This is a genomic window from Nostoc sp. (genome assembly GCF_036919575.1).
Lineage (GTDB): Bacteria > Cyanobacteriota > Cyanobacteriia > Cyanobacteriales > Nostocaceae > Nostoc.
The window spans coordinates 1-115,343 of record NZ_JBALBY010000116.1 but is presented as its reverse complement, the minus strand read 5'-3'; the positions used below and the strand labels follow the sequence as shown (position 1 = coordinate 115,343).

General features: G+C 41.9%; 91 protein-coding genes, 1 other RNA gene and 4 pseudogenes (1 of these 96 running past the window's edge). 46 read left to right on the top strand and 50 right to left on the bottom strand.

Features of this window, described 5'->3' with window-relative positions:
* From V7K27_RS30475 to V7K27_RS30460, 4 genes and pseudogenes are all read left to right on the top strand, one after another.
* On the top strand, positions 1 to 1,158 hold the 3' portion of the coding sequence (locus tag V7K27_RS30475; protein WP_334952265.1) for a DUF2330 domain-containing protein. Its footprint begins 213 nt before the window's first position; only the last 1,158 of its 1,371 coding nucleotides appear in the window; its start codon lies beyond the left edge, outside the window; its stop codon occupies positions 1,156 to 1,158.
* 332 nt (positions 1,159 to 1,490) lie between these two features.
* A pseudogene (locus V7K27_RS30470) lies at positions 1,491 to 1,622 on the top strand (Na+-transporting NADH:ubiquinone oxidoreductase, subunit NqrB); the annotation flags it as partial.
* Between the two features lie 164 nt (positions 1,623 to 1,786).
* A complete protein-coding gene (locus tag V7K27_RS30465; RefSeq protein ID WP_334952264.1) occupies positions 1,787 to 3,163 on the top strand; it encodes a DUF2330 domain-containing protein in 1,377 nt (458 codons plus the stop codon).
* Positions 3,164 to 3,266: 103 nt separating this feature from the next.
* Positions 3,267 to 3,917, top strand: a complete 651-nt coding sequence (locus V7K27_RS30460; RefSeq protein ID WP_334952263.1) for a sigma-70 family RNA polymerase sigma factor — start codon at positions 3,267 to 3,269, stop codon at positions 3,915 to 3,917.
* A 448-nt stretch (positions 3,918 to 4,365) separates the two neighbouring features.
* Here the strand turns inward: V7K27_RS30460 and V7K27_RS30455 are convergent, their stop codons facing one another.
* On the bottom strand, positions 4,366 to 5,292 hold the full coding sequence (locus V7K27_RS30455; protein WP_334952262.1) for an alpha/beta fold hydrolase: 927 nt from the start codon (positions 5,290 to 5,292) through the stop codon (positions 4,366 to 4,368).
* A 153-nt stretch (positions 5,293 to 5,445) separates the two neighbouring features.
* On the opposite strand from V7K27_RS30455, the gene V7K27_RS30450 reads away from it, so the two are divergent.
* Complete coding sequence (locus V7K27_RS30450) at positions 5,446 to 6,330, top strand: shikimate dehydrogenase (protein WP_334952261.1); 885 nt, start codon at positions 5,446 to 5,448, stop codon at positions 6,328 to 6,330.
* 170 nt (positions 6,331 to 6,500) lie between these two features.
* On the top strand, positions 6,501 to 7,289 hold the full coding sequence (locus tag V7K27_RS30445; protein WP_334952260.1) for a hypothetical protein: 789 nt from the start codon (positions 6,501 to 6,503) through the stop codon (positions 7,287 to 7,289).
* Here V7K27_RS30445 and V7K27_RS30440 read toward each other — a convergent pair.
* Positions 7,236 to 8,729: a nuclease-related domain-containing DEAD/DEAH box helicase gene (locus V7K27_RS30440; RefSeq protein WP_334952259.1), complete on the bottom strand. Its 1,494-nt coding sequence runs from the start codon at positions 8,727 to 8,729 to the stop codon at positions 7,236 to 7,238. The two genes, V7K27_RS30445 and V7K27_RS30440, sit on opposite strands and share 54 nt — an antisense overlap.
* A 121-nt stretch (positions 8,730 to 8,850) precedes the next feature.
* The gene (locus V7K27_RS30435; protein WP_334952258.1) at positions 8,851 to 8,994 is read right to left on the bottom strand and encodes a hypothetical protein; all 144 of its coding nucleotides are present in this window, start codon (positions 8,992 to 8,994) and stop codon (positions 8,851 to 8,853) included.
* 25 nt (positions 8,995 to 9,019) lie between these two features.
* Between V7K27_RS30435 and V7K27_RS30430 the strand changes: the two genes are divergently transcribed.
* The gene (locus tag V7K27_RS30430; RefSeq protein ID WP_334952307.1) at positions 9,020 to 10,222 is read left to right on the top strand and encodes an alpha/beta hydrolase; all 1,203 of its coding nucleotides are present in this window, start codon (positions 9,020 to 9,022) and stop codon (positions 10,220 to 10,222) included.
* Positions 10,223 to 10,407: 185 nt separating this feature from the next.
* On the opposite strand, the gene V7K27_RS30425 is transcribed toward V7K27_RS30430, so the two are convergent.
* The 3 genes from V7K27_RS30425 to V7K27_RS30415 form a co-directional block, all read right to left on the bottom strand.
* Positions 10,408 to 10,926, bottom strand: coding sequence for a GNAT family N-acetyltransferase (locus tag V7K27_RS30425; protein WP_334952256.1), 519 nt, complete (start codon positions 10,924 to 10,926; stop codon positions 10,408 to 10,410).
* On the bottom strand, positions 10,910 to 11,209 hold the full coding sequence (locus V7K27_RS30420; RefSeq protein WP_334952255.1) for a type II toxin-antitoxin system TacA family antitoxin: 300 nt from the start codon (positions 11,207 to 11,209) through the stop codon (positions 10,910 to 10,912). The genes V7K27_RS30425 and V7K27_RS30420 overlap by 17 nt, the downstream gene beginning before the upstream one ends.
* Positions 11,210 to 11,468: 259 nt before the next feature.
* Positions 11,469 to 12,080 carry a hypothetical protein gene (locus V7K27_RS30415; protein ID WP_334952254.1) on the bottom strand — a complete coding sequence of 204 codons (612 nt, stop codon included), beginning with the start codon at positions 12,078 to 12,080 and terminating at the stop codon, positions 11,469 to 11,471.
* A 308-nt stretch (positions 12,081 to 12,388) separates the two neighbouring features.
* On the opposite strand from V7K27_RS30415, the gene V7K27_RS30410 reads away from it, so the two are divergent.
* Both V7K27_RS30410 and V7K27_RS30405 read left to right on the top strand, forming a co-directional pair.
* On the top strand, positions 12,389 to 12,694 hold the full coding sequence (locus V7K27_RS30410) for a Uma2 family endonuclease (RefSeq protein WP_334952253.1): 306 nt from the start codon (positions 12,389 to 12,391) through the stop codon (positions 12,692 to 12,694).
* Positions 12,695 to 12,779: 85 nt separating this feature from the next.
* On the top strand, positions 12,780 to 13,211 hold the full coding sequence (locus V7K27_RS30405; protein WP_334952252.1) for a biotin carboxylase: 432 nt from the start codon (positions 12,780 to 12,782) through the stop codon (positions 13,209 to 13,211).
* A gap of 385 nt (positions 13,212 to 13,596) precedes the next feature.
* On the opposite strand, the gene V7K27_RS30400 is transcribed toward V7K27_RS30405, so the two are convergent.
* The 3 genes from V7K27_RS30400 to upp form a co-directional block, all read right to left on the bottom strand.
* A complete protein-coding gene (locus V7K27_RS30400; RefSeq protein WP_334952251.1) occupies positions 13,597 to 13,848 on the bottom strand; it encodes a YggT family protein in 252 nt (83 codons plus the stop codon).
* Positions 13,849 to 13,976: 128 nt separating this feature from the next.
* Positions 13,977 to 14,330 (bottom strand): hypothetical protein, encoded by a 354-nt coding sequence (locus V7K27_RS30395; protein ID WP_334952306.1) that lies wholly within the window; start codon positions 14,328 to 14,330, stop codon positions 13,977 to 13,979.
* Positions 14,331 to 14,405: 75 nt separating this feature from the next.
* On the bottom strand, positions 14,406 to 15,056 hold the full coding sequence (gene upp / locus V7K27_RS30390; protein WP_334952250.1) for a uracil phosphoribosyltransferase: 651 nt from the start codon (positions 15,054 to 15,056) through the stop codon (positions 14,406 to 14,408).
* Between the two features lie 357 nt (positions 15,057 to 15,413).
* Between upp and V7K27_RS30385 the strand changes: the two genes are divergently transcribed.
* The gene (locus V7K27_RS30385) at positions 15,414 to 16,766 is read left to right on the top strand and encodes a pentapeptide repeat-containing protein (protein ID WP_334952249.1); all 1,353 of its coding nucleotides are present in this window, start codon (positions 15,414 to 15,416) and stop codon (positions 16,764 to 16,766) included.
* Between the two features lie 216 nt (positions 16,767 to 16,982).
* Here V7K27_RS30385 and V7K27_RS30380 read toward each other — a convergent pair whose 3' ends face one another.
* The 4 genes from V7K27_RS30380 to V7K27_RS30365 all read right to left on the bottom strand — a co-directional run bounded on the left by V7K27_RS30380 (position 16,983) and on the right by V7K27_RS30365 (position 20,642).
* Complete coding sequence (locus V7K27_RS30380) at positions 16,983 to 17,597, bottom strand: Uma2 family endonuclease (RefSeq protein ID WP_334952248.1); 615 nt, start codon at positions 17,595 to 17,597, stop codon at positions 16,983 to 16,985.
* Between the two features lie 263 nt (positions 17,598 to 17,860).
* On the bottom strand, positions 17,861 to 18,490 hold the full coding sequence (locus V7K27_RS30375) for a restriction endonuclease subunit R (RefSeq protein ID WP_334952247.1): 630 nt from the start codon (positions 18,488 to 18,490) through the stop codon (positions 17,861 to 17,863).
* Between the two features lie 24 nt (positions 18,491 to 18,514).
* A complete protein-coding gene (gene map / locus V7K27_RS30370; RefSeq protein ID WP_334952246.1) occupies positions 18,515 to 19,300 on the bottom strand; it encodes a type I methionyl aminopeptidase in 786 nt (261 codons plus the stop codon).
* 286 nt (positions 19,301 to 19,586) lie between these two features.
* Positions 19,587 to 20,642 (bottom strand): Gfo/Idh/MocA family protein, encoded by a 1,056-nt coding sequence (locus V7K27_RS30365; protein ID WP_334952245.1) that lies wholly within the window; start codon positions 20,640 to 20,642, stop codon positions 19,587 to 19,589.
* 705 nt (positions 20,643 to 21,347) lie between these two features.
* Between V7K27_RS30365 and V7K27_RS30360 the strand changes: the two genes are divergently transcribed.
* The gene (locus V7K27_RS30360) at positions 21,348 to 21,647 is read left to right on the top strand and encodes a ferredoxin (RefSeq protein ID WP_300419210.1); all 300 of its coding nucleotides are present in this window, start codon (positions 21,348 to 21,350) and stop codon (positions 21,645 to 21,647) included.
* A 190-nt stretch (positions 21,648 to 21,837) separates the two neighbouring features.
* Here V7K27_RS30360 and V7K27_RS30355 read toward each other — a convergent pair whose 3' ends face one another.
* The gene (locus tag V7K27_RS30355) at positions 21,838 to 23,505 is read right to left on the bottom strand and encodes a SpoIID/LytB domain-containing protein (protein WP_334952244.1); all 1,668 of its coding nucleotides are present in this window, start codon (positions 23,503 to 23,505) and stop codon (positions 21,838 to 21,840) included.
* 112 nt (positions 23,506 to 23,617) lie between these two features.
* Here V7K27_RS30355 and V7K27_RS30350 point away from each other — a divergent pair, with 112 nt between their 5' ends.
* Positions 23,618 to 23,881: a ParB N-terminal domain-containing protein gene (locus V7K27_RS30350; protein ID WP_094329374.1), complete on the top strand. Its 264-nt coding sequence runs from the start codon at positions 23,618 to 23,620 to the stop codon at positions 23,879 to 23,881.
* Here the strand turns inward: V7K27_RS30350 and V7K27_RS30345 are convergent.
* Positions 23,767 to 24,030: a hypothetical protein gene (locus V7K27_RS30345; protein ID WP_334952243.1), complete on the bottom strand. Its 264-nt coding sequence runs from the start codon at positions 24,028 to 24,030 to the stop codon at positions 23,767 to 23,769. The genes V7K27_RS30350 and V7K27_RS30345 overlap by 115 nt on opposite strands.
* 49 nt (positions 24,031 to 24,079) lie before the next feature.
* Between V7K27_RS30345 and V7K27_RS30340 the strand changes: the two genes are divergently transcribed.
* The 3 genes from V7K27_RS30340 to V7K27_RS30330 all read left to right on the top strand — a co-directional run bounded on the left by V7K27_RS30340 (position 24,080) and on the right by V7K27_RS30330 (position 26,378).
* Positions 24,080 to 24,571, top strand: a complete 492-nt coding sequence (locus tag V7K27_RS30340) for a Dps family protein (protein WP_334952241.1) — start codon at positions 24,080 to 24,082, stop codon at positions 24,569 to 24,571.
* 105 nt (positions 24,572 to 24,676) lie between these two features.
* Positions 24,677 to 25,345, top strand: coding sequence for a nucleotide exchange factor GrpE (grpE, locus tag V7K27_RS30335; RefSeq protein WP_442947660.1), 669 nt, complete (start codon positions 24,677 to 24,679; stop codon positions 25,343 to 25,345).
* A gap of 13 nt (positions 25,346 to 25,358) precedes the next feature.
* Positions 25,359 to 26,378: a tRNA-dihydrouridine synthase family protein gene (locus tag V7K27_RS30330; RefSeq protein WP_334952239.1), complete on the top strand. Its 1,020-nt coding sequence runs from the start codon at positions 25,359 to 25,361 to the stop codon at positions 26,376 to 26,378.
* 296 nt (positions 26,379 to 26,674) lie between these two features.
* Here V7K27_RS30330 and def read toward each other — a convergent pair whose 3' ends face one another.
* Both def and V7K27_RS30320 read right to left on the bottom strand, forming a co-directional pair.
* Positions 26,675 to 27,241, bottom strand: a complete 567-nt coding sequence (gene def, locus V7K27_RS30325) for a peptide deformylase (RefSeq protein ID WP_334952303.1) — start codon at positions 27,239 to 27,241, stop codon at positions 26,675 to 26,677.
* A gap of 232 nt (positions 27,242 to 27,473) precedes the next feature.
* Positions 27,474 to 28,715, bottom strand: a complete 1,242-nt coding sequence (locus V7K27_RS30320; RefSeq protein ID WP_334952237.1) for an HhoA/HhoB/HtrA family serine endopeptidase — start codon at positions 28,713 to 28,715, stop codon at positions 27,474 to 27,476.
* A 410-nt stretch (positions 28,716 to 29,125) separates the two neighbouring features.
* Here V7K27_RS30320 and dnaA point away from each other — a divergent pair, with 410 nt between their 5' ends.
* The 5 genes and pseudogenes from dnaA to dnaN all read left to right on the top strand — a co-directional run bounded on the left by dnaA (position 29,126) and on the right by dnaN (position 33,818).
* On the top strand, positions 29,126 to 30,508 hold the full coding sequence (gene dnaA, locus V7K27_RS30315) for a chromosomal replication initiator protein DnaA (RefSeq protein ID WP_334952236.1): 1,383 nt from the start codon (positions 29,126 to 29,128) through the stop codon (positions 30,506 to 30,508).
* A 948-nt stretch (positions 30,509 to 31,456) separates the two neighbouring features.
* A complete protein-coding gene (locus V7K27_RS30310) occupies positions 31,457 to 31,771 on the top strand; it encodes a hypothetical protein (protein WP_334952234.1) in 315 nt (104 codons plus the stop codon).
* A 5-nt stretch (positions 31,772 to 31,776) separates the two neighbouring features.
* Positions 31,777 to 32,088 (top strand): type II toxin-antitoxin system VapC family toxin, encoded by a 312-nt coding sequence (locus V7K27_RS30305; RefSeq protein ID WP_334952233.1) that lies wholly within the window; start codon positions 31,777 to 31,779, stop codon positions 32,086 to 32,088.
* A gap of 317 nt (positions 32,089 to 32,405) precedes the next feature.
* Positions 32,406 to 32,585, top strand: a pseudogene (locus tag V7K27_RS30300) (VapC toxin family PIN domain ribonuclease); the annotation flags it as partial.
* 69 nt (positions 32,586 to 32,654) lie between these two features.
* Positions 32,655 to 33,818 carry a DNA polymerase III subunit beta gene (dnaN, locus tag V7K27_RS30295; protein WP_334952232.1) on the top strand — a complete coding sequence of 388 codons (1,164 nt, stop codon included), beginning with the start codon at positions 32,655 to 32,657 and terminating at the stop codon, positions 33,816 to 33,818.
* 373 nt (positions 33,819 to 34,191) lie between these two features.
* On the opposite strand, the gene V7K27_RS30290 is transcribed toward dnaN, so the two are convergent.
* The gene (locus V7K27_RS30290) at positions 34,192 to 37,500 is read right to left on the bottom strand and encodes a GAF domain-containing protein (RefSeq protein WP_334952230.1); all 3,309 of its coding nucleotides are present in this window, start codon (positions 37,498 to 37,500) and stop codon (positions 34,192 to 34,194) included.
* Between the two features lie 256 nt (positions 37,501 to 37,756).
* Positions 37,757 to 38,944 (bottom strand): TRC40/GET3/ArsA family transport-energizing ATPase, encoded by a 1,188-nt coding sequence (locus tag V7K27_RS30285; RefSeq protein ID WP_334952229.1) that lies wholly within the window; start codon positions 38,942 to 38,944, stop codon positions 37,757 to 37,759.
* A gap of 797 nt (positions 38,945 to 39,741) precedes the next feature.
* Between V7K27_RS30285 and V7K27_RS30275 the strand changes: the two genes are divergently transcribed.
* The gene (locus tag V7K27_RS30275) at positions 39,742 to 39,921 is read left to right on the top strand and encodes a hypothetical protein (RefSeq protein ID WP_334952228.1); all 180 of its coding nucleotides are present in this window, start codon (positions 39,742 to 39,744) and stop codon (positions 39,919 to 39,921) included.
* A 326-nt stretch (positions 39,922 to 40,247) separates the two neighbouring features.
* Here the strand turns inward: V7K27_RS30275 and V7K27_RS30270 are convergent, their stop codons facing one another.
* Positions 40,248 to 41,078: a peptidoglycan-binding domain-containing protein gene (locus tag V7K27_RS30270; RefSeq protein WP_334952226.1), complete on the bottom strand. Its 831-nt coding sequence runs from the start codon at positions 41,076 to 41,078 to the stop codon at positions 40,248 to 40,250.
* Positions 41,079 to 41,357: 279 nt separating this feature from the next.
* Positions 41,358 to 41,909: a 2'-5' RNA ligase family protein gene (locus V7K27_RS30265; protein ID WP_334952225.1), complete on the bottom strand. Its 552-nt coding sequence runs from the start codon at positions 41,907 to 41,909 to the stop codon at positions 41,358 to 41,360.
* 293 nt (positions 41,910 to 42,202) lie between these two features.
* Here V7K27_RS30265 and V7K27_RS30260 point away from each other — a divergent pair, with 293 nt between their 5' ends.
* From V7K27_RS30260 to queF, 5 genes are all read left to right on the top strand, one after another.
* A complete protein-coding gene (locus V7K27_RS30260) occupies positions 42,203 to 42,472 on the top strand; it encodes a YciI family protein (RefSeq protein ID WP_334952301.1) in 270 nt (89 codons plus the stop codon).
* Positions 42,473 to 42,509: 37 nt separating this feature from the next.
* An RNA gene (ffs, locus tag V7K27_RS30255) (signal recognition particle sRNA small type) lies at positions 42,510 to 42,606 on the top strand.
* A gap of 25 nt (positions 42,607 to 42,631) precedes the next feature.
* On the top strand, positions 42,632 to 43,015 hold the full coding sequence (locus tag V7K27_RS30250) for a phasin family protein (RefSeq protein WP_334952224.1): 384 nt from the start codon (positions 42,632 to 42,634) through the stop codon (positions 43,013 to 43,015).
* A gap of 133 nt (positions 43,016 to 43,148) precedes the next feature.
* Positions 43,149 to 43,547, top strand: a complete 399-nt coding sequence (locus V7K27_RS30245; RefSeq protein ID WP_334952222.1) for a hypothetical protein — start codon at positions 43,149 to 43,151, stop codon at positions 43,545 to 43,547.
* Between the two features lie 107 nt (positions 43,548 to 43,654).
* Positions 43,655 to 44,068 (top strand): preQ(1) synthase, encoded by a 414-nt coding sequence (gene queF, locus V7K27_RS30240; protein WP_334952221.1) that lies wholly within the window; start codon positions 43,655 to 43,657, stop codon positions 44,066 to 44,068.
* Positions 44,069 to 44,239: 171 nt separating this feature from the next.
* Here the strand turns inward: queF and pstS are convergent, their stop codons facing one another.
* The 3 genes from pstS to V7K27_RS30225 all read right to left on the bottom strand — a co-directional run bounded on the left by pstS (position 44,240) and on the right by V7K27_RS30225 (position 47,700).
* Positions 44,240 to 45,337 (bottom strand): phosphate ABC transporter substrate-binding protein PstS, encoded by a 1,098-nt coding sequence (gene pstS, locus V7K27_RS30235; RefSeq protein ID WP_334952219.1) that lies wholly within the window; start codon positions 45,335 to 45,337, stop codon positions 44,240 to 44,242.
* 192 nt (positions 45,338 to 45,529) lie between these two features.
* A complete protein-coding gene (locus tag V7K27_RS30230; protein ID WP_334952218.1) occupies positions 45,530 to 46,930 on the bottom strand; it encodes a cytochrome c biogenesis protein in 1,401 nt (466 codons plus the stop codon).
* Between the two features lie 29 nt (positions 46,931 to 46,959).
* Positions 46,960 to 47,700 (bottom strand): cytochrome c biogenesis protein CcdA, encoded by a 741-nt coding sequence (locus V7K27_RS30225; RefSeq protein WP_334826939.1) that lies wholly within the window; start codon positions 47,698 to 47,700, stop codon positions 46,960 to 46,962.
* 439 nt (positions 47,701 to 48,139) lie between these two features.
* Here V7K27_RS30225 and V7K27_RS30220 point away from each other — a divergent pair, with 439 nt between their 5' ends.
* Both V7K27_RS30220 and V7K27_RS30215 read left to right on the top strand, forming a co-directional pair.
* Positions 48,140 to 55,348: an AAA family ATPase gene (locus tag V7K27_RS30220; protein WP_334952216.1), complete on the top strand. Its 7,209-nt coding sequence runs from the start codon at positions 48,140 to 48,142 to the stop codon at positions 55,346 to 55,348.
* Between the two features lie 635 nt (positions 55,349 to 55,983).
* Positions 55,984 to 58,569: a GAF domain-containing protein gene (locus tag V7K27_RS30215; protein ID WP_334952214.1), complete on the top strand. Its 2,586-nt coding sequence runs from the start codon at positions 55,984 to 55,986 to the stop codon at positions 58,567 to 58,569.
* A 186-nt stretch (positions 58,570 to 58,755) separates the two neighbouring features.
* Here the strand turns inward: V7K27_RS30215 and V7K27_RS30210 are convergent, their stop codons facing one another.
* The 16 genes from V7K27_RS30210 to V7K27_RS30135 form a co-directional block, all read right to left on the bottom strand.
* Positions 58,756 to 60,078 carry a DUF4910 domain-containing protein gene (locus V7K27_RS30210; RefSeq protein ID WP_334952213.1) on the bottom strand — a complete coding sequence of 441 codons (1,323 nt, stop codon included), beginning with the start codon at positions 60,076 to 60,078 and terminating at the stop codon, positions 58,756 to 58,758.
* A gap of 5 nt (positions 60,079 to 60,083) precedes the next feature.
* Positions 60,084 to 61,424, bottom strand: a complete 1,341-nt coding sequence (locus V7K27_RS30205; RefSeq protein WP_334952212.1) for a glutamate-1-semialdehyde 2,1-aminomutase — start codon at positions 61,422 to 61,424, stop codon at positions 60,084 to 60,086.
* Positions 61,425 to 61,762: 338 nt separating this feature from the next.
* The gene (locus V7K27_RS30200) at positions 61,763 to 62,416 is read right to left on the bottom strand and encodes a PIG-L deacetylase family protein (RefSeq protein ID WP_334952211.1); all 654 of its coding nucleotides are present in this window, start codon (positions 62,414 to 62,416) and stop codon (positions 61,763 to 61,765) included.
* Positions 62,413 to 63,210 (bottom strand): sugar phosphate nucleotidyltransferase, encoded by a 798-nt coding sequence (locus V7K27_RS30195; RefSeq protein WP_334952210.1) that lies wholly within the window; start codon positions 63,208 to 63,210, stop codon positions 62,413 to 62,415. The genes V7K27_RS30200 and V7K27_RS30195 overlap by 4 nt, the downstream gene beginning before the upstream one ends.
* Before the next feature lie 40 nt (positions 63,211 to 63,250).
* Positions 63,251 to 64,516: a class I SAM-dependent methyltransferase gene (locus V7K27_RS30190; RefSeq protein WP_334952209.1), complete on the bottom strand. Its 1,266-nt coding sequence runs from the start codon at positions 64,514 to 64,516 to the stop codon at positions 63,251 to 63,253.
* A 932-nt stretch (positions 64,517 to 65,448) separates the two neighbouring features.
* Positions 65,449 to 67,482 (bottom strand): tetratricopeptide repeat protein, encoded by a 2,034-nt coding sequence (locus tag V7K27_RS30185; RefSeq protein WP_334952208.1) that lies wholly within the window; start codon positions 67,480 to 67,482, stop codon positions 65,449 to 65,451.
* 729 nt (positions 67,483 to 68,211) lie between these two features.
* The gene (locus V7K27_RS30180; protein WP_334952207.1) at positions 68,212 to 69,279 is read right to left on the bottom strand and encodes a calcium-binding protein; all 1,068 of its coding nucleotides are present in this window, start codon (positions 69,277 to 69,279) and stop codon (positions 68,212 to 68,214) included.
* A 520-nt stretch (positions 69,280 to 69,799) separates the two neighbouring features.
* Positions 69,800 to 70,291, bottom strand: coding sequence for a hypothetical protein (locus V7K27_RS30175; RefSeq protein ID WP_334952206.1), 492 nt, complete (start codon positions 70,289 to 70,291; stop codon positions 69,800 to 69,802).
* Positions 70,292 to 70,335: 44 nt separating this feature from the next.
* The gene (locus tag V7K27_RS30170) at positions 70,336 to 71,451 is read right to left on the bottom strand and encodes a calcium-binding protein (RefSeq protein WP_334952205.1); all 1,116 of its coding nucleotides are present in this window, start codon (positions 71,449 to 71,451) and stop codon (positions 70,336 to 70,338) included.
* 93 nt (positions 71,452 to 71,544) lie between these two features.
* Positions 71,545 to 74,601, bottom strand: coding sequence for a tetratricopeptide repeat protein (locus V7K27_RS30165; protein ID WP_334952203.1), 3,057 nt, complete (start codon positions 74,599 to 74,601; stop codon positions 71,545 to 71,547).
* Positions 74,602 to 75,283: 682 nt separating this feature from the next.
* Complete coding sequence (locus tag V7K27_RS30160) at positions 75,284 to 75,574, bottom strand: hypothetical protein (protein ID WP_334952202.1); 291 nt, start codon at positions 75,572 to 75,574, stop codon at positions 75,284 to 75,286.
* A gap of 80 nt (positions 75,575 to 75,654) precedes the next feature.
* Positions 75,655 to 75,969, bottom strand: a complete 315-nt coding sequence (locus tag V7K27_RS30155; RefSeq protein ID WP_334952201.1) for a hypothetical protein — start codon at positions 75,967 to 75,969, stop codon at positions 75,655 to 75,657.
* Positions 75,970 to 76,049: 80 nt separating this feature from the next.
* Entirely contained in the window at positions 76,050 to 76,364 is a 315-nt protein-coding gene (locus V7K27_RS30150) for a hypothetical protein (RefSeq protein WP_334952201.1), read from the bottom strand.
* Positions 76,365 to 76,807: 443 nt separating this feature from the next.
* Complete coding sequence (locus V7K27_RS30145; RefSeq protein ID WP_334952200.1) at positions 76,808 to 77,605, bottom strand: peptidylprolyl isomerase; 798 nt, start codon at positions 77,603 to 77,605, stop codon at positions 76,808 to 76,810.
* A 120-nt stretch (positions 77,606 to 77,725) separates the two neighbouring features.
* Positions 77,726 to 79,273: an HlyD family efflux transporter periplasmic adaptor subunit gene (locus V7K27_RS30140; RefSeq protein ID WP_334952300.1), complete on the bottom strand. Its 1,548-nt coding sequence runs from the start codon at positions 79,271 to 79,273 to the stop codon at positions 77,726 to 77,728.
* 144 nt (positions 79,274 to 79,417) lie between these two features.
* Positions 79,418 to 82,477, bottom strand: a complete 3,060-nt coding sequence (locus tag V7K27_RS30135; RefSeq protein ID WP_334952199.1) for a peptidase domain-containing ABC transporter — start codon at positions 82,475 to 82,477, stop codon at positions 79,418 to 79,420.
* A 1,803-nt stretch (positions 82,478 to 84,280) separates the two neighbouring features.
* On the opposite strand from V7K27_RS30135, the gene V7K27_RS30130 reads away from it, so the two are divergent.
* Entirely contained in the window at positions 84,281 to 84,427 is a 147-nt protein-coding gene (locus V7K27_RS30130; protein WP_334952198.1) for a hypothetical protein, read from the top strand.
* A 326-nt stretch (positions 84,428 to 84,753) separates the two neighbouring features.
* Here V7K27_RS30130 and V7K27_RS30125 read toward each other — a convergent pair whose 3' ends face one another.
* Positions 84,754 to 85,926: an RNA-guided endonuclease InsQ/TnpB family protein gene (locus tag V7K27_RS30125; RefSeq protein WP_334952197.1), complete on the bottom strand. Its 1,173-nt coding sequence runs from the start codon at positions 85,924 to 85,926 to the stop codon at positions 84,754 to 84,756.
* Positions 85,927 to 86,184: 258 nt separating this feature from the next.
* Here V7K27_RS30125 and tnpA point away from each other — a divergent pair.
* The 8 genes and pseudogenes from tnpA to ligA all read left to right on the top strand — a co-directional run bounded on the left by tnpA (position 86,185) and on the right by ligA (position 95,587).
* Positions 86,185 to 86,577, top strand: a pseudogene (gene tnpA / locus V7K27_RS30120) (IS200/IS605 family transposase).
* A gap of 228 nt (positions 86,578 to 86,805) precedes the next feature.
* Positions 86,806 to 87,720 carry a cytochrome c oxidase subunit II gene (locus V7K27_RS30115; protein ID WP_334952196.1) on the top strand — a complete coding sequence of 305 codons (915 nt, stop codon included), beginning with the start codon at positions 86,806 to 86,808 and terminating at the stop codon, positions 87,718 to 87,720.
* On the top strand, positions 87,710 to 89,365 hold the full coding sequence (locus V7K27_RS30110; protein WP_334952195.1) for a cytochrome c oxidase subunit I: 1,656 nt from the start codon (positions 87,710 to 87,712) through the stop codon (positions 89,363 to 89,365). The genes V7K27_RS30115 and V7K27_RS30110 overlap by 11 nt, the downstream gene beginning before the upstream one ends.
* 383 nt (positions 89,366 to 89,748) lie before the next feature.
* Positions 89,749 to 90,414 carry a cytochrome c oxidase subunit 3 gene (locus V7K27_RS30105; RefSeq protein WP_334952194.1) on the top strand — a complete coding sequence of 222 codons (666 nt, stop codon included), beginning with the start codon at positions 89,749 to 89,751 and terminating at the stop codon, positions 90,412 to 90,414.
* A gap of 38 nt (positions 90,415 to 90,452) precedes the next feature.
* Entirely contained in the window at positions 90,453 to 90,698 is a 246-nt protein-coding gene (locus tag V7K27_RS30100; RefSeq protein ID WP_334952193.1) for a hypothetical protein, read from the top strand.
* A 65-nt stretch (positions 90,699 to 90,763) separates the two neighbouring features.
* The gene (locus V7K27_RS30095) at positions 90,764 to 92,131 is read left to right on the top strand and encodes an NAD(P)/FAD-dependent oxidoreductase (RefSeq protein ID WP_334952192.1); all 1,368 of its coding nucleotides are present in this window, start codon (positions 90,764 to 90,766) and stop codon (positions 92,129 to 92,131) included.
* A gap of 748 nt (positions 92,132 to 92,879) precedes the next feature.
* Entirely contained in the window at positions 92,880 to 93,284 is a 405-nt protein-coding gene (locus V7K27_RS30090) for a peptidoglycan-binding domain-containing protein (protein WP_334952190.1), read from the top strand.
* A 266-nt stretch (positions 93,285 to 93,550) separates the two neighbouring features.
* Complete coding sequence (gene ligA, locus V7K27_RS30085; protein WP_334952189.1) at positions 93,551 to 95,587, top strand: NAD-dependent DNA ligase LigA; 2,037 nt, start codon at positions 93,551 to 93,553, stop codon at positions 95,585 to 95,587.
* Between the two features lie 1,087 nt (positions 95,588 to 96,674).
* Here the strand turns inward: ligA and V7K27_RS30080 are convergent.
* The 3 genes from V7K27_RS30080 to V7K27_RS30070 form a co-directional block, all read right to left on the bottom strand.
* Positions 96,675 to 98,366 (bottom strand): NAD-binding protein, encoded by a 1,692-nt coding sequence (locus V7K27_RS30080; protein WP_334952187.1) that lies wholly within the window; start codon positions 98,364 to 98,366, stop codon positions 96,675 to 96,677.
* A 484-nt stretch (positions 98,367 to 98,850) separates the two neighbouring features.
* Positions 98,851 to 100,740 carry a WG repeat-containing protein gene (locus V7K27_RS30075; RefSeq protein ID WP_334952185.1) on the bottom strand — a complete coding sequence of 630 codons (1,890 nt, stop codon included), beginning with the start codon at positions 100,738 to 100,740 and terminating at the stop codon, positions 98,851 to 98,853.
* Between the two features lie 3 nt (positions 100,741 to 100,743).
* On the bottom strand, positions 100,744 to 101,505 hold the full coding sequence (locus V7K27_RS30070; protein ID WP_334952299.1) for an S-layer homology domain-containing protein: 762 nt from the start codon (positions 101,503 to 101,505) through the stop codon (positions 100,744 to 100,746).
* Positions 101,506 to 101,606: 101 nt separating this feature from the next.
* Here V7K27_RS30070 and V7K27_RS30065 point away from each other — a divergent pair, with 101 nt between their 5' ends.
* Both V7K27_RS30065 and V7K27_RS30060 read left to right on the top strand, forming a co-directional pair.
* Positions 101,607 to 102,707, top strand: coding sequence for a D-alanine--D-alanine ligase family protein (locus V7K27_RS30065; protein ID WP_334952183.1), 1,101 nt, complete (start codon positions 101,607 to 101,609; stop codon positions 102,705 to 102,707).
* 312 nt (positions 102,708 to 103,019) lie between these two features.
* On the top strand, positions 103,020 to 103,559 hold the full coding sequence (locus V7K27_RS30060) for a hypothetical protein (protein ID WP_334952181.1): 540 nt from the start codon (positions 103,020 to 103,022) through the stop codon (positions 103,557 to 103,559).
* A gap of 22 nt (positions 103,560 to 103,581) precedes the next feature.
* Here V7K27_RS30060 and V7K27_RS30055 read toward each other — a convergent pair whose 3' ends face one another.
* Entirely contained in the window at positions 103,582 to 104,796 is a 1,215-nt protein-coding gene (locus tag V7K27_RS30055) for an RNA-guided endonuclease InsQ/TnpB family protein (protein WP_334952179.1), read from the bottom strand.
* A 152-nt stretch (positions 104,797 to 104,948) separates the two neighbouring features.
* On the opposite strand from V7K27_RS30055, the gene V7K27_RS30050 reads away from it, so the two are divergent.
* From V7K27_RS30050 to V7K27_RS30025, 6 genes are all read left to right on the top strand, one after another.
* Positions 104,949 to 105,356, top strand: a complete 408-nt coding sequence (locus tag V7K27_RS30050; RefSeq protein ID WP_334952298.1) for a hypothetical protein — start codon at positions 104,949 to 104,951, stop codon at positions 105,354 to 105,356.
* Positions 105,357 to 105,720: 364 nt separating this feature from the next.
* Positions 105,721 to 105,951: a helix-turn-helix domain-containing protein gene (locus V7K27_RS30045; RefSeq protein WP_334952178.1), complete on the top strand. Its 231-nt coding sequence runs from the start codon at positions 105,721 to 105,723 to the stop codon at positions 105,949 to 105,951.
* Between the two features lie 65 nt (positions 105,952 to 106,016).
* Positions 106,017 to 106,673 (top strand): hypothetical protein, encoded by a 657-nt coding sequence (locus tag V7K27_RS30040; RefSeq protein WP_334952177.1) that lies wholly within the window; start codon positions 106,017 to 106,019, stop codon positions 106,671 to 106,673.
* A 164-nt stretch (positions 106,674 to 106,837) separates the two neighbouring features.
* On the top strand, positions 106,838 to 107,611 hold the full coding sequence (locus V7K27_RS30035) for a hypothetical protein (protein ID WP_334952176.1): 774 nt from the start codon (positions 106,838 to 106,840) through the stop codon (positions 107,609 to 107,611).
* Positions 107,612 to 107,881: 270 nt separating this feature from the next.
* The gene (locus V7K27_RS30030) at positions 107,882 to 108,112 is read left to right on the top strand and encodes a DUF6737 family protein (RefSeq protein ID WP_334952174.1); all 231 of its coding nucleotides are present in this window, start codon (positions 107,882 to 107,884) and stop codon (positions 108,110 to 108,112) included.
* Positions 108,113 to 108,583: 471 nt separating this feature from the next.
* On the top strand, positions 108,584 to 109,606 hold the full coding sequence (locus tag V7K27_RS30025) for a sensor domain-containing diguanylate cyclase (protein WP_334952173.1): 1,023 nt from the start codon (positions 108,584 to 108,586) through the stop codon (positions 109,604 to 109,606).
* Between the two features lie 269 nt (positions 109,607 to 109,875).
* On the opposite strand, the gene V7K27_RS30020 is transcribed toward V7K27_RS30025, so the two are convergent.
* Positions 109,876 to 110,481 (bottom strand): thioredoxin family protein, encoded by a 606-nt coding sequence (locus V7K27_RS30020; RefSeq protein ID WP_334952172.1) that lies wholly within the window; start codon positions 110,479 to 110,481, stop codon positions 109,876 to 109,878.
* Positions 110,482 to 110,646: 165 nt separating this feature from the next.
* On the bottom strand, positions 110,647 to 110,928 hold the full coding sequence (locus V7K27_RS30015) for a hypothetical protein (RefSeq protein WP_334952171.1): 282 nt from the start codon (positions 110,926 to 110,928) through the stop codon (positions 110,647 to 110,649).
* Positions 110,929 to 111,226: 298 nt separating this feature from the next.
* Here V7K27_RS30015 and V7K27_RS30010 point away from each other — a divergent pair, with 298 nt between their 5' ends.
* On the top strand, positions 111,227 to 113,008 hold the full coding sequence (locus tag V7K27_RS30010; RefSeq protein ID WP_334952170.1) for a ShlB/FhaC/HecB family hemolysin secretion/activation protein: 1,782 nt from the start codon (positions 111,227 to 111,229) through the stop codon (positions 113,006 to 113,008).
* 149 nt (positions 113,009 to 113,157) lie between these two features.
* On the opposite strand, the gene V7K27_RS30005 is transcribed toward V7K27_RS30010, so the two are convergent.
* The 3 genes and pseudogenes from V7K27_RS30005 to V7K27_RS29995 form a co-directional block, all read right to left on the bottom strand.
* Entirely contained in the window at positions 113,158 to 114,444 is a 1,287-nt protein-coding gene (locus V7K27_RS30005) for a glycosyltransferase (protein WP_334952297.1), read from the bottom strand.
* 401 nt (positions 114,445 to 114,845) lie between these two features.
* Entirely contained in the window at positions 114,846 to 115,040 is a 195-nt protein-coding gene (locus tag V7K27_RS30000) for a hypothetical protein (RefSeq protein ID WP_334952168.1), read from the bottom strand.
* Positions 115,041 to 115,071: 31 nt separating this feature from the next.
* Positions 115,072 to 115,343 (bottom strand): annotated as a pseudogene (locus V7K27_RS29995) (hypothetical protein); the annotation flags it as partial.

Below are 115,343 nucleotides of genomic sequence, written 5' to 3'. Positions count from 1 at the left end.
ATAGTAGTACCAGTGCCAACAGTGCTGAAAAAAGAGCAAGTTCGCGTTGCCCAACCCCAGATTATCGAGCGCCTAGATGCTTTTAGTGCGCCGCGATTGGTAGAATATTTTGACCCAGATCCTTGTGCCCCAATATTTTTCGGGAACTTGCTAACACAGAGCGGAGTAGGAGGTGATGGAGGTAAGGCGGGATCTATAAGTATCGATCGCAGTTTAGGTGTGACAGTCGAAGCCAGTTTCAACGTCGGCGAATACGACATCGTGATCCTCAGTGCTAAAGAATCTGGCGGACTGGAAACTTGGCTCAGAAGCAATGGCTACAAAATCCCTCAAGGCGCGAAACAGTTACTTCAGCCTTACATCCGTTCCTCAATGAAATTCTTTGTTGCCAAAGTCAACTTAGATAAATTCGAGCAATCTGGCTACCAGTTATTGCGTCCGCTACAAATTTCCTATCAATCACCCAAGTTCATGCTGCCAATTCGTTTAGGCATGCTCAATGCCACGACAGAGCAGGATTTAATTGTCTATATCCTCTCGCCCGAAGGAGGGGCAGAAATCACTAACTATCGGACGGTGAAAATCCCCACCGACGCCAATATTCCGGTGTATGTCAAAAATGAATTTAATGAATTCTACAAATCCCTGTTCCAAACTGCTTACACCAAAGAAGGCAAAAGAGTCGGTTTTTTGGAATACGCTTGGGATATGGGTAGTTGCGATCCTTGTTCTGCCGATCCCCTGACCCCAGACGAACTCAAGGAAGCAGGTGTATTTTGGCTAATTAATAATAATTCTTCAAGTAATGTACCAGTATTCCCCAATTTTGGTATTCCCTTTGTTAGCAGTAACGTCTTCATCTCCCGTCTGCATGTCCGCTACACCCGCGACACATTCCCAGAAGACTTGATTTTCCTGCAAACTGCCAACCGTGAATTTTTCCAAGGGCGTTATATTTTGCAATATCCCTTTCAAGGGGAACTTAAGTGTCAAGCAGGTAAAGAATACAAACGGTCTTTGCCCAAGCGTTTTGAACAAGAGGCCCAAACTCTGGCTAAGTTAACCAACTGGGATATCCAAGATATTCGCAAGAAAATGAAGCTGAGTGTCGGAAATCTTACATATTCCTTGTGGGAAAGTTTCTTATCCTGGTTTTGATTCGTATTGACTTTTTCGGATAATTCCCGGCTGTCTAAGGTCTTGTCATTACCCACATTTTTGTAACAGTCAAAGTATCGCGTAGACAGGCAATCCCGCCCAGAACTTAAGTTCTGGGCTAATAGCTCAAGTCCACTTAAGTGGACTGAAATTTTCCCTAACACACACGACACGTTAAAAAGATATGGGTAAATCTAATGACTTAAACTAAAGTTTAAGTCATTAGATTTACTGCTCTATTTTGTAACAAAATCTGTAACATAAATACTATTTGAGTTAGCACTCGTCTAGATTGATGACAAATCTACGGGGAATCCCTGAATGAAAGGGTAATGTTGCTCAAAGATATACGAGATGATCAAATTCTATTTCTCGGCTTGTTCCTAGTCTTGGGAATCGGTACACGAGACTGGACGTTGCGACCAGAGTTAATTGGGGTAGCGATCGCCACAAGTCTAGCAACAAACATGGATATTGTCATGGGTAACAGGGAAAGAACAAATCCCCAATCTTCGCTTGGCGGGAGATGAGGGAGCAGGGGAAGAACTCCTAACTCCTAACTCTTAACTCCTGTACAGACGCGATTAATCGCGTCTCTAACTCAACACTAAAAAAGTAGAGGTATAAAATGAAGATTTTTCGACTTTTAACGCCATTATTGTTGGTAATTGTCGCTGTTTTGTGCTTTGCACCGGCAGCTTGGGCATTTTGTGGATTTTATGTAGCTAAAGCTGATACGAAGCTGTATAACAAAGCTTCTCAGGTGGCGATCGCACGGGATGGCGATCGCACCGTGATGACAATGGCAAACGACTTTCAAGGCGAGGTGAAAGATTTTGCAATAGTAATACCTGTGCCAACGGTGCTGCAAAAAGAGCAAGTTCGTGTGGTTGAACCGAAGATTATCCAACGCTTAGACGCTTTTAGTGCGCCACGATTGGTAGAATATTTTGACTCAGATCCTTGTGCTGTAAGTGATTCGGTAGATCGACCTGCTCCAGCATCTAGAGCAGGCGCAGTCAATGAGGAAGCTAAAAAGACAAGCGATCGCAGTTTGGGTGTGACAATCGAAGCACGTTTCAACGTCGGCGAATACGACATTTTGATCCTCAGCGCTAAAGAATCTGGCGGACTGGAAACTTGGCTCAGAAACAATGGCTACAAAATCCCTAGAGGAGCAAAACAGTTACTTCAGCCCTACATCCGTTCCTCAATGAAATTCTTTGTTGCCAAAGTAAACTTGGATAAATTTGAGAAATCTGGCTATCAGTTCCTGCGTCCGCTACAAATTTCCTACCAATCACCTAAATTCATGCTGCCAATTCGTTTGGGCATGATCAATGCTACGACAGAGCAGGATTTGATTGTCTACATCCTCTCGCCCCAAGGACAGGTAGAAATCACTAACTACCGGACAGTGAAAATCCCCTCCGACGCAAATATTCCCTTGTTTGTCAAAGGTGAATTTGGTGAATTCTACAAATCTATGTTTCAAACTGTCTACACCAAAGAAGATCGGAAAGTTGGTTTTTTGGAATACGCTTGGGACATGGGTAGTTGCGATCCTTGTTCTGCCGATCCCTTAACCCCAGAAGAACTCAAGCAAGCAGGCGTATTTTGGCTAGATGATAATTCTGCAAGCGATGTACCAGTACGCCCCGGCTTTCGTCGTTCCTCTTCTAGCAGTAACGTCTTCATCTCCCGGCTGCACGTCCGCTACACCCGCAATAAATTCCCTGAAGACTTGATATTTCAACAAACTGCTAATAGTGAATCTTTCCAAGGGCGTTATGTTTTGCAACATCCGTTCCAAGGGGAACTCAAATGTCAGGCGGGTAGAGAATATAAACGGTCTTTGCCCAAGCGTTTTGAACAAGAGGCCCAAACTCTGGCTAAACTAACCAACTGGAATATTCAAGACATTCGCAACAAAATGAAGCTGAGTGTAGGTAATCTGAGATATTCTTGGTGGGAAAATTTCCTGTCCTGGCTGGGATTATATTGAGAATTCCCTTTTAAAAAAGGTAGACCATCTTGACGAAAGGTATTTTTTAGGGCGTTGTTATGGGCAATACTAAGATATTCTTGCTTTCTGCCCCAAGATTGTCATGGTTCAATTCGATGAACAGCTACGCCGCTTAGTTACCGAAGCCTGTGGACACCCATCTGGAAGTCCTCAGCGTCAGAAGCTGCTCACGCAAATTATTCGCTTGACAGCAAGTAGACTCTGGAGGGAAAGTACTCCCTACTATCAAGATGCACTACAACAAACTTGGTTATATTTCTGCCGCAATGTTTGTGAAGGTTTGACAGGTCAAACCTATGACCCCACCTATGGCAGTGTCATCACCTGGCTGAATGCTTACTTAAAACGGAGATTACAAGACTTTTACATTAACCAGAATCGGGAACAAGCTACAACAGTCCCTCTTCGGGTTCGTCAGTCTACATCGGGTGGAATAAGTGAAACTATTGATCCTGTAGATAACCTCCCAGCTATCCCCCAAGCACCTCCGATTCTGGAAGACTTGGAGATATGGGTTAAGACAGATTCTCAAGGAGAATTGCGTGGTACTTGCATTAAAGGGCGTCCAGATGTGAATTGTCAGGTGTTAATTCTCAAACGCCTACCCCCGGAAGTTAGCTGGAGAGAATTATCTGAGGAATTTGGGCTGTCAATTCCGACATTAAGCAGTTTTTATCAGCGCCAGTGTCTACCACGTTTGCGTAAATTCGCCGAATTGGAAGGATTGTTATAAAAAAGGCATCTGGTGAAAAAAATGTCGAGACGTAGCACTGCTCATGCGTGTCAACTTAAGCCAAAACCCTTTTAATACCTCGTTTCTAGCCTCTGGCTGGAAATGCTCTTCAATTGCGGCTCTGTCGCAACTCAAGAGGCGGCAGCCCTCCCATTAGGTATTCCCAGTCAGAGAGTGGGAATGAGATAATCTCTAAAAGCTGCTTCTAGACTGGCTTTCACGTTAAGTTGACACCAATGAACACCGCTACCTCTCTACAAGGGTTCTGGATAAAAAACTCCACGCCACTTGCGGGATGGAGTTTTTAGTCATTAGTCATTAGTACCAATGACCAATGACTAATGACGCTCATCGGCGGGGCGGCTATCCCTCTACAGACACCTGGGGATGGAGTTTCCCGCCGCTTTCAATAAAACATATTTAAATTTTGGAGATGTCTAAAGCATATTCACTTGGTAATAGACAAAACCCAATCGCCTAAAAGTTGGTTTACTCTATCGGGTACTTCATCATGGGGACAATGACCTGCTGTTAAGAAATGTTCTGTGAGTTCAGGATAATATTGACGAAATTTTTGGGAACGTTCTCTAGGATTCATCCAAGGGTCAGCTTCTCCCCACAACATCAACAAAGGACAAGTTAATTGCTTTAGTAGCACATCAACTTTTTCCCCTTGAGGAGTGCTAAAGACTGACACAAATACATCCAACGCACCAGCATCGTAAGCAGGGCGATAAATTTCTTCTATCAATTGGTCTGTAATCGCACTCTTATCAAGATAAACTTTTTCTAGAGTTTGGCGAATTATCCAACGTTGTCGCACGTATTGAAATAACAAAACCTGGGCTAAAGGTTGTTGAAGAATCCACTTAGTGCCGTCACCCAGAAGTTTCTGGAAAGTAGCGGGTTGTATGTCCGCTTCAATTTCTGATTGTAAAGCTTCAGGTTCTGATGTAGGCTGGCTGTCGCTAAAAGGTCCGGCACTATTGAGTAAAACTAAACCAGCTACACTGTCAGGACGTTGTGCTGCAACACACAAACTAGCATAGCCACCAAGGGAATTACCCGCCAATACTGCTTTTTGACCAATGACTTCACTGATAAAATCATGGAGTTGGTCACGCCACAAGTCGCCACTATACTGTAATTTCGGTTTTGCCGATCGCCCAAATCCCAAAAGGTCGATCGCAAATACTTCAAAATCTTGACACAATCCTGTGATATTCTTGCGCCAATGGTCTGTGGAAGCACCAAATCCATGTACCAAAAGCAAGGGCGGACGTTGCGATTGTTTTTCTCCCGCACGCACATAGTAAACGTTGTACCCTCGCCACTGCCAATATTTACCAGGAGTTGGGGCTGTAGTTGCCTGCATAATCAAAAGAAATGTTAAGTAGCTTTTAATAATTGTAGGCTAGTGGGGAGTGGGGAGTGGGGAGTGGGGAGTGGGGAGTGGGGAGTGGGGGAGATGAGGGAGATGAGGGGAATAACTCATGCCCAATAACAAATGACAAATAACAAATGACAAATGACTAAAGAAAGATTGATTACAGGCAAAACTAAACTGCTAGGGGTAATTGGACATCCGGTGGAACATTCACGATCGCCACTGATGCATAATGCCGCGATTGCACATTTAAAATTAGATTACGTTTATCTTCCCTTTCCTATCGAACCACAGAATCTAGAGATAGCGATCGCAGGTTTCGCCGCTATTGGTGTTGTCGGTTTTAATGTGACAATACCTTATAAACAAGCAATCATACCCCTACTCTCAGAAATTACACCCCTCGCTCAAGCTATAGGCGCAGTGAATACTGTTAGTCGCCAAAATAATAAATGGGTGGGGACAAACACAGATATAGAAGGATTTATCGCCCCTTTGCAAACAACCTATAAGCAGGATTGGAGTCAGAAAGTAGCGGTAATTTTGGGTAATGGTGGTGCGGCTAGAGCAGTTGTCGCAGGTTGTCATCAACTAGGTTTTGCCAAAATTTATGTGTTGGGGCGCAATGTGCAGAAATTACAAGCATTTTGCGATAGTTGGAGTAATTCACCTATAGAAGAGAATTTGCAAGTCGGTACATGGGATGAACTAGCAAAATTGATTCCTCAAGCAGATTTGCTAGTAAACACAACCCCTATCGGGATGTATCCCAAGGTTGATGAGTCGCCTTTGAGTGTAGAGGAAATAGCGAATTTACCAACGGGTGCGATCGCCTACGATTTAATATATATTCCTAAACCGACGCTATTTCTAGAGCAAGCAGAAAAACAAGGTGCAATTGCGATCGATGGATTAGAAATGCTAGTTCAACAAGGAGCAGCAGCCTTAAAAATCTGGTTGCAGCAGGAAACTATACCTGTAGAAGTGATGCGCCAAGCGTTGAGAGAGGATTTGGGTTTGGGTTGATAAAGAAATAATTTGATCGCCCTGCATCGCGGACAGAGTAAACTCAATGCGCGATCGCTGACGTTTACGACATTAATTCTTAATTCTTGACAACTAGGCGTTGATTGTGAGTGAGCATTCTTCATGCGGCACCAGTCTAAAAATGCTCAAATCTCACAACCTGCACTTTGGTGGGTGATCGTTGGAGGATGCGTAACGAATTGGGCAGAACGACAGATACTAGATTAGACTTACTAAAAGCCAACAAAAGCACTTTTAATGTAGACAATCTAATGAATAAAGATTTTTTGATTGAGCAGATAAGGAAGAGAGAAGTTTTTGAAAAAGCTTATGTATATGCCATATCGTACAGAATAACTCGTGATTCTTACTGTAACTTTATTGAGATAGATTACTATAGGCAAAATAAAGAGAAGTTGTTTAAAGAGATTGAATCATCTCTTGAAAATCCGAATTTATATGATGCAGAAACTGCATTCTCTTACTATCTGCCAAAATCAGATATGTTTTTCAGGAGAATGATATACACTCCATTTAAAGACTTAGTAATTAAATTTATTTTTGTATCTGTATTAGCTGAATTATTGGATTTTACGCTTGTTCAAAATTGCTTCTCATATCGTCTTGAGAGAAATAGTGAAAAAAAGAAAAAATCCAAGGGATATTTATATAGGTATTACTATGAAGGTTTTAAAGAATTTATAGCTTGGCAATTAGCACAAGTTGAGAACAGCAGTTGTATGCTTAAAACCGATATATCATCTTTTTATGATTCAATATCGCACGATTACTTGCTATTAGCGATTTCAAGACAAATTAATATAGGAAGAGATACACCTTTCATGATTCTTTTTGGTAAAACCTTGAAGTTCAAAATCTGCTACTACTCAATTGTAGACGAAAAATTAAGTGAAACACATAATAGTCAAGGTATACGTTTTTCTCTTTTCAAAGAATAGGATTATAACATCACTTTCTAGTCCTTTATACATCCCTACATTCGACCACTGAAGAGTATTTGGATCTTTATTAGAAAATGAATACTGCTTGAGATGAAACCGATTTATATGCAAAGAATCTGAAAGTATGGACTTAGCCAGTGGATACATATCAGTTAATATAACAATTTGGGTAGGAATAAGATTCTCTTTATCAACTAAATTTAGAATATCTTCTTCTAACATCCTAAGTATATTATTCGTTTGTTGGTATAGTCGTTCTATAACATTCCTTCCCTCAATAGACGAACTCTTTATTGGATGAGTACAGGATACAAATGGCTTCGCATACTTGAATATTTTGTCAGTATTTCGACAGTTCTTATCCAAAACATTTGGGATTACCTCAAGTGCAAACTTATTTGCATTCTTTGAAATATTTTGATTACTGTCTTGAAAAATGTAGAATATTCCATCATCTGGAATAAACTTGCTTAAGTCATTAATTTCCTGATGCTCAAAGTCTTGTCCTTCATCAACAATAATTGCTGTAAACTCAAATTTCACCTTATAATTTTTTGCCTTTACTTCTTCATAGCTATAAACTACGCAGTACCCTGATTGGATTTCATGTTGTAATGATGCTGCAAGATATAGTGAAAGATTATTAGATTTACAAATTACTAGTGTTCTTATCTTATGTTGACACAACCTTCTAGCTTTTTCTATTGCTAATTGAGTCTTCCCTGAACCAGCGCATCCTAGAATTATGCACTTATAATGATGATACAGGTAATCCAAAATATTGAATTGTTGCTCGGTTAATTGAAAAATCTCTTGTTGTATTTCACCAATATCATTGGCGATATATTTTTTAAACTTACTACTTGGAGATATGAGGTCAACAATTTTTTCTGTCCGATTATTTCCAAGTTTTGTAACTTTTCCCTTCCCGTAGTAACTGAAAACGGAAGAAACCCAGCTATTAACATTTTTTATTTGAGGACGTAAGAGTAATATTTCTTGTGGTGCTTCAGAAGGGAGTCCATTTATAACCTCATCGACATCAGGGAAAGCAACACATTGTCCAATACAAAAATCTTGCACTGAAAAATCGCTGTGTTTACTAAGAAAATCCCGAAATTTGTACCTAATCTGTCTAGCTTGGTCAAAGGGGGATATTTTCATCCTATTTTGGTTTTGATACCAAGCCTTATCAACAGAATCATATCTTATCTGTCCTCCTTTAGCTTCTACTATAAGTATTCCTTTATCAGGATGAATAATTATGAAGTCAGCTTCTCTATCTTGGATGACATATTTGATATGCTGCCACTGCCACCATGCTCCATGAAAAATAATATAATCATCGCTCAGGTCTTTTGCAAAAATTTCAAATAGCTTCTTTTCAGCATTGCTCTTTGTTGTTGACGATAACTTGTCAGGAATCATTCTTGCCATAATTATTAACTTCCAAGTTAGGATAATTAGGTACTTTGCAATATTACTCTGTACATTCTTATTTAGTCATTAATTGTGTTACATTACGACAACAATCTAATAAAATATTAATCAGGCTTTATCATGGTACTGCGATCGCAACAAAAATTAAGTAAAAATATAAAGCAGCGTGGCGTGGCAATGAACTGAGCGATCGTCGAACACAATCGGCAAAACTGGCATGACAAGAGTCTGTTTTGACCCATGTAGCGTCCTTACAGAACACATCATTGATGTCATTTATTTCGTCTATGTTTGCTAGACCAAAAATACTTTTATCATGGCTTGCATTATTACTCAGTTTTGCAAGTCTATTTCTTAGCTCTTGGATTATTCTTCCGGCTCCAAATATGTTTTTACTCACGTTAACAGTAGGAGCGCCAGAAATCAGTCCTTGGTTATTATTATTAAATTTTCTCTCTTTATTACTTTCTTTTTTCTACATTCGTCGCCGTCAACTACAACGCCTAGCTTGTATTTTCAGTTTAATCGGATTGCTAATTTGTGGATGGCTGCTAGTGAATATCCCACTAACTCAAATACAGATGGCTAAAGCGATGAAAGAAGGATTGCCAGCAAATTATCTAGAGCAAATTCCAGTCCAAGTAAGTGCTAAGATGCAAACCGATCCCTTTAACTTAGTTAATTTCTTTCGGGGTATTCCATTAGGTAAAACGCGTCATCAAAAAGATATTATCTTTGCTTCTCCTGCGGGAGTGCCTTTAAAAATGGAAGTTTACCAACCTTCAGAGGTAGGAAAATATCCAGCAGTGGTAGTAATTTATGGTGGTGCTTGGCAATATGGCAATCCTCATGCAAATGCCGAGTTTAATCAATATCTTGCTAATCATGGATATACAGTATTTGCGATCGACTATCGACACGCACCTAAATATCGGTTTCCATCTCAGTTAGATGACGTGCGTACAGCCCTAAATTTTATTCGCAAACATGCAGCAGAATATGAAGCCGATCCAGAACGTATGATACTTTTAGGACGTTCTGCGGGAGCGCATCTAGCAATGTTAGCGGCTTATCAACCGGATGCACCACCCATTCGGGCTGTGGTGAACTATTACGGGCCTGTTAACTTAACTGAAGGATACAAAACACCGCCAGTTCCCGATCCCATCAACACTCGCGCTGTTTTAAAAGCATTTATTGGTGGTTCTTTAGAAGAATTACCTAATCAGTATAAAATTGCTTCACCGATAAATTACCTGACGCATCCTTTACCACCAACTTTATTAATTTACGGCAGTCGTGACCATTTGGTAGAAGCGCGGTTTGGCAGAGAAATGTATGAACGTTTACATGACTCTGGTAATACTGCGGTTTTTCTAGAAATTCCTTGGGCAGAACACGCTTTTGATGCCGTTTTCAACGGTGTGAGCAATCAATTAGCGTTGTATCATACCGAGAGGTTTTTGGCTTGGGCGTTGTTCAAGGAATGATTTTATTAACATACACTTAAAGAAGAATTCAGGAGTCAGAATTAATGAGTGGCGGGTCTGAATTACCCACTCATTAAAGACCACTAAATCTCCGATTTAGTGGGGGACTTAAACCCGTTTATTCATCCGCTAGGCTCACAGAATTCAATTCTGAATTCTGGCGACTGACACCTGAATTCTGTTTGTTAAATTTCAAAACGTAGACAAAATTCCTCAATCGCTTTAACGGGTAAATAAAGCTTAAAGTAATGTTCTTTAAATTGTTGAAAACCGTACTTTTGGTAAAAGTTAACTGCTTTTTCATCTATAGCTTCTACAATTACTGCAACGGATGCAACTTGCTCTGTAGCTCTTAGGACACGCTTCAAAGCATCTATCAGAATTACTCCTCCTAAACCTTGACCTTGACGACTGCTATCAACAGCAAGACGACCAAGTAAAATAGCTGGCAGCAAAGGATACCGAGGTAAACCCTTGGTAAAGGTTTTGTCTAGATTAGTAATATCTACTGTATAAGTTGAAAGAGTGTAATAAGCAATAATATCCATGCTTGGAGAGTCAATCAAAACAAACACTGTAGCGACTTTTTTCTTCAGGTGTTGAGATGCAGATTTAACTATATAGGCGTCTAAACTATCATTTCCACAAGCAAAAATTGAGCGGTTATGCCTTTTACTATCTAGCAACTCAATCGTTAACACCATTTTTTGGGATTATTTGTTTGTAACGTAAAGCTGCTGCGATGAGAGAATCGGAAGGTTTCGGTAAGTTTTGCAGAGCTTCTACAAAAGCTTCAGCATCATCTAAACTGAGCTTGAGTGTTTGATGCTGCTGTATAACTTTGTAAGCTGCTTCCTGAACGCTGGCGATGACAAAATCCGTCAAGGTGACTCCCTGTAAATCCGCAGCTTTTTGCCATAGAGCTTTGATCTCAGGATTGACGCGTGCTTCTAATCTAGCTGTCTGTTGCAAGGTGTTATCACTCATAAAACACAAATATAAGTCTATATTTAAAGTCTATACGGCATTATGCCGTATCTGTTAAAATAATTCGTAATTCGTAATTCGTAATTCGTAATTAAGTTTTGTGACGAACGCGCTGCGTCTCTAAGAGTTGAGTGCTGTTGTGGGGACGGTTTCCGACTCGCATTACTTCGGGGGATTTCAATTAGGCGTTTAATTGGTGCTGCCTGTCAAGAGGGGGGAATTAAACAAAACACATACTTTGTTAAAAATATTTCAATATCTACTTTTGAGGCCAACGCCAGTTATAGCGATTCCATTCGTAGATTCCTTGAATTTCATACTCAGCGCCGTTGAAGAAACGGACGACGCAATTAGTAGAGGAATCATCGCTGTTGCTAATTTCCTCGATCTGAATCACCATACAGGGAAACCATTCGCGCTTACAAGGCCCATCCTCTTGCACCCATTCCCATAGTGCATTGGAAGCTTCAATGCGATCGCCTACTCTCAGCTTTAGTGCATCCTCAAAATAAGAATACTTATCAAAATGACATGACTCAACACGATTGAGCCACTGTAAACCATACCGTTTGCGAATAAATTGTACCGTTCCAGAGTCGTTTTCCAGCAACCAGTCGTTGAGTAGTTGCACTTTCCAAGTGCGGTTGCGTTGTTCTTCATCCTTAACAAATTGTAAAAATGCTTCTAACTCCTCTGCGGTAAGTTCGTCTAAGGGATTAGCAATATTTGACATCCCAGAGGTAGAATTTCCCTGAATTTGCTCTATAACTTGCAGTAATATCTGTTTCTGCGTGTCAGTGAGAGGACAGCTTGCGGCATCACAATCATTAAAGGCTGCAAACATAGCTGTTTCAATCTCATCTGGAGTCATAAGTTAATCGCAATTGAGGTTTATTTCCCTAATTATTACAAATGTTAAATTAAAGTCTCCAATCCCCCTGTAGCTAAATATGAACATAATTAAACATAAGATGCTTAATATTCAGGGAAGTTAGGAGTCAGGAGAAAAACTTTATTCTGTCTGTTGTCTCCCAATACGGTTCGGATAAGACTTGATCCCCCCAACCCCCCTTCAAAAGGGGGGCTAAAAATGGCTCTATTTCCCCCTTTTTAAGGGGGACTAAGGGGGATCTTGAAGGACTGTGCAGCTTAACCGAACCGTATTGTCTGAAAGCGGCTTTGATTGGGAGTTCCCGCAGTCTGATTACCCGCGATATGCCCCCGCCGGCGCTGGTGGTTGAAGTCGTTAGTCCTGGAACTGAGAACCGCAGCCGCGATTACCGTTACAAACGCACGGAATACGCAGCTAGAGGCATTACCGAATACTGGATTGTTGATCCGCAGTTAAAACAAATCACCGTTTGCAAGTGGGTGGAGGGACAGTATGAGGATACGGTGTTGCAGGGTACGGCGACCATTGCATCAGACGTAGTACCCGATTTGGAATTGATGGTGGAGCAGGTATTTGCAGTTGCGAATCAATGAGAAAATTAAAGAATAGTGAGTAGGGGTATGCTGTAAGCTGAGATTGTAAGTGAAATAATTATTAAATTAAGTCACGGGGTATTTTATGCGGTTGCGCTCACTCACGGTCGTTTTTATTTCTTGTCTGATCGCCTTTCTATCGTGGGCGATCGCTCCCCCAGCTGTAGCCCTGACACAGATTAAACTATTTGATGTTTCTTATAAAGATTGTCCACCAGAACTAGCACAAGGGGCTGTTATCAGTAGTGGTAGCGCAGCTGCCAATTGTTTTATTGTCATTGGCAAAGCCGAAAATGGCACTTACAAAACAGTCTACGACGCAGATATTTTTGGACGCATCTATGATGCCAACAATGACTCGGTGATGCAAAACCGCACTCGCTTAGGTTCTATTGCTGAGGTACCACCAGGCATTAGCGATTTTGAATTGAGAATTTCTGTACCTGCGAATCAGCCGTTACCTTTGAAGCTAAAGCAATTTAAAGCAGCCGGATTTAGCGGTCAAGTCCGGCGTTAAATAATTCGTAATTCGTAATAGAGCCTCCGGCACGCACTCGCGTTCGTAATTCGTGATTAAGTAATGCTGTGGGGATTTAGAACAAGACTTACATACTTGCTGCCTGTCAAGAGGAGGGAATTAAACCCCTAAACTTTGTTAACTCACATCTTGCACCTAGCCCCAGCGATTAGAAATCGCGGCTATATAAACGAAGTCCACCTCCGTGGACTAAGAGGAAATCAAAGGTTTTTAACCCAGGTCGGTGGGTAAAGCCTCGTGTAGCCGCGACTTCCAGTCGCCTGGTGCAAGATATAAGTTAATAGATAGTTTAAAAAGTCTGGACTAATTAGCCCAGACTTAAAATTCTTTACTTGAAGTGGAGGAAAATGCAAGTTCTGTGTTACTAAACGGCTTGCAGACCACCACCTACTACTTGAAGCAGTATAATAGCTAACATGGGCGAAAAATCCATACCGCCTAATGGGGGAATGATTGAGCGGAACAGATTCAGATAAGGGTCGGTTATCTGGCTCAAAGCGGCAAATGGTTGGTTGTACCAGTTGATATTGGGGAACCAGGTCAATAAAACCCGAATAATTAGCAAAACAGTATAAATCTGGATGAAAGTAGCCAGAGTGGTAATCAGAAGGTACATAGATTTATTGGTTTCTTACTTAAGGGTCAAACGCGGTCTTATCTTTTAATTTTAATTTAGTCCATGTCATCGTGTCTGCGGATTCCACATTTATCACACTTGACACTTTCACCACGCCTGAACAAATCTCAGGAGTCTTTAGTGAGGGATCGCTCATGGGTTGTTTCGGGTGAACCGCCATTGACATTTCCCAGTTGGTTCCGCACTTCATCAATTGTGGTATTTAGCTGGGCAATTTTATCTTCTAGCGATCGCCTAGCCGTTTCTATACCATTACTCTGACTTTCTGAGGCTTTCATCTGACGTCGCTTTGCTGCTATTTTCTTAGCTTCGGCTTGGCTGTCTGTCAGTTCTGTCTCCTCCTCTGCTAGCAATTCTGGCTCGCGTCGAGAAGCAATTAGTGCCCCGATAACACCGCCAAATACGCCACCAACAAACGCCCCGGCTAAAAAACCACTACCAAAACCATCTCGCTGACTCATATCTTTACTGCCTTCAACAAACCTTGCAACTTTTACAGTAGTTATGCCATTTTCCTGCCCTAGCTGCATACTAACTTAAGTCCCAAAGATGCGATCGCCTGCATCTCCCAATCCCGGTACAATATACCCCTTGTTGTCCAATTTTTCGTCAATAGTTGCCGTGTAAATTATTAAACCTGGATAAGCTGCACTCAGTTTTTGCAAAGCTGGTGGAGCCGCCACTACACAAACAATCCGCATCAGGGCTGGATCAGCACCCCGTTGTGTCAATTCTGCCATTGCCGCCATGATCGACCCTCCTGTTGCCAACATTGGATCGGTAATTAACACTCGTGTTTGGGGGTGAAATTTTTCTGGTAACTTGTTCAGATAACAATGAGGTTGCAGTGTCTCTTCGTCTCGTGCCAAGCCCAGATGATAAATCGATGCTAAAGGTAATAAAGTCTGCGCTCCCTCAAGTAATCCTAGTCCAGCCCGCAGAATCGGTACTACTGCTATAGGCACCTGCGGATCAATCACTGTTGCTGGAGAGATATCCAAAGGACTCTGCACCGATATTTCTTGGGTCGGCAACCAGTCTCGCACAGCTTCATAAGTCAGCCATCTTCCCAACTCAGTCATCGCACTACGAAATAATACTGAAGGTGTGCCTGCATCACGAGCAACTGCCAGCCAGTGTTTGATCAGAGGATGGGGTGGAACATAAACGCGCAATTGTAGCGTCATAGCCAGAAATAGGAGCCTTTTTATTGTATGAGAACTGAAACACCATAATACTCTTTCCTGCATCCGGCTGACCGAATTTTAGATTTTAAATTTTGGATTTTGGATAATGGAATTGAAGATTCAAAATCCGTCTTGGAAAGTTTGCTCAAACTCCTCCACCCCCGCACGCAACTTTTGTCTCCGACACGCTATTTGCATTCGCAAAATCCAAAATTGTTTGACAGCTAAAATTAACGTGAGTTCGATAGATTTGGTCTGACCTGCTGTTAGAAGCTATATTTTGGTGCAACTTTGAGCTTCGGGCAATTTCTGATAAAACAGATGTTGATCTGAATCTGCTGGGGCAAAATAGAAAACATGACGATTGAATCCAATTCTTCAAATCTACCAACCCCAGAACCAGTTCCCCAAAACGATTCGCAACCGGATGACTTTGACGGTAGTGCAACTGAGAAGAACCTAAGCTCAGAAGTACTAGCGACACAACAAGCATTAGCTGCGATCGCATCTTTACAATCTCCCCAACATACAACTGCTCTAAAACTTGCCCGTTCTGACTTCAAGCAACCCACTAGCAACCAATTCACCGTTAAGCCGAGGGCATTGCTGATCATTCTCCTGGCGATCGCGATCACCTTCATTGGAGTTATCCTGAATAACTGGATCATCGGCATTATCGGAACGCTGATGACTTTGCTGTTATCCCTAGCGATATTATTGCCTTGGTTGCTAGAAGTTTTAAACGAGTGGTTTTCACCCCAAGAACGCACGCTGTTTGTAGCCTTTTTGGGACTAATAGTAGCGATCATTGGCTTGATCAGATTCACCGGTGTAGGCGATCGCTTGCTACTTTGGGGACACCAAATTAACTGGGAAATTGCTGGAACCCTTGCAGAATGGTTTGGCGCTTTGGGGCAAATTTTCATCGCGGTCATCGCCGTTTACGTCGCATGGCGACAATATGTTATTTCCAAAGACTTGACAATTCAGCAAAACCTGCTAACAGTTCAGCAAAATATTATTACTCAGCAACAGACGATTGATTCCTATTTCCAAGGCGTTTCAGACTTAGTATTAGATGAAGAAGGACTATTAGAAGATTGGCCTCAAGAGAGAGCGATCGCTGAAGGACGCACGGCGGCAATTTTAAGTAGTGTTGATGGTAGTGGTAAAGCGAAAATTCTCCGCTTTCTCTCACGTTCCAAGTTGCTGTCACCCCTAAAACGCGATCAACGATTAGGTCGCCCCATTCTCGACGGAAGTGGCGGATATGCAGAAGACCGCCTGGAAGGTGTGCGTGTCATTGATTTAGGCGTAACGCTAGCCGCAGCAGACCTTTCTGGTACTGATTTGCGTTGGACTGACCTCAGCGAAGCTAATCTTGTCCGCGCTAATCTGGCCAGTTGTGATTTAGTAAAAGCCAACCTGTACCGCACAATTTTATACAATGCTAATCTCAGTGGTGCTGACATGAATGGAGTTCGCCTATTTTACGGTGTAGTAGACAAAGCATCACCCCGCAGTCGCACTGAACGCCCAGATTATGAAACCGGCGAACACACTGGCGCTGTAGTGGAAAATGCCGATTTTACAAATGTGCAACGGATGTCTGAGTCTACACGTTGCTACTGTTGCACTTGGGGTGGCGAAAAAACCAGAGGTACTATTCCTGGTGGTTGTGAAGGTATTCCTAATAAGTTGGGAAGATAATTAGACCAATATTGGGCATCAATCAAAAATAAGAACCCCACTCCTAAGAGGTTGCTTGAAAAGTGTTTCGCTATGACTTTAGGCACTTTTAGATCCCCCCTAACCCCCCTTAAAAAAGGGGGGAACCGGAATCAAAGTCCCCCAATTGATCGGGGGATTTAGGGGGATCTAATACTTTTGCTACCAACAAGAGGACTTTTCAAACATCCTCTAACTTTAGCGACCTGCAACAAATATCTGTTCTGCGGTCAAATTCAGGTCTGGAAATGTTTGGGATATGAGGCGTTCTGTTCCCCTAAACTGCTGTCCTTCATAAGTTCCATCGACTAACTGATAAATAGTGATTACAGGTTCTTTGGATGAGCCGATGTAGCGTTTGCCTCCCAGCCCTAGATAATCTGCGATCCAATACTCCCCAATGCCTAATGTTTCGTAGTCTTCCACTTTTCGGGCATAGTCATTTTGCCAATTGCTACTGACAACCTCGACTACCAATTTAACAGATTTGCCTAGTGTAATAACTGGCTCAGTTCTCCATAATGGCTCATTCGCCAAAGCTGTCTGATCAAGAATCACAACATCAGGTCTAAAGGCTGAATTTTGACCTAATGGTTTAATCAGGCATTTCATCGGAATAAACCAAGGCAAGTTGAGCAGATCAATTGCTACATTGAGCTTACGATTAATTAACCCAGTTACCTGTTCATGAAGTCCAGTGGGTTCCAAATCGATTAGTTCTCCATCGATTAACTCGTAGCGTAGATCATCCAGATAGCCAGCAACGAATGCCTCAGAGCTAAGAGTACCTGTATTAATAGTGGCTGATACCATAGAAATTTGTCCTTCCAGGTTCAGAACTGCTCTTAATTATTCTAACTACTTATATCTTGCACCAGGCGACTATAAGTCGCAGCTACACGAGACTTTACCCACACTTCGACCCTTCGACAAAGCTCAGGGCAACGCAAGCTCAGTGACCGCCTCCCTGGGTTAAAAACCTTTGATTTTCTCTTAGTCCACGGAGGTGGACTTCGTTTGTATAGCCGCGATTTCTAATCGCCAGGAATAGGTGCAAGATGTGAGACTACCTTTAATCAAGCAAAAGTTAATTGACTAATATGCTTCAAAATCTGGAGTACATTATATAACTCATTGCCACGGTTACGGACATCAAAAATATCTGAAGTGGCATAGCGAGGAGGATGACCTTTGAGCAGTTTAATGAACATAAAACTGCCACCAGAAGTAATCATCCCAAATACTACATCTTGTGACTGGGGAGCAGCCAGCATATATGCCAGAATTTGGTCAAGTCCTGCTTCTACCGAATAAGCAACCTGTTTAGACTCAATAACTGTTACCCAGAATTTTTGATTGAGAAGTAAGAAGTCAATTCGTCCTTTGATGATAGTTTGATTGTCTTGTGTTTCAATCTCGATAGATTTCTCTAATTTGAGGTGAAAAGGAGGTAAATAAAACTTGCCAATGAATAGTAGTGGCGATAAAACAATCGTGTTGACTGTATTTTCTAATAAAGGCGGATAGTTTCGTAAATTTATGTAACCTGCCTTTATTTGATCCAATAGCTGCTTTTCTAAACTTGTCAGTTCTGGTAGGTCATCTTGCCACTCTCGAAAGAATTCTTCCGAATCAACTAACTCTAATCCATAGAGCAATATTAGTTGCTCTAGTGTGACGTTTTCCGCAGCAAGAGTTTGAACCATTATGTTAATCAAGTAGTAGAAAAATCAACTAGCCCAGTAATTCTTGCCTTCAGGTAGGGTGAGGATTTCAACGCCATCTTCAGTAACAGCTAAGGTATGCTCACATTGAGCAGAAAGTTTGCGATCGCGCGTCACCGCAGTCCATTTATCACTGAGAACCTCGACTTCGTAAGTACCTTCATTAATCATTGGCTCAATAGTGAAAACCATCCCTGGTCTGAGGCGCTTGCCTTTACCGCGTGTGCCATAGTGGGGAACATCCGGCGCAGTGTGGAAAATGTTACTGATGCCGTGTCCAACGAAATCTCGCACTACAGAAAAACCTTGGGCTTCAGCATACTCTTGAATGGCTGCACCAATGTCGCCAATGCGTCCCCCAGGTTTAACTTCAGCAATACCCAGGCGCAAACACTCTTCTGTCACCTCTACCAGCTTTCTGGTTTTTGGAGAAGGAGTACCAACAAAAAATGTCTTGGATGTATCGCCGTGATAACCCTCAACAATCGGCGTGACATCAATATTAATGATGTCACCTTCCTTGAGAATTTGCTTGGCGTTGGGAATGCCGTGACAGATTACCTCATTTACACTAGTGCAAATCGACTTCGGATAGCCCTTATAGCCAAGGGGTGCGCTTTTTGCTCCATGCGCTTGCGTCCAACGTTCCGCTTCATCATTGAGTTCAAGAGTGCTAACCCCTGGTTTCACGAACGGTTCTAGATGCTGGAGAAGTTTGGCTGCTAAACGCCCAGCTTGACGCATTTTGTCTAATTCTCGTTGGGATAAAATAACAATTAGTTCAGTTTTCATCAACTTTTTTCATCAACTTTTATAGAAACACTCGGTAAGGGTAAAACTCAGTCCCTTTTGTCAACAAACAACGGTTTGGTTTAAATCCCCGGCTACAAGAGAAGCCGTAAGTATGTAAGTCTTGTTCTGTCTTGCAAAGTTGCTCCTTTAGTGCGCTTCTGGTGCGTCCGCTTTGCGATCGCGCATCCTGCGGCGGGGGAGACCCCAAGACCGCAATGCAGCGCTGTCTTGAGAAATCGCTCCACTTGGGGCTTTGCCCAAGACCGCGTTTCTCGCTAAATTACCGTTACAAAACTGTACTTCCGACTTCCGACTTCCGACTTCCGACTTCTTTAACTAAAGTATCTTTCATAAACATAGTTAACCCTGTCTGTGCAGCTCTTTGTGCAGCATCAGCAACCTTTAGGCTATATAAGCTCTCCTCTGGGGTAACGTACAAAGGAGTGCCATCAAAAAGATGGTCTAACACCATATTCGTGTCTTTGGCGAACAAACCCCGGCGAGGACCAACCTCTATAGGTGTTGTTTCCCCTGGCTGGATCAGAAATCCTGTGTCGCCATCAAAAATTAAACCACCTTTTTCACCGTGAACTTCAAACTTGCGTTCTGATTGCCAAATACTTTCGCCTTTGCCATAAATTACTTGGGCTAAAAGTCCACTGTTAAAGCAAATGTCACTAGTGCAGAAACAGGTTTGGTAATATTCCGGTTCTATTTCCCAATATCGCTGGTGACAGTTAACTGTAAATACTTTACCAAACAAATCGGTGAGACGATGTAGGCGAGACAGGGCACCAATTAAGGGAAAACCGAACAACTCGTGGTTATAAGTCCATTTGCGGGGTGCAGGATTCTGGGAATTGATGGTGCTGTAGCGAACATAAAACACCTCACCAATTTTGGCTAAGTTTTGCTTCAAGGCTTGATGTAAACCACCCAAAATTTCTAGGTGTTCAACGTGCAGAAGTTTTTGTTGGGCTTTGGCTAAGGCAATCAGTTCTTCAGCTTCGACTACATCCAATGAAAGGGGATACTCTACAATTAGGTGTTTGCCGTTGGTAAGGGCTGCACGAGCGATCGCACCATGATCTCGATTAATTGTGCAAATCACCACTAGGTCTATATCTTCACGCTCTACTAGCTCTTGCCAAGAACTCAACGCTTCAATCTGGTATTCTTTGGCAAAGGTTTCTGTTTTTTCTGCGGTATGACCAACAACTGCGACTAAATGCGATCGCTGATCATCAAGAAATGCCTTAGCCCGAAACGTTGCCGCATAGCCAGTACCTACCAAACCTACACGCACTCTTGCTTTTTCCAAAGCTGCTTCTGGATTATACATGATCCTCGCTAGTTCTGTTTTTCATCCTGCCAGTTTCCTAAAAGGCGCTAATTTACAAGCGTCTAACCCCAAAAAATCAGGTGATTAAAAAATCTGATCCAATAATTATCATAGCGATCGTGGAGCGTCTCGTAGAGAAGCGCAGAAGGCACTTAAATTTACGGAGTCGTTGCGGTAATTTTTGGATTACCAACTTCAAAGCTTATTTTTTCTCGCTCATAATAATATTGACAAAATATCTAAGTAGGTAGGTGTAATTAAACATAATATCAAACCTCACCCTCAATCCCTCTCCGAACTCACGGAGAGGGAAGCCGGAGGCAGGGTGAGGTTTTATATTTCATTTGACCCACTTACTTACCTGATCGAATGAAACATTTTTGTTTTTCAGGAAAGTTGAGGATCTCTTGTGCGTAAGTCCGACAAAATATCGGTGGCATTAATCCTATTCATGTTTTTTCATCCCTAAGATAGTTTTTTTTAATCACAGGCTGACTAGGGCAGGAAATTATATAAATAAAACTTATCGGGATTAAGCAACTAAATTTCATTACTAATCGGGTTCAATTTCCAGTTACATCGTTTAATTTTTCTCGTAGTATCAGAATTGAAGCAAATTTTAATGAGCGGCTAATCCCACAGAATAGCCGTGACCTTTGCCTTAAGATAACTTATACTGCCGTTTGCAAAAGAGAGGATTACTCAATGGCAAGTTTTAAAGTCACACTAATCAACGAGGCCGAAGGGCTGAACCAAACACTTGATGTTGATGACGATACCTATATTCTAGACGCTGCTGAAGAAGCTGGTCTTGACCTGCCTTACTCTTGCCGCGCTGGTGCTTGCTCGACCTGTGCAGGTAAACTCGTAAAGGGTACCGTTGATCAGGGTGATCAGTCATTCTTAGATGACGATCAAATAGAAGCTGGATATGTACTCACCTGTGTCGCTTACCCAACCTCTGACGTGACAATCGAAACTCACAAAGAAGAAGAACTCTACTAAGAGTTAGTCCCCTCAACGATAAACCTCTTGCAAGAGTGACTAATGTTGACAAAATAGAAGCACCGCATCTAGGGTTAACACCTTAGCAATGCTGTGTGTATTTCTGAAAGCGACTTTGACAAAAAGCCTAATTTTGTGTTGAGCAGGAACACAGTAAATTTTGTGTTCCTGCTTAATTTTTTAAGTATGCTTAAAGTTTAGTCTCTTTGCTGAGAATTTGAATCTGAGTGCCAGGATAGTAGAATTGGAGAATTTTTGGACTTGACCAACCTAATTTAGCTAAATTTTGAGCGCCAGTTTGACTCAAGCCAACTCCATGTCCTAATCCACCACCAATAAAAGCATATCCCCACAGTTCGGGTTTGCCTTTATTCAGGGGTTCTATGTAAAATAGCGTACTCTTAGGAGCAGCAAAGGCACTACGAACTTCATCTTTGTGGAGAACAAAGGTGCTACGATCAGTTTTAACCGCGAGTTCAAGGATGCGTCCACTCTGGCTTCGCTTCACTACTGCCATAGCCTGAATTGTCTTAAATTTGGCATCGGGACTGTTTTTCACCTGCAAAAATTTCTGCAAGTCCTTGCTAATATCCTTTAAAGGGGTTTCCTTGTGCCAACGAAACATATCCCACTTGCTTTCATTAAATCCTTGTTGGGTATTAATAAATTTTTGAAAGTTCTTTTCATCTGCTAAACTCTGCTTAGACAAGTTCCAAAAATTAGTCGCAGCATCCAGTACAGGACGCAGATAGGGACGATCATCGCCATTCCAGACATCGCTGAAGGAGGCGGTAACACCACCAGTCGTGGAAGAATACAGGGCGTCTACTAGTTCATTGTTATATGTTAGTACTTTACCCCTGGTTGAGGCGATCGCCAGGTCTGTTTTGGCAGTCGCTCCATTCAGCCCATAATAAACTTGGCAGTGAGTATCAGCACACAACTGATAGTTATCTGCGGCAAACCTGCGTAAATTTCTCAAGGCATAAGTTCGCGCCAGAATTGCTTGAGCTTGCAGGGACGCTGTTGGTGCATCCGTGCCGATTTCGTAAGGCAAAACCCCACGCAAATAAGTTTCTAAAGGTACTTGATTAACTAGAGTGTATGTGCCGTAGGCATTTGGCTGCAAATTCAGTCGTCCGGCATAAAGACGAGCAAATTCTTGCTTTTCGCTTTTATTCACCCGAATCAAGTTTTTATCAGTGCTAATTTCTAAATCATTCGGGCTGTAGCGTTTACCATCCACTACCCAACTCACTCGCGGCACTTGTTTTAAAATTTTAGTATCAAGATATACTTTTTCTTTGGTAGAAGCTTGGATGTTCTGAAATAGCAAGCGTCGCAGTAAAGGAGTGCTGTAAACATCTCGTTTTGCCCAAACCTGCCAGCGTTCTGGCTGGGCTATTTCCACTTCTATTCCCTGAGAACGCCATTTCTTAGCACTGTCTTCGGCATTTTCAAAGGTGCGATATGTGCCTAAAACTACCACTTCTTCGACTGCTGACTGGGGTAAAGCTTGCATTACTGTTTCTAGCTTTACAGGGTTCTTGGTAACTAGGATTTGCTGATTGTTGCCCGTTTTAAATTTTAGCTTTAAGCGATCGCCTTTTGTGGGTTCTAGTTGCAGCTTGGCTGTGGGTTTATCGCCAAATCGCTGTACAATCCCAATTTTCAGTTCCATATCCTGGATGTTGCTCTCAGGCCCTGATGCAGCAGTTAGTCCCAATAGACAAAATGTTGTCAGCAGAGTGTGGGAAAAACGCCAAAACGAAAATTTCATGGCTACCTGATTCTGCCCCTGAATGCGGCGTTGGAGCTGATTTTCCAATTGCTTTGTAGCGCGGTTTTTTTGTCGCATGAATGCTCCAATGATACCATTACCAGTTTTGCCCAAACTACTTGCAAAACGAAGTCATAATGACTATGATTTATTTAGAGACAGAAAACAGAACTAGTTGGATAAACTCCTTATGGTTAGAGTCCAAGAAATTCCATTAAATCAGATAAAACGGCCATTGCCCCGTGTAAACGATCCAAATAAAGTGCAAGCTTTAATGGAATCGATTGCGGAGATTGGGCAGCAAGAACCTATAGATGTCCTAGAAGTAGATGGACAATATTATGGTTTTTCTGGTTGCCATCGGTATGAAGCTTGCCAGCGTTTAGGCAAAGAAACCGTTTTAGCCAGAGTCCGTAAAGCACCCCGGAGCGTTTTGAAGATGCACTTGGCATAGGGAGTGGGGAGTGGGGAGTGGGGAGTGGGGAGTGGGGAGTGGGGGGATGAGGGAGATGAGGGGGATGAGGGGGATGAGGGAGATGAGGGAAATAACCAATGCCCAATGCCCAATGCCCCATGCCCAATGCCCAATGCCCAATGCCCCATGCCCCATGCCCAATCATCAAATTACATATAACCTAATTAGGAGAAAATTATGTCATCGAAAGTAACAGTTAAAAATATAAATATCGGCATTGACGAGGGAAGTAGGGCTAAAATTGCTGAGGGTTTATCTCGCCTGTTGGCTGATACTTATACACTGTATCTGAAAACTCATAACTTCCATTGGAATGTAACGGGGCCGATGTTCCAGACGTTACATCTGATGTTTGAAACACAGTATACAGAATTAGCTTTAGCAGTTGATTTAATAGCCGAGAGAATTAGAGCGCTTGGCTATCCGGCACCCGGAACCTACAGCGAATATGCCAAACTGAGTTCGATTCCAGAAACTCCCGGAGTTCCTAAAGCCGTAGAAATGATCCGCTTATTAGTGGAAGGACAAGAAGCCGTAGTCAGAACTGCACGGTCTATTTTCCCCGTGGTAGAGGAAGTTAGCGACGAACCTACCGCCGATTTATTGACTCAGCGGATGCAAGTACACGAAAAGACAGCTTGGATGTTGAGAAGTTTACTGGAAGAATAGAAATAGGGAATGGGGAATGGGGAATAGGGAATAGGGAAAAAACTTAATCACCAATGCCCAATTCCCAATGCCCAATACTTCGACTTCGCTCAGTACAAGTGCCTAATGCCCAATTGCCAATGCCCCATGCCCAATACCCAAAAGTTGCAAGATTTAATGCAACAAGTGGGTATTTCTAGTTTTAAAGCGCTCAGTCGCGCTGCTGGTGTCTCAGAGCGTCAACTTTTGCGGTTACGCCAAGGAAAGCTAGAGCAGATGCGGCTTGATGTGTTGCTCAAGCTGTCGCCAGTGCTAAAGATGCCTTTGAATGAATTAATCACAACTTTTTCAACCGTAGAGTTGTTACAACAGAAAGCAGCACCTACTCAGGAATTATTAGAAGAAATTGCAGATTTAAGAAAAGAGTACCAGCGATCGCAGCTGCAACTAGAACAGCAGCGAGAAATATTACTACAAGAATTCCAGCAGTCGAGTTTGCAACTGCTGGAGTCTTTATTATTACAATGGCCAACAGCAGCACAGAAAGCGCAAGAAAATCCACAGCTAGCAGCAGTCAAAATAGTACCATTGGTGCAGAAACCCCTAGAAAAACTTTTACAAGCGTGGGGAGTGGAAGCGATCGCACCCGTGGGAGCAGAATTACCTTATAACCCCCAACTGCACCAATTGATTAAGGGAACTGCACAACTAGGTGAAATAGTCAAGGTGCGCTACACTGGCTACCTTCAAGGTGAGAAGCTGCTTCATCGAGCCAAAGTGAGTCCGTTTGAGTAAAATCAATATCTCTATGTCCCAGGTATCGCTCCCCCAATCGCTGCATCCAGACCTACCCCTCACGGCTCTTGCGCCCATGCAGGATGTAACAAACCTCTGGTTTATGAAGGTGATTGCCCACTACGGCAGTCCTGACTACTTTTTCACCGAGTATTTCCGCGTCAATGAAACCTCACGGCTGAATCGTAGCATTCTGGCAGCAATCACCGAAAACGACACGGGTCGCCCCGTTTTTGCTCAAATGATTGGCGAAAGCATTCCAGACTTAGTAAGAACAGCAAAGGAACTCTGCAACTATAATATTGCTGGAGTTGACTTGAACATGGGGTGTCCAGCACCTAGAATCTATCGCAAAAATGTTGGGGGTGGATTGCTACTCTTACCAGAAAAAGTGGATCGGATTTTGGGAGAAGTGCGTTCTGCTGTCAACGATCGACCTTTGACCGTCAAGATGCGCGTAGGGTTTGAAAATACAGATAACTTTTACGAAATTCTAGATATAATCAATCGCCACAGCATTGATTTGCTGAGTTTGCATGGTCGCACGGTGAAAGATATGTACCACGGGGCAGTGAAATATGATTTGATTGCTGAAGCGGTCAGACGAGTCGATTGTCCAGTGCTTGCCAATGGCAATATCGACTCTGCGACAACTGCTGTTGAAGTGCTTTCTCAAACGGGGGCGGCGGGTGTGATGGTGGGACGCTGGGCGATCGGCAATCCTTGGCTTTTTAATCAAATTCGGCAGGCTTTGCGCTTCGAGACGATCGCACCCGTTCCTTTAGTAGAGGTACGGAACTATATTGATCGTTTATGGCAAACCCCTACAGCAGCAACTATGCCAGAGCGATCGCGCGTAGGCTACCTCAAAATGTTCCTCAACTACATTGCCCTGAATGTTGACGCTGAAGGTGATTTCCTGCGGCTGATGCGACAGACCCAAACCGAGGTAGAACTGTTTAACCTCTGCGATCGCTTTCTCCTTGCTGATCAAAAGAAAACTTTAGCTTTAGCACCCTCCTTGAGCGTGTAACTGTGGACAACAAATCTAATTCGGCCATAGAAATTTAATAATGACTTAGAATCCCCCGATTGAAAATCGCTACGGTGTACACACATCTCTACACACTATGCAAAACATCGTAAGATCCCCCTAAATCCCCCTTAAAAAGGGGGACTTTGAGAATTTTTTTTGCCCCCCTTTTTAAGGGGGGTTGGGGGGATCAAAAGGCTGTGGGGCAACCTTCCAACACTTGTGTGTACACCGTAGATTGAAAATCGGGGGAGACCCCAAGACCGCAATGCAGCGCTAAATCCCCGTCACAAAACTTACTTCCGACTTCCGACTTCCGACTTCCGACTTCCGACTTCTTTAACTATTCGTTCTTGGTATTCCTGCTCAGTGATCATATCGAGAGTGTTCTCTAAACGATCTACAAATACAATACCGTCGAGATGATCGTACTCGTGTTGAAAAATCCGAGCGATAAAATCGGTTAATTCTTGGTTTTGTAAGTTGCCTTGAGAGTCAGTGTATTCCACTTCAATAGCTTTATACCGAGGAACTAACCCCCGAATTCCTGGAACACTTAAACAACCTTCCCAATCTTTGACAACTTCAGTTGAATGAGCAATGATTTTGGGATTAATCATCGCAGTAGGTTCCATTTCCGGGGCGTTGGGATATCTAGCATTAGGATGGGAAGCCACAATAAACAAACGATAGGATTGTGCTACTTGAGGCGCAGCAATTCCCACCCCGTTAGCCTTGGCAACAGTGGCGATTAAGTCTTCAATTAGTTTTTGGATATCCTCATCTTGAATATTCTCAACCCAAGCAGCTTTTTGGCGCAATGTTGGATTCCCTAATTGAATGATTGGCGCTAATTCAGTCATCATAAAACTCCTTTAAGTAATGGGGAATGGGGAATGGGGAGTGGGGAGTGGGGAGTTAGGAGTGGGGAGTTAGGAGTGGGGAGTTAAAAGTTAGGAGTTAGGAGTTAGGAGTTAGGAGTTAGGAGTTAGGAGTTAGGAGTTAGGTATTGGGAAGAATTCATGCCCAATGCCCAATGCCCAATGCCCAATAACAAATGACAAATGACAAATGACAAATGACAAATGACAAACATCATTCTTCCCGTCTCACGGGCAAAGCAGCAGGTTGGACACCTACTTGGACAATTTGCCCATTGCGTTCCACTTCTATTGGTAACTTAGTACCGATTTTGCTATTTTCTACTAGCTTTTGTACTTGTTCAATTTTACTAACAGGCTGGTTATTAATGCTTTTAATCACATCACCAACTCGTAGTCCAGCCACAGATGCAGGCGATCGCGGCACAATCTCAACCAGCAAAACCCCCTCATCTGCTGTAAGATTTAAGCGATCGCCTGCTATATTTTTGATTCTTTCTTTATTTTCTGGTGTCAATGTCACCATCTGAACACCCAAATAAGGATGATCGACCTTACCTGTAGCAATTAATTCTTGGGCAATCTTTTGCACAGTGTTGATAGGAATAGCAAATCCCAAACCTTGAGCGCCTCGGATAATCGCTGTGTTCATCGCAATCACTTGACCACGCGTATTTAACAGTGGTCCACCAGAGTTACCAGGGTTAATCGCAGCATCCGTTTGGATGTAATCAACCCGCTTGTCACTAGCACCGATATCGCTACTAGAACGACCTGTAGCACTAATAATCCCAGAAGTGACGGTATTATTCAAGCCTAATGGATTACCGATGGCAATTACAGCCTCTCCTGGTTGCAAAGAATCGGAGTTACCCACAGATAGAGTTGGCAGATTATTTGCATCAATTTTGATCGTAGCCACATCTGTTACTGGGTCTTCACCTAACACTTTACCATCAAAAGTCCGGCCATCTTTGAGTGTGACAGTTACTCTATCAGCACCATCTACCACATGGGAATTAGTCACAATTTGACCAGAGGAATTAATGATAAATCCAGAGCCACTACCTCGCTCTACCCGTTGTCTAGCTTGTGGCGCACTGTCTCCAAAAAACCGCCGGAAAAATGGATCGTTAAATTCGTCTGGTACGCGAGAAGTGATTGTTCGGGAAGAATCAATGCGAACTACCGCAGGTCCCACCTGTTGCACTACTTTTACCACAAAGTTAGGATCTCCAGACGACGAAATAATTGGTGGGGGGACAATTACCGGATTGGGTTCTATTCTCTTTTGAGCTTGAGTATCGCTTGGCCCAGTCTCAAAGGTCTTGGCTGGTACAAGAGAGCAGCTTCCCAAGAATACCACTGCTACCCCGTATGAGAGCATCCACAACCTATGGGGAAAACCCCTGGTATCAATCTTTTTGGGCGCTGAGTGATAGTTTGTTATCTTCATGTGTCGTTGCTTCTCCGTGTCAGTCAGTGGGTGTTAGTATCTTGCCTACCGAGTATGTCCCAAAATAATTACAACTTAAAAGCTTATTCTAGGTCTAGCGTGTCTCAACTTATATCTTGCACCAGGCGACTAGAAGTCGCGGCTACACAGGTAAAACCCGCCTGCGCGGGTTAAAAACCTTGATTTGACCTTAGTCCGCGTAGGCGGACTTCGTTTGTATAGCCAAGCCAGTGCGGGAACAGGGGGTTTCCACGCCACTTCCTTCAAACTCCTCCACCCCCGCAACGGAGTGGCTCCCCATGAGCAACTGGCGTGCGATTTCTAATCGCTAGGGCTAGGTCTAGCGTGTGTGAATGCTAAATTGGTGCTTTCTCTTCTATTGTGACAATTAGCAGCAAAGGTGGTGGATAATGGAAATTCCCATAGAAAGTCTGTGGAGTCAGGTACTAGAGCGCCTACAGCTTGAACTATCCCGACCCACCTTTGAAACTTGGATTAAAACTGCTAGTGCAGAGCGATTAGAAAATAATTGCTTGGTTATCCGCACTCCTAACCCATTTGCTCGTAATTGGTTACAGAAGTATTACATCAACACCATTGCTCATGTAGTACAAGATATTCTGGGTCATCCTGTGGGAATTTATATTACCGTTGCTCAAGGTGATGAAGTTTCTCATTTTAGTGAAGGAGAGGTTTCTTGGGAATCACCAAATCCCAGCAGTATTTCTGAAGCTGTCCCTAATCACAATCAAAAAACTACTGAATTGAACTCTAAATATGTCTTTTCCCGATTTGTAGTTGGTGCTAATAATCGGATGGCTCACGCTGCTTCTTTAGCAGTTGCAGAATCTCCAGGTAGGGAGTTTAATCCTTTATTTTTATGCGGTGGCGTAGGTTTAGGCAAAACTCATCTTATGCAAGCTATTGGTCATTATCGCTGGGAAATTTCTCCTGATTGTAAAATATTTTATGTTTCAACTGAGCAGTTTACTAATGATTTAATTACAGCAATCCGCAAGGATAGTATGCAAAGTTTTCGAGAACATTACCGAGCTGCTGATGTTTTATTAGTTGATGATATTCAGTTTCTTGAAGGAAAGGAGTACACACAAGAAGAATTTTTTTATACTTTTAATACTTTACATGAAGCTGGTAAACAAGTTGTGATTGCTTCCGACCGTCCTCCTAACCAGATTCCTAGTTTGCAAGAACGTCTTTGTTCTCGGTTTTCTATGGGGTTAATTGCAGATATCCAAAAGCCGGATTTAGAAACTAGAATGGCAATTTTGCAAAAAAAAGCCGAGGATGAAAATATTAGTCTTCCCTGCGATGTGATTGAGTATATTGCTTCTAACTATACTTCTAATATTAGAGAATTAGAAGGAGCTTTAATTCGGGCGGTGGCTTATATTTCTATTTGGGGCTTACCGATGACGGTGGAAAATATCACACCAGTTTTAGAACCGCCTAACGAAAAAATGGCAGCTACCCCAGAAGCAATTTTAAAGGTTGTAGCTGGTAATTTTGATCTTTCAATAGACGACCTCAAAAGTAACTCACGAAGAAGAGAGATTAGCTGGGCGCGTCAAATAGGAATGTATCTAATGCGTCAACATACATCCCTGAGTTTGCCGAGAATTGGCGAGGAGTTTGGTGGTAAAGACCATACGACGGTGATCTACAGTTGCGATAAAATTACCCAACTTCAGGAAAGCGATCGCAGCTTATCACAAACTCTACGTCAACTGAGCGATCGCATCAATATGACTAGCCGTTCCCAAAAACCATCGTGAAGATATATTTTAAGTTTTCCACAACCAACACTCTGATTATTAGCATTGACGGCTGAATCCTGACGTCGAGAATATTAAGTAATGTATAAAAATTGATTAAATTTAACTTAGATTATGGAAAAAACATTACTTTTTGTGGAAAAAACTGGGGAAAACTTGATATTTTCTAGTAAAACTTAATTAAGTATAATTACCTTGTGGAAAAGTACTTGAGTTTTTCCACAAGTTTTCCACAGGTAGTTAACTTACCTGATATTATATCCGATTTAACACTCGCATCCTCCCTGCCACTTAGAGATTTCAGCCTAGCCACAAAGTAAAGGAAGTGCGATCGCACTCCCCCAGGTCAACACCATAAAATACAATGGTTTTAAGGCTCTAGCTTAATTAAATGGTTAAAATAAAATTGTGATGTATTGAAGAAAAATTCAGAATTCAGAATTCAGGAGCGGAGCCGGAGACGCTCCTCGGCTTGGCGTCAGAATCAATCACTCGGTGATTCAGCCCGCGACTGAATTGTTGCACCACCAAATCGTAAATTTGGTGGGGGTATTAAACCCGGTTATTCATCCGCCAGTCATACAGAATACCCAACTGAATTCTGACTCCTGACTCCTGAATTCTGTTTGATAAATTTGAATTTCACCAAGTTAAAAAGTTGTAAATATTACCTTGTGTTGTTATGTATACTAATCAAAAACTATCTGAAATTCTATCCGCTTTAGAGAATTTATCCAAAGTGGAATTAATGGCTAAGTAGGTAGGCACAAATTAACCTAACTATGTAACAAAATGTAAAACCGCCAAAGTCCTTGTGATTGCTTCGTTACACTCCGTTTCACTCGCAATGACATACTTATAAATTTTCCCACCCACCTACTTATTAAAAATATAATTGATTCTCTTCTTTTGAATAAAAAGGTAGATAGTACAAGTGTTTTATCTTTGATGAATAGTGAACAAAATGACGCTTTGAGTGAATCTATAGAAATATATGTCAAAGAATCTGGATTAATAGAAAATACTAATTATATTTCTAAAGCTATACCTAATCAACCGTGGGTTCAAAAAATTATTGGTGCAAGTGGTGTAACAAGTAGAAAAGATGCTGGTGTAAGGGAAATAAAAAGAGAAATTGAAAAATCTATTTTTATACCAAAAAGCCGTAGACCTTCAGGAATTTGGAAAGGAAAAGTAAGTATGCCAGATAATTTTAACGATTTATCAAGCGATATTGTTTCTGACTTTGGCATGGAAAAATAATAAAATTGTTGCTTGATACTTGCGTTCTAATATGGTTCCTTGAAGAAAATTCATGCATTTTACCTGAAACTTATGAAGAAATTGCAGATTTAGAAAATGAAGTATTTGTTAGTGCTGTTAGTGCTTGGGAGATTGAAATAAAAAGAGGCAAAGAAGGTTTTGAATGCCCTGATGATTTATTAGCCGCTATCATCTCTAGTCAGTTGAATGTTTTACCAATCACAATTATTCACGCTATTAAGGCAGGGTCTTTACTTATACACAATAATCATAAAGACCCTTTTGATAGAATGTTAATAGCACAAGCAATGATATAAAAAATGGTTTTAGTTACCAGTGATAGTAAAATAATAGGTAATTATGCAATTGCAGTGTTACCTGCTACAAAATTATAAAAATATTTTCTAGGAGTTGAAATTTCCATTTGCTTACTTATTACTTAATGTAGAATCTGGAAAGACAAAAACCAAACAAAAACCACATATCGATTCTCTAAAAATTCCTTATGCCTTTATGGTCTGGGGAATTGTTTTTTATGCGGCTACCAAGTTCTGAGGGGAGCAGCAACCACAACCCGAAAACCCGCGTGGTCGTACCTAATGTCACGGGCGTTCCAGCCGCGAAGCGCCGAACGTTTGCTCGGATTGCTGAACTGAATGCCCAGTACGCTGATTTGCCAGCAGATTTTTCGGATTTGTCCCTCGTGGTAATTTCTGAACGCCTGAATGTCGCTGCAATTGCCACACTGGATAAAGATTTTGATATTTATCGGCGCTATCGGAACCAACCATTTCAACGAGTTTTCTACCCTTAAGCAACTTTGTCAGCGATCGCCTATGAACAATAAGGATGTTAGGATATCTTTCACCAGCTGAATCTCACTATGAAATTAGTTTGCTCCCAAAGCGATCTCAGTACAAACCTCTCGCTCGTCAGTCGTGCAGTACCCTCACGACCAACTCATCCAGTACTTGCCAATGTGCTGCTACAAGCGGATGCTGAAACTAACCAAGTCAGCTTAACAGCCTTTGATCTCAGCTTGGGAATCCGCACCAGCTTTAACGCAGAGGTATGGCAAGGAGGCGCGATCGCACTTCCTGCTAAATTACTTGTAGACATCACCTCTCGTCTTCCAGAAGGCGAAATCACTCTTGATGATGAATCAGCCCTCACAGGTGCAACATCTAGTGGCGAAGGTTTAATTGTCACACTCACACCCAAGAGTGGACATTACCAAGTACGAGCAATGGAGCCTGGAGAATTTCCCGAACTACCTATAATTGAAAATACGGAAGTAATCTATCTCACCACCGCTTCATTAATTGAAGGCTTACGCGGTTCATTATTTGCTACCAGTGCTGATGAAACCAAGCAAGTATTAACTGGCGTGCATTTAACAGTTAAACAAGATACCCTAGAATTTGCAGCTACCGACGGACATCGCCTAGCAGTGGTAGAAACTAGCAACGAGCGTCCTTTAGGCGGAACTAGTGAACTAGAAGTGACAGTACCAGCTAGAGCATTACGCGAACTGCAACGAATGCTAGCTCATAGCGCCTCATCAGATGAACCGGTAGCTTTATATTTCGATCAAGGTCAAGTTGTGTTTGCATGGCAAAATCAACGCTTGACTAGTCGCACATTAGAAGGGCAATATCCTGCCTATCGGCAACTAATCCCGCGCCAATTTGAGCGACAAGTGACAATTGATCGGCGACAATTTGTCAGCACTTTAGAGCGGATTGCTGTGCTAGCCGATCAGAAAAATAATATTGTCAAGGTAAGTATTGATAGCGAAGCTCAAGAAATTACCTTATCTTGTGAAGCTCAAGATGTGGGCAGTGGTAGAGAGTCAATGCCAGCACAGATTTCTGGGGAAAATATTGAGATTGCCTTTAACATTAAATATTTAATGGAAGGCTTGAAAGAATTACCATCTTCCGAAATTCAAATACATTTAAATCAAAGTCTGACTCCAGTGATTTTTACGCCATTGGGCGGTTTGAAAATGACCTATTTAGCTATGCCTGTGCAACTGAGAAGTTGAGTTAAAAGGGCGGTTAGAAACCGCGTCTACACAGGCAAAACCCACCTCCGTGGGTTAACAAGCCTTGATTTTGTGTTAGTCCACGGAGGTGGACTTTGTTTGTGTAGCCGCGAATTCTATTCGCCGTGGCTCTGGCTTCCCTACAAGGGAAGAGGAGTAAGATTCAAAATCTCTCTCCTTTTAGGAGAGAGATTTAGAGAGAGGTTTTCCAGATATCTCGTTCCCAGTCTCCGACTCTTAATGCATTCCGAGAGGCTCCGCCTCAAGACTTGCGGCAGAGCCGCTATGAGGTGCATTTCCAGCCTCTGGCTGGAAACGAGGTTTTAAAAGGCTTTCACGGCACTAGAGAGCCAACCTACGGGAGTTGATGGTGCTATTTGGTGATTTGTTTAATCGGAATTTCAATCCAAAATTCTGTACCTAAACCTGACTCTGAATCACATTTAAATACACCACGGTGTTTATCCACGACAATCTGATAACTAATTGACAACCCTAAGCCAGTGCCTTTTCCTACTGGCTTAGTAGTGAAAAATGGGTCGCAGATTCTTGCTTTTAGAGGCTCCGGTATTCCTGGTCCATTATCTGCAATGCGAATTACTACACTCTTGACATTGCCTTCCATCTTTCCAAGAGCAGTAATGATGGTAATTTGACTGCTATGAGGATTTGATTGAGATTTGCTATAATCTTCTAGAGCATCGATCGCATTGCTTAAAACATTCATAAATACCTGATTTAGTGGCCCAGCATAGCACTCAATCAAGGGAAGGTCGCCGTACTCTTTGACTATTTTAATATCCGGGCTTTCCGGCTTTGCTTTCAAGCGATGCTGCAAAATTAGCAAGGTGCTATCAATGCCCTCGTGAATATTAACTGGCTTCATTTCCGCCTCGTCAAGGCGAGAGAAATTTCGTAAACTCAAGACAATCTGACGGATGCGATCAACCCCAATTTTCATGGAAGATAAAGTTTTGGGCAAATCCTCGATGAGAAATTCTAAGTCTATCTCGAATGCGCGATCGCGAATCTCAGAGCTGGGGTTAGAGTCATTTTGCAAATACAGGTCTAGAAGACTGAGTAAATCTTGAGCGTAATCGTTGACATGATTGATGTTGCCATAAATGAAGTTTACCGGGTTATTAATTTCGTGAGCAACACCAGCTACCAGTTGACCGAGTGAGGACATTTTCTCAGTTTGGATCAGTTGGATTTGAGTTTGCTTTAAATCATCCAAAGCTAGAGTCAACTTTTCGGTCTGCTCCTTGGTCTGATTATGCAATTGAGCTTGTTGAAGCGCAACCCCTAGCTGATTGGCAATTTGAGTGATGAACTGAACTTCTGAGCTTTCCCAATGGCGGGGGGCAGAATTCTGATAAACTGCTAGTAAGCCCCATAGCTGTTGCCCGACAAATATGGGTGCGATCGCATAAGCCCTTGCTTGAAATTGCTCCAAAGTTTTAATGTGACACTCAGCATGACCAGCTTTATAGATGTCATCAACTGCAAAGGTTTCATTGTGACGATATCGCCCACCTTGGGTTTGCTGCAAATAACTATCTTCCCAAACTGTCTTCTTATCGAAACCTACTACTTTTACCCAGTTCTCACCTACAAATTCGGCGATATATTCACCACTCCAATCAGGCTGGAACTGGTAGACTGCAACTCGATCCGCTTGTAATGATTTACAGATTTCTTGGGTGGTTGTCTGAAAAATCGCATCTAGATTAAGAGATTCCCTAACTTTGGCAACAACTTCAAACAATGCCCGTTGTTGTTCTGCTGCTTGTTCCAAATCTAACGCTTGCTGTCGGGTCTGAGTAAGTAAATTAGCTTGCTGGACTGCTACCCCCATTTGAGCCGCAATCTGACTGAGAAAGTTAACTTCAGAGGCTTTCCATTGCCGAGATCCAGTGTGTTGATAAGTTGCCAACAAACCCCAAAGTTTTTGCCCAACAAAAATCGGAGCAAGCACAAAAGCCTGAATTTGAAACTGCTCTAGATTATCGATATGACACTGAGCAAACCCCATCTTATAGATGTCATCGACTGCAAATGTTTCATTGTTGCGGTAGCGTCCTCCCTGTGTATTTTGTAAGTAAGTGTCATTCCAAATTGTATTAATACCTAGTTCGGACTCATTCGACCAGTATGGACTAGCAGCCTCGAAATCGCCGACAAATTCTCCACCCCAATCAGAATCGAAACGATAAACAGAAACGCGATCGGCTTTGATTAATTGACAAACCTCTTTAGTAGTGGTTTGAAAAATGGTATCTGTCTCCAGAGATTCCCGAATCTCGGCAATAACTTGAAACACAGCCTGTTCTTGTTCAGATGTGCGTTCTAACTCAACTGTGCGTCTTTTAACTTGTTTTTCTAAATTTTCATTGAAGACTTGTACTTGTTGATATAGTTCATACTGCTGAACTGCTGAACCAAAGTGTTTACCTAGTTCTCTAGCCAGATCAATCTCTTCATCCATCCATTTTTGAGCTTGAGCCTTTTTAGATTCGCGCCAAACCTCAAAGGATAAACGGGGGTACAGTTGCCTTCGATCGCTGTCATACTGCCCCGCCCAGAGAGTTTCTGTATCTATTTCGTCACGGAAAATACTTAAGTAGCCCAGCAACTGCTGACGATACTGGAGTGGGATCATCAATATGCTGCGAATTTTTGTTGGTTGAAAAGCAACTTGCAAAGTTCGCAAGCCAGAAGTTTTATATATATCTGAAATCGCCCAAACATCATAGTTACTAGACTTGTAGTGTTCCTGCCAGACACTATACTGCTCGATTAGTGGATATATAGTTTGTTCTGGCATTACAGGTTGCTGTCCACAGATATAAAGCTTGATACAATTATTTCCTGGTATTAAGCATTCTGTTAAGCTGGTCACGTTGCCATTGTGGGAATCAAAAGCGGCATTTCTCATGCAAAGCCTGCCACCAACACCATTAAAGGCAGCAACAGCCGCTTCTAGGGCTGGCTGTAATACAATCGTGGGTAGTGAATGTAGTAAAGTAGCAACCCGGTTAATAATCGCTTCCCGTTCGGCTGTTTTGCGGACTTGAGTCAGAAGGGTACTTTGAGCGATCGCTACTGACAGTTGATCCACTACCATCTGTACTGCTTCTAGTTCATATTCTGAAATCAAACGCGCTTGGGAATTATGAGACACCAGCAGCCCCCAAAGTTGATCTTGATAGAGAATAGGCGCTACCACAGAGGACTTTACCCCCATTGCCGTCAAATATTCAACATGACATGGGTCTACAGGGCGGTAACGGATCTCCTCTAATATAGTTTCTCCATTTTCCAATTCATGGAGGTGACTTTGACCAATCTCTTGAGTATCAACATTCACAACAGAACGCACCCGTGATTTAATAAATAGTTCACGGGCGGCGAGTGGAATATCATCAGCAGGGAAATTCAGCCCCAGTAGCGACGGCAACCGATTTTCGTAAATTGACTCAGCAATCACTTCACCACTGCCATCGGCATGAAATTTGTAGATCATCACTCGGTCAGTTTTTAGTAGCGATCGCACCTCAGCCGTTGTTACTGTGATAATCTCTTCCAACTCTAAGCTTCGTCGGATACGGTTTGTAATGCGGCGTAGTAAACTTTCTTCATGGCGACATAAGGACAAATCTTGTTCAGGGTTGGAGGTCATTGCTTATAGCAAAATAAATTAATAATTTGCAAACTGAAGATAACTAAATCTAAAGCCATTTTGAGATTTATTTTATCCATTTGTCTACAGTGAAACTACGGGCAAATCATTAATAAAAATCTTTGTTTACTCTTTAGAACAATTCACCAACACATCACAAAAACAGACGCTAAAAGAATGGCGTCTGTACTAGCTATAAGAAAAGATTCTTGCTTTTTAGTTTTGAGTTTTCGTCAAACATTGCCGTAGGAACAAATTAAACTCTTATGTTGTCAGCAAAACGGATTTTAAGATAGTCGTCTTCCATCTTTGCCCCTGCTGGTTGTAGTGCTGCTAAGGCTTGGGGCAAAACTAAGTTACGACGGTGGTTGCCAATAGTAATGTTTAATTCATCCCCATTTTTGCTCAGTTGAACTTGATTTTTAGGAATCCCAGGTAAGTAAATTTCTAAGCTGTATTGGTTCTGCTCTTGTACGACTCTCATAGTCGTTTCTTTGTAATAAACCTGAGTTGGATCTTCATCTTTATAGAGCGTTTCCTTCAGGCGTTCTAAGGCAGCCAATCCGCACATTTCCTCAGAAAATAGTGGAACTTCTTTCACCGGTAGAGGGTGGAAATTATCATGGATTTCCTGGCGATATTGCTCCTGACTTTCCTTCCAACGTTGGAAAAATGGGTCTTGGACAACACTAGGAATAATCCGATTAGCTACTATTAAATCTGTAGCGACATTATACAAACTCAGATAAGCATGGGCGCGAAGAGACTCTTTAATCACCATCTTTTCGGGATTTGTTACCAGACGCACTGAGGTTTGAGTATTGTCTGTTAATACTTTTTCCAGAGCTTCAATTTGTTCATAAAACTCATAAGGTGCATCCATCACTTCTTTATCTGGTAGCGAAAAACCAGCAATTGGTCTAAAAAAAGGTTCAACCAGAGGCCGAAGTGCTACGGAGATGTTTTGAAATGGTTTGTAAAAACGGCGCATATACCAGCCACCGACTTCAGGTAAACTCAGTAAGCGTAGTGCTGTGCCAGTGGGGGCTGAGTCGATAATTAAGACATCAAACTCCCCTTCATCGTAATGGCGTTTCATCCTTACCAAGCCAAAAATCTCATCCATGCCTGGTAAAATGGCCAATTCTTCCGCCTGTACGCCGTCTAAACCCCTTGCCTGTAAAACTTGGGTAATGTAACGTTTCACAGCCCCCCAGTTTCCTTCCAGTTCTTGCAGCGCATCCAATTCAGCACCCCACAGATTTGGGCGAATTTTTTGCGGTGCATGTCCCAGTTCCATATCAAAACTGTCTGCCAGGGAGTGAGCGGGATCTGTACTTAAAACCAATGTCTGATAGCCTAGTTCCGCACAACGGAGTCCAGTTGCAGCAGCGACGGAAGTTTTGCCCACGCCGCCTTTACCGGTCATCAAAATTACACGCATAGATGCTTCTGTCCTGCCTGAGGATTTTATTACATTTATTTACAATTTAGCCTATATTGCTATAACTTAGTAAATACAAGGCTTTTAAACACATAGGCAAAGTAAGGCACTTCCAAATAAAAAAATACTCAACAATTTCTTGTGGGGTGGGCATCTTGCCCACCTGGGCTACGGGCGGGCGAGACGCCCACCCCACAAGATTGGATAATTTATTTGTTGGAAGTCCCTAATGTCTAATTCTTATCTGAATTAGATTTAAAATGATCGCCAAAACCGTATTTGTGAAAAGCAAATGTATATTTTTTGACTTATTACTTTTGGCTCACTAGACACCCAATACCATCTTTACACTAAAAATACTTGGAGTATTACTTGAAGTATTTTGACTATATGCTCTCTAGAGAAATAAACATAAAAAAGTCCACAGGTTTATGATGCCGTGGACTAGGTGCTTTTGGGTCGTAAACTGATTTACTGGTTTAACAGCCCGATAGCCATCTCAAGGTGCATCTTAGCCTTGTGCAAGTTGAGTAGACTCTCTTGGTCGTATCTGTCAGGATAGCTCATCGCTTTGCCCTCCATTCCCAGTAGGCTTTAGTCCGTAACGCCTACACAAGTTTCTCAACTCAGCAATGGTTTTAATTTCGAGTTCTGACCTTGTGAACATAAAATAGAGTTACCCATTTGTAAAAGTGGTATCGGTGGTGAACTTGTTTGACCGACTAGGAACACCACCGATTTAAAAGTCTATGCCGACGCTTGCATCCACTTCAAGTTATAGTTACGTTTCTACATAAATGCCTAAGTCTAAAGGTAAGCCCGAAAATTTCGATAATCCACCAAGCAGAGATTTGACAGAAAATGTTACTTTTAGAGCTACAAAGGAAATGAAAGAAGAGATACAGAAACAGGATAACCCGGCACAATTTTGCAGGGATGCTGTCCAAGAGAAGCTAGATAGGAATAAAGGGAAGTAGTACTTAATTGTTTAACTATCATTAATCTGAGTAAATAAAAATACCTCTAGATATCAGTTCTAAAGGTATTTGCTATGATGGGTTTTTATCGAACAGAATTCAGGAGTCAGAAGTCAGAATTCAGCCCCGGAAATATTGGGTTTCGCCCTGGCTCTAAGAGGATGTTTGAAAAGTCCTCTTATCGGTAGCAAAAAGTTCTAGATCCCCCTAAATCCCCCGATAAATTGGGGGACTTTGATTCCGGTTCCCCCCTTTTTAAGGGGGGTTAGGGGGGATCAATAAGTGCCTAAAATCACAGCCAACCACTTTTAAAACATCCTCTAAGTTTACTTCTGATTCCAGAGACTTAAAAATGCTTGAGAGATAGCTGGGGTGATCTGACTTTGTAAGTAAGTTAGTGCATCACGATGGTTTTGATTGTTGTCATCATAATAAGTGAACACATTCGTCAGCTTGACAATCTCAGGATTTTGATCATTTGTCCCCCTCCATTTGTTAGTAACTTTGTGTAAAATGTCCTTGGGTATATTTTGTTGTAAGTTATTTAACGCTGCGATGTAAGAAGGATTTTGAGGATTCTTTTTGAATTGGAAGCACAAATCTATCAGCTTGAGTTGTGACTGGGGCTGCGGCTGTGGCTTATCTGTTAAACTAGGTTGCTGTAGAATTTGACGCTGTTCAATAGTGGCAATGCCATTTTCTGTTAAGCCCTGAGATTTCTGAAATTTCTTGACTGCTGTATAAGTGGCTGGCCCATAAAAAGGTAACTCTTTTGGAATTTCGGCATTGGTTGCAAAACCGTGAAACTTCAATCTATTCTGAAGTCCTTTAACTGTATCTTCCATTACAGTTCGAGTCTCGGAATCAGCGTTACCATTTACTACAAGTTTTTGTGAGTATTGTTTCTGAAACTTTTTAATCGCTTCTTCAGTAGGATCATCTGTCAAGGAGTTGTTATTCCGCTTCCAGGGAGCAAATTTTGTGAGATCAGGCTTAGGATCAATCTCAGGAGCTAAATATCCCAGCCCAATCAATATATGACGGATGACTTCAGGGCTACTAACGACCATTCTTTTTGGTTCCTTTGCTACTAAACTACCATTTAATGTATCTGGTTTTACAAAAACTACGTAAGTAGAAATAAATAAATCTAACATATCTTGTTAAGGCGTTGCAAAAGTTAAGCGATGTGTGACGACAAGCTGCAACTCTTTGAGACGTTCGGCGTCGGCGACTACACACCGGGAAAAAGAAAGATGGTTTTAAGTCTTGATGCGCGATCGCTTCTTCTCAACTATTGATGATACTACGCAATGTTTCCTTGACACCAGCTTGCAACCGGCTCTCCGTACTTGTGCGATCGCTCTGAAAAATGCCCACCTCGATCAGCAAGCGCAGACTTATGCTCAAGAATTGGAGCGATCGTTTTTAGCATCTCATTCCTCAGTAGCCAAAAAACCAAACTCCGATTTAATATTCCAGTGCTTACCATCGTGAACCAGCAAGGTTAATTTGTCAGCAGTAAATTCAAAATGCAACTGATGCTTTTCAAACTCTGGCCAAGCAGCTTTAAAGTTTTGCTTTGTTAAATCCCGAAACGCAACTGTTATATGGGGCGCAAAAGGGCGGGTTTTAGAAACCTGATCAACAATTCCCAAGTTGCTTTCTGTATAAGCCATTAAATCAGCTTGCAAACTTAAAAGCTCTTGACTTATGGCGACATTAATGTATATGACACGAGGCGCAAAGGCATCAAACCCCCTGAGTGTAATTGCTAGGGGCTGTTGTCCACTAGCAAACTCCTTCAAAGATGCTTCTAGCAGTGGTAAGTTAGCATCTGCCCATTCAAAGGGCGGTTGCAGGGTAATATGAGGCGGAGACTTTAGCGCCCCACTACTAGCATAGCGATCGGCAAAGTACTGCTTAATCTGGTTAGCGTAGTCTTGAATGTCTTGCGGTGGTAAAAGGGCGATAAAAAAACGGCTCATTCCATTTTAGATTTTGGATTTTGGATTATAAGATTATTGCTGTTGAGTATTGAACGGCAAACGCCCAAAGGATATTAGATGATGATAATAGATATAGCGGTGCGTTACGGCTGGATGATCTGCGATCGCACCTAGATATCTAATTGTCACAGATGTGTCCCCTATTGGCAGATAGTAGGCGACATATCCATGAGAAAAAAATCACTGTAGTTCATGTATATTGCTACTCAAACGCTACTCAAAATAGTCATAAATTAAGCAGGATGTCTGTTGTAACTGGAGTTAAGAAGCTGATGCCGTGGTTTGTAAAGATTGAAGAAGGCAAAGTTGACAAACCTACCTTTGACCAGTATGTAGTACCTGCCCACAAAGCCTACATTCAGGATTTGATTGCTAAAGGACATAAAGCGCGAACAGGCTATTGGGCACAGCAAAGAGGCGGGATGTTGCTGTTTGAGGCAGCCTCAAAGGATGAAGCAGAAGCAATTGTCGCTGATGACCCCTTGGTGCAACACGGTTGCGTCAACTATCAGCTTTATGAATGGCGAATTGTTATGGAATAACACACACTTACTGACTTTTAATGTTATGCTTTTAAAAGACCTGGATCTATGCGATCGCAACACCCAAATCTTGTCAGAACCGGAAGGTAGCAGCAACACGGGAGGCTTGTGGTAGGCGTAGTCTCCGGGTCGCCCTATTTTTAGGAGCATTCAGCAATCATGCCTGGTTTTGGAGATATTGTTCAAAAAGCTTTTTACCTCGGTGTTGGATTAGCTTCTTACGCAGGTGAGAAAGCAGGGGGAAAATTAGCCGAAGTGCGATCGCAAGTCCAAAAACTGGCAGATGAAATGGTGGCAAAGGGCGAAATGAACACAGAAGAAGCCCGCCGCTTCGTTGAAGATATGATGAAGCAAGCCCAACAGCCCCAAGCATCTGGTGAAACCTCACCAGAAACACCCCCTTCTGAACCTCGCCGCATTGAAATTTTAGAGGAAGATGAAGAACCAACGGTGAAAGAGGGATCAACTGATGAGAATGTGGATAAATTACGCGATGAAGTGCTAAAGCTGCAAGACGAGTTAAAACGATTGCAACGCGATTAATAAAAAGCATTCTTTGATCGAAATATCACTTCAGATAGAAACTTGATAAGATACATTGCCTAGTGTGTACTCTAGTGCTTCAAGCCAGATAGCACAAACCGTCTTGTTTATAGCCTGTAAAGGCGTCAAGTTTATGGAACAGTGGCAAAAAGATTTAGTAGAAATCGTCGAAACAGTGGCTGATGAAGTAGAGCGTTTCTTCCTGGGAATGAGTGAAATGGTAGACGCTTTTTTTGAGATAACGGAAGAAATGACCGAGCAAGTCCCTAATATTGTCACTGAAGTCGATCAGTATTTACAGGATTTGGCTGAACCAATATTAGAAGCTTACTGGGAACTGGAAGACATTGTAGCAGATGTAGATCCGGGTTTTCCTTATTCAGTTGAACCCACTGCCGAAAAAAATCCTGCCTGTATCGGCTGTACTCACTACCACGGGCAAGTTTATAGTGGTAATTTGTTAGTTTGTGCCATGCATCCCCACGGTTGCGAAGATGAGAATTGTCCAGATTGGGAGAAGGAAGAGTATTGAGAGACGCGATTAATCGCGTCTCTACAAGAGACGCGATTAATCGCGTCTGTACAGGAGTTATAAAATTACTAAAAGGACGTAAATACAAGTAAAATAACTGATGAAAAATGACAACTGATAAATTAACTGAAAGTGTATCCCAGGCAAGCCAAGAAATTAAGTATGGCGAACGCGACATTGCAGAAGGTAAACTAATTACCTTTCCGAATCCGCGTGTGGGGAGGCGATATGACATTAACATTACTTTGCCGGAATTTACTTGTAAATGTCCATTTTCTGGTTATCCTGACTTTGCGACAATTTACGTTAGCTATGTGCCTGATGAGCGGGTAGTGGAATTGAAGGCACTTAAGCTTTATATTAATAGTTACCGCGATCGCTACATTTCCCACGAAGAATCTGCTAATCAAATTTTGGATGATTTTGTCGCCGCTTGTGACCCTTTGGAAGTCACGGTGAAAGCAGATTTTACGCCTCGCGGTAATGTGCATACTGTGGTTGAAGTACGGCACCAAAAGTAATACAGCAGAATTCAGGAGTCAGGAGTCAGAATTCAGAATTCAGAATTCAGAATTTAGAATTTAGAAGTAAAACACGCTTTATACTTGCCTTTGAGACGAATCGTTGGGTACTTCACCTTCCTTGAATTCTGCTGTATGATCACTGATTAGCGCAGACGGCATTAATCGGCTTTATTCTGCAATTTTCTTTGCAGCTGTCTGCACTTGAACCACAACTTTTTTAGACAAAGGAATATATCCGAGTTCCAAACTGGATTTTTGCCCGTCAATCACAGCCCAATCAATAAAGTTTTTCAGCGCTTGCCCTTTGACTCGGTTTGGATATTGGTGATAAGTTAAAAGCCAGGTGTAAGTAACGATGGGATAAGATTGGGCATCAGTAGGATCGGTGATAAAAGCAATCAAGTTATCGGCGGGTAATTTCACTCCCTCTAAGGTTTGAGCTACAGATTCTGGTGTCGGTGTAATATAATTACCAGATTTATTTTCTAAAGCAGCCACAGGAAGTTTATTTTGTTTTGCGTAAATATACTCGACATAGCCAATAGCTCCTGGTATCTGTTGAATCAGGGCGGTAACTCCTTCGTTACCCTTTCCACCAATTCCTACTTGCCATGCTACAGATTTACCAGCCCCAACTTTGCTTTTCCATTCTGGACTTATAGCACTTAGGTGTTGGGTTAACACGCTCGTAGTCCCACTACCATCAGTTCGGTGTACAATCTGAATTGGTAAATCGGGCAAACTTACCCCTGGATTAGCTGCGGCTATTCTCGGATGATTCCAATTTGTAATTTTTCCGAGAAAGATATCTACGTAAACTTGGCGTGGTAGCCTGAGAGCAGTTGGTACATTGACTTGAGGCGACTGCTGTGCAACTGGTGTGAGGTTATAAGCCAGCACAATAGAACCGGCAGTTAGAGGTAAAGCAATCACTCCCCGTTTTATCTTGGCTGCTTGTTCATTTGTAATTCCCACATCACTAGCTGCAAAGTCCACAGTACCTTCGATGAGCTGTTGCACTCCAGCACTGCTCCCTATAGCTTGATAGTTAATTTCTACATTGGGATTTTGCTGGTTGTAATCTGAAAGCCAGCGTTCGTACAAAGGTGCGGGAAAACTTGCCCCGGCACCAATGAGGGAAATATGTTTGATGTTTCGATTATTCGTAGTGCAAGAAGCGATACTCAACAAGATGGCGATTGAGGGTAGAAGGTAAACGCGTTTATTTAATTGAAGTTGAGCAGATATAGAAATCTTTTGTTCCAATGTTTAATAAGTACCTCTAGTAATTTCCCAATTTGTAGGCGTGTGGGTGTGATTGTAATAAATAACTTTTAAACGCAAAGGGGAGGCAGCGTGTTGCGGGGGTTCCCCCCGTTGTAGCGACTGCCGTCGCGCAAAGGAAACCGCAGAGGAACGCGGAGATTACTTTGCGTTAACCTTTGTGTTGCTTTGGGTTTAAACTTCGATCGCTGTCTGTTTCTCCTCACCTTTTGGTTGTGAACTCAGCCGATCTAAAATCTCTAAAACCTCTTGTTCAAAAGCAACTTGGGCGCGATTAGTTTTGCCACCCACATACAAGCGATCGCCTTTTTGCAATGCCCATATTTGTGAGTGGGAAAAGTAACTCATCACTACACCCAGCATTAGCAAGCCAAACCCTGAGTAAACAATTGGTATGCCTGGATCGGCTTTAATTTGTAAGCCAGTGCTGCCAATGACTTCGAGAATTTTCAGCTTCACGCCATTGATTTGGGTGGACATCCCGGCGCGGACAGTATCAACAAGTTTGCCTGTGGCATCATAAATTAATACCATCCCTTGCAAGTCTTTGGCTAATAGGGAGACACCCTCACTTAAATCCGGCTTAGTCGGAACCCACGTTCCCCAAATCCGCCCCTTACCGTTGGTGTTCAATTGCGCCATCGGTAGCTGAAAAATCGGGCTATTGTTAAATTGGACGCGAACGGCTGCAAGTCCCCAATCTGTTTGATAGAAAGTTACGCCATGATAGCGCAGAGGCTGGTTGACAAAAATCTTCTTGTGGTCAACTTCCTTTCCCTGATTATTCAAGACGGACAAATCTGAATAAAATTGATCAATGCCACCAGATGGTGTGTAGTCAATCCAAAAACGATTGACGCGCACAGACCAATCTTTCGGGACTTGGGCTGCTGCTAAGGGGCCAGCATCTACAATATTTGTCACCTTAAATGTATCGCCACTGGCAACCATTTCTTGAGCAAGAAACCCAGTCATTGCACCCCAAATTCCCCCTAGCAGAATAGCGACGATGCCAATATGAACGATAATTGGCCCGATGCGTCCGACTATTCCCTTGCGGGCGTAAAGGAGATTTTCTTTTTCTTGATCTTGAAAAATTTTATAGCGGCGTTTCTGTAAGATTTGACTGAGAGAATTCAAAGAACCAGTATCTAGTTCTGCACTCAAAGCTAACTTTTGAAATTGCCGGGGTTCTTCGTAATATTTCCAGCGCTGGGCAGCTTTTAAGGCTGGTAACTGACGGGTAAATGAACAAGCAGTCAAGCTAGTACCAAATAAGATGAGTAATGCCAGAAACCACCAAGTACGATATACGTGGTCTAACCCAACTACCTGAATTACCTTCCAAGTTAAGAAACCAAATAAAGCTGGATGTTCTGGATAGTTAGCTTGGTAGAATGCGGGTGACTGACCTTGTTCAATTACAGTCCCGGTGGAGCTAAAGATTGCAATTAATAGCAGTAGCGCGATCGCTAATCTTAAGTTAGTCAATACAGGCAAAAGCTCTTGTCGTAAGAACTGCCCAGGTAATGCCCACCATTTTAATTCTTTTGATGCTGAATCTTCTAAAGTCATTAGGTGTAAAATCTAAAAAAGTATTGATATTAAAAACTGCCAAGAGGAATCCGAGAAATTAAGGAAAATACACCGAATCCTACCAACAGCGCCCCGCTAACTGGGTTAATCCAACCAGACCAGCGACGCAATTCTAGTAACTTTTTAATTGAAGCTGTAAAAGTACCCGCCAAAATCAATGGTGCTACATAACCGGCTGTATAAGAAAGTAGCAAAACAGCGCCTAAAATTAAGTCTTGTGTATTGGCAATCCAACCTAATAAGCTGGCTAAAACAGGTGTGCTACAAGGGGATGCGACTAAGCCGAAAGTCAGCCCCAGCAAATATGAACGCAATCCTGCTGGTAAATCTGGCGAAATCCAATTGGTTTCACCCAAGGATGGAAATTGCAAAGGTAGTGCTTCTAATAAGTTCAGCCCCATGAGAATGGCGATAATGCTGACGATAATCGGCAAACCAATTCCCACTTGACCGTAGACTTTTCCCACAAAAGCTGCTATAATGCCAAGTCCTGCCAATGTAGTTGCTAATCCGAAAGCAAACCAAGTTGATTGGGCTGCTGCTTGCAGACGGCTTTTAGCTTCATAACCGCCGATGTAACCAATAGTAATTGGTAGCATAGAAAGCATACAGGGTGTGAGACTGGTGAGCAAGCCAGCTGCAAAGATGATACCAATACTCATCACGCTAAGGTGTGTCAGTTGGTTAGAAACAAGGCTGTTGGCAAATTGTTCTAGTTGGTAAATTTGGGTTTGCAGGTTATCAAGCATGGAAAGTTTCTGAGCGGGAAATGCTTACTATGCTTGAATTTTAGCTTATTATTGGATGTAGAGTCAGCATAAATAATTATCTGAACCTGATATCATCGAAATTTAACAAGAAAGAATTCAGGAGTCAGGAGCCAGAATTCAGAATTGAATTTTGTGCGACTGGTGTTAGCGTACCCCTCCGGGGAAGCAAGCTACGCGCAGGGTCTGGTAGAGAAGCGGTAGCGACGTAGGAGCGTCACCCAAAGGGGGTTGAATAAACGGGGAGACCCCAAGACCAAGACCGCACTTTACGCTGAATCCTCCACTCTGAATTCTGGATTCTGAATTCTGGATTCTGAATTCTGAATTCTGCATTCTTCTTTCACCTTCCCAAAGAAATGTATCTAAAATACAACTAATCTCGCATTATTCCTGAAGAAGCACGCCTGGAGTATTTGGCATGATGATTGCATTACCCGGATTTGAAATTGTCACTTTGTTAAAAGCAGGGGTAAAAGCAGTCATATACCGTGGAATTAAAGTTAAAGATCAGTGTCCGGTAATTATCAAAGGGCTACGTCCAGAACAGTGTACACCAAATAATATTGAACAGCTAAAACATGAGTATGCGATCGCTCAAAGGTTAAACACCACAGCAGCACTCATTGCCTACGCCTTAGAGATGTATCAGGGAATCCCTTATTTAATTATGGAGGATTTTGGCGGGCGATCGCTCGACCAGTTTCTAGACCAATTTCAACAGCCTATTCCATTTCTGAAGATTGCTATTGAAATCACCAGCAAACTCGCACAAATCCACACTTATAACATTGTCCACAAAGATATTAAGCCGCAAAATATCTTAGTTAACCTCGAAACCAATCAGGTTAAAATTACCGATTTTGGAATTGCTGCTTTTATTCCCTATGAACAGCAAAGGGTTAGCAGTTCCAGTCGCATTGAAGGCAGTCTACCTTATTTGTCACCTGAGCAAACCGGGCGGATGAATCGAGGAATTGATCATCGCAGCGATTTGTATTCACTGGGAGTCACCTTTTATGAGATGCTCACAGGTCAGCTACCGTTTCAAGGCAAAGACGCCTTAGAGTGGGTGCATTGTCATATTGCCAAATCTCCGCTATCCCCGATAAAGCTGAACTTTGATATTCCGCAAATACTTTGTGACATCATTATGAAATTGCTGTCAAAGGTTGCAGAACAGAGGTATCAGAGCGCTTTAGGTTTACAATTTGATCTGAAACGGTGTTTAAAGCAATTGGAGACAACCGGAGAAATCCAATCTTTTGTTTTGGGTGAACAAGATATCTCAGAACGCTTTCAAATTCCTCAAAAATTGTATGGGCGAGAACCAGAAATTGCCAAGCTTTTACAAGCATTTGAGCGAGTTGTTAGTCAAGGAAAACCAGAGATTGTGTTCGTCTCAGGTTATGCTGGCGTTGGTAAATCTTCTATTGTGAAGGAGATTCACAAGCCCATTGTCAGAGAACGTGGGGTTTTTATCTGTGGTAAATTTGATCAGTATAAACGAGATATTCCTTATTCCACCATTGCTCAAGCTTTTCAAACACTCGCTCGACAAATTTTAACTGAACCTAAAGCTCAACTTGCTACCTGGAAAAAGCGAATACAAGCAGCATTAGGGAACAATGGTAGACTAATTACAGATGTAATTCCAGAAGTTGAGCTAATCGTTGGAGAACAGTCTCCTATACCAGAATTGGGGCCGGCTGAATCTCAAAACCGATTCAATTTGGTGTTTCAGAACTTTATCAACATCTTTGCTCAAAAAGAGCATCCACTCACTGTTTTCTTAGATGATATGCAGTGGGCAGATAGCGCTACTTTGAATTTAATTCAAACTATTATTACTGGCTCTAGTATCCAATATCTCTGCTTCATTTTGGCGTATCGAGATAACGAAATAGATGTTGTACATCCCTTCAATTTGATGATGGAGAAGGTTCGACAGCATGGAGCAAGAACGACTGAAATTATTCTGGAACCGTTGAATCTTGCCTATGTAAATCAGTTGATTGCTGATACCTTACATAGTTCAGCAGAACAAGTAGAACCCCTCGCCCAATTAATTATCCAAAAAACTGACGGTAATCCTTTTTTTGTGAATGAGTTTCTGAAAACACTGCATCAAGAAAATCTACTGAATTTTTACCCCCCTCAATCCCCCACCCCCCTTAGTAAGGGGGGACAGAGGGGGGTAGGGGGGTGGCAATGGAATCTAGCTGAGATTGAAGCCCAAGGTATTACAGATAATATTGTCAGTTTGATGATTGGGCGGATGCAAAAACTGCCAAAAGCAACTCAACAAGTGCTGAAGTTAGCCTCCTGTATCGGTAATCGCTTTGATTTAGAAGTTTTAGCGATCGTTGGGGAACAATCTATTGAAGAAACGGCAAATGCACTGGTTGAAGCAATTTTAAGAGGATTAATTATCTCCATTGAGTCAGATGAAAGTGTTGATAAAAACTATCGTTTCTACCATGACCGAGTTCAACAAGCTGCTTATACCTTAATTGCCGATGAATCAAAGTCGGCTGTTCACCTGAAGATTGGGCAAATTTTGCTGAAGAATGCTAGTCCTGAAGAAGTGAATGAGCAAATTTTTAATTTAGTCAATCAACTCAATCTCGCGGTGGATCTAATTATTGATCAGACAGAAAAAGATGAATTGGTGCGATTGAATTTAATCGCTGGGAAGAAAGCAAAAGCTTCTACAGCCTACACTCCTGCTAAAAGATTTTTTAGTGTCGCCAGGAATCTTTTAGCTGAGAATGTGTGGATTGAACAATATGAACAAACATTTACTTTATTTAGAGAATTGGCTGAGTGTGAATTCTTAACAGGAAATTTAGAGCAAGCGGAAGAATTATTTGATATCCTATTGCTCAAAGCCGAATCTCATCTGGACAAATCTAATATTTATATACTGCAAATCAGACTATATCAAGTTGCAGGTAGGTATGAAGAAGCGCTGACATTGGGATTAGCAGGTTTAAAAATTTTTGGGGTGACATTTCCTGATTCAAATGAGCAAGTAGAAAGTGCGATTGCGTTCGCGGAGCGTCTCGTAGAGAAGCGCAGCAGCGTTCGCCCTTGGCGTCTCCCCTTGGGAGAAGCGCTGATCGCTATTGAGAAAAATCAGGTATTAATAAATTTAGGTGATCGACAAATCTCTGATTTAATTAATGCTCCGGTAATCCAAGATCCAAATATTAAGACACTGATTAGTCTGTTGACGACATTGGGTCCACCTACTTATCTCGGTAGACCTCATCTCTTTCCCTTAATCGTACTCAAAGCAGTTAACTACTCACTGAAGTTTGGTAATACGGAAGATTCCTGTTTTGCTTACAGTATGTATGCCATGTTGTTGGTTTCCATCTTCCATGATATTCCTACAGGCTACGCATTTTCTGAGATGACAATTAAATTAAATGAAAAGTTGCAGGACTTGAAACTTCGAGGAGTTGTTTTACACATTCATGGAAGTCATATCAACGTTTGGCGTAACCATATTTCCACCGATATTCCCTTTTTAGAGCGGGGATTTATCGGCTGTGTGGAAGCAGGTGATGTGACGATGGCAAACTACAATGGCTATCAAGGCTCTTGGCAAATTATCCAGTTAGGCTATCCACTTGCAGATACATACAAATCTCTAGAAAAATATACCACCTTTGCCCGCCAGTCTAAACATGAGGCTGTTTATCAGACAATCAGATTACAGCAAATGCTAGTGATGAATCTGCGCGGACTCACTCACCAAAATCTGACTCTAAGTGATGATAATTTTGATGAATCACACGCATTTTCTGTCATTACAGATGCAGGTTTTGTCAGTGGAATTATTTTTTACCACATTATCAAATTAATTATATTTTTTACATATCAACAGTATGTAGAAGCACTGAATTCTGCTTTAAAATTAGACAATTTTCCAGTTACAACCTTGGCATTACCAATTGAAACAGATTATATTTTATATTACTCACTGACTTTAACGGCTCTTTATCCAACAGTATCTTCTCAAGAGCAAGAACAGTTTTTGCAAACCCTAGAATCCCATCAGCAGCAATTGCAATACTGGGCTAAACACTGCCCTGCAAACTTCTTACACAAGTCTCAATTAGTGGCTGCTGAAATAGCTCGAATTGAAGGTCGAGATTTGGAAGCAATGCGCCTGTATGAGCAATCAATTGCTTCCGCCCGTGAGCAGGAATTTGGGCAATATGAAGCTTTGGCTAATGAGTTAGGCGCTAAGTTTTACTTGGAGCGGGAGTTTGAATTAATTGCTAAAACCTATTTGCAAGCAGCTAAAAATGCATATATACGCTGGGAGGCATTTGCTAAAGTCAAGCATCTCGAAGAATGCTATCCTAAACTATTGCCAGGACAACAGCTTGTCTCTAACGGAACCTTTTTCAGCACAGGTGAACATCTAGACTTTTTATCGGTAGTTAAAGCGTCTCAAAGCATATCTAGTGAAATTGTTTTTTCGCGGTTATTGAAAACATTAATGCAGATTGTCATCGAGCAAGCAGGAGCAGAAATCGGTTATTTGTTGCTTGAACATGAGGAAAATCTGGTGATGGAAGTAGAAGCTAAGGTTAATCCCCAAGCAGAAAAGCTAAATGTTTCTCTACCTGTATTAAAGAGTGAAATTTCCCAGGTTATTCCGCAATCAATGCTGAATTATGTCCAGCGAACTCAAGAAACAGTGATTTTGCAGAATGCCACTGAGCAAAATCTGTTTTCAAAAGACGAGTATATAATTCAAAAGCAACCTAAATCTGTACTTTGTTTGCCGATCGCACGTCAGTCGAAATTACTTGGTATTTTATATTTAGAAAATAATCTGATCTCCAACGCCTTTACACAGGATAAACTTTCGGTACTGGAAATTTTGACAGTTCAAATTGCTATTTCTCTAGAAAATGCTCGTCTTTATCAAGGTCTAGAAGACAGCCAAGCACAACTCAACCTGGCGTTGAAATCGGCCAAAATTGGTGTTTGGAGTTGGGATATTACCAACGATCGCTTTGACTGGGATGAGCAGATTTATCAACTATTTGGGTTAACACCTGAAACCTTTGCTGGCACATCCGAAGCACTTTTAGCTCGTCTGCATCCAGATGATCGACGATTGCTGGCTCAATCCTTGAATCGAGCGATCGCAGAAGGCGTGGAGCATAATTTAGAATATCGAATTATTAGAGATGACGACAGTATCCGCTACGCAGCCTGTCGGGGAAAAGCCTTTTTTAACGAAGCGGGTATTGCCACACACATGAGTGGTATTGTGCTTGATATCAGCGATCGCAAACAATCTGAAGCCGAACGTATCCAACTGATTCAAGAGCAAACCGCCCGACAGGAAGCAGAAGCCGATCAAGAACGAGCAGCGTTTTTGGCTCAAGTCAGTGCAACCCTCGCCTCTTCCCTCGATTACGAAAGTACGCTAGCAAGCGTGGCTAACCTAGTTGTACCTTACTTCGCCGATTGGTGCAGCGTTGATCTGCTGCAAGACAACCAATCAATTAATCGGGTAGCAGTTGCTCACCGCGATCCAGAGAAAGTAAAACTTGGCTGGGAACTCTATCGGCGTTATCCCAGAGATTTTTATGCGTCTGAAGGTGTGCCGAAAGTGCTGCGTACAGGACTTCCTGAAATAATCGCTGAAATTTCAGATGCAGCCCTAGCAGCAGCGATCCCAGATCCAGAATATCTGCGGATTCTGCGTGAACTTGGTTTAAAGTCTTGTATAATCTTGCCCTTGGTGGCACGCGGACGGATTTTTGGTGCTATTTCCTTTGTGACTACTGAATCAGAACGTCGTTACAGCACGGCTGACTTATCACTAGCGGAGGATGTTGCCCATCGAGCGGCGATCGCCATCGATAATGCCCGCCTTTACCAAGAAGCGCAGCAAGCACAAAAAACAGCAGAAATAGCCCTGGAGCGCATTGCCCGTCTGCAATCGATCACGGCTGCCCTTTCAGAATTGCTGACACCAGCCCAAGTATCTGAAGTGATTGTAGAGCAGAGCATGGCCGCCTTGGGAGCCAGTTGTGCCCTCGTCGCCTTGCTGAATGAAAGTAAAACTGAACTGGAAATTGTGCGGGCGGTTGGCTATAATCAAGATTTGGTGAATACTTGGCGGCATTTTCCCATAGATTCACCCTCTCCCTTAGCAGAAGCTGTGCGGACTGGGCAACCTATTTGGGCTGAACCGATACAAAATCGGGTAGCTCGTTACCCGCATTTGGCCCAAGCTTACGCCCAATATGATTTTGATGCCTGGATTTCTATTCCATTGATGGTAGAGGGTTGGGCAGTTGGCGGTATAACTTTGGGATTTGCCCAGCCTCAACAACTTAGTGAAGAAGATCAAGCGTTTATCTTAGCTGTTGCTCAACAATGCGCCCAAGCGATCGCTCGCGCCCATCTCTATGAAGCCGAACGAACGGCACGAAGTGCTGCGGAATCCGCAAATCGCATCAAAGATGAATTTCTCGCTGTGCTATCCCATGAACTGAGAACACCACTTAACCCAATTTTGGGTTGGGCAAAACTGATGCGGAGCCGCAAGCTTGATCAAGCAACAACCGATCGCGCCCTAGAAACCATTGAACGCAATGCCAAGTTACAAACTCAATTAATTGAAGATTTGCTTGATGTTTCTCGCATCCTTCAAGGTAAACTTAACCTTAACTTCGACCGGATTAATTTGATATCAGTCATTGAAGCTGCGATCGAGACAGTGCGTTTATCGGGCGAGGCTAAGTCTATCCAGATTCAGACAATTCTTGAATCTGGTGTCGGGCTAGTTTTAGGCGATGCCAATCGATTGCAACAAGTCATTTGGAATATTCTTTCCAATGCCATTAAGTTTACTCCCATCGGGGGACAGGTAAAAATTAAATTAGAGCAAGTCGGCTCACAGGTACAAATCTGTATCACTGACACAGGGAAAGGGATTGCACCTGAGTTCTTACCTTATGTTTTTGATTATTTCCGTCAAGCAGATGGGGCGACAACTCGGAAATTTGGTGGTTTAGGTTTAGGATTAGCGATCGTCCACCATCTTGTAGAACTTCACGGGGGAACTGTTCAAGCAGAAAGCCTGGGCGAAGCTAAAGGAGCAACTTTCACCGTCAGACTTCCATGCTTAGAGGATGAAAGCAAAGGAATCAAGGATGAAAAAGATAACTCCTCACTTGTGGCGGCTCAGTTGTTGCCCCTGTCTGGCTTAGAGATTCTCGTGGTGGATGATGATGCAGATATGCGAGAGTTTTTGCCCTTCATGCTAGAGCAATATGGTGCAACTGTTACCGTTGCAGCCTCAGCCATTGCAGCTTTAACTGCCCTGAGTCAATCCCAGCCAAATTTGCTCATCAGCGATATCGGGATGCCAGAAATGGATGGTTATATGCTGATGCAACAGATCAGAAGTCTGGAACCAGAGGAAGGCGGGACAATTCCAGCGATCGCTTTAACCGCCTATGCTGGTGAGATGGATCATCAGCAAGCGATCGCTGTCGGATTTCAACTGCATATTTCCAAGCCTGTAGATCCAGAAGAATTGGTGAAAGCGATCGCTTTATTAGACTTAGGGACTGACAACAAATAAATTATCCAATCTTGTAGGGTGGCAATACTGCTCGGGTTTTGGTGCATAGTCATTGGAGATCCCCCTTAGTCCCCCGATAAATTGGGGGAAAAATAAGCCATTCTTAGCCCCCCTTTTTAAGGGGGGTTGGGGGGATCGATTCAAAACCTACGCAGTATTGTGTAGGGTGGGCATCTTGCCCGCCTTTGGCTAAGGGCGGGCAAGATGCCCACCCCACAATAAGTAGTTGAGTATTTTTTTATTTGTCAGTCCCTTATCGAAATAGAATTCAGTTGGGTATTCTGTACGAGTGAGGGGTTTGAACCCCCACGCTGTTAATTCTGACGCCAAGCCGAAGAGCGTCTTTGGCTTTGCTCCTGAATTCTGACTTCTGCTTCAATCCAAAATTGACGATTCCCAGAAGGCTTGTGTATAAACGGTAGCAGGGCTTTGGAGTATTAATGCATTTGCACTCTGGTCATACCCCGCTTGTTTGTAATCGACTTCCACCTTCCTGCACAGGATGACGCTAGCTCAACAAGCGATTAAACTATGGATAATATCAAGCAAATTAGTTGTTGCTTTTAGCACCACTTACATAAATTTAATTTCATTGTTAAATCTAAAATCTTATCCTCCTATATAAAATACCGATTATGCCAGTGTATCAAGGAACTTCTGGGGAGACGACCGATTTGATTATTGGTATTCACAACCAAGAAAACCGCGAATTACAAACAAATTCTGCTCCTGTGGGCGCTCTGGCCACAAGAAAAGGAACTTTTTCTACGTTTCTTGCTCCCCTGACTCAGGATACTTTTAAACAAGTCGTTAAGGATGTTGAGCAAAAATTACAGATTGTCCATCAAACCCTATCAATGCTGGATTCTCAGGGGTTTGAAACTCTTCTGCAAGAAATGTTGCATTCGATTACCTTGAAAACCGGGGAATTACTGGGGGCAGACCGGACGACGATATTTTTATTGGATGAAGAAAAACAAGAACTCTGGTCAATTCTGGCTGAGGGGGAGGGCGATCGCTCTTTAGAAATTCGCATCCCCGCCGATAAAGGCATTGCTGGGGAAGTCGCCACCTTCAAGGAAGTTATCAATATTCCCTTTGATTTTTATAGTGACCCGCGATCGCATTTTGCCCAAGAACAAGAAAAAAGAACTGGCTATCGCACTTACACCATGCTGGCTTTGCCATTGTTGAATGAACATGGAAAGTTAGTTGCGGTAGTCCAGTTACTAAATAAATTAAAATCTGTTAATAATTCCGAGGCTCCACTTGGAGAGCGCATTGATACCAAAGGTTTTATCTATGCTGACGAGGAATTATTTCAAGAATTTGCCCCTTCGATTCGTCTAATTTTAGAATCCTCGCGCTCTTTTTATATCGCCACTCAAAAACAAAGAGCAGTGGCGGCGCTGATGAAGGCGATCAAGTCCCTCTCTCAAAGCAGTCTTGACTTAGAAGACACTCTCAAGCGGGTGATGGATGAAGCCAAGGAACTGATGAATGCCGATCGCAGTACACTATGGTTAATAGACCGCGATCGCGATGAATTGTGGACGAAAATCACCCAGGATGATGGTTCAACTAAAGAGTTGCGAGTCCCCGTAGGTAAAGGCTTTGCTGGTTTAGTAGCGGTTTCTGGCAAGAAACTGAATATTGCCTTTGACTTGTACTACCATGCTGACTCGGAGACAGCCAAAGAACTCGACCAGCAAAATGGCTATCGCACCTGTAGCTTATTTTGTATGCCAGTGTTTAACGGCGATGAACAACTAATTGGCGTTACCCAGCTTGTAAATAAAAAGAAATCTGGTGATTTTCCACCTTATGATCCAGCTGATTGGCCGAAAGCTCCCGACTGCTTCCAAGCTAGCTTTGATCGCAACGATGAAGAGTTCATGGAAGCTTTTAATATTCAAGCTGGAGTAGCGCTGCAAAATGCCCAGTTGTTTGCCACAGTCAAGCAACAAGAACAAATGCAACGGGATATTTTGCGTAGTCTTTCCAATGGAGTGATTTCCACTGATAAAACTGGATTAATTATCGCCGCCAATGAAAGCGCCAAGCGTTTGCTAGGACTGGAGCCAGAAGACCGTTTAGAAGGTAAATTAGTTACTGATGCGATCGCCATCAAAGAAGGTGATTTTAGCAAGTGGTATCAAGATGCTTTACACGCAGTTGACTTAAAAGGCCGTCAGCAATATTACCCCGATCGCACACTCATAAGTACTAGTATAAAACCCCACAGTATTAATTTATCAATTAACACAATTGCCGATGCTAGCGACCAAGAGCAAATTCGTGGGGCGCTGGTGGTGATGGAAGATATCAGTGATGAAAAGCGGCTCAAGAGTACGATGTACCGCTACATGACCCAGGAATTAGCCGAAGAATTGCTGAAATTGGATGATGCTAAACTAGGAGGCGCTCGTAAAGAAGTTTCGATTTTATTTTCCGATATTCGCGGCTACACCACTTTAACCGAAACCTTGGAAGCAGAAGAAGTGGTAAGTATGCTCAATGAATATTTTGAATCAATGGTGGAGGCAGTCTTTAAACATAAAGGCACCCTTGACAAATACATCGGTGACGCGATTATGGCTGTATTTGGTTCTCCCCTACCGTTGAAAGAACACGCTTGGATGGCAGTGCAAACAGCCTTAGAAATGCGCGTTCGCCTGCACGAATTTAATCAACGTCGCCAGGCAGTTAATAAGCCCAAAATCAAGATTGGCATTGGCATCAATTCTGATACCGTCATTAGTGGGAATATTGGCTCTAGTAAGCGGATGGAATTTACCGCCATTGGCGATGGCGTTAATCTTGGCTCCCGATTAGAAAGTGTCAGTAAACAATATGGTTGCGACATTATTATTAGCTATAACACTTTTAAACCATGCCAAGATCATATTTGGGCTAGGGAACTAGATTACATTCGTGTCAAGGGCAGAAATGAGCCAGTAGCCATATATGAATTACTGGGTTTGCGTTCCAATCCGATTGAAAGCGAAAAATTGCAAGTGATTGAACACTATCAGAAAGGGCGCGAATATTACCTCAAGCGGGAGTTTTATCTTGCCAGAGCGGAGTTTGCTAATGTTTTAGCAGCAGACAATCAGGACAAAGCTGCTATGTTGCATCTGTTGCGTTGTCAGCATTGGTTACAATCACCCCCAACAGAATCAGATTGGGATGAAGGAGTCTGGACATTTCTGGAAAAATAAGTCATAATTCAGAATTCAGCTGGCGCACGACTTCTAGTGGGAGCATCTCAATGAAAGCAAATATACCAGATGAGAAACAAGATTCTTGCTCCCTCTCCTTGATAAGGAGAGGGTTGGGGTGAGGTTTTATAAGGCTTTTTACACTCATTGAGATGCTCCCCTTTTAGTCGCCCAGGCGAGTAATGCTTAGTTATTTTTACTTATTAACAATTCATGTGCTAATAATCTATCGGCAGCATATTTAATCACATCAAATGACATACCCGACCTTTCGGCGATATCGAGCAGAGTATGCTGACCATCAGATAAGTTTAAAACCCACAAAGTTGCCATTTGATTTAGCCTACTATCTTGCTGATATAGACCTCTTCTCCCCAACTGTGGCTCACATTTAGGATTTTGGTTGTAGTAAATGTGATTATTATTGAGGATCTCTAATATCGAACGACATTGAAAGAATGACTCTGCAAGATATTGGGGTTGAACAAAATTTAAATCATCGGCTGAGGTGTGATATTCGGGAAAACTACCATGAGGCGATCGCATCAAGCAACCTACAGCTAAATTAAATCCAGGTGAGCAATATTGTCGCTCATCATAGCCATAGGGGAAGAAATCTATAATTTTGTAATCCTGTTTTGAGTTTCTGAGTACATAAGCAGCAACTTTATCAATTTCAGTGTCACCTCTACGGCTTTTTTTGTAAGTAAAGTTGCCGGAATCTCCTAAACAAGTTAATACTAAACCATGTTTAATATTATTGACTTTAGCCTCATTGAGAGCCAACCATGTAATTGAGCCAATGGTTCCTGGAATCCAGAGAAATCGATAGGAATATTTTGGTGTAGTTTGACTTAAATATTTAGCGATAAAAGTAGCGATCGCAATTCCCGAAAGATTATCATTACACAGTGAAGGATGGCAGGCATGGCAAGAAATTAAAACTTCATCAGTAGTTTTTCCCGGAATATAATACTCACCATAGCTCAGATGACCTGATTCAAGGGTAGAATCAATATAAACTTCATATTCTTGATCATTTAATTCCAAATATTGATTGTGACTCAGGCAAAAACCCCAAGTCTCTTTATAATAAGAAGTGTGGTAAGGAATCAAGTCTGGATATTCGGGTAATGTAAATAGATGCGCCTTTAGTTCTGTTAAAGATACTTTTTTGTGAATAGGCAGGCTGTAATTAACAAGATGTAAATTCGAGTTAGCAAAATCTACAATTTTCTGTCCTTGGGAGTTTTTAATATAGGCATCTTTAATATTCCATTCTTTAGGAACTCTCCAATCAAATACCTCAGTTCCTGTCGGTACTTCATAGACACATAAAGGAATATACTGCTGGATAATTTTCAGGGTTTCTCTAAAACCATTACCTGTAATACTGCGGCAAATAGGATAGAGTTCAGTTATTAGTTGATAAATATCTTGAGCAATATCATCTGTTCTAAAAATGGTTTTTATCTCGGAATCAATTACAAATTTATTATTATTTTCCATTTCAGTTAAGAATATTTCCTAAATACAGGTTTGACTGAACGACCAATGAGATACTTTTCAATTCCATGTTCTAAAGCTTGGCGATAAACCTTTAAAGATTTATTGATGGCATCAATTGTAATATCAATATCCTGATTACTATGAGAAAAGCTGACAACTAAAGAAGGCAGGAGCAATCCTTGTTTGATAGTTTCTTGCAAGAATAAAGTTCTAAATGCCTGCGATGCTTGTTTGTTTTCGTCAAGGGTTACGTAAACTAAATTGCCAGGTTTGCCAATAACCTGAAAGTAATCTTGGAGTTGATTGGCTGCGATCGCCTGATTAATTCCCTGGCGTAATCTTTCTCCTTGTTGATAGAGATATTCTATTACTCCTTGCTGTCGTAAAATTTTCATCGTAGCGATCGCAGCAGCTAGTCCATGATTTTCTGCTCCATGAGTAGTCGAGAGTAAAAATACTCGCTCTTGATCGTGATCAATTCCACCTAACTTCATGATTTCTCGCTTACCAACTAATGCCGAAACAGCAAAACCGTTTCCCATACTTTTCCCAAATGTTGATAAGTCAGCAACAATACCATAGTAGGTTTGGGCATTCCCAGTAGACCAACGGAATCCAGTAATTATCTCATCCAAGATAAAAATCGCCCCATTTTCTTGGCAGAGTTTTTGTACTTCATGCAGAAAATTATCGGATGGATCTTGATATTTAGCTGGTTCTAAAATAACACAAGCAATCTTTTCTGGGTGTTGAGAAAAAACGTTTTTTAGACTTTGAATATTATTGAAATTAAATTTCACCGTCAAATTTTGAATCACTTGGGGAATACCAGCAGACATAGGAGTACTGCCAATAAACCAGTCATTGTACGAAAAGAAAGGATGGTCGGCGCAAATGGCAACCATGTCTCTCCTCGTATAAGCCCTTGCTAGGGTAATCGCTGCGGTAGTTACTGTTGAGCCATCTTTGGCAAACTTCACCATGTCTGCACCCGGAATCCAACTGAGTAATTCCTCAGCACATTCCACTTCAATGGTTGCCGGGCGGGTGAAATTATTGCCAAGGAGCATTTGCCGATAAGCTGCTTCTACCACAGGTGGGTAAGCGTGTCCTAAGATGACAGCACGTAGCCCCATCCCATATTCAATAAATTCATTGCCATCTAAATCCCAGACATGGCAACCTTCACCTTTGACAATAAAGCCTGGTGCGGTTTCTGGAAATTGGTCATCACCCTTAGCATAAGTATGAGAACCACCGGGAATTAGAGAATGACTTTTTTGTTGTAACGCCTGCGATTGTTCAAAAGACTGTTTTTTTAAGGCGTTAAAGCTAATCAAAGACATTTGATTTTCTCCTTAATTTAACAAGAAAGAATTCAGGAGTCAGGAGCGGAGCCGGAGACGCTCCGCCGAGGCGTCAGAATTCAGAATGAATTCTGTATGACTGGCGGATGAATAAGTGGGTTTAAATCCCCCACCAAATTAAAAATTTGGTGGTCTACAATTAGTGGCGAGTCTCTCTTACAAAGTTGCTCCTCTTGGGGAGACCCCAAGACCGCACTTTGCGCTAAATCCCCCACTAAATTGATTCTGAATTCTGAATTCTGAATTCTGAATTCTGTTTTAAGATTTAACTTCAAAAAAAAGAATGTCTGATTGCCAAAGATTTGGAATATAATTTTTTAGAAAATCATTTTTCGGCAGTAAAATGCCTCAGCATATTTACTCGGTGAATTTGATTCAATCCCGCGAATTCTCAGAAGGGAACGAAAAGTCTCTTCTGTAAACCACTGCTTATTATTTTGGGTGGTAAACGCATCCAAAATATATTGAATTTTTCGGCGGCAAAGTGCCTCATCTAAATGGACAAAGAAATTAGGAATACCCAAATCACCATCGTATTTTGGGATCTCATATTCCAAAATTAAATGATTTCTAAAGGTATTCCAAGTCAACTCAGAAATTAAGCGGTGATCTTGGTGGCGATCGTCTCGGTGGTGAGTAAAGATTATATCTGGTGAAAATTCCTGCTTCAACTGTTCAAAGCATTCCTTCACCTCTATGCCTTGGAAAGGTAAAAAGCCATCTCGAAAATTTTTAATGAGAATTTTCTTGGTCTGAATTTCTTTTAAGAAAAGACTGGCGCTTGCTGTTGCTTCCTCTGCTCTTTGCTCGTTGGAACTAAAGACAACCCAATAGATGACAACATGCTGATAATTCTCTATCAGCTTTAAAATTGTGCCTCCACAACCAATCTCAATATCATCGCAATGAGAACCTAGACAAAGGATTTTGTACTCAGATTCTTCTGTCTTGTTTAAGCTAAGTTGGATCATATATGCCTTACTTCTAATTGTTTATCTCCCCATACTTCCCAAGGTCTTTCGCCTTGAGCATACATATCATCCAACTGTTGCTTCTCTTTAAACGTATCCATTACTCCGAAAAAGCCAGTATATTTATATGCAAAAAGTTCTTCTTTAGTAATCAGTCGTTGAAAAGGCTCAAGGACAAGTTCTTCACCATAATTAATATACTTAAAAATCTCTTTTTTAAAGATAAAATATCCTCCATTAATCCAAATTTCACGGTGCTGAACATCTTTGATATCCTTCACCAAACCATCCTCATCCATGTCAACTAGGTGAAAACTTTGGCTTGGTCTGACACACAAAAAACTACCGATTTTATCACGCTGATAAAAATGCTGAATATACGCTGGTAGATGCAAATCTGTCAACCCATCACTGTAGTTAGCTAAAAATACTTCTTCTCCTTCTAGATACTTTTCTATTGCCTTTAATCTTTGTCCAATATTGGCAGTTAATCCTGTATCTACAAATGTGATATTCCAATCTTGAATATCTCGATTAAATAACTTGATTTGGCTGCCGTTGGAAAGGCTAAAATTATTAGAAAGCCATTCATTATAATTTAAAAAATAACTTTTAATTAGGTCAGCTTTGTAACCAAGACATAAGATAAAATCTTTGTGTCCATAATGAGCATAGTATTTCATTATATGCCATAATATTGGTCTATAACCAATATTCACCATTGGCTTAGGAATAGTTTCTGAATACTCTCTCATTCTAGTTCCTAAACCACCACAAAATAAAACTACTTTCATGTCAATTCCCCTTTTTTGATGATTAAAAAATATCAAACACTTAAGAGTAGACATTAACTTCAGGAATTGGTACAACAAATTGGCCTCCCCAATCCCGAATATAAGTTATTTGTCTGATAATTTCATTTTTTAAATTCCAGGGCAAAATTAGTACATAGTCAGGCTTTGTTTGAGCAATTTTATCTGGATGAAAAATCGGAATATGAGTTCCTGGCAAAAATTGACCTTGTTTGTAAGGATTCCGGTCTACTGTGTAATCAAGAAAATCTGTGCGGATACCACAATAGTTTAAGAGTGTATTTCCCTTACCTGGAGCGCCATAACCAACAATCGATTTTCCCTCTCGCTTAACTTTGATCAATAAATCTAATAACTTGCGCTTGGTTTCTTTAACTTGTTCACTAAATGAAAAATAGTATTCTAATTGCGTAAAACCAGCCGCTTCTTCTCTGTATTTAAGTTCTGATACTTGCTGGCTAACGGGTTTAGAATAATCTTCGTTGTGGCGAGCATAAATTCTCAAAGAACCACCATGAGTAGTTAATTCTTCCACATCAAAAATTGTCAACCCGTGAGCAGCGAAAATCTTTTCTACGGTGAGGAATGAAAAATAAGAGAAATGCTCATGGTAAATAGTATCAAACTGATTTTCCTCAATTAACCGCATCAGGTGGGGAAATTCCATAGTAATTACACCATGCGGTTTCAGGATAATTTTCATTCCTTTGACAAAATCATTAAGATAAGGTGTGTGGGCAAGGACATTATTTCCTAGTAATAAATCGGCTTTTTTGCCCTTAGCAATCTGTTCTTGGGCTGTCTGCTGTCCAAAAAATTTGACAATTGTAGGAATACCTTTTTTAATTGCTACTTCAGCAATATTTGTGGCTGGCTCTATTCCCAGCACCGGGATGCTTTTGGCAACAAAGTATTGCAGCAAATAGCCATCATTACTAGCAATTTCTATTACCTGACTTTCCTGGTTTAATTGTAAACGCTCTACTACTAAATCAACGTAGTTCTTAGCGTGTTGCAACCAGCTATCAGAGTAGGAAGAGAAATAAGCGTAGTCGCTAAAAATATTTTCCGGGCTAATGTATTCTTGGAGTTGAACTAAAAAACACTGATCGCAAACATAGACATGTAGAGGATAAAAAGACTCGACTTCGTTGAGTTGTTTGAGACTGCGATAGCTTTCGCAGAGAGGGGACATACCTAAATCTACGAAGGTATGGTGCAACTCTGTCCCACAGAACAGACAGTTACCAGTGGTTGGTTGATTATTTGTTGGTTTTGATAAATTCATAATTTATATTTTTTCGCAAAAATCAGATTTCTAATTACAACTATTTTCACGTAAATAGGCCACGCGGTAGGAAAGATTGCTCATACAGCAGAATTCAGAATTCAGAAGTAAAACAGGGTTTATACCTCGCTTTGAGACTTAGCATGTGTACTTTAGGACTTACGCAAAAAACCTCTCAAACTCTTATTCCTCCGTGTCCTCTGCGTCCTCTGTGGTTCGATTTTCCATTGCTTGTGCGTAAGTCTTGTACTTCACCAATTTGAAATCTGCTGTCATACCGTTTCACTTTAATAATGATACAAATGCGTTGGTAGGGGCACAGCAATGCTCATTGGTGTCAACTTAAGCCAAAACCCTTTTCAAACCTCGTTTCCAGCCAGAGGCTGGAAATGCTGCTCGTTGCGGCTCTGCCGCAAGTCTTGAGGCGGAGCCTCTCGGAATGCATTCCCAGTCTCCGACTGGGAACGAGACAATCTTAAAAGCTCCTTAGAGACTGGCTTTCACGTTAAGTTGACACGTATGAGCATTGCTGTGCCCCGACGATAAATCTATATGTATCAGGGTTTGTCTGAAATGGTATCAGTGTCAACTTAAGCAAAAAGGGCGGTTATAAACCAATACAGTTCAGTTAAGGATAAAACTCTTTATCAAAGTTAATTTTGTTAACGAACCGCAGAGGCGCAGAGCAAACAGAGAGAAGAAAAAATGCTTAACCCAAGCGTATTGGGTTATAAATCGCGTCTAAACAGGCAAAACCCACCTCCGTGGGTTATAGCTTGATTTTCTCTTTGCCCACCTCCGTGGACGAGAGTTTGTATAGCCGCGTACTCCTAGGTCGAAGCAAGCTACGCGTCAGCGTCCCGGAGGCTCTATTCTATTCGTCCTGGGGAATGGGTGCAGTCACGAGCATTTCTGGAGTGATAATACAACTCTCACAAGTCTGCCTCAAGAGCGATCGCTTGTTGGTAATAGCCCAGCACTTTCTGGATATAACCTGTTTCCCGAAGGGGAGTTGTTTCTTCCCATGTTAACCAACTGAATAACGTTGCGATCGCTTTCCAGCTATGATCTATTTTGAGAGCCTCTTCTAACACTTGCCAAGCTCCAGTCAGATTAAGAGCCTGTAGAGGAATTAGGGCTGATTCTAGACAATAAATAAAATGATAACTCCGGGATTGGGTCGTAATCTGTGCGGAGTGTTCAGTGGGAAAATAACTCTCTGAAATTTCAATTGCCCGGCGGATGGATATCATCTGCTTCCCAGTCAGCAAAAGTTCGCTAGTCATGTTATTAGCATGTTCGCGGTAACAAGCTAAAATTTCTGGTTCGTACCACCAATCATAATAAACAGCAATGCGTTTATAAAGTTCCCAGTCAGTTGTATAGGTCAATTCGGGATGATATACCCCCAATTTTTGGTGCGTCTCTCGACGAATCACCACCGCAGGCATATTCAATAAGTTATTAACTCCAATGCGTTGCAGCCAATTTTTAGCAATCCCTCGCTGCTCTCCATAGACTTGTCTGCGGGAAATTACTTCCCCTTTCTCGTTAATATTTTGATAACCCGTAAAAGCTGCTCCCACAGAATCTGAACACCCTTCTAAACTCTCTTGCAGCCGGGAATAAAAACCTGGGAGAGTATAATCATCGTCGTGAAGTAAATGAACCCACCAACCGCGAGTTAGGGCAATTCCCGCATTCCAATTTCCTGGCGGACCGAGGTTTTGCTGATTGCGGTAGTAGTGGATTATTCCTTGTCCAATACTATTCACCAGTTCAAATACTGGCGTTCTACTAGCATTGTCCATAACGATGATTTCCATCTGCTCTTCTCCCTGCCATTGTGCCAACACACTGGCAAGGCATTCGAGTAGATAATCTATCCGGTTATGTACAGTTACCACTACACTCCAGAAAGGACGATTGATTGTATCATCTACTACGGGCTGGATAGCCGGAAAACCGTATTTCCCTACAATTACCTCCCCTTGGGGAATTGGGGGTGTAACTGATACTTGTTGAAGAATTTCAGCATCCTCGTCAGATGCTAAAGATGCGGCATAGTGGGGATTAATCAGCTTTAACCCTTGTCGATAGGCCGAAACTGCTTTGTGGAATTGTTTCTGCTGTTGGTAAATTTTGCCTAAGTTGAGGTAAACTTCTCCATAGTTGGGATTAAGTTCCAAGAGTTTTTGATAAAAGGCGATCGCCTCTTCTAACTCCCCTTGTGATTGCAGCGCCAGTCCCAAGTTATAATAAGCTTCTAGCAAATCTGGCTGTAGTGCGATCGCTTGTTTGTGATAAATAACAGCAGTTTTTAAATCCCCTGCTTTTTTCCGGGCAACACCCAATTTATGATTCAATTGTGCATAGTAAAATTGTTGCTCGCTAGCAAGCTTACCTTGAGCGTGCAGCGTGTTGCCCAAATTCGCCTCTGCTTCTATAAAATCTGGCTTTAACTCTAGAGCTTTTTGATAGTAGTTAATTGCTTCCTCAAATAGTCCTTGTTGTTGCAGAGCATAGCCCAAGTTGTTGTAAATTGGCAGTGAGTCAGGTAATATAACTAGAGCTTGACGGTAAGCTTTCTCTGCTTGGGAAAACTGTTCCTGAACTAAACGCAAATTACCTAAACTAAACCAAGTCTTAACCGAATCAGGTTGAACTTGCAAAGCCGCACTTAGCCACTGTTCAGCAGTTTGAGGTTGCCCCATCTGCTGCGCCAATATCCCTAAACTATATAAAGCTTCCGGGTGGTCAGGTTGTTTTTCCAGAACTTGAGTATATAACAGTTCAGCCTCCACTAAACGATTGGCTCGTTGATGTTGAACCGCTAGTTGGATGATTTCAGCCACTTCTGTTTTGTATAGCGATTCCGGTTCATCCCCTTGACCTGACTGATGCTTCTGCACTGGGATTTCAATCAGAGATTTAACTTTAGATTCAGAAATATTAGTAGTATTCATGGCTATCTATATTAATTATTAAGTTGATACAGCGCATTTCAAGTTGGTGAGGTACACAACCAAAGTCTCAAACCCTGCTGTAAAAGCTGTTTTACTTCTGAATTCTGACCCCTGAATTCTGAATTCTGCTGTATCAACTTGTTACGGGTTAGTATAGCCTCAGAGGACGGCTGATAAGTATAAAATAATATTTCGCCTGTTTCCCCCTCTGAAAAAGCAGGGTGGTTTCATCCGATGGGACAAAAATGTGTCAGCCCTAAATTTACAACTGAAAGGAGATAATTCAAAGCCTCTCTCCTTGCAGCAGCTACGGTGTATACACAAGTCAAATTACCCCCCTTAATCCCCCCGTTTATTGGGGGGGGGAACAGGAATCTAGTTCCCTCCCCTTAGAGGTTGTTTGAAAAGTCCTCTTCTTGGTAGCAAAACGTTCTAGATCCCCCTAAATCCCCCGATAAATTGGGGGACTTTGATTCCGGTTCCCCCCTTTTTAAGGGGGGTTAGGGGGGATCTAGAAGTGCCTAAAATCACAACTAAATACTTTTCAAACACCCTCTTAGAAAGGGGAGGGTTAGGGTGGGGTAAAACCTTGGTTAATCAGCTATTTCAGACTTGTGTGTACACTGTAGTCTTGTAGGAGAGAGGAATGGAAGTGAAGTTTTCCAAATAAGAGTGAAAAGTCAGGGAATTATTCGGGATAAAAGTAGTTTTTATGGAGATCAATTAGCCTTAACCAAATGCTATTGATTGAGCGTTAATCTTACTGGCACTCACACCTGAAATTAGTATTGTTTCTTGATTTAATAAAGAATCTAATTTTAAGATAGCACCATCTTTGCTATCTGTAATAATACTACCTAGCTTAAAACTAGTATTAGTATAACCCCAGCCATCTAATACAATCTTATCAATACCAACTTGGAAATCTTTAATTACATCAAAGTCTTTTCTTAAGTAGGTATCGGCTTTCTTGAAAAGAAATGTGTCTTTACCACCGCCACCAACCAAGACATCATTACCACTACCACCAGTCAGGATATCATTGCCCAAACCACCATAGAGTCTATCATTGCCTGAGCCACCATCTAGCGTATCATTACCTTGGCCTGCGTCGAGGCTATCATTACCTGAGCCACCATATAGCTTATCATTCCCCAAGCTGGCATAAAGTTTGTCCGCACCGTTGGTTCCCGTCAAATTATCGTTCCAAATCGTGCCATAGATAACATCTTTACCCAAGTTGCCAATTAAAGTATCTCCTGCCAATTGAACGGTACTAGTATTAATTTCAACTACAGTTATGTTGCTCTTGTGAGTAAAATTCCGTTGATAAGTCCCAACAGCATTACCATTGAGGAAGTCACTACCATTGTCGCCATTAGTCTCAGAAATTTTATTCCGAAAATTAATCGTAACATTGCGACTATTACCAACGGTCAGATCGGCGATTTTATTAGAGGAGATTAAATTACCCTGGATACCAAAATAATCTAAAACTATGGGCTTATTGGGATTTGTAGTGTCTAACACCAAAAAAGCGGTTTTAGACAGACCTTTGTTATATTCAACTTTGGAATTTTCAATTTCTTTAGCTTTCAGTGCTAAATTTGCTGAAAAATCAAAAGAGAAGTTTTGATTAGGGTCAACCTTAAAATTAGCAAGTACTTTTGTTTTGCTGTCGGAACTACCTGTAAACTGACCCTTTAATCCAATGACACTAGCATCAGTGAAGAGTTTTGAAAAAGTTGTGTCAGCCTTAAGAAAACTCGCTTTAGCCTCAGCAATAGCAACACCCAAGCCACCTTGAACTAATGTCTTCGTCTGGGTCTGAGTCAAATTTCCTGAAGGACTTTGACTATAGTTGGAGAAAACAGTATTCTCTTGAGCGGTAACAAAATTGGGTTTGGGTTTCGGTTTGGGTTTGGGATTTAAATTGTAATTGAAATGGGAATTGGAATTGGAATTGGGATTGGAACTGTAATTGGAATGGGAATTGAAATTGAAATTGAAATTGAGATTTAAAATTGGATCGAGATTGACTTTGATAGTGGAAATAATTAAGTCTGAAACTGTAGCTAGTGATGACATGAAAACCTCTGTTGAGCTTATTAACTACTCAAAGAAAATATGGGCAGTTCAACTGCAACCACACGACAAAGTTTAGCGCATTAGCAGGTTTGACAGAAAACCCACAGGTGTTTTGTGCCTTCAGGTATTATTGATTCTCAATAGCTCTGATTTAACAAAGCAGAATCAAGGCGTCAGAAGCTAGAATTGAATGAAAATAGCTAACTTCAAAATCAGGACTTGGAAAACCTCAAAATAAACTTTCAAACAAGTCGGAAATACTCACTACGGAGTCAGAATCAATCGAGATTACAGAACCACTTGCAGAAGCAGTGTTTACATAAGATTTGAATTTAGAATTTCCAATCACTATATTACCATTACCTGCCGTTGCTAGGTTAGCTGTAGGATTATCACCCCATGCCTCAGCTGATCCTGTGCCATTTGATGTGTAATCATCCGTTGACCAAGTTTTGGAAGAACTATTTGCACTAGCAAAAGGGTAACTATCTGACCCGAAAGCGAATGCCCCAGATATCACATTCACTCCAGCAGAACCTAAAATCAATTCGTCTTTTGAAACATTCTGTAAATATGGCAAATCAGCTATTTGCATACTTCCATTTTCTACAGTTTTTTTCAACTCTTCAACTTTCTTGCTCAGAAGTTGGCTGTGAAAAGTTTCGTCTTTGACTATTCTGATGAAGAAGTCTTTAACTTTCTGGAAAATTGCTAAGAACATATTTTTTACTGCCTCCTGGGATATTAATACTTGTGATGTAAAAGTCAACCAGTATTTACAATTTTTAGGGTAGGCGCGACTTCTGCTGGTGTTGCTCCAACCACAACCCCTAGAATATCATTCCCCTTGCCAAAGTCTGCATAAATAATAGTGTCAACTGGGCTAAAAAAGCTGGCTTGTCCCAGTTTATAATTGAGTCCCTTCTGTAACTGGATGCGATCAACCGTCGGATCGAAGTCCCGTTTCAGCACCCCATTACTTTCCACACCAATCACAGCCGCATCAAAGACAGTCAAACCCTTACCGACAGTAGAACCACCGAGGTAGTAGAATTGTCCATTACCTCCAAGTTCAAACAGGTCTGCCCCAGGCCCTCCGGTCAAGAGATCGGTTTCCCCAAAACCTAGTGACTTTCCTCCGAAACTTTCCTGGCTGCCCCGACCCACACCGACGAGAACATCATCACCAGCACCGCCGATGAGAATATCATCATCGCCGCCCCCTTGGAGGGTGTCATTGCCGATGTTGCCATTTAGAGTATCCTTTCCAAGATCGCCGAACAGAAGGTCATTTCCGAAACCGCCATCGAGGTTGTCGTCGCCAGTGCCCCCTTCCAGATGATCATCCCCACTATCGCCACTGAGGGTGTCATTGCCAGCATCTCCATAGAGGAAATCGTTTTGACTTAGCCCGAATATTTGATCGTTCCCGTCACCCCCATAAATCGTATCTTGTCCTCCCCCTGTAAAGACACTACCACTGGCTCCTTGGATGAAGTCATTGCCGCTTCCCCCATAAATGAGATTATTGCCAGTGATATCGAAGATGCGATCGTTACCGGCTCCGCCCAATAAGGTGTCGTCACCCACTCCGCCTTGAATATTGTCATCGCCATCACCGCCATCTACTCTGTCGTTGCCTACTCCACCATCGAGAAAGTCATCGCCGGCGCCACCTAGAAGCGTATCATTGTCGTCACCCCCAAAAAGGCGATCGCTACCATTGCCACCATTTAATAAATCGTTACCCTGGTCGCCACTAAGGTAATCATCTCCCCCTAACCCAAGTAGAGTATCATTACCGAAATTTCCAAACAATATATCGCCTGCAGCAGTCCCTGTAATTAAGTCATTACCGCTGGTTCCTAGATTAAAAGCCACAAATTTTCTTTCCTTAATTTGAAAGTTTAAGTTTAGATTGATCGGAGTTGGATATCAGGTAAAACGACCCGTTTAACCACAAATTTTTAGTTGTTAGTTGTGCTGGGTTTGGTAAATCTGTCCTAATTTGATGTTGGCTGACTGGTGTTGGGGATTAAACTCCAAAGCTTTTTGATAGCAAGCAATCGCTTCTTCTTCTTTTCCTTGTTCTTGCAGTACCACCCCCAAGTTATAATGAGCTTCAATCAAATCAGGCTGTAGTGCGATCGCAGCTCGATAGTAAACAACAGCAGTTTGCCAATCACCTGCTTGTTGGCGGGCAATGCCTAGCTTATAATTCAATTGGGCATAATAGGGTTGTTTCTCTGTTGAGAGCTTGCCTTGGGCAAAAAGCGCATTCCCTAAATTGACTTCCGCTTCTATGCAGTTTTGCTGAAATTCCAGAGCTTTTTCATAGGATGCGATCGCTTCTGACCACTTACCTTGTTGTTCCAAGGTGTAGCCCAAATTATTATAAATTGTTCCGGCATCTGGTCGCAAAGCAATAGCTTTTTTGTAAGCTTCTTCAGCTTCTAACAACTGTCCTTGTCCTTGATATAAATTGCCTAAACTAAACCAAATTTTCACAGAGTTAGGCTGAAGTTGCGAAGCTGTATTCAAATACTTCTGTGCTGACTGTAACGCACCTTTCTGCTGTGCCAGCATCCCTAAACCATATAATGCTTCTGAATAGTCTGGTTGTTTTTCGATCACCTGAAGATATAGCTGTTCAGCTTCGTCTAGACGATTAGACCGATGATGTTGAACGGCAAGTTTAAAGACTTCAGAAACATCTTTAGCATCAAATTGTCTTGGTTTATTAACCAGTTGCAAAATAAAATCTTCCAGCGCTCTGACTGGTTTTAAATCGCCATATAATTTATGCTTATTTTCTGCCACTTGCTGGGAGATATATTGCCGATATTCAGCATCTTTCCCCAGACGGATGGCTATTTGTACGTATTCTGCTTTATTTGAGGCGATTGTCTCTTCTATACCCATCATCTGCAAAATTGCCAAAGAATGCCGTCCCCGCATCAGTTCTCCTGGTAAAGTGACAACGGGAATATTATGGGCAATAGATTCTAAAGTAGAGTTACATCCAGACCAACCAATGCTATCCAAAAAAACATCAGCTAAGGCTGTAGTCCCAGCAAACTTTCTGGTATTCATAGCAGGCAAAAATAAACAGTACTTTTGATAATCCAACCCGAAGGCTGCAAAAGCATGGTTTAAGCGCTGGCGAAATACTTCTGTAATCTCTTGACTTTCGTGTTTAATAAACACAAATTTAGAATTTTCTAACCCTTTGGCAATGGCGGGAAAAACATCATCATGATTGGGCAAATATTTATATAATGACTGGCAACACCAGAAGAAAATTTCATCCTCTTTTAAACCTATATCTGGTTTGTTAATTACTCCCGGTTCAATTGCTAAAGGTGTGTAATAAATAGATAGATTGGGTAATCTAACTAATTTTTCTGTATAATGTTCTTGAGCATTTTCTGGTTCCATTAAGTCACTGCTCAAGTAATAGTCAATTGTCGGTAGTCCACTGGTTTCAGGGTGTCCCCAAGATGTCATTTGAATTGGCGCTAATCTCAGACAACCCAGTTTGATTGTCGTTGGGTTCATCCCAAATTCGGGGAAAATTAGGATATGTAATTTATCTTCTGTGATTAACTCACACCATTGTTCAAATGAGGGAACACCTTGAACAAATTTATCAAAAGTCTTGGTGGCAGTGATTGTTGAATCATCTTTTTTGACCCCAGTATGATAACCAAATAATTCAAACTCACTTCGATCCAGATTTTCTACCCAACCTTTAAGCGGGATTTTCCAATTAGAATGATGATAGAAAAACCCAGAGACGATACCAATACGAACCTTTTGATTTTTATCTAAATTTGGGATAACAAGCGGCTGGACACTTTGGGGATAGCGAGTTGACATAATCTGGTAAATCATTTCCCCATAAGTTCGCTGTAAATGTCGGTCATTTAAGCCTTGATATGTCAAATAAAAGGGTTGTAATGCTCCCACAAACTCAGCTGCTTTTGCCCGTTCTTCCTGATTAGTTAATTCATAACCTTTCGCTAAATTTTGCAAATGCTGTTGATACTGATTTCGTCTGAATTCAATTTCATCAACACTGGAATAGATAATTGGCAGTTGGCTGATACAAACACCCAATTTAGCACGAGCATAGCTTGGCGTAACTTTGACAGCTTGTTCAAATGCCTCTACTGCTGCTTCTATTTTGTTATTATCTCTAAGTAGTGTTCCTAAGTTGTAATAGATATAATCAACATCAGGTTTAATTCTGATAGCTTCTTGATAGGATTCTATGGCGGCATCAAATCTATTTAGTGCCTTCAGAGCATTTGCCAAGTTGTTATGGGTGACTACCAAATCAGGTTGAATATTTAATGCTTTTTTGTAAGCGTCTATTGCTTCCTCAAAGTTCCCTTTTTCCTGGAAATAATAGCCTAAGTTGTGATAGGCGTAAGAATAGTCTGGTTTAATTTTTATTGCTTGTTGGTAAGACTTAAGGGCATCATTTAATCGCCCTTGTTTTTGGAGTACTTCTCCTAAATTATTATGAGCTTCTACCAAATCTGGCTGCAATGCAATAGCTTGGCGATAATATAACTCTGCAATCTTGAAATCCTCTACTTGTTGCCTACTTAAAGCAAACTGCTGATTTAAGTCTGCATAGTGGGCTTGTTCTTCTGGTGGTAACTTTCCTTGAAGATGGAGAGCATTTCCCAGATTCATTTGCACTTCTATGCAGTCGGGTAGAATGTTTAGTGCTTTTTCATAGTAGGCGATCGCTTCTTCTAGTTTACCCTGTTGTTGTAGAGTAAACCCCAAGCTGTTGTGTATTGCGGCTGATTCTGGCTGTAATTCCAAGGCTGCTTGGAAAAATTGCTCTGAATTTTGATATTCTCCCCGATGCTGCGCCAGCATACCTAAGGCATATAGTGCATCTGGCTGCTGGGGATTTATGTCTATAATTTGACGATAAACCTCTTCAGCTTGAGTGAAGCGCTTGGCTCGGTGATGTTGAACTGCGAGTTGGAGAACCTCAGAAATGTTAGTCATAACTTATACAATCAAATCTTTTTACTTCATTTGTCTTTTGTTCTTATATCTGCAAGGAACTCAAGTTTCTGAAATTTATCGAACAGCAATATTGGCGTCAGTCGTCAGAATTCATGTTAGGTATTCTGACCGAAAAAGCGGATGAATAACTGGGTTTAAGACCCCACAAAATCATAGATTTGGTGGTCAACTTTCGTAGTCGCGGGTCCCAATCCCCGACTGAAAGATTGGTGAATTCTGAATTCTGGATTCTGCATTCTTCTTCAAAACTTAATTTGGTTAAAACCGACTGAAATACTGATTTTAAGTCTGTTAAAACTGAAAGCTTGCACCATTCTCAACAACCATTGGTAAGGCGCAAAATAAGGGCTTCAGCAAATGGTAGGCAGTATCCACCCTACTTTAATAGCAATAAAGAATACTAACCCAGAATTTTAATTCAGGGCGGGCAAACAGCACATAACTGTAGCCTGGGTTGAGGACTAAATATTGTAAAAATTTATTGAGGAAACAGTTATCTGAGATCAAATGATGTAGTTTAGGTAAAAGCCGAAAGCACAAATCAGCAGAGAGCCTTCGGCTATTTATGAATCTACTAGGCTTTCAAGCCTAACTCTACTTGCATGAGTTAATACTCTTTGTGAGTAGAGTTTAATTCTGATCTGGTAGCATATACCGACTATCAATAAGCGTTGGTAGCAGATACAGCCAATGAGTTAGAAGCAGAAGAATTAGGAGTGGTATTGGTGAAACCAGTTGTTTCAGCCAGGGTGTTGGGACCGAATGCAGTAGCTTGGGTTTCAGAATTAGCTAGGTTGCCTCTAACAGTAGCGGCGGAGTTTACGTTCTTGTTGATGGCAACATTTTCCACAAGATTAGCTGCGATGTTTATCGCCTTTTCAGCAACAAAACTATAACCACCAACAACTTCTTCAGAGGTAATTTCCAAGTAGTTTAGATCAGAAATAATCATTTGAGTTTCTCCTGAAATTTGTAGTTTTTTTGGGAATCGTTCCTGTAACCAACTTTTTTTGGCTACATACTTGCTACAGACTAATAAGAAGGGTTGGTAGCAGATACACCCGCGTTGGTAGCAGATACAGCCAATGAGTTAGAAGCAGAAGAATTAGGAGTGGTATTGGTGAAACCAGTTGTTTCAGCCAGGGTGTTGGGACCGAATGCAGTAGCTTGGGTTTCAGAATTAGCTAGGTTGCCTCTAACAGTAGCGGCGGAGTTTACGTTCTTGTTGATGGCAACATTTTCCACAAGATTAGCTGCGATGTTTATCGCCTTTTCAGCAACAAAACTATAACCACCAACAACTTCTTCAGAGGTAATTTCCAAGTAGTTTAGATCAGAAATAATCATTTGAGTTTCTCCTGAAATTTGTAGTTTTTTTGGGAATCGTTCCTGTAACCAACTTTTTTTGGCTACATACTTGCTACAGACTAATAAGAAGGGTTGGTAGCAGATACACCCGCGTTGGTAGCAGATACAGCCAATGAGTTAGAAGCAGAAGAATTAGGAGTGGTATTGGTGAAACCAGTTGTTTCAGCCAGGGTGTTGGGACCGAATGCAGTAGCTTGGGTTTCAGAATTAGCTAGGTTGCCTCTAACAGTAGCGGCGGAGTTTACGTTCTTGTTGATGGCAACATTTTCCACAAGATTAGCTGCGATGTTTATCGCCTTTTCAGCAACAAAACTATAACCACCAACAACTTCTTCAGAGGTAATTTCCAAGTAGTTTAGATCAGAAATAATCATTTGAGTTTCTCCTGAAATTGGATGTTTGGGAATCTTTGCTGTAACCAACCTTGTTTTTGCTGGCTACATACTTACTATAGTTTATTCCTCAAAAAAGTCAATGCTTTTTTGAGGAATTTTTGATTAATAAAACTAATACTTTTAAGATTAATAATCATCATTTATATCATTTATATGATTAATTAAAAATTAGAAAAAATTGCATAATAAATTTAGACAAGAGGTTCAAATATTCTTGTCCAGTAAGGCTTATAGCGATTTTATTTAATTTTTAATCGCCTCAAAATAGCATCTTATAAATACGGTTACAAAATACTAATAAAGAAAAAGTATTGAATTTTTAAGCAGACAACATCAGTACAAATAACATTTTTGAAGACTAGAGACATCTACCATAAGTTAGGGGAGATAGTTAGCTACAAAAACATTTGGAATTTAATAACCTATTTAGTCTTGGTGAATGACATATTTAGCAATTTATCCGGCGATCGCACATTTGCATCTGAGTCGATCTGAGTAACTATTTTCATCACGTTGATTTGTTGCTTTAACCATTGAGAAAATGATTCTGTAATGATTTTTTGGCGCAACTGTTCATCTAGTTGGGGTTGAATGACTTCTTCCACCCAAATTAAATGCACCCCCTTGGGAGTCGTAATCGGTTTGAGAGCTTGTGGTGGTGCAGCAGCAAATATAGCTGCTGCAATTTCTGGACGAAAATCTTTGCGGTATCGGAGTCCTTGATATCCATAAGCACGGCGCAGTTCTGGTTCTGGGATATATAAACGAGCGATTTCAGGAAAATTGACTTCGCCTTCTTCTAGGGCATAAAAAAGCTCTAAAGCCAAGTCTCGATCCTCGAAGACGACTTCGTAGGTAACGGCGGCGACATAATCTAGTTGGCGTTCATAAAAGTGCTTTTTGACTTGAGCAGAAAATAGATGATTTGCTAACTTCCGCGAAAGGATTTTGTTGTAGGCTAATTCTTCAAACTCATTCACAGACAGGTGGTGTTTTTCTAGCCATGTCCAGGTTTCTTTAGCTTTGACAAGCTTTTTAGCAAACCGTAAGTCATCTCCTTCTTGCTGTAATTCTTCTGGTGTGACTGTAATTCCTAGCTCTTTAGCTGCTTCGGCAATAATGCTTTGCGATGCTATTGCTTCCAGGACATCAGGTATCTGACAGGAGAGTTTGAGACTCTGAATGATATCTGAACTAGAAATGGTCAGATTGCGGGGCATAACATTCTCCAATAATTAAGGGGATTGGGCATGGGGCATTGGGCATTGGGTATTGATTATTAATTCTTCTCGTTGTCTTTTTCTTCTCTACGAGATACTGCGCCAACGGCAAGGTTCTGACTACATCTCTAAACCGCCTTTTTGCAGTTTCTTGAATGGATCTAAAACAAAGTCAATCACCCGCCGTTGACGAATGATGACTTCAGCATTTGCTGTCTGACCGGCACCTAATTGAATACGTTTGCTGCCATTTTGGACATACTGCTGTTCTAAGGTGATTTCTAGCTCATAGGTTTCGATCTTCCCTTGGGGTGTTTCGCTAACTTTCGAGTCAGGAGAGATCCAAGTAACTTTCCCTGGAACAATTCCATACTCTTGGAAGGGATAGGCATCAAACTTGACTTTGACTGGCATTCCTACCTTCAAGAAACCACTATCCTGATTAGGTATTTGGGCTTTGAGTACAAAGTCTGTATTTTTGGGTGCGATTTGGGCAATCCTTTGACCGGCTTGGACTACAGCTCCTGGCTTAGTGGTGGGTAATTCAAAAATCACCCCATTAATTGGCGATCGCACCACTCGTTGCTGCATTTGAACTCTTATAGATGTAATCTGGCTTTTAGTCTGAGCCACTTCTGATTTCGCTGCTGTTATTTGCGTCTGTAGGTCTTTTAGCTGCTCCTGATTTTTCATTACAGCCAGTTTCCCGGCTTGCATCAGACTTTTATAGCTACTTTGTTCTTCTTGCAGTCGCAGTTTTGCTTGTTTGATATCAGATTCCAACGTCTTGATAGTGACTTGATAACGATTTAGTTCTTCCACTAAACCCAATTGTGCTTGTTTAATATCTGATACAGCCTTGTGATAAAGTCGTTTGCTTTCTTGTTCTTCTTTTTTGAGTTGATCAATTTGGGTTGCAGAAACCGCACCATCCTGAACGAGTTTGCTAAAGCGTTGAACTTGCCTAGAATCTATACTCAAACGAGTTTTAGCCGATTGCTGATCATCGTGAGTGGTGTAAATCTGCTGCTCTGCTTGCTTAACTAATGCTTGTTTTTCTAACTTTTGGAGGTTATAGCTACTCAGTTTGGCATCCAGGTTTTGCTGTGCCTGGTTAACTTGAGCCATTTTTTCTAATTCTTGGGATTTATTTTGTTGTTCTAAGAGGTTAGTTGACATTAAGAGTTGATTTTTGAGCAGTTCCAGTTGCGATTGCCGATTTTGTAGCCCTTGCAATTTGCTCTCGACTTCTTGCAGTCCCGTTTGCAACAGATCGGAGTTCAGTTCCAGTAGAACCTGACCGGCTCTGACTGTATCTCCTTCTTTGACCCTAACTGCTTTGACACTCCCACCAGCTTGAGCGTCTAATTTTTGAGTTGCGCCTTTAGGTTCTATCCGCCCTCTGGCGCTACCAGTCTCATCGATTCGTGAGAGAGTTGCCCAAGGCAAGGCTAGAACAGCAAAGCCCATGAGTACATACAACAAACCACGAGTCCAAACTCGAGGTAAGGCATTGAGTAATCCTTCGGTACCGTAGTGCAAATCTTGACTATCATTTTCTGTCTCTATCTGCTCGTTGAACTCTACAGATTCCTCTTGCTGTGTATAACTTTGATCCTGATCTGGCTGATCTTGGGGAAGTGGCGATGATCTATTGGGATTTGGCATGGTTTTATTTTCGATAATGGGGAGTGGGGAGTGGGGAGTGGGGAGTGGGGGAGTGGGGGAGATGAGGGAGATGAGGGAGATGGGGGAGATGGGGGAGATGGGGAGAATGACAAATGACAAATGACAAATGACAAATGACAAATGTCAACTAACTTGAGCAAGTTGTTGTTGATTCAGGTAGTAATAATGACCTTTTTTAGCGATTAATTCGTCATGGGTGCCGCTTTCTACCAAAACGCCTTGATCTAAAACCAGGATCAAGTCAGCGTTGCGGACTGTAGAGAGGCGATGGGCAATGATTAAACTTGTGCGCCCTTGAAGTATTGTTTTGAGGTTGTTTTGAATAATTCTTTCTGATTCGGAATCTAGGTGGCTGGTGGCTTCATCAAATAGTAATAACCGAGGATTTCCGAGCAGCGCACGAGCGATCGCTAAACGTTGGCGCTGTCCACCAGAGAGCATACCGCCGCCTTCACCAATTTGGGATTCGTAACCCATCGGTAGTTTTTGAATAAATTCGTCGGCTCCGGCGTATTTTGCAGCTTGGATAATTTCTTCTAAAGAGATATCTGGATGAGCGATCGCAATGTTTTCACGAATAGTCCCACCAAACAAAAAAGTATCTTGGTCTACAACACCAATTTGAGAACGCAGCGATCGCAAGACAACACTCGTGATATCATGATCATCAATGAGTACTTTGCCATCTGTCGGTGGGTATAAACCTAAAATCAATTTACTGAGGGTTGTTTTTCCAGAACCGCTCCGCCCCACAACTGCCACCATCTGTTCCGCCTGGATTTCAAAGTTCAGATTTTCTAGTACATTAGTCTCAGTTTCGGAGTGGTAGCGAAAGGTGACATTCTGAAAGCGAATGTTACCGTGCAATTTACCCAACGACTTCCGGGGTTTAGTTTCTAAATCTTCTTCTGGTTCTGCCTCCAACACATCATTAATGCGTTCGGTAGAAATCACGATTTCCTGCAATTGATTCCACAGCATAGCCAGCCGTTGGAAAGGACTCAAGACGTTACCCACCAACATATTGAAAGCAACTAATTGTCCGATAGTCAGTTCGCCATTAATTACCTGCGTCGCTCCATACCACATCAATCCAGTATTTACAAAGGTTTGGATGACACCACTGATAATTTGCAGACGATTGCCGATTATCTGAGCATTAAAGGCTTTTTTAACCAAATCATTCAGCAATTCCTCCCAATGCCAGCGCACCGTCTGTTCAATTGCTAATGAGCGGACGGTACGAATTCCACTCAGGGATTCGATGAGATAGCTTTGTTCTTTGGTGTTTGCATTAAAAATCTCTCTGGAGATGCGGCGCAAAATACTTGTGCTAGCCAGCGCCAAGATAAAAAATGGCGGTATAGTACACAGCACGAATAATGACATCCGCCAGCTATAGGAGAACATCAAGGACAGATAAACCACCAATGTCAGCATATCCAAGATGATGGAGAGTGTCTGACCAGTCAGGAATTGCTGAATTTTCTGGTTTTCTTGGATGCGCGAGACTATATCCCCAACGTAACGCGACTCGAAATAGGAAAGGGGTAAGCGGAAGGTATGTTTGATAAAACCTACGAGTAGGGCGATGCTAACGCGGTTAGCAGTATGAAATAGGAGATATTGCCGTAGAGCGTTGACAGCGACACCAAACAACCCAAACACAATCATTCCCACACCAATGGCGTTTAAGGTTGTAACACTACGTTGCACAAGTACTCTATCGAGCAACAACTGAGTGAATACGGGCGTTACCAGTCCAAATAATTGAATTACTACCGAAGCTGCAAAGATTTCTAATAATGTTCGATAGTGAGGTTTGATTAACTCAAAAAACTTCCAGAAGCTTCTACTTTCGTTTTTAGCATCTTTTAATAGGGCTGTAGGTTGCAGCAACAATGCATAACCACTCCAACCTGCTTGAAATTCAGCTTTTGTCAGGCTGCGTTGACCAAGAGCCGGGTCACATACAATCACCCGCTTTTTCGTAATTTCATAGACAACAATGAAGTGGTTGCCTTCCCAGTGGACAATTGCCGGTAAAGGTTGTTCTGCCAATTTCTCAAGAGTGGCTTTCACCGGACGGGTAGCAAAACCGAGGTTTTCTGCTGTTGCTGCCATAGCCTTCAGGGATGCACCGTTGCGGCTGACGTTGGTCATATCCCGCAGGCGATTGATACTAAAACGCTTGTCCCAATAGTTACCAATCATCACCAAGCAAGCAGAGCCACAATCGGCAGCACTTTGTTGGGCGTAGAAGGGATAGCTCTTGGTGAGGCGTTTCCACCAATGCCCCATTTTTACCTTCGGACTAGGGAAGTAAAAATGTGACTTTTTTGGCTGTTGTTCTGACTGTTGAACTCGTTGAGGAAAAGGAATAATTTTAGATTTTGGAGATTGGGAAGTTTTTTCCCCACTCCCTACTACAGACGCGATTAATCGCGTCTCTCCCCACTCCCCCAACTCCGGTAAGTATTCTAGTGCTGCTTGTATATCGTCGTTTTTCAGAATGTAAGCAATTGTTGGTTGTGTTGCTTGCCAATCTCCTTGTTCTGGTTGAGCAAAGATTGTGCCTGGGGTCAAAGAATGACCTTCAGAATGGCGCAGTTGACCTCTGTACAATAGCCACAACTGGGAATTTTCGGATATTTGTGGACTTACAAAGCCAGTTTCTAGCTGCTGTCGCTCAAACAGAGATAAAGCTTTGAGCATTCCTGGAACAAGTGAAGTATGGGAGGGAAATTGCGAGATTTGCCGACATAACAACAGCAAATCCCAAAGTTCTGCACGCGCGTATAGGCGATCGCTAATGTTAGGATATTTCTCTATTAATACTTGCAATGCCTCTTCCCTAAAATAGCCCAGTTTTAGGTTTGTCGAAGCTCTGACTACATAAGGACTAAAGTTAGCTTCGGGAAACAGAGTCAATTCGCCGAAAACAGACCATGCACCAAAGGTAGTGATTAAATTCTCGGAGCTATCTAACAGTCGGACTTTACCTGTAAGGATAATGTAGATACCAGGATTCGTTTGTGCAGATTGCCAGAACTGCTTCGCTACTGGTGGCTCCACAATCTCCATTTCTGCTAGAAAGGTTTCTAATTCTTTTTCTGAAAGCTTTGCACCCAAGGTGTACAAGAGCCTTTCACCCACATCTTGTCCAGAAAGCACTGGTGGCATTTTCTAATCTCCACAACAGAATTTAGCTATCAGTCTGAATCAGATTTAAAAATTAATTAAAAGTATTGTTAAATACAATATTTTCACTGATGAAGCCCCAAGCCTCCTGAGAGTAATCTTGGGAGGAAAAAGCATGGTAAGAAACCATCTTTCTTTTACATGCAAGGTATTTTTGTTTAGCTACATTTAAGGTAAACATCAACTAACTCCATCAACATAGTCACACACGAATATGGCTCGCTCATTTTGACAATCAGCGGACTGGGTAATTGGTGATTGAGAAGAATTATTTTCACATCAAAATTTTGTGAGTATAGCGATCGCTACACCAATTCTTCCAGTTCTCAATCACCAACTCTCCGAATTTTTCCAGATCGAGATATTGATTGAAAATTAGCTTTCATGCTCTTGAACAAGACCTGATCCAGAAAAAGCATTAAAAGACTGATTTCAGACATCTCTAACTTTTTAACAGCCTTGTCTTGACTAAAATAGTTTGACATAATTGCATAGATTGCATGAGTGCTAAATTATGGGCAAACGTAACTAAGTTGGCGCGAAAAAACCTAAGTATGTTACGAAACGTAAATAGGCTTAAAGCCCTTACTAATGACCAATACTTCGACGTCGCTCAGTACAAGTGACAAAGCGCAAAGTCTGAGCGGAGGTTTCCTCCGCTCAGAACTTTGTAAGAGAGGACAAATGACAGCCTTCACCAGTTAGCTTTAATTGCGCCGACCTACTTAATCCATTGCAGTGGTGTGATCAAAGCTTGACAGCAAAAAGACCACAACTGCACTATCTAATTAACCTTGTAGGGTTAATTAGATATCTACACAATGTGCAATTAGTGCCCTGTGTTATTCCCCTAGTGTTTTACGAGTCTAGGGGAATAACACAGGGATAGCCTCAGTCTCAAGAAAAGTAACCTTGAATACTAAAAAGCTAGTTTTCGGTAGGCTACAGGAAGTAGAAGGCTATAAAAACTATAAAGCACATCATAAGTTTTGCAGCTTTTACGAACAAAGCCAGAGTGCAAGAGGAAATAAGTATTAAGAGAAACTTAAGTTGTGGCTTTAAAGCCGCACTAGTATCAAAATAATTATATCGAGACGCGTAGCCCGATATCCAAAGGGGCCAGTGCGGTCTTGGGCTTTGCTCAAGTAGAGCATCTGGTGTTGTCCTTGCTTCAATACCACACGCAACGGCGTGGGTGCTTCCTGCCTCCTCCCTCCTGAATAATCAAGCAAAGCTACACTTAAACAAACATTGCTTAAGTTTACTTGGAAGATTCTAGAGTAAATTCTTTACCTGCCCTATGTAGTACCTTTAAGGGAACATCTGGCAAGTTATTTGACGTTTGCATCATACCTCGTTTAGTGGAATAAATGCAAGTGATTAAAATAGATTTGCGATCAGAATATTTACATATTGAACTTACACCGATCAAGTTCAAATTTGAATACTTGAAGACTTTCTTCGGTAAATTTTCCGAAAAATCACCTAATAGATTATCTTTAACTAAAAAATATATTTCAAACCCATTTATACATTAAATCTTTAAACAACTAGGCGACGACATAGAGTAGTGCGGTGTGAGTCATAACGGCGCATATTGCTTGATATAATAAGTTGTTTCAATTAGCAGTGAGATTAAACACATCAATATTGTGATCAAGCACACACATTAGTAAATTCCCACAACCATACCTTTTTCCCAGAGAAGAACCAATCAAAATCGAAACACAGCAATTTTTTATTTGGAAGTCCCTAAAAAACTTTTTTGTTGACTAAGTGTATAAAGTGCTACTTCGCCAAGCATATCCATTGAGACAAGGCATCTCCGAAAACTGCACAAATATCTCTGTGACTAACTTATGGGGTGCGATATCTGCAAAGAAGGGAGCGATCGCCAGTCTCCTAGTCAGGCTAGTTTCTGGAAAGGAATAAGGCTTTGAGATATTTATTATTAATAACTAGACACGAAAGTTGATTATGTACATTCATTTTAAAGAATAAGTGGAGGTATTTACTTTACGTTTACGTTTTAACGCAATGCCAATCGCACCACTAGAAATTAGTAAAGCTACATTAACTGATGGTTCAGGTGCTTTACAGCAGAAATCATGTATTTGAACCACATCTGTTGTAGGGGCACAGCAATGCTGTGCCCCTACCGCGTGGTCTATTTACCTGAAAATAGCTGTAACTACAACCTGATTAGTATTAACTTCTATTGAGCCACTCCCCCGTTTTCAAAACGGGGGATTCAGGCATCAGACAGAGATTGCAGTCTGGGACTGTCTGACATCTCCTACGCCTAGAGTCGAACTCCCGACTCTTTTAATATTCAAACTGGCATTTTCGTCTCGGTCATTAACAGAAAGACATGAAGGACAACGCCAACGCCTGACTGACAAATCCAGACTTTCTAAAATATGCCCACAGTTAGAACAAGTTTTGCTGCTTGGATACCACTGGTCAATGTAGACCACTTGTTTGCCTTTCTTCAACGCTTGCCACTCCAGGATATCTAGAAAGTCTCGAAGTGCTAAATCACTAATTTTTCTTCCCCATAAACGCTTCATGCCTTTGAGGTTTAGCGTCTCAAAACACAGCACATCAAATCTATTAGTTAACTCATGCGCTAACTTCCAAAACCAATCACTTCTGCGGTTGGCTATGTCCTCATGGGCGCGTACTAAATTCTTCCTTGCCCGTTCTCGGTTAGAAGATCCTTGATCGCTTTTAGAATGATGCCGATTCGCAATTCTTATAACGTTGAGTGATTGTTTGAAAAATTGGGGGGACTCAATTATTGTCCCATCTGAGCAGGTTAGGAATGTCTTTAAACCAAAATCAAATCCCGCTATCTTACCAGTCGTGAATTTTATTTCTGGTTCATCAATACTATCAACAACAACCACCATAAACAATTCACCCAATGGGGTGCGCTTAATGGTCAATGTCTTGATTTTCCCCTCAATCTCTCTGGACTTCCAAAATTGATAAACACGTAGTCCAATTTTAACTCGATTCCCACCTAGAAACTTGTAGCCAGCTTGCTTTAAGGTGAATGATTTGTATTTTCTGACTTTCTTAAAGCCTGGCGGCCTAACCCCCTTCTTACAAAGTTCTGCGCCCGGAAACCGGGACGCACAGACTTTGCGCTTTTTGTTATGTTTAAAAAACAACTGGTATGCTTTCTCAATGCGTTGACAAATATCTTGCACTGCCTGAGAACCTACTGATTGCCAGAACTCTTTACGCGATCGTTTTGAAGCGATATGAGATTGAAGCTTTGCACAATTCAAGTGTTTACCCCACATCCGATAATATCTTTTGTGGAGAGCAATACAGTGATTATAAATTACTCCAGCAGCATTTATTGACCGCTTGAGAAATCTGTTTCGCTTGTGTTGATATAACTTGAACTTCAGTGTTTTCATAATTTTATAGTACCATGAATGATGTAGACAATCAACACTCATCTACATGAAATCTGTATATAATCATTACAAGAAAGGCAGAGGGCAGTTCTTGCTGAAGGCAGGAGGTTAGGAGTATTAATAAAAACTTTAGTTCTGGGTTATTGCCCAGTTTAAAAAAAGAATTGTATCGAGACGCGTAGCGCGAGATACAAAGCGTCATTGCTTCAATCCCACGTTTTTAAACGTGGGTTCCTCCTGCCTCCTGCCTTCGACCTCCTGCCTCCTGAAAATCACTGCTTGGGCGCTTTTTCGGTTCACCTAGTCTGGATACCATGTAGGCGTAGGAGGGTATTTGCGAACAAAGAAAATTTAAAACTTCGTTGCATTCAAATATTCCAGTCTGTTGCTAACGATAACAAGTGGGTGATTAAAGATGAGAGAAATTGCACCAGATCATATACATTTACTAGTAGAGTATGACCCGCATCATTCAATCTCAAGAGTAGTCAAGACATTTAAAGGTCGCTCCAGTAGATACGACGCGCCAAGAATTTCCAGCAACTTTTGAAGCTCCCCAGTCTGTGGACACATTCATATATGTTTGACACTACTGGAAAAGTTAGCACTCAGAAAGTCTTAGAATACATTAACGACCCGCATCACGGATAAATAAATTTATCCTGTTCGCTTATATCCCCCGAATAGAATTCGGGGGATATAAGCATCACACTCGTAAAGCTAAATTAGTTCTCTTAGCAAAAAATCTTTTTAGGGAACCCTCAACAATAACTGTCGCAAATTCTTCTTCACCTCCAAAATTAGACTTGATTTATGGATCTGTGCAGCCAACGCTGAATTATCATACTATTTGGGGTTGGTCACTTGCGGAAAATTGCTATGTTTAGATTTTTAGAATATTTACTAATAGCTGGCTATATCGCATTCCTGCTCGTTATCAGCCATTGGATTGGACAGCAAGCTTACTCGTGGATGCCTGCTGAAGCCACCGCAGAAGCAAAAAAAGTAGATGATTTGTTTAGCTTCTTAGTTTCAATTGGAGCTTTCATCTTGCTTGGGCTGGTTGGCATGATGGTGTATTCGATACTTTTCTTTCGTGCATCCAAGGATGACTACAGCGAAGGACATCCCTCTAGAGGCGATGTCAGGCTAGAAATTATCTGGACAGCAACCCCGACGCTGCTGGTGTTGTGGATTGGTTTTCAAAGCTTCCATATTTATCAGCAATTAAATATCTTGGGTTTGGGACAAATCGTGCATTTGCATCTGCCCTCAGAATCAGCTAACGCTGCACTAGTCAGCGACGTTCCCAAACCTGCTTCTGAAACTATTGATGTTTTCGCTAAACAGTGGGAGTGGTCTTTCCGCTATCCAAATAATATTACCAGTAACGAATTACACCTAAAAGTAAATCGCAGCACCCGCTTGAATCTGCATGCACAAGATGTAATTCACGGTTTTTACGTCCCTGAGTTCCGCTTAAAACAGGATATTATCCCCAAACGCGACATTGATATTGTGCTAACGCCTACTCGCACGGGAAAATATAAGCTGAAAGATTCTCAATTTAGTGGTACTTACTTTGCCTTGATGGAGGCAGATGTATACGTTGAATCCCCTGAAGCGTATAACCAGTGGCTCGTCCAAATGGCTAGCGAACCAACGGCTATAAAAAATCAGGCAGTTGCCGAACATATCCAACCACCAAAGATATTATTTAAAAGCGGCTGGTATACTGTCGTACCCAATCAAAAAGCCATAGCGAATGAAAGGAAGTTAAGTAATGACACATGAATTCAGTGAAGCGATCGCCCAGGATAAAGAGCCTGTTGATGGCTGGCGGCAATATTTCAGCTTCAACACCGACCATAAGGTTATCGGTGTTCAATACATGGTGATGACGTTTATTTTCTTCCTGATTGGCGGGCTGTTGGCGATGATCATTCGTGCCGAACTCCTCACCCCAGAATCAAATGTGGTTGACCGCCCTCTTTACAACGGCTTGTTCACCATGCACGGCACGATCATGATTTTCCTGTGGATTATCCCGTTCAATGCCGGACTTTCTAACTACTTAGTGCCGTTAATGATTGGAGCGCGGGATATGGCGTTTCCTTTACTTAATGCCATCTCGTTTTGGATTCTGCCACCAGCAGGTATTTTGCTAATATCTAGCTTTTTGCTACCCAATGGGACTGCACAAGCAGGTTGGTGGTCTTATCCACCAGTCAGTCTGCAATTTCCGCCCGGTCAACTAATTAACGGTGAATTTATTTGGATCGTCAGTCTCATATTGATCGGCATTTCCTCGATCATGGGGGCTGTGAATTTTGTGACTACCATCTTTTGGATGCGATCGCCAGGGATGACATTTTTCCGAATGCCTGTGTTTGTTTGGTCAGTTCTCAGCGCCCAGTTGTTGCAGTTGATTAACTTACCAGCCTTGACAGGTGCATTGATACTGCTGTTGTTTGACCTCGCTTTCGGTACGCAATTCTTCAAACCAGAAGAGAATGGCGATCCCATCATCTACCAGCATTTATTCTGGTTCTATTCTCACCCGGCAGTTTATATCATGGCGCTACCAGCCTTCGGTATTATTGCAGAGATTCTGCCAGCCTTTTCCCGGAATCCTTTGTTTGGTTATCGGTCAGTTGCGATCGCCTCATTAGGTATCGCTGTTGTCAGCATCTTCGTTTGGGTGCATCACATGTTCACCAGTGCCACCCCTGGCTGGATGCGGATGACTTTTATGTTTACATCGATGCTGGTTTCCATACCGACTGGTGTGAAGGCATTTGCTTGGACTGCCACTATCTGGAAAAGCAAGCTGCATTTAGAAACACCAATGCTATTTGCGATGGGAAGTGCAGCCATGTTTATTTTCGGTGGCGTTACTGGAGTCATGCTTGCCGCAACGCCGTTTGATATTCACGTCAACAACACTTATTTTGTGGTGGGTCACTTCCATTACATCGTCTTCAACACCATCACAATGGCAATCTTTGCAGCCATTTATTTCTGGTTTCCCAAAATAACTGGAAGGATGTACGCTGAAGGCTGGGGCAAGCTGCATTTCTGGCTGACCTTTATTCCTGCCAATATTACCTTCTTCTCCATGCACCCGTTAGGTTTGCAAGGGATGTTGCGCCGAGTTTCTTCCTACGATCCACGGTATCAAGGATGGAACGTCATCGCTAGTCTAGCGGCATTCTTACTGGGAGTATCGACTCTGCCCTTTATTGCCAATATTGTCGGTTCTTGGCTATATGGCCCAAGGGCGGTTGATAATCCTTGGCACGCTACTGGATTGGAATGGACAACCACTTCACCACCACCGCGAGATAACTTTGCAGAGATTCCAATTGTGACAAGACCTCCCTACGACTATGGCGATCCAAAATACTCAGTAATAGCAAATTCTGATAACGGTGAGTAAAGATAAAACACGAATGGCATCAAGAAAAGCCCAAAGGCTTGTATTGCCTCGTTCCCAGCCTCCAGGCTGGGAATGTATTCCGAGAGGTTCTACCTCTCGTCAAAAAAGAGGAGGCGGCAGCCCTCCCAGAATGGGTTCCCAGCCTGGAGGCTCTTAACCAGTCAGGGCAAGGGCTGTATTTTAACTTAGTGCCATTCGGATAAAACACCTTTTACTGATTACTGAGGACAAAGGAGACAACGAGCATAAGTTGATGTGCAGCTAAATTGTATAACACGAAAACCCAAAAATATTGTAGTGCGGGCAACATGAGCGCGTCCAATATACAAATTAAATACGCAACAGCTTAACCAATGCCCAATGCCCAATGCCCCAATTGAATTATGCAACCTCGCCCCATTCATCTAGATGAAAGTCCGATCCGTTTTGAAGAGTGGCTCCTACGCCTACCAAATTGGTTACAGCGCTTCCTACCAAGTGGTGGTGGGAGTCATGAAGATCATCATGGTAAAGGGATGTTCGGCTTTACCGTGTTCCTGCTGTCAGAGAGTATCATCTTTTTGAGTTTTATCTTTACTTATGTTGTTCTGCGACTGAATACTACTAACTGGCTACCACCGGGTATTTCAGGGCCAGAATTGTCTACCCTTGTGATTATTAATACGGTAGTATTACTTTCTAGCAGCTTTGTTATTCAACCAGCAGAAAATGCTCTCAAGCATAATCAACTCACTAAATTTCGCTGGCTATGGCTGATAACGATCGCAATGGGAACCTACTTTCTGATTGGTCTATTAATTGAGTGGAAAAATCTCGATTTCAAGCTGACTACAGGATTAGTTGGTTCCACATTTTACTTGCTGACAGGTTTCCACGGTCTACACGTTCTGGCTGGTGTTGTGCTTCAGATAATTATGCTGATTCGCTCATTCATTCCAGGCAATTATAATCAGACTCACTTCGGTACAAGTGCAACTACTCTATTTTGGCACTTTGTTGATGTAGTTTGGGTCTTCCTTTTCTCGCTTCTCTATCTTTGGCGAGCATAAAAAGGTTCAGTTCACCAAGTATTTTCAGGAGTAACTTTATGAATTTATTCATTCAAGAATTACCAGCATCAGAACTCGCTCCTAAAGCAGTTCAAGAAACTCCACCACCAGGTAAAGACCCACTAATTGCACAGAATTTACAAAAAGAGCAATATATTGGCATTATCGGGCTAGCGATCGCCTTGGTTGCGGCTGTAGGATTTTTTAGTCGGAGAGTTGAATACGCTATTGGATTAGCTGTGATCCTCAGCGCTAGTTTGATTGCTTTGTTTTTATTCCTATAGTAGAGAAGCTCTGATTGCTCTGATTAATTGAACATCCTGATCTCACAATATTTGGAAGGGATTTTATGAACAGCCCAGTTTATCAAACTGTGATTGTCGGTGGTGGCTTTACCGGGCTATTTACAGCCTTGCACTTAGCTCACGAACATTATCCTCGCTCTGTGATCTTGATTGATAAAGACGAACGCTTTTGCTTTAAGCCGTTACTTTATGAATATTTCGATGGCGAGATGGATACCTTTCAAGTAGTACCACGTTTTTCGGAATTACTTAAAGGTAGTGGTGTCATCTTTGTTCAAGATACAGTGGAGTCGATAGACTTACATCAAAAGGCAGTAAAATTAACTTCAGGAAACTCCTACAATTACAGCAACTTAGTATTAGCTTTGGGCAGCGTGACTGGCTATCATCAAGTTGAGGGAGCCAAAGAAAATGCCTTTCCTTTCTGGACGCAAGAAGATGCGATCGCTCTGGAGCGGCATTTACGCGATCGTTTACAACAAGCAGTGCAAACTGAAGATTTAGAACAACGCCAAAAACTGTTAACAGTAGTCGTAGTTGGTGGTGGTGCTTCTGGTGTAGAAATGGCAGCAACTTTAGCTGATTTCCTCCCCCATTGGTATAGCGCTTTAGGAGGTAATCAGAGTGAAATTCGCGTGGTAATGCTCAATCACGGTAAACAAATCCTCAGTGGTGATATTAATGATCCATTACGTGAAATTGCCGAAGGGGAATTGAAAAAACGCGCTGTGCCAATTGAAATACTCACGGAAGCAGAAGCCACTGCTATTCATGCGAACGGGATTGAATATAAGCGCAATGAGCAAATCGAGACATTAGCAACACATACTACAATCTGGACAGCTGGGACTTCCACCCATCCACTGATTAAAGATTTAGCAATTTCCAAAGAACATCGGGATCATAGCGATCGCCTCCTAGTTACTCCTACCATGCAATTGCTCGACTTTCCAGAAGTTTTTGCCGGTGGTGATTGTGTGGCAGTTCAGGATAATTCGCTACCACCGACAGCTCAAGTGGCTTATCAACAAGGGGCTAATATTGCCAGTAATTTGAAAGCATTAGCGTTGGGGAAAGACCTCAAACCTGCTAAGGTTAACATTCGTGGAACTCTCTTGAAATTGGGAATAAATGAGGCTGCTGCTAACTTATCCAATGTTTTTGAAGTTGCAGGCGAACCCGGACATTTAATCCGTCAAGCCACTTATTTAACGTTATTGCCAACACCAACTCATGATTTCAAAGCGACAACTGAATGGGTGGATGAGAAAATTTTTCATCACCACCTCGACCCTCAAGATGTAGGGAAAAAAGTGGTGCAAGCGGTGGAATTAGTTGGTGCTGGAGTTGTGGGCGTTTTAGTTGCCAGAAAATTATTGAAAATGTTAGGTGATGAAGAGAAAAGGGACTAGTGGTCTGTCAAATTCATTTTGACGGGTTGGTAGTGTGAGCGTCTCGCTCACGACGCGAGCAAGATGCTCGCACTACCCATCAATTTAAGCTTGACAGACTACTAGTACCGCAGGGTGGAATTCGTAATTCGTAATTCGTAATTCGTAATTCAAAAGGCTTTAATTTTAGGCTTTCTGGCTGTAATGAAATGGTAGGTTTATTTCCCTGACAATTCAGGTCATGTGGAAAAGCTAACGCGAAACCTAACCCCCCAGCCCCCTTCCCTACAAGGGAATGGGGAGAATTCAAAGCCTCTCTCCTTGCAGGAGAGAGGAATGGAAGTGAGGTTTTCCAGATCCCGTGAAAAGTCAGGTTTATTTCCGCCGACCTGTAGTAGTAAGTAAGTGGGTCAAATTAAATATAAAACTTCACCCTGCCTCCGGCTTCCCTCTCCGAACTCACGGAGAGGGATTGAGGGTGAGGTTTGATCTTATGTTTATTTCCGCCGCGCTGTGCTAGTATCGCAGAGCGGAAGTCAAAATTGCGACACAATTCTAAATGAATTAGTCATGCTTTCGTCACAATGTTGCCATAGCTCTGTCAATATAACGTGTGATGCTAAAGCTCTGGGTTAAAAAATAGGCCCACTCTATACTAAACCCAGACACCAGAGTCTACCGAGAAGAATCACCATAAGCCACTAACCCTTATTAGGATGACTCTTCTAATCAAAATTTAATAATTCTCATAGTTAGAAGGAACAAAAAGATGAATTGGAAAGTACTTGCTTTGCTCCCTGCCTTGACTTTGGCTGCTGCTATGCCTGCTTACTCTTTAAGCAATAATAAAAGCCACAATCCGACTACTGCTTCCTACGTTGCTCAAAATACCCAGTCGGGCAACACCATCAAAAAGCCTAATGCTGTCCAAAAGGTTCATGCCAAGCACAGGTCTAATAATACGGCGTACCATAGTGACGTACTAAGAGTAGGTAGCAGAGGAGAGGCAGTCAAAACTGCTCAGAATTCTTTAAAACAGCAAGGATTCTATACTGCAAATGTGACTGGTGTCTTTGATAACAAGACACGTTCAGCCGTGATCCAATTTCAGAAGTCTAAAGGGTTAAGAGCAGACGGAATAATTGGACACCGGACTTTGGCATCTCTGAAATAAATCAGGAGTCAGAATACAGAATTCAGAATTGGTGAATACTCTATTCATAAAGGGATAGAGTTTTAATCAGGAGGAATATTTAATACTAGTTTCGCCTACACCTCGGCACAAGTCAGTGACCGCTAGGGGCCAAAGGCGTAGCGGGATGAAGTACGGTTTTAACCAATATTCAGACGCTCCCGGATGAGCTAAAGCTGCGCTATCATCCACTCGTACAGAATTCATCCTGAATTCTGGCTCCTGAGTTCTGAATTCTTCTTATAAAAATGACCCAGATTAAGCCGGAAGTAAAGCGCACAGAAGAGTTGCGCCAGTTATTGCAACAAGCCAGCTATGCTTATTACGTTTTAGATGCTCCAATCATGGAGGATGCAGTCTATGACCAGCTATATCGAGAATTGCAACAACTGGAAATTCAATATCCAGAATTGACGACATTCGATAGTCCGACTCAGCGCGTAGGTGAGCTTAAGCATACGCAGTTTACCTCGGTGCGCCATAATATCCCCTTGTACAGTCTGGAGAATGCGTTTAATGTCGATGAGTTGCAAGGGTGGGATCAGCGTTGGCGGCGACAAGTAGCTAAAATAGACTCAGTGGAATATGTCACTGAACTCAAAATTGATGGTTCTGCTTTGGCTCTTACCTACCAAGATGGGATTCTAGTTAGGGGAACAACTAGGGGTGATGGAGTGACGGGTGAAGAGATCACCCAAAATGTGCGGACAATTCGCTCAATTCCCTTGCGTTTGAATTTTGAAGGGTTAGAAATTCTGGAAAGGGTGGAAGTGCGAGGCGAGGCGTTTTTGCCTTTGGAAGTATTTAAACAAATTAACGAGGAAAGGCAAAAAGCAGGTGAGCAATTATTTGCCAATCCCCGTAATGCCGCAGCTGGTACACTCAGACAATTAGACTCCCGCATTGTCGCTAAACGGCGGTTAGATTTCTTTGGCTACACTTTGCACATTCCTGGTAGAGATGACACCAGTATTGCCAATACCCAATGGCAAGCGTTGGAGTTGTTGAAAAAGATGGGTTTTCCAGTGAACCCCAATCACAAACTCTGTGCCTCGATCGCAGAAGTGGCAGAATATTATGAATACTGGGATACGGAACGGCTGAATTTACCCTACATGACTGATGGGGTAGTAGTGAAGCTGAATTCTTTTAAACTTCAAGAACAGCTAGGGTTTACCCAGAAATTCCCGCGCTGGGCGATCGCATTGAAGTACCCAGCCGAAGAAGCGCCTACCCGTGTAGAAAATATTGCCGTAAATGTGGGACGAACGGGGGCGTTAACGCCGTTAGCAGAAATGCGCCCGGTGCAACTGGCGGGAACAACAGTTTCCCGCGCGACTTTACATAATAGCGATCGCATTGCTCAATTAGACATCCGCATTGGCGATACTGTGATTGTTCGCAAAGCTGGAGAAATCATCCCAGAAGTGGTCAGGGTATTAAAAGAACTCCGTCCCACTGACACCGAACCCTTCCTTATGCCCACCCATTGCCCAGTTTGCGGTCAACCTGTGGTGCGAGAATCAGGTGAGGCGGTGACTCGGTGCGTCAATGCTTCCTGTGCAGCGATTCTTAAAGGTTCCATTGAACATTGGGTAAGTCGTGACGCCTTAGATATTAAAGGCATCGGGGAAAAATTGGTGTATCAATTCGTTGATAAAGCTTTGGTACATTCCGTTGCTGATTTATATGAGTTGACAGCAGAGAAGTTATCTGAATTAGAAAGGATGGGGAAAAAGTCGGCAGAGAAATTGATCGATGCGATCGCACAATCGAAAAATCAACCTTGGTCAAGGGTATTGTATGGCTTAGGCATCCGTCACGTTGGCAGTGTGAATGCCCAATTGTTGACTCAGAAATATTTCACTGTAGACCAGTTAGCTACAGCAAAGCAATCAGATATTGAAGGAATTTACGGTATCGGTGCTGAAATTGCCCAATCTGTTTATCAGTGGTTTCGGATTGATGCCAACCAAATGTTGATAGAACGCTTGCAAGCAGAAGGATTGCAATTAGCTGCCACAGAGGAAACAAAAACAGTTGATGATGGTAATCAAAAGTTTGCAGGTAAAACTTTTGTAATTACGGGAACATTGCCAACCTTAAAGCGAGATGAGGTAAAGGCTTTGATTCAAAAAGCTGCGGGAAAAGTGACTGATTCAGTGAGTAAAAAAACAGATTATTTGGTGGTAGGAGAAGATGCTGGTTCTAAATTAGAAAAAGCGCTCTCCTTGGGAATTACGCAGTTAAGCGAGGCGCAATTTTTGGAGATGCTTGAAGATTGATAAAGAAGAATTCAGGAGTCAGAATTCAGGAGTCAGAATTCAGGAGTCAGAATTCAGGAGTCAGAATTCAGGAGTCAGAATTCAGGAGTCAGAATTCAGGAGTCAGAATTCAGAATTAATACGTCGGCAAGTCTTACAGTAAGCTTTGCCGAACTGCTCAGTAATACCATTTCTTTGTGAGGCTGCGCCAAACCCTTTTAACTTCTTTCTTTCTTTCTTTCTTTCTTTCTTTCTTTGTGTCCTTTGCGTCCTTTGCGGTTCGTTTTTCTTTCTTGTACTTAAATATGGTTTAGTGCATCTTCATAGAGAATTGGTATAAGCATCAGTGGGGAATTCAGACCCGCACTTCTCTACGAGACGCTGCGCGAATGACTAGGTAGACGGCGTTTGAGGGTCGTAGCGAGAGTTTTACTCTGTCCGCAGAATCTCAGTGGCTTCAGAGAAAGAGAGTGTCAATCCAACAAATAAATTACCCAATCTTGTGGGGTGGGCAACATGAGCGCCCTTGTATATGGGCGCTCATGTTGCCCACCCGACAAGAAGTAGTTGAGTATTTTTTTATCTGTCAGTCCCTTACCCCGTATTTGGGTCAGCAAATATGGGGTAAGGTCACGACTGTATATGTTATAACTTTGTACGTATGATGTTTGGTGAAGCTCACATAACTTCAGGAGTACTTACAGTGAATCAGATACAACTGACTTTAACTATTGGTTATCTGTTAATGACATGCTATTTTTTAAGCAATTGGTTAATATTTTTCCTACGTCATCCTGTTTCGACTCCCGAAGATAAATTTTTATCGGTTGTGATGTTTTTGGTGACAACTATCTTCTGGCCTTTGATGATTCCGATGTCTTGTTTAGAAATAGTTCAAAAAAAGCAAATAGACTTTAGTAAAATGATTCCTGTTCTCTTAGCAATATTTGTATTTAGTATTTCATATTATTTGACTGAATAATATTATGTCCGCTTGATTACTTATTAAACCCGAAGAACCCCATAGAGCCAAAGCTACGCTTCGTCTGCCCTAAGAGCTTGCGGGGTGGGGTTCTTATACCTCACTCAGGCGAGAACCGCGATCGCCTTAAGCGTCTGATTCGCAAACTCGCTCGTCTCGCCACAATTGATATAGCCGCGTTGCTGGCATCGTCATATATAAAACATCTCCAGTATTGAGGTTAGTTTCTAATAAATCCCAGCCGTGAAGGATTTCGTGGTTTTTTTCTACGTACAAAGGTACACATTCAGCAGACATGGCGACATCTTTCACCCACTTACCACAAAAGGCGTGTGAAGGTGTAATCACAGTTGCAAAAGCTACCCAAAGACTATCTGCTGTGATGCCATTGCCAAGAATGCGTCCCCCCAGTGCAGCAGCAGCAAAAGCTGGGGCTGCTAGTTCAGCCGAACTTAGTACGGCCTCGAAGCCAAATAGCTGTTGCGCTATGCCAGCAAAATCGGGATCGGCATAATGAACAATTACCGGAATGCTGGGTGTCAAACCTTTGGCTTTGAGGGCAATTTCTAGATTGGTGGCATCATTGCTAGTAACAGCAAGGACTGCGGCGGCAGAGTCTATATTGCTGGCTTTAAGTATTGTGCGGAAGCTGGCATCGCCCTGAATCACGGGAATACCGAGTTCGCGGGCGGTGTTAATATATTTGTTGTTAGAGTCGGGTTCAACTACTACAACTTCATATCCACTGGTGTGGAGTTGCTGGACAATTCTTAGCCCAATACCACTCAAGCCACAGACAATGTAGTGCGATCGCTGGGGAATTCGGGCTGCATCCCAAAATTGCTTAAAGCGGCTTCCTAAGACAAAATCGGTGAGCATTGCATACCAAAGACCAATCACTACTGCTCCAACCAGCATCATCACAACAGTAAATAACTTAATACTGTTAGGAGCATTTTCTACTACTTTGTCATTACCACCGGCTCCAGTAATCATGCCTACAGAAAAATATAGAGCATCGACAGCAGACACATTCAACTCAGCCGACATATAGGTGAGTGTAGCAATCCCAATAACCGCCAATAGTACAATTGCACCCACCACTACCGCTCGCCCATGTTGCTGAAACTGCCTCAGATTAGTTAGGACTTTCAGCAGTTTTTTAATTAATGATCTCCGAGGAGAACGGATGCGGGGTTGTGTACCAATAATTAAGCGATCGCCTACTTGTATTTCTTGTCCAGATATCACAGCTGACACCAAATCCATCTCACCTTCTGCTGGTAAGTAATAAATCAGCATCCGCGATCGATCTGACCACAATTCACTCAGCTTTCGACCTTTCCACAAGTGGTTTTCATGAATGTATTCTTCGTGAATTGGCCAAGTTTGCTGAAATAATTTAATTTGTCCGATCGCTTGGCTTCCCAGTGCTGCAAAGGTGAATACTGGTGCTGCTAATCCCACAACACTCATACTCAAGTGGTCTGGCAAACTTTGATCTAGGCGCTCCCCCAAATTTGTATTATAAAAACGGTTGATAATCCGAATCTGGGGATTCAGTACCCGCGCTTGCATCATAATAGATAAATTCAGAGCATCTTTAGATCCAGCGATTACTAAGGTGTGTGCCTGTTGAATTCCGGCTGCTGTTAGGGTAGCAGCTGCTTGTAAATCGCCAACAATCACATCTGGTGCTGTTTCGCCAGGGATAGATTGATGATGAATACCAACAACCAAGGCTCCCTGATCTCTCAGCAAACGAAAGGTTTTATATCCGGTACGTCCTAAGCCACAAACAATAATTCGGGGTTTCATGAAACGGCAGCATCTTTTATAGGTAAGGCTGCATTTTTAGTTATTTATCAATATTGTTGCCCATTTTCTTGGAATACAACTGTAGCTGATAACACGATTGTTTTAATTGGCGACTGGAAGTAGACAGAGGATTATCAACCCAGGCAGTTTTTGAAAAAATGTATTAGAAAATACGGTTTTTTAGATAACAATTAGCTGTAGCGATCGGGCGAATAGAATAGAGCCTCCGGCACGCTGACGCGCTAAGCGAAGCTATGCCGAAGGCGTTACCTCTCGTTCGCGTAGCGTCTCCCCTTGGGAGAAGAGAAGGCTTTACGCTACTACACAAAACTTAGAAGACGCGATAAATCGCGTCTCTACATGAGGGTTTTGGGCTTATCTGAACTGTATTGCTTTTTAACCCACGGAGGTGGGTTTTGTCTCGTGTAGCCGCGACTTCCATTCGCCCCAGGCTAGTAATAAATTAGACTTGACAAACATCCTCTTATGGTTTGCGAATGTATCCCCATTTACCTCCCATAAAATATGCTTTCCCTTGTTCCTTATCTTCTTTGAATTCTCCACCAACATTAACTAACGCGATGCTTTCAGAAAAAGGTTTAGCCAAATCGAAATCTGGGGAAATTACAAACTCACCGAACTGATTAATATATCCCCATTTATCTCCCTTTTTAGCAGGAGCTAAACCTTCCGAAAACATATCAGCTTCATCAAATTGTGGCTCGATAATAAATTTTCCCTCTTTATCTATATAGCCAAATTTATTTCCAACTTTAACTAATGCCAAACCTCCAGAAAAAATTGCAGAATCATCTAACTCAAATTTAATTTTAGTTTGACCTATTTTATCAATACATCCCCACTTATTAGCTATTTTCACGGCGGCTAAGTCTTCAGAAAATGATTTAGCATCGTCGAATTGAGCCGGAATCATGATTTTGCTTTTTTTATCAATATACCCCCACTTATCAGCTATTTTTACGGCTGCCATTCCTGACGAAAATGATTTAGCATCATCAAATTGTAAGGCAATTATCAATTTTGCAGTTTTATCGATGTAGCCATATTTATTATTAATTTTTACCAGGGCTAGTCCTTCTGAAAAAGGTTCAGCGCTATCAAAACGAAAGCGGGTGAGTTTACCTGTTTTATCAATGTAACCCCATTTGTAACCCATCTTGACAGCTGCCATCCCTTCAGAGAATGGCTTAACCCAATCAAATTGTGCCTTTAGGCTAATTTCCTGTGATGGATTTATGTAAGTAAAATTATCATTGGTTCGTCGATGAGTAAAGCCAGATTTTTTAATTTCTTTTGGATCAAATTTCCCAGCAGGTTGAGAGTAAATCCCCGATTTCAGAACCTTGGCTAAAGCATTATTATCTTCTCGCAAGGCTTCATAGAAAAATAAAACTTCCCCTTGAACACCAACAGAACGGTTATAGTTTATTGCTTGCACTAAATGTTCTGGAGTAATTCGATATGTACTTTGTTGCAAAAGAATACCAGGAATTAATTGTGGCAATTGTTCCTTGGTAAATTGATTAATTAGGAGCCGATCTATATCTTTTTTATAAAGGTCAAATTCTCGGTAATATAACTGCGGATGAATTAAATCGACTAATCCCAGATCAACCCAAGTTTTAGAATCTTGCAAATAGTTTTCATAACTCCAAGGATAAACACTCGGAGCCAATGAAATAATTGATTCAGGATTGATACTAATTATTTCGCGGTAGACGCGGGTTAAAAAATTTGAAAGAATATCAGCCCGCCACTGTAACCATTGTGGATCTTTGGAATTTACGGGCGGTAGTTGATTAAACTCTTGCTGATAGCGTTCAACAGTTTTTTGCTCATAACCACCTTCACTGGGAAAAGCCGGAAAGCGATCGTCCCCTTGAATACCTGCGACTTCATAGTTTTTAATGACTTCTAAGAATAAACTTAATAAAAAGTTTTGCACTTCGCTATTAAAAGCATTTAGCCACTCAAAACCATTTTTAACAAGTAAATTACCAGCAGAGTCACGGGCTGCCCATTCTGGTTTCTTGGCAATGATTGTACCACCATTTTTTTGATAAGAACTAGCAAAGCCATATTCAAACCAAGGGATAACAGCAAGATTAACTCGTTTTGCTTCCTCAATTAGTTCAGCTAAAGGATCTCTACCTTGAAATCGCGGATTTATTTCAACACCAAAGTTTTCCCGCATCACTCGGCTGGGATAACTGGTGAAGCCATTATTCCAAACAACAGGAAATACTACGTTAAATCCTGTTTCGGCGAGAAAGTTCATCGCCTCAGCAATATTTTGTCTAGAGTTTAAGACTTGGCTAGCTGTTGTAGTGATCCAAATACCACGAATTTCCATGAATTATGTAGGGATTGTTTTATTAATATTTTCTTTGACTAATACCAATCCTTCTGAAAAAGGATGAGCTTCAGCAAATTGTGGCGGAATCAAAAAGTTTCCGGTTTTGTCGATATAGCCCCACTGATTACCTTTTTGCACCCGTGCGAATCCTTCCCGAAAATCATCAGCAGCATCAAATTGTGGGGTAATTACGAACAGTTCTAAACCAGCAATATACTTGGAAGATACCGTAGGAATTTCCAGAACTCGACAAATAAATGCTGCTATTTCGCCTCTTGTAGCGTTTTGATTTGGCTGTAAGCTTTTGATATCTGGGTAGTTAACAATAATCCGCTTTTCGGTTGCGGCTGCGATCGCACTCGTCGCATAACTGGGAATTTGCCCGAAATCACTATAATACTTTTTCACAGTATTTATCGGGTCTGCTGTAACTCCATAATTTAACCCGGAAGCTAAAGCAGCTATTGCTTGCACGCGCAGGATTAGTTCATTGGGTTTGAAAACAGAATTGGGATAGCCAGAGAGATATTTTGTCTGATATGCTTCGGCGATCGCTTTCGCCGCCCAGTGATTAGCGGGTACATCTGTAAAGGCGATCGCAGCACGAGATAATGGCTGTTTCGGTAAGGCTACGGAAATAATCGCCGCAAATTCAGCACGAGTCACAGGTGCATTGGGGCGAAAAGTCCCGTCTACATAACCTTTAAATATATTTTTCTTGGCTGCTGCAAGAATAGATGCTTTTGCCCAGTGGTTTTGAATATCTGAAAAAATTTTGACACCTCAATTTGATAAAAGAAAAACATGGCAACTTTTGTAGGTTATGGTACGCTATCTGCTTGAAGAGTGTCGAGGAACCGAAAATGACTAAGCTGCGCGTGGGGTTATTGTTTGGCGGTCGTTCGGGAGAACATGAAGTTTCAATCAACTCAGCACAGGCGATCGCTAAAGCCTTGAGTGCAGAGGAAAATGCTAATAAGTACGAAATCCTGCCTTTTTATATCCAAAAAGATGGACGCTGGCTAGCCGGAGAAGCACCCCAAAAGGTTTTAGCAACCGGCAGTCCGCTTCTGGAATCTGAACAATCAACTTCTGAGGGATATCTGACATCTAACCCTCAAGCCCAAACCCTGAGTAAGTGGCAATCTCCCTCTCAAGTTGCCCAAGTGGATGTTTGGTTTCCCATTCTCCACGGCCCCAACGGTGAAGACGGGACAATTCAAGGGTTACTCACCTTGATGCAAGTCCCCTTTGTTGGTTCTGGGGTGTTAGGTTCGGCAATGGGAATGGATAAAATTGCCATGAAAATGGCCTTTGAGCAAGCGGGACTACCACAGGTAAAATATCAGGCGATCACTAGAGCGCAGGTTTGGTCTAATCCTTGCGTATTTCCGAAACTCTGTGATGAAATTGAGGCAGCATTAGGTTATCCGGCTTTTGTCAAACCTGCTAATTTGGGTTCATCAGTGGGTATTGCCAAAGTGCGATCGCGTCCAGAATTAGAAGCCGCTTTAGATAATGCTGCCAGTTATGACCGCCGACTAATTGTAGAAGCTGGTGTCGTCGCTAGGGAAGTCGAGTGTGCCATTTTAGGTAATGATCAACCCCAAGCCTCTGTCATTGGAGAGATTACTTATGATAGCGATTTTTTTGATTATGAAACTAAATATACTGAGGGACTGGCAGATTCACTGATACCTGCACCAATTCCAGATGCGATCGCTCGTCAAATTCAAGATATGGCTTTGCAAGCTTTTGCAGCTGTTGACGCTGCGGGATTGGCAAGGGTAGATTTTTTCTATGTGGAAGCAACACAAGAAGTTTTGATTAACGAAATCAATACCTTACCAGGCTTTACTGCAACGAGTATGTATCCCCAACTCTGGACTTATAGTGGAGTCTCCTTTCCAGAATTAGTGGATCGGTTAATTCAACTGGCGATCGAAAGACATTCTCCTAGCTGATGGAGAAAATAAGCGAACTGATTTCAGATTTTTACGGCAAAAAGTCATCAGAAATACAGAATTTTGGCAAAAGTTAGCCAGATTTGGTCGCATTTATTTTACAAAAAAGCTACCTTAATCTGAACTTTTTTTACGGATACCTGATGCTTCACTCCTCCAGTACAATTTATGGACTAGAGGGGTACAAATCTGAAAGTAATCATGGAAAAAAGTCAGAGTGTACAGCGCGAGCCAACCCAACTAAGACGGGCTACTCCAGAGCTGACAAACAGGAAATCGAGACTAAGAAAAAGCTCGAATGTTCTGATATATTTGGTTGCACATCATCCTTGGCTATTGTTAACTGGGTGTTTAGCCATGTTTTTGGGAGGTGGGGCCTTTGCCTTGTATAGCTTAGGTAACGCTGGCCCGGTAGCACAAGAAGAACCAGAAAAAATCCCAGTTATAGTTGAAGAACCAATCAATCCGCCCTCTGAGAACACTAATCCTACACCTTTATGGATGGTGGCTGCGATCGCCCTCAGTTGTGGTAGTGGTTGCTTGCTCATTTTCCGAATGCTCAAGTGGATGAAGCAGCCACAAAAAGTTCAAAAACAGATTAACCGCCATCAGGTACGCTTGGCACAGAGCAATTACCAAAAATTGGAACCACAGCTTCCAAAGAACCAGCCAATTTTTGTGCCACAGCAACAACTGATGCCCCTTATGCAGATGCAACCGAAAACAAAACATCTGGTGACGGTTCTACCAGCAGAACACAAGCATCACTTGGATAAGCGCACAGAACCTTTGGCAGAATTGATGGATCTTCGTAAAGATAGTTCATTATCTGCACTTTTACGCCAGTATTAAAAATACTTTGACACTCCCCCGTTTATAAAACGGGGGATTCTTGGGTCAAAAGGGAGCTATTGCTTAACCCCTCGCCAAGCATCTTGACCGTATGCCCTACGGCTGCAAGACCACGCTGCATCACCACCATAGCGGCTGCAACGTCTCTATCTGTTTGAAATCCACATTCACTACAATGATGTATCCGCTCACTTAAATCTTTCTTTCCGGTGTGGTGGTTGCAATTAGGGCAGGTTTGACTGGTTCTATTGGGATTGACCTTAGCAAAATAAACCCCGCGCTTCCAACACACCCATTCTAAGATTGAGAGAAATTCACCAAAGCCTGCGTCTAAAGTATGCTTTGAAAACATCCCTTTAGCCCACGCTTTAAAATTCAAATCCTCGGCAAAGATCATTCCACCTTGGTCACATAAACGATGTGCCAATTTGAAATGAAAATATGCGCGGGTGTTGTGAATATGTTCGTGGAGTCGTGATACCTTCTGTTGAGCTTTTCGCCAGTTATTTGACCCCAATTTCTTATGACTAACTCTTTGTTGCAGCAATCTCAGCTTGCGTTGGAGATCCACAAAAAATCTGGGTCTAGCGATTTGTTCACCACTAGATGTTGTCAAGAAACTTTTTAGCCCTAGATCAACACCAATAGGTTGACCGTGTGGCGCAAAACTTGGAACATCCACATCAGATTGCAGTGTGAGCATCACATACCATCCCGAAGCTTTCTTCACCACTTGGGCTTGCTTTGCCGCAAACCCATCTGGGATAGGTCGGGATAATTGCATTTTCACCCAACCAACACCAGGAAGTTTAACCTTGCTTCCAAGAATTGGATTAACCCCTAATTGGGGAAACAATAAAGAGCGAATTCTCCCTTGTTTTTTGAATCGGGGAAAGCCTCTTCCTGATTCCCACATCCCAATAAATGCTTTTTCTAATCGCCTTAACGCCTGTTGCAGCATTTGAGAATGTGCTGCATTGAGATCGGAATTAGTTTTTCTCGCTTGAGTTAAGGCTTTGCACTGAGATGCAAAGGTTGGTCTGGACGCATCTACCGCAATGATGTACTCACTTTTGATACTGCAAGCGTCAATTCTGCATGACCTTGAGTTATACCAATCTTTCCTTTCGGCTAATGCAAAATTCCAAACTCTGCGAGATGTTTCTAACCATGCCTCGTAGGTCTGGGATTGTTGCTGATTTAGTTTTAGGCGATAGGTATAAGTTAGGTTTAGCATATACCTATTATATCTTAAAAACAGCTATACTCTTTTTAGCTCTATGCTATTCGCCCTGGCTCTAAGTTGACGCTTGTCCCGATATAACCCAACAGCAATCAGAGAATTAACAAAAGTCGAATAACTAATAAAGAATGACTAGAGTGAATAAGATAGTACGGTTAGTTTTGACAGCAATATTGCTGATGCTAGTGACAGCTTGTGGCAGTATTGGACTGCTACCAACTAACGAGTTAGTGCAAAAAGCGATCGCACTTGGGCTAGAACAAACTCAACAAAAACTTAGCCAGCAGTTGGATCTAGATTTTCAAGGATTTGAAATCAAGCGGCTATCAATTACCCAGGAACAACCCCTGACGATTGAAAATTTACCAGCTTTCCGGGTTCGGGGAACTTACGACTTGATTGTTAAACTACCAAAACGGCGCTTGACGCAACCACAACAAGCATTTGACGTTTATCTGCAAATTCAGCAAGAAGGTAAAACTTGGCGATTCCTACTTCCCGATAAGGGTAGTAAAAGTACTAAACCGATTTGGCGTAGTTATCTTATCCAATAGCTAGTTCTAATACAATACCTTCGCCAATTTACGAGCCTTGATATAGAACAAACCTAAGATTTTACAAGCTTGTTTTTGCCGGATGGCAAAAAACTGACCCAATAAAATACTGTATGGTTTGTATGGAAGTAATTTTGACTGTAGTATACGTCTGGACTGGAGTTTGACGTTTTGCCTCATAATCAAGCATGGTCTTATGTTGGGCTATTTCGCTTCCTCAAGGGTGCAACTTTGACTCTAAGAATTCACTTAAAAAACTCTCCTTTATTAAAGCAAGAAATTTTACTATAAAAACACAAAATGCGCGTATTCACTGATGTAAACGGCAAATTTGCATAGTTAATATGTAGCAAATAATATAGGATTGGCTATCAACCAGCCAGAGGTGGGGCAGATGATTCATGATTTGCAGCTTGCCTTCGGGCTTACGCAAGAACAGTTTGCACCAACTCTCGGTGTGACATATACCACGATTAACCGTTGGGAAAATGGACGCTCTAAACCCTCGCCTTTGGCGATGGAGAAGATTGAGGGGATGTTGGAAAAGATGGGCGATAAGGGTCAGGATTTATTGACTAAGTATTTGCCAAATTAGTTTCTGGATCAGTTTTGTCTGGGCAAGGAAAATAAGATTAAATTACCAAATTAGTGAAGGAAAAGATGAAAATACAATCACTCTTTTTAAAGCTTTTACCAACTCTCTTAATTCTCAATACATTAGCTTTATCATACTCACCAATATCAGCTAATACAACTCAGAATAAAGCTAAATTTCAACCAGTTTCTCAAAAACAAGCATCAACCATAAATACTATATCTGCTAAGATATTTATTCAGGATATTAAGAATAATCCTATCAAAAATGCACAAGTAATATTAATTGGTAAGAATAATACATATTTAGAAAGTTTGACACATAATAATGGTATAGCTGAGTTCAATATCAAGTCCAAACAAAATTATACTCTTTTAGTTGCACATCCAAATTTTGCAGGCATAATAGTTAGAAATTTTTCTCCAAAAAAGGATTCACAAAAAAAACTAGAACATAGAGGAAATGTTGGTTCTGTTATTTTTCCTGATAGCACTGGATACATTAAAGGTTTAAAAGGTCGTTTGGCTCCCATTTTAGATACATCACATAGAACTTATATTTATGCTGATAATATAGCGGTGAATGGTGGTCAACAACAACCAGTAAATTTTGAAATTGGCAAACCACTAAATCTTGAAGATTCTGAAGGTTCTACCATGCAAATTACTATTCGATTTGCACAAGGTAATACTTTCCTTATTGAATTTTTAAAACCATCTTAGTGATTTATTTCAAAAAAAGGTGACAAAGATACTCAAATTACCTGGTTTAGCTATCTCATCCCCAAATTAGTCTGTGCAATTAGAAAAACTATCACAATAATTTACGTATAACTGCTGCTGCAAAGTGATGATCGAGGTGATGGTTTAATTGGAGACATGGCAAGATGTATATTAACTTTTTCATCAGTTCCATTGCTGGAATTGTGGTTGTGGTGCTGGCGGCTTTTGGCTTACTGCAATGGTTGCACATCCCTGCTGGTAACTTTCTTGACTGGGTGATTGGTGGTGCGAGTTTTTGGTGGCTATTAGTAATTGTTACCGTACCGTGGAATGTGCATTTTCAAGCTAAAGAAGTCTTAGCAGAAGCAGCACAATCCAAGGAGAAAGGAATTTCAGTCGATGAGAAACAAGTGAAATATGTCACCCTTTTGGCAAAGCGATCGCTCTGGGTTGCCATTGCTTTACACTTATTCTCAACCCTTGGTCTTTATACACTTGCTGCCACTGGTATTAGTACAGTTGGGTATATAAGTTCTGGTGCAGCTTTATTATTAACAATTCTGCGTCCAGCGATTCGAGCTTATGAGTATTTATATGCACGGTTAGCGATGATTCGCCAAGAATGGAAGTATCCCCGCGAAGATATTTTTGAACTGCGCGATCGCTTCTCCATATTGGAACAAAAAATTCAGTCATTGGAAGATCAACTCAACCCTGAACAATCCTATTCATTACCCGCAACTCAACAACGCTTTGCTGAAGAAACTCGCCGAGATTTAGCTAGAATTGCGGCTAATTTAGAAGAATTACGGGCGACAAATCAAACTGAACATGAGCGCTTGGGGAGAGAAGCCAGAAATGCGATCGCGCAACTTTCAACTGACGGACAATTTCTCGATCATGTCCGCGAAATTATTCGATTCTTTAAGACCGCTTAATTGTTGCTTTAATAGCTATAGGAATCATATTTGATTTCTGAAAAAATCTCGGTAGTCTTGTAGTTGAGCGTCATGGCTAAAATGATTGCAAAAAAATTGTCGGTTGGGTGGAGCTTTGCGTAACCCAACATCCTGATAATCAGTTGGGTTGCGCTCCGCTCCACCCAACCTACGTCTACGTCTAATGCACTATTAAAGCCTAGAGTGTCCATTACGTGCATTTCACTAATCTTATACTAGTCCTATATAAGGAAAATTTGGAGTTGATCAATGTCTGAACAAAAGCCTGTAAGTCCCTGGAATTACAAACCTTGGTGGTGTCAGCCCTGGTCTATAGTTCTCACAGGTGTAACACTGATTAGTGGTAGCTGGTTACTATTTAAAACTATCTGGCTAACAGTTCTCGTCTCTATCCCTCTAGTGACGTGGATGGGATTTTTTGTGTTGTTTTGGCCGCAACTAATGATTCGTAGTGGGATTTTGGAGTCATATAAAGACTAATTCGAGCCTGATCTGATACTGGAAATTGCTCCCGTAGAGAAAATTATTCCACCGTGTTAATAGATTTAGCGTGCTGCCATAGCTCAAGCGGATGGTCACACAATTTGGGATTTTAGATTGAAAAGAGCAATCATGTCAAGTTGTGACGAAGAACTCTAGCAGTATAATAAGCTTTGATAATTTTTCGCATATACTGATAATTTCCAACCTGACTTTGGGCAAAAGAACTGTAAGTATCTATATACTTAGGTAATTTTGTACAGTCAAAGTTAGGGTGATATGAGCAACAGAGCAAACCAAAGGCATGAAGAACATCATGTAATACAATATTTCTGTATATTTCACAGGATATTAATTTTTGTTGCACAGATGTTTATAAAACGCAGCCTTGATGCTATAAGGAGAATCCGGTGTTTGTTGCAAAATTTTCAGCATACTAGACTTTCCTGGCTAAGGCTCAGACACTCATCTGTGAAAAAGCAAGCTGTTACTCTACCTGAAAATGAAGCAGAAAGGCTCAAAGCATTGGCGGACTACAATATTCTGGATACTCTACCGGAACAAGCATTTGATGACCTAATTGCTCTGGCTGCCTACATTTGTAAGACTCCAATTGCTTTAATTAGCTTAGTAGATAGCGATCGCCAATGGTTTAAATCTCAGGTTGGACTAGAAGCTAAGGAAACACCCAGAGAGTTAAGTTTTTGTGCCCATGCCATTCTTCAACCAGATGATATATTAGTGGTTCCCAACGCGCTCAAGGACGATCGCTTTCATAACAATCCCCTAGTCAAAGGTAATCCCAATATTCGTTTTTATGCTGGTGCCCCACTAGTTACACCCAATGGTTTTGCGATCGGAACGTTGTGTGTGATCGATACCATTCCTCGTTTCCTAAGTTACCAGCAATTGGATGCACTGCGCCGCCTAAGTCGTCAGGCGATCGCTCAGATGGAACTGATTCAGGAAGTTCGCAACCGCAAACAAGCAGAGATGGAAGGAAGGCAGTTATCGCTGACAGATGAACTAACAGGTTTGCATAACCGACGTGGGTTCTTTTTGTTGGCTGAACAACAGTTAAAAACTGCTCACTCCATGAAAGTTTTTTGCTGGGTGATCTTCATTGATTTAGATGGGCTAAAACTGATTAACGACACCCTTGGTCACGACATGGGAGATGCCTTGATTGTTGATGCTGCTCAATTACTCAAGCAAAGTTTTCCGAACTCGGATATTGTTGCTCGCTTAGGTGGAGACGAGTTCATTGTTTTCATCTCCAGCTACTTTCAGGACGCTGATAGCATCCAAGCGTGTCTGCAAGCAAATATCGCCAACTTTAATCAACAGCAAAACCGTAGTTATGAACTCTCGATGAGTATAGGGATAGAGCGTTACTCACCAGAAAGCAATATGTCACTAGAAGAACTAATCGCCAGGTCTGACGAATTAATGTACGCTCATAAGCATCTCAAGCGACAATCTATTGTTAAATAAGTCGGAAGTCGGAAGTCGTTCGTCTGAAGCGATGCCCTGAGCTACGCCGTTGGCGTTCGCGTTAGCGTCTCTGAAAGAGAAGCCTCTCGAAGAGAAGGGTACAGTTTTGTAACGGGAATTAAACCGCTCAGAGAAATCTGGACAAAGCTACCCAAGAGTAGATAAATCTAGACAGCTACGTTTGTAATCTTAGTCCAAAGTCCTAAAACTACAGGCACAAACGGCAGTGCCACTATTCCCTCAAAAACATTGGGAATTACAATTCTTTGCTATTTTGAATTTTGAATTGTTAACACTTGGGTGCCATGACTGCGGGGATCATCTTGACTAGCTGTTGGTGCGACTGGGGCTGAGAATTTGGAAACTTTCCCGCTAGCTTGAGCGTAGGGGAGAGACGAACCAGTAACCAAAGCTTCTAAGTTGCTAGCCATAATCGTCCGGGGTTGATCGCCGATCGCTTGGGCGATGGTTTCCCCTTGCTGGCTCAAAAATACAAAGTGGGGAATCCCATCCACCCGATATTTCAGCATTTCTGGTAGCCACTTAATATTATCCACATTCAGCATGACAAAATTCATCTTGTCAGCATACTCTGTTTCCAGTTGGGTGATATCTGGGGCCATTTTCTGACAGACAGTACACCAGTCAGCATAAAATTCCACTAGAGATGGTTTGCCGTTGCTGACGGCTACTTCTAACGGTGTGGACGCTTCACTTAATTTGGCAAGAGAAGCTGAGGTTGTTTCAGTTCGCAATCCTAAGAAGAGGGCAAGGCCCAGAGCGATCGCTACCATTACAATTAAAAAGTTTCTCAAACGCTTCCCGAATGTAGATTCAGACTTATCAGCAGAATTAACAGGTGAATCAGTACTCATAACGGCATTATTAAAACTTATCGAACAGAATTCAGGAGTCAGGAGTCAGGAGTCAGAATTCAGAATTCAGGAGTCAGAATTCAGGAGTCAGAATTCAGGAGTCAGAATTCAGGAGTCAGGAGTCAGAATGAATTTTGACCGAAAAAGCGGATGAATAACCTCTTTTTAGACTCCCACCAAATCTACGATTTGGTGGGAACAGAGCAGCGCCGAAGTGTGGTCAACTTTCGTAGTGGCGGGTCCCAATCCCCGACTGATTGATTCTGGATTCTGGATTCTGGATTCTGAATTGAATGGCACTAAGTTAAGATACAGCCCTTGCCCCAACTGGAACAAGCCTCCAGGCTGGGAACCCATTCGCGGAGGGCTGCCGCCTCCTCTTTCTTGACCAGAGGCGGAGCCTCTCAGAATTCGTTCCCAGCCTCCAGGCTGGGAACGAGGCGACATAAGTCTTTGGGCTTTATAAGCGTGCCATTCGATTCTGAATTCTGAATTCTGAATTCTGAATTCTGAATTCTGAATTCTGCATTCTTCTTCAGTTTAGCTAGCGATCGCCACTTAAAACTTAAATCAGAGAGAAAAAAAGCTAGCCTGTAACATCCTCTCTACTTATCTCTTCTAAAAAAGAGAGTAATATTACTGATTTTTTCTCGAAAAATTTAAGTTAGATATAGTACTTCCTACGTATTTACTTATACTTTCCAAGTATGAAGTATTCAATCTGTAATTTCTTAAATTACAAATAATGATTAAAAAAACCTTGGTTATAAATCAGCCAGAGATCGGCAAGTTCGTGGGCAAACTGAGGATTTTTACTGGATTTATAACACTCAGCTTTGCGATCGCACCAGTATTCTGCAACTATCAAGATGCTTACGCCCAAACTCCAAATCCTCAGACGTTACCACCTAGTCGATTAGAAGAGATTCCTGTCACTCCTTTACCTTCAGATGTATTGCCGAAGCTACCAGACAAGAATCAATTGCTTCCATTACCAAAAGTACCGAATCAGCCAATTCCGGGGCAGGATGACCCTAATGCCAGATTTCGGGTTGATCGCATTGAAGTCGTTGGTAGTACAGTTTTCAAACCAGAACAGTTTGCGACTGTCACCGCTCCCTTTGTGGGACGGGAACTGACGTTTCCAGAGTTGTTGCAAGTTAGAGATGCGATCGCGAAGCTCTACGCCGATCGCGGCTATGTAACCACGGGGGCGTTGATTATACCGCAGACACTAGAAGCCGGTACGATCAAAATTCAGGTGATCGAGGGTAGTGTACAAGAAATCAAGATTATCGGTAATCGGCGATTGAGCAGTAAATATATTCGCGATCGCATCCAACTTGGTGCTGGCAAACCCTTAAATGTACCCCGCTTACTGGAAAAGCTGCAACTACTCCGTCTAGATCCGCGAATTAAAAACCTGTCAGCCGAGTTGCAAACAGGTGTCCGTCCGGGAACCAATGTGTTGCTAGTCGAGGTTGAAGAAGCTGATACCTTCAAGGCGACAGCAACCCTGGATAATGGGCGATCGCCGAGTGTCGGCAGTTTTCGCCGGGGAGTGGATCTGCAAGAAGCCAATTTACTCGGTTTGGGCGATACCTTGAGCGTGGGATATGCCAATACTGATGGCAGTAATACGATCAATGCCAATTACACGCTGCCAATTAATGCCCACAATGGCACCGTATTTTTTGGTTTTAACCAAGGATGGAACCACGTTATTGAAAAACCATTCAGCGTCCTTGATATTCAGTCAAATACCCAGTATTACGAATTGGGCTATCGGCAACCACTGGTGCAAAAACCAACCCAAGAGTTGGCGATCGGGCTGTCATTCTCGCGCCAGTCAAGCCAAACTGAGTTGGGTCTTGATAACATTGGGCCTTTTAAACTCTCCCCCGGTGCAGATGCGAACGGTAAAACCAATATTTCGGCTCTGCGCTTTTTTCAAGAATATACCCAGCGAAGCAACCAGTATGTATTTGCGGCGCGATCGCAATTGAGCTTTGGCGTAGATTGGTTCGATGCTAATGTCAGCAATAGTGAACCAGATAGTCGCTTTTTTGCGTGGCGCGGACAGGCGCAGTGGGTGCGGCAATTAGCACCGGACACTCTATTTTTAGTCAGGGGCGATGTCCAATTAGCGGCAGATTCCTTAGTACCCTTGGAGCAATTTGGTCTGGGTGGACAGCTAAGTGTACGGGGCTATCGCCAAGACGCATTACTCACAGATAATGGTCTGTTATTTTCCGCAGAACTTCGAGTACCCATTGTCCGCGCTGCCAAGATTGGCGGGGTGCTGCAAGTGACACCGTTTATTGAAGTTGGCAAAGGCTGGAATGTCAAGGGCGAAAATCCATCACCGAGTACGCTTCTTAGTACTGGGTTGGGGCTGTTGTGGAAACAGGGTGATGACTTTTCAGCCCGTTTTGATTGGGGTATTCCCCTGATCTCAGTGGAGGGTGAAAGGCGATCGCTCCAGGAAAATGGGCTGTATTTCTCGGTGCGCTATTCGCCGTTTTGAGCGAGGCGATCGATTCAAGACAATATCGTTTTGGCATCCTAAATACAACGTTTGAAGAAGAATTCAGCTATTCTGAATTCAGGAGTCAGAAGACCATACCAGTGGCACTTGTATTCAAGCTGTCTGACTAATTCACCCCAACTAGCGCCCTAGAACGGCGGGGTTTTAAACCTATTTTCTCGATAAACTCTTCCTTTCCAAGCGCCGCCGCGCCCTTGCCAGTGACGTAGTGCTGAGTCTAGAGTCATCAGGGTATAGAGAAAAGCGATCGCAGGTAAACTAAAGGCAAACCAAGGAGAACATTTATAAAAGCGGATTGTCGGGTAGTAAGCGAAAGTCATTAACAGCCATCCTAATAAACCTGTAAGTGCGATCGCCCAATTACTCCAAACTAAACCCAAAATCACACCCATCGGCGGAACTAGATAAATTAGAGGCATTCCTACCAAAGTTCCCAATAGTAGTAATGGAGAATAATTCAGTTGGCTATAAGCACTACGCGCAACCATATCCCAAATTGTCGCTAGGGAATCATAGGGACGCAAACTCCGAGTTAAAGTACTCAATCCTAGCCAGATACGGCCTGTGGGGGAGGATGAGGGAGATGAGGGAGATGAGGGAGATGAGGGAGATGAGGGAGATGAGGGGGATGAGGGGGATGAGGAGAAGGAAGAATTACTGTGTGTCCCACTCTCCCAGTCTCCTACTCTCTCACTACTTTTAACAGCACAAGCCAGGGCGCAATCGTCGATTAAAGCTTGGCGAATGACTTGAATACCACCGATTCGCTCTAAAGCTTCACGGGCGATCAGAATAGATCCGCCAGCTGCTGCGGCTGTGGGATTGTTGGGATTATTCACCCAACGGAAAGGATAGAGTTTTTGGAAGAAAAAGACGAAAGCTGGAATTAAAAGTTTTTCCCAAAAGCTTTCACATCTAAGTCGCACCATTACAGAAACTAGGTCTAAATCTTCCTGCACCGCTTTAGCAACGAGTCGGCGAAGATTACCAGGATCATGTTCAATATCTGCGTCAGTCAGCAAATAATAGTCAGGTGCAAATTTACTCGCGCTGTTTATACCTTGCTCAACTGCCCAAAGTTTGCCCGACCAACCAGCAGGCAGTGAAACGCCGATGATAATATGCAATTGCTCAGGTTTACCTACAGCGTGTGCAACCCCTTCGGCAAAATTTGCTGTCCGGTCTGTGCTGCGATCGTCTACCAAAAACACGTTGAAAGAACCAGGATAATCTTGAAGTAGGAGCGATCGCAAGCTGGTTGATATCAAATCAGCTTCGTTTCGGGCTGGAACCACCGCACAAACCACAGGTAACGATTCTAGCTGAGTTTCTCCAATCTCTAATTGCTGGTCTACTCGCCAAAACTGTCCCCAAAAACACAGTAACCCCAACCAAATTGTTAAGGATAAGAGCATCAATCCTAATACACTATCCACTTGTTTACTCTAAGCAACGTTTCGAGGCTATATTCCGATCTTACTACTCATTTACTACTCAAGATAGCTATGCCTTATCCCGATTTTTAGCGATCGCAAGCAGCGATCGCGCTACCTAATTGCTACTCATTCAGAGGAATAGACTCTTAATCTATTGGTTGCGGGTTCAAATCCCTCGTCACCCACTCTTTTAGCCCCTCCATATTTACCCTTGACTAATTTTTGACTAAATTTGTCTTATGCCAAACTCTAAAAGCCTTGCGTGTCAAGGATAAACAGTGATAAAATTTTGACTAATAGCATTTAAAACGGAGGGGGATGAGTAGGGATACTCATCCCCCGAACTTTTGGAAGTTTCTCATTGCCCATTCCGTAATTTGCTAGAGTGAATCCCCGGTGACAAAACCGCCGTGTGACTTTATTTTTGTTTGCCAACGTTCAAAATCGCGCTCGAACTGCTCTAAGCTTTCCACTCTGGTCATTAATGCTTGGTTAAACTTAATTAGTTTGTTCATTTCTGTCTCTAATTGTTTTATCAACTGGAGCAATGTTTCTGAATTAATTTCTTCAGGCATATGGTTCGCTATTTGAATTCTCAGGAGAAAATCAAAACTTGTCATCGCGGATCTGAAACCCAGTTTTCCGGTGTAGGAAGCCGGCAATCTGAGTTATCCAGTTGGCAAGACGAATAAATTTGTGTTCAATTACCTTGTCAAGGTGATTCAAGCGGTATATATATATGTATTCTTTGTCTCCCGCGTATTGAGTCAAAAGTATGTCTACTTTGTTGTTTACACCGTCGATTTTATCGTTAATCTTTTCTTCAATTTTGGCTAGGCGATAAATCGCCCCCAAAACAGCAATTAGACCTGCTGCAA

Bases quoted from the DNA above. Each gene is read 5' to 3' on its own strand.
- V7K27_RS30465 (WP_334952264.1), top strand. From the start codon at position 1,787: ATGAAGATTTTTCGACTTTTAACGCCATTATTGTTGGTAATTGTCGCT.
- V7K27_RS30460 (WP_334952263.1), top strand. From the start codon at position 3,267: ATGGTTCAATTCGATGAACAGCTACGCCGCTTAGTTACCGAAGCCTGT.
- V7K27_RS30455 (WP_334952262.1), bottom strand. From the start codon at position 5,292: ATGCAGGCAACTACAGCCCCAACTCCTGGTAAATATTGGCAGTGGCGA.
- V7K27_RS30450 (WP_334952261.1), top strand. From the start codon at position 5,446: ATGACTAAAGAAAGATTGATTACAGGCAAAACTAAACTGCTAGGGGTA.
- V7K27_RS30440 (WP_334952259.1), bottom strand. From the start codon at position 8,729: ATGGCAAGAATGATTCCTGACAAGTTATCGTCAACAACAAAGAGCAAT.
- V7K27_RS30430 (WP_334952307.1), top strand. From the start codon at position 9,020: ATGTTTGCTAGACCAAAAATACTTTTATCATGGCTTGCATTATTACTC.
- V7K27_RS30425 (WP_334952256.1), bottom strand. From the start codon at position 10,926: ATGGTGTTAACGATTGAGTTGCTAGATAGTAAAAGGCATAACCGCTCA.
- V7K27_RS30420 (WP_334952255.1), bottom strand. From the start codon at position 11,209: ATGAGTGATAACACCTTGCAACAGACAGCTAGATTAGAAGCACGCGTC.
- V7K27_RS30415 (WP_334952254.1), bottom strand. From the start codon at position 12,080: ATGACTCCAGATGAGATTGAAACAGCTATGTTTGCAGCCTTTAATGAT.
- V7K27_RS30405 (WP_334952252.1), top strand. From the start codon at position 12,780: ATGCGGTTGCGCTCACTCACGGTCGTTTTTATTTCTTGTCTGATCGCC.
- V7K27_RS30400 (WP_334952251.1), bottom strand. From the start codon at position 13,848: ATGTACCTTCTGATTACCACTCTGGCTACTTTCATCCAGATTTATACT.
- V7K27_RS30395 (WP_334952306.1), bottom strand. From the start codon at position 14,330: ATGAGTCAGCGAGATGGTTTTGGTAGTGGTTTTTTAGCCGGGGCGTTT.
- upp (WP_334952250.1), bottom strand. From the start codon at position 15,056: ATGACGCTACAATTGCGCGTTTATGTTCCACCCCATCCTCTGATCAAA.
- V7K27_RS30385 (WP_334952249.1), top strand. From the start codon at position 15,414: ATGACGATTGAATCCAATTCTTCAAATCTACCAACCCCAGAACCAGTT.
- V7K27_RS30380 (WP_334952248.1), bottom strand. From the start codon at position 17,597: ATGGTATCAGCCACTATTAATACAGGTACTCTTAGCTCTGAGGCATTC.
- V7K27_RS30375 (WP_334952247.1), bottom strand. From the start codon at position 18,490: ATGGTTCAAACTCTTGCTGCGGAAAACGTCACACTAGAGCAACTAATA.
- map (WP_334952246.1), bottom strand. From the start codon at position 19,300: ATGAAAACTGAACTAATTGTTATTTTATCCCAACGAGAATTAGACAAA.
- V7K27_RS30365 (WP_334952245.1), bottom strand. From the start codon at position 20,642: ATGTATAATCCAGAAGCAGCTTTGGAAAAAGCAAGAGTGCGTGTAGGT.
- V7K27_RS30360 (WP_300419210.1), top strand. From the start codon at position 21,348: ATGGCAAGTTTTAAAGTCACACTAATCAACGAGGCCGAAGGGCTGAAC.
- V7K27_RS30355 (WP_334952244.1), bottom strand. From the start codon at position 23,505: ATGCGACAAAAAAACCGCGCTACAAAGCAATTGGAAAATCAGCTCCAA.
- V7K27_RS30350 (WP_094329374.1), top strand. From the start codon at position 23,618: ATGGTTAGAGTCCAAGAAATTCCATTAAATCAGATAAAACGGCCATTG.
- V7K27_RS30345 (WP_334952243.1), bottom strand. From the start codon at position 24,030: ATGGGGCATTGGGCATTGGGCATTGGGCATGGGGCATTGGGCATTGGG.
- V7K27_RS30340 (WP_334952241.1), top strand. From the start codon at position 24,080: ATGTCATCGAAAGTAACAGTTAAAAATATAAATATCGGCATTGACGAG.
- grpE (WP_442947660.1), top strand. From the start codon at position 24,677: ATGCCCAATTGCCAATGCCCCATGCCCAATACCCAAAAGTTGCAAGAT.
- V7K27_RS30330 (WP_334952239.1), top strand. From the start codon at position 25,359: ATGTCCCAGGTATCGCTCCCCCAATCGCTGCATCCAGACCTACCCCTC.
- def (WP_334952303.1), bottom strand. From the start codon at position 27,241: ATGACTGAATTAGCGCCAATCATTCAATTAGGGAATCCAACATTGCGC.
- V7K27_RS30320 (WP_334952237.1), bottom strand. From the start codon at position 28,715: ATGAAGATAACAAACTATCACTCAGCGCCCAAAAAGATTGATACCAGG.
- dnaA (WP_334952236.1), top strand. From the start codon at position 29,126: ATGGAAATTCCCATAGAAAGTCTGTGGAGTCAGGTACTAGAGCGCCTA.
- V7K27_RS30310 (WP_334952234.1), top strand. From the start codon at position 31,457: ATGAATAGTGAACAAAATGACGCTTTGAGTGAATCTATAGAAATATAT.
- dnaN (WP_334952232.1), top strand. From the start codon at position 32,655: ATGAAATTAGTTTGCTCCCAAAGCGATCTCAGTACAAACCTCTCGCTC.
- V7K27_RS30290 (WP_334952230.1), bottom strand. From the start codon at position 37,500: ATGACCTCCAACCCTGAACAAGATTTGTCCTTATGTCGCCATGAAGAA.
- V7K27_RS30285 (WP_334952229.1), bottom strand. From the start codon at position 38,944: ATGCGTGTAATTTTGATGACCGGTAAAGGCGGCGTGGGCAAAACTTCC.
- V7K27_RS30275 (WP_334952228.1), top strand. From the start codon at position 39,742: ATGCCTAAGTCTAAAGGTAAGCCCGAAAATTTCGATAATCCACCAAGC.
- V7K27_RS30270 (WP_334952226.1), bottom strand. From the start codon at position 41,078: ATGTTAGATTTATTTATTTCTACTTACGTAGTTTTTGTAAAACCAGAT.
- V7K27_RS30265 (WP_334952225.1), bottom strand. From the start codon at position 41,909: ATGAGCCGTTTTTTTATCGCCCTTTTACCACCGCAAGACATTCAAGAC.
- V7K27_RS30260 (WP_334952301.1), top strand. From the start codon at position 42,203: ATGCCGTGGTTTGTAAAGATTGAAGAAGGCAAAGTTGACAAACCTACC.
- V7K27_RS30250 (WP_334952224.1), top strand. From the start codon at position 42,632: ATGCCTGGTTTTGGAGATATTGTTCAAAAAGCTTTTTACCTCGGTGTT.
- V7K27_RS30245 (WP_334952222.1), top strand. From the start codon at position 43,149: ATGGAACAGTGGCAAAAAGATTTAGTAGAAATCGTCGAAACAGTGGCT.
- queF (WP_334952221.1), top strand. From the start codon at position 43,655: ATGACAACTGATAAATTAACTGAAAGTGTATCCCAGGCAAGCCAAGAA.
- V7K27_RS30230 (WP_334952218.1), bottom strand. From the start codon at position 46,930: ATGACTTTAGAAGATTCAGCATCAAAAGAATTAAAATGGTGGGCATTA.
- V7K27_RS30225 (WP_334826939.1), bottom strand. From the start codon at position 47,700: ATGCTTGATAACCTGCAAACCCAAATTTACCAACTAGAACAATTTGCC.
- V7K27_RS30220 (WP_334952216.1), top strand. From the start codon at position 48,140: ATGATGATTGCATTACCCGGATTTGAAATTGTCACTTTGTTAAAAGCA.
- V7K27_RS30215 (WP_334952214.1), top strand. From the start codon at position 55,984: ATGCCAGTGTATCAAGGAACTTCTGGGGAGACGACCGATTTGATTATT.
- V7K27_RS30210 (WP_334952213.1), bottom strand. From the start codon at position 60,078: ATGGAAAATAATAATAAATTTGTAATTGATTCCGAGATAAAAACCATT.
- V7K27_RS30205 (WP_334952212.1), bottom strand. From the start codon at position 61,424: ATGTCTTTGATTAGCTTTAACGCCTTAAAAAAACAGTCTTTTGAACAA.
- V7K27_RS30200 (WP_334952211.1), bottom strand. From the start codon at position 62,416: ATGATCCAACTTAGCTTAAACAAGACAGAAGAATCTGAGTACAAAATC.
- V7K27_RS30195 (WP_334952210.1), bottom strand. From the start codon at position 63,210: ATGAAAGTAGTTTTATTTTGTGGTGGTTTAGGAACTAGAATGAGAGAG.
- V7K27_RS30190 (WP_334952209.1), bottom strand. From the start codon at position 64,516: ATGAATTTATCAAAACCAACAAATAATCAACCAACCACTGGTAACTGT.
- V7K27_RS30185 (WP_334952208.1), bottom strand. From the start codon at position 67,482: ATGAATACTACTAATATTTCTGAATCTAAAGTTAAATCTCTGATTGAA.
- V7K27_RS30175 (WP_334952206.1), bottom strand. From the start codon at position 70,291: ATGTTCTTAGCAATTTTCCAGAAAGTTAAAGACTTCTTCATCAGAATA.
- V7K27_RS30165 (WP_334952203.1), bottom strand. From the start codon at position 74,601: ATGACTAACATTTCTGAGGTTCTCCAACTCGCAGTTCAACATCACCGA.
- V7K27_RS30160 (WP_334952202.1), bottom strand. From the start codon at position 75,574: ATGATTATTTCTGATCTAAACTACTTGGAAATTACCTCTGAAGAAGTT.
- V7K27_RS30155 (WP_334952201.1), bottom strand. From the start codon at position 75,969: ATGATTATTTCTGATCTAAACTACTTGGAAATTACCTCTGAAGAAGTT.
- V7K27_RS30150 (WP_334952201.1), bottom strand. From the start codon at position 76,364: ATGATTATTTCTGATCTAAACTACTTGGAAATTACCTCTGAAGAAGTT.
- V7K27_RS30145 (WP_334952200.1), bottom strand. From the start codon at position 77,605: ATGCCCCGCAATCTGACCATTTCTAGTTCAGATATCATTCAGAGTCTC.
- V7K27_RS30140 (WP_334952300.1), bottom strand. From the start codon at position 79,273: ATGCCAAATCCCAATAGATCATCGCCACTTCCCCAAGATCAGCCAGAT.
- V7K27_RS30135 (WP_334952199.1), bottom strand. From the start codon at position 82,477: ATGCCACCAGTGCTTTCTGGACAAGATGTGGGTGAAAGGCTCTTGTAC.
- V7K27_RS30125 (WP_334952197.1), bottom strand. From the start codon at position 85,926: ATGAAAACACTGAAGTTCAAGTTATATCAACACAAGCGAAACAGATTT.
- V7K27_RS30115 (WP_334952196.1), top strand. From the start codon at position 86,806: ATGTTTAGATTTTTAGAATATTTACTAATAGCTGGCTATATCGCATTC.
- V7K27_RS30110 (WP_334952195.1), top strand. From the start codon at position 87,710: ATGACACATGAATTCAGTGAAGCGATCGCCCAGGATAAAGAGCCTGTT.
- V7K27_RS30105 (WP_334952194.1), top strand. From the start codon at position 89,749: ATGCAACCTCGCCCCATTCATCTAGATGAAAGTCCGATCCGTTTTGAA.
- V7K27_RS30100 (WP_334952193.1), top strand. From the start codon at position 90,453: ATGAATTTATTCATTCAAGAATTACCAGCATCAGAACTCGCTCCTAAA.
- V7K27_RS30095 (WP_334952192.1), top strand. From the start codon at position 90,764: ATGAACAGCCCAGTTTATCAAACTGTGATTGTCGGTGGTGGCTTTACC.
- V7K27_RS30090 (WP_334952190.1), top strand. From the start codon at position 92,880: ATGAATTGGAAAGTACTTGCTTTGCTCCCTGCCTTGACTTTGGCTGCT.
- ligA (WP_334952189.1), top strand. From the start codon at position 93,551: ATGACCCAGATTAAGCCGGAAGTAAAGCGCACAGAAGAGTTGCGCCAG.
- V7K27_RS30080 (WP_334952187.1), bottom strand. From the start codon at position 98,366: ATGAAACCCCGAATTATTGTTTGTGGCTTAGGACGTACCGGATATAAA.
- V7K27_RS30075 (WP_334952185.1), bottom strand. From the start codon at position 100,740: ATGGAAATTCGTGGTATTTGGATCACTACAACAGCTAGCCAAGTCTTA.
- V7K27_RS30065 (WP_334952183.1), top strand. From the start codon at position 101,607: ATGACTAAGCTGCGCGTGGGGTTATTGTTTGGCGGTCGTTCGGGAGAA.
- V7K27_RS30055 (WP_334952179.1), bottom strand. From the start codon at position 104,796: ATGCTAAACCTAACTTATACCTATCGCCTAAAACTAAATCAGCAACAA.
- V7K27_RS30040 (WP_334952177.1), top strand. From the start codon at position 106,017: ATGAAAATACAATCACTCTTTTTAAAGCTTTTACCAACTCTCTTAATT.
- V7K27_RS30035 (WP_334952176.1), top strand. From the start codon at position 106,838: ATGTATATTAACTTTTTCATCAGTTCCATTGCTGGAATTGTGGTTGTG.
- V7K27_RS30030 (WP_334952174.1), top strand. From the start codon at position 107,882: ATGTCTGAACAAAAGCCTGTAAGTCCCTGGAATTACAAACCTTGGTGG.
- V7K27_RS30020 (WP_334952172.1), bottom strand. From the start codon at position 110,481: ATGAGTACTGATTCACCTGTTAATTCTGCTGATAAGTCTGAATCTACA.
- V7K27_RS30015 (WP_334952171.1), bottom strand. From the start codon at position 110,928: ATGTCGCCTCGTTCCCAGCCTGGAGGCTGGGAACGAATTCTGAGAGGC.
- V7K27_RS30010 (WP_334952170.1), top strand. From the start codon at position 111,227: ATGATTAAAAAAACCTTGGTTATAAATCAGCCAGAGATCGGCAAGTTC.
- V7K27_RS30005 (WP_334952297.1), bottom strand. From the start codon at position 114,444: ATGCTCTTATCCTTAACAATTTGGTTGGGGTTACTGTGTTTTTGGGGA.
- V7K27_RS30000 (WP_334952168.1), bottom strand. From the start codon at position 115,040: ATGCCTGAAGAAATTAATTCAGAAACATTGCTCCAGTTGATAAAACAA.